The organism is Pseudomonas sp. AL10, from assembly GCF_029960685.1.
GTDB lineage: Bacteria > Pseudomonadota > Gammaproteobacteria > Pseudomonadales > Pseudomonadaceae > Aquipseudomonas > Aquipseudomonas lactis.
In genome coordinates, this window is the sequence record NZ_JASBQZ010000012.1 from 56,931 (window position 1) to 144,174 (window position 87,244).

The window sequence follows — 87,244 nt, forward strand, 5'->3', positions numbered from 1 at the left end:
GTGGCCCTTCTCTTACGGAGGGCCTTTGATGACTGACCTGCTGACTCCCATCCAAGCCGCACTCGCTCTACCGCACGCCCCACTGCCCCAGACCCAGGCCGGTGCCTTGCCTTCGACCTTTGCCGTGACTGACCTGGCGGCCGCCAGCATCGGCGCCGCCGGCCAGGCCGTCGCGCAGTTGATTGAGCAACAAACCGGGCGCCTGCCCAGCGTCAGCGTGGATCGGCGCCTGGCCTCGTTGTGGTTCTCCTCGTCGATTCGCCCCGTGGGTTGGCAAGTGCCGCCTTTGTGGGACCCGGTAGCGGGTGACTACGCCAGCGCCGATGGCTGGATTCGCTTGCACACCAACGCGCCCCATCATCGTGCAGCGGCCGAGCGGGTACTGGGGCCTGCCGCTGATCGCGCAGCAATGGCGAGCAAAGTCGCAACCTGGAAAGCCGCCGAACTGGAACAGGCGGTGGTCGATGCGGGCGGTTGTGCGGCGCAGATGCGTAGCTGGCAAGCCTGGCAGCAGCACCCCCAGGGCTTGGCGGTAAATGCCGAGGCGTTGATTCAGCGCGAGGTCTTCGACCCCGGCATCGACACACCCTGGCTCGGCTCAGCCGCTCGCCCACTGGCCGGCATCAAGGTGCTGGATTTGACCCGGGTGCTGGCCGGTCCGGTGGCCAGTCGTTTCCTCGCAGGCTTGGGTGCCGACGTACTGCGCATCGACTCACCCACCTGGAACGAACCTGGCGTCGTCCCGGAAATGACCCTGGGTAAACGCTGCGCTCGCCTTGATCTAAAGCGCCACGACGACCGGCAGGTGTTTGAAGCGTTGCTCAAGGACGCCGACATTCTGTTTCACGGTTACCGCGCCGATGCCCTTGAGCAACTGGGTTATACCCTTGGCGAACGGCAGCACCTCGCCCCCGGCCTGATCGACGTCAGCCTCAACGCCTACGGCTGGAGCGGCCCATGGCGTAATCGTCGTGGCTTTGACAGCCTGGTGCAGATGAGCAGCGGGATTGCCGAGGCCGGCATGGCCTGGAAACAGACGGATAAACCGCTGCCGCTGCCGGTGCAGGCGCTGGATCACGCTACCGGCTACTTGATGGCCGCCAGTGCGATCCGGGCGTTGGCCGAGCGCCTGGACTCCGGACGCGGCGGTTCGGCGCGCTTGTCGTTGGCGCGCACGGCGAAGTTGCTGGTGGAGGCCGGGCAAGTGCCACAGCAAGCGGCATTGCGTGAGGAAGACATTAATGACCAAGGCCTGGTCGTGGAGCAGACAGCCTGGGGCCAGGCCCATCGACTGCTGGCGCCGCTAAGCATCAGTGGCACGCCGTTGCAGTGGGATTTACCGGCGGTGGAGTTAGGGTCACACCGGCCTCAGTGGTGACCTGGGCACCGCTATCGCAGGCAAGCCAGCTCCCACAGGATCAGAGTGGGAGCCGGGCTTGCCCGCGATGGGGCCATCACCGTCGCTATCAATCCCCGCGGTTCAACGACGTCCACAAATGCTGCGCCGCATACGCCCTCAACGGCCGCCACGCCTCGGCCCGCGCCAATAACTGCCGCGCCGACACCGGCCCACCTTCCAACGCTGCCAAAGCATTGATCAGCCCGATATCCCCCGACGCAAATGCATCCACCTCGCGCAACTGGCGCATGGCGATGTACTGCGCGGTCCACTCTCCAATCCCCGGCAACGCAACCAGCCGTGCAACGCCGTCCTGGAGGCTGGCCTTGGGTTCGAAAAGCTGTGGGTCATCCAACAGCGCCTGGGCCACACCAGACAAGGTACGCCCCCGCGCCTTGGGCATGCCCAGGGTGGCCAGGTCCGCCGCCGCCAGCACTTCAGGTGTCGGAAACAGGTGGGTGATACCGGCGTGCGGGGTTGACAGCGCCTGACCATACTGCGCCACCAACTTGCCCGCCAGGCGAATCGCCGCCACCACGGTGATCTGCTGACCCAGCACCGCACGAATCGCCAGCTCCAACCCATCCCAGGTGCCAGGCAGCCGCAGGCCAGGACGGGCCGCAACCAGTTGCGCCATCAGGGGGTCCTGCGCCAATTGCGCGTTGATTACCTCAGGCACGGCATCCAGATCAAACATCCTGCGCAAGCGCCGCTCGATCTCAGGCATGGCGCCAGGCTCGGGAAAGTCGACCGTCACCTCCAGCCAATCCCCCGCCCCCGGTTCGACGCTGATCCAGCCATGTATCCCTGCCACACTGATGCTGCGTCGGTACACGCCAGCGACCACGGTTTCCAACCCGGTAATCGCTCGCACCGATAAGAACCCCAGCATCGCCGCCCAGTCGTAGGGCGGTTGATACGCCAACCTCACAGTGACAATACCCCGCTATACAGCCCGTACGCGGCCAACCCGGCGCCCGCGATCACGCCGCTGAAAATGCCTTTTTCCACGGTGGTAAACAACGGCTGGCCCTGCTCGCGCTTGGCCAGGGCAAACAGGATCACGCCCGGTGCGTACAGCAACGCCGACAGCAGCAAGTACTTCAAGCCCCCCGCATACAGCAGCCAAATCGCGTAACCGAGGGCAATCAGCCCCACCAGCAGATCTTTCATGCGCCGGCGCTGCCAGCCGGCATAGGTTTCGCCGCGCGCGCTCAATAGCACCGCATAGGCCGCCGACCACAAGTAAGGCACCAGGATCATCGACGACGCCAGGTAGATCAGGGTGGTGTAGGTGCTGGCTGAAAATAGCGTGATCACCAGGAATGCCTGGATCATCACGTTGGTCAGCCATAAGGCATTGACCGGCACCTGATTGGCGTTTTCCTTCTTCAGGAACGCCGGCATGGTCTTGTCCTGGGCGGTGGCATAAAGGATTTCCGCGCACAGCAGCGCCCAGGAGAGCAACGCCCCGAGCAGCGAAACCGCCAGGCCGATACTGATCAATACCGCGCCCCAAGGCCCGACGACATGCTCCAACACACCGGCCAGGGACGGGTTCTGCAACTGCGCCAGCTCCGGCTGGCTCATGATGCCCAGGGACAGCACGTTCACCAGCACCAGCAAGGCCAGCACGCCCACGAAGCCAATCACTGTGGCGCGCCCCACGTCCGAGCGTTTCTGCGCCCGCGCCGAATACACACTGGCGCCTTCGATGCCGATAAAGACAAACACCGTGACCAGCATCATGTGGCGCACCTGCTCGACCACGCTGCCCATCTGCGGGTTACCCAGGCCCCAGATATCGCGGGTGAAGATATCCGCCTTGAATGCAACCGCAGCGATCACGATAAACATCAGCAGCGGCACAATCTTCGCCACCGTCGTTACCTGATTGATGAACGCCGCCTCTTTGATCCCGCGCATCACCAGAAAATGCACCGCCCACAGCAGCAGCGAGGCGCAGCCGATGGCCAGCGGCGTATTGCCCTGGCCGAACGCCGGAAAAAAGTAGCCGAGGGTGCTGAACAGCAAGACGAAATAACCGACGTTGCCCATCCACGCACTGATCCAGTAACCCCAGGCGGATGAAAAACCCATGTAGTCGCCGAACCCTGCCTTGGCGTACGCATATACCCCGGAATCCAGCTCGGGCTTACGGTTCGCCAACGTCTGGAACACAAAGGCTAGGGTCAGCATGCCGATAGCGGTGATTGCCCAGCCGATCAGTATGGCGCCCACCTCGGCACGGGCGGCCATGTTCTGCGGCAATGAAAAGATGCCGCCGCCAATCATCGAGCCCACCACCAGGGCGATCAGGGCACTGAGCCGGAGTTTCTGGGCGGGTTGGGTCATGCAGGTTCCTCGAAATAAACGGTTGGGTGACAACTGCGCACGCAAGTAATTCAAATTAATAACGTTGTCATAACATAAGGATATGTAAAGGCACGAAGTTTAGGCTTATTTAGAATTTAAATACGTCAATTATGAAGCGATAGTCAAACAACGTACAAAAAATTTGCACATTCGCAAATACGAACTAGCGTCAACACCCATGCCCCAACCAATTGATTAACCATAAAGCAGAGAGCGCTCTACCCAGCGTCTTTGCGGGATTTTTTCGCCCGCAAAATCTCACCCTAAGTCGTTAATTCACAATGGAATGTGCCAATGAAGTGATCTGAGTCAGCTGTTTGATTAGCGCACGGAATTATTCTGTGGTCTCTCTTCTCCTGCATTGGAGTCATGCAATGTCTGAAACTCCCGGAAAACTTCGATTAGGCGCCCTGGTCGCACTTGTCGTCGGATCGATGATTGGCGGCGGCATCTTTTCATTGCCGCAAAACATGGCCGCCAGCGCCGATGTCGGTGCGGTGTTGATTGGCTGGGTGATTACCGCCATCGGTATGTTGACCCTCGCCTTCGTGTTCCAGACCCTCGCCAACCGCAAACCCGACCTCGACGGCGGGGTATACGCCTACGCCAAGGCCGGTTTCGGCGACTACATGGGCTTTTCATCCGCCTGGGGCTACTGGATCAGCGCCTGGCTGGGCAACGTCGGCTACTTCGTCTTGCTGTTCAGCACCCTGGGCTACTTCTTCCCGGTCTTTGGCGAAGGCAACACCCCGACGGCGGTGATCGCTGCGTCAGTGCTGTTGTGGGCCGTGCATTTCCTGGTGCTGCGCGGGATCAAGGAAGCCGCGTTCATCAACCTGGTGACCACCGTCGCCAAGGTGGTGCCGCTGCTGCTGTTCGTGCTCATCGCGCTGTTCGCGTTCAAGCTGGACATCTTCACCGCTGACATCTGGGGCGTGAAAAACCCTGACCTGGGCAGTGTGATGAACCAAGTGCGCAACATGATGCTGGTCACCGTGTGGGTGTTTATCGGCATCGAAGGCGCGAGCATCTTCTCGTCCCGTGCCGAAAAACGCAGTGACGTGGGCAAGGCCACCGTGATCGGCTTTATCACCGTGCTGCTGTTCCTGATGCTGGTGAACGTGCTGTCCCTGGGGATCATGACCCAACCGGAACTGGCCAAGCTGCAGAACCCGTCGATGGCCGCCGTGCTGGAGCATGTGGTGGGCCACTGGGGTGCGGTGCTGATCAGTGTGGGCTTGATCATCTCGCTGCTCGGCGCGCTGCTGTCTTGGGTGCTGCTGTGTGCGGAGATCATGTTCGCCGCCGCCAAAGACCACACCATGCCGGAGTTCCTGCGCAAGGAAAACGCCAACCATGTGCCGGTCAACGCGCTGTGGCTGACCAACGCAATGGTGCAGATATTCCTGGTGATCACGCTGTTTTCCGCCAGCACTTACCTATCGCTGATCTACCTCGCCACCTCGATGATTCTGGTGCCTTACCTGTGGTCGGCGGCCTACGCCCTGCTGCTGGCGGTGCGCGGCGAGACCTACGAGAACGCCCTCAAAGAGCGCAAGAAAGACCTGTTCATCGGCGCCATCGCCCTGATCTATGCGATCTGGCTGCTGTATGCCGGCGGCACCAAATACCTGCTGCTCTCCGCCCTGCTCTACGCCCCCGGCGCGATCCTGTTCGCCAAGGCCAAGCGTGAACTGGGCAAACCGATTTTCACCCCCGTCGAGAAGCTGATTTTCGCCGCAGTGGTCATTGGCGCCCTGGTGGCGGCCTATGGGCTCTACGACGGCTTCCTGACCCTGTAATTGTTGTTCACTGGAGGATCTGTAATGACCACGGAAAAAGTGAAGTACGGCGTACATTCCGAAGCCGGCAAACTGCGCAAAGTCATGGTGTGCTCCCCAGGTTTGGCCCACCAGCGGCTGACCCCCAACAACTGCGACGAGCTGCTGTTCGATGACGTGCTATGGGTGGCCCAGGCCAAGCGCGACCACTTCGACTTCGTCACCAAGATGCGCGAGCGGGACATTGATGTGCTGGAAATGCACAACCTGCTCACCGACATCGTCGCCAACCCCGAAGCGCTGGACTGGATCCTGGAGCGCAAGATCACCGCCAACACGGTAGGCCTGGGCCTGGTCGATGAAGTTGGCTCGTGGCTGCGCAGCCTGGAGCCGCGCAAAATCAGTGAGTACCTGATTGGCGGCGTATCGGCCGACGACCTGCCGAGCAGCTTCGGTGGCAAGACCATCGAGATGTTCCGCGATTTTCTCGGCCACGCCAGCTTCATCCTACCGCCGCTGCCCAACACCCAGTTCACCCGCGACACCACCTGCTGGATCTACGGCGGCGTGACGCTCAACCCGATGTACTGGCCGGCGCGACGTCAGGAAACCCTGCTGACCAGCGCCATCTACAAATTCCACCCTGAGTTCACCAACGCGGACTTCCAGATCTGGTACGGCGACCCCGACCAGGAACATGGCGCCGCGACGCTCGAAGGCGGCGACGTGATGCCGATTGGCAACGGCGTGGTGTTGATCGGCATGGGCGAGCGCTCGTCCCACCAGGCCATCGGCCAACTGGCGCGCAACCTGTTCCAGAACAAAGCCGTGGAACGCGTCATCGTTGCCGGCCTGCCCAAATCCCGCGCGGCGATGCACCTGGACACCGTGTTCAGCTTCTGCGACCGCGACCTGGTCACCGTCTTCCCCGAAGTGGTCAACCAGATCGTGCCGTTCACCCTGCGCCCTGACGAGAGCAAGCCCCACGGCATCGACATTCAGCGCGAGAAAACCAACTTCCTCGAAACCGTGGCCGCAGCCCTCAACCTCAAGGCCCTGCGCGTGGTCGAGACCGGCGGCAACAGCTTCGCCGCCGAACGCGAGCAATGGGATGACGGCAACAACGTGGTGGCAGTGGAACCGGGCGTGGTGATTGGCTACGACCGCAACACCTACACCAACACCTTGCTGCGCAAAGCCGGTGTGGAAGTCATCACCATCAGCGCCGGTGAACTCGGCCGTGGCCGTGGCGGCGGCCACTGCATGACCTGCCCGATCATCCGCGACCCTATCGACTATTAAGGAGATTCCATCATGGCTTTCAATATGCGCAACCGCAGCCTGCTGTCGCTGATGCACCACACCACCCGCGAGCTGCATTACCTGCTGGACCTGTCCCGCGACCTCAAGCGTGCCAAATACACCGGCACCGAGCGCCCGCACTTGCAGGGCAAGAACATCGCGCTGATCTTCGAAAAAACCTCGACCCGCACTCGCTGTGCCTTCGAAGTCGCGGCCCATGACCAAGGCGCCCACGTCACCTATATCGACCCAGTGTCGTCGCAGATCGGCCACAAAGAAAGCATGAAAGACACCGCCCGCGTATTGGGCCGGATGTTCGATGCCATTGAATACCGTGGCTTTGAACAGGAAATCGTCGAAGAGCTGGCCAAGTTTGCGGGCGTGCCGGTGTTCAACGGCCTCACCGCCGAATTCCACCCGACCCAGATGATCGCCGACACCCTGACCATGCGCGAACACAGCGACAAGCCGCTGCATGACATCAGCTACGCGTACCTGGGGGACGCGCGCTACAACATGGGCAACTCGCTGCTGATGATCGGCGCCAAGCTCGGCATGGACGTGCGCATCGGCGCGCCGAAAGCGCTGTGGCCCCATGAAGATTTCATCAAAGAGTGCCAGGCCTTTGCCGAGGAAAGCGGCGCACGCATCACCATCACCGAAGACCCTGCAGAGGCCGTGAAGGGCGTGGACTTCATCCACACCGATATCTGGGTGTCCATGGGCGAACCGGTGGAAGCGTGGGACGAGCGCATCGAGCAACTGCTGCCGTACCAGGTCAACGCCAAGATGATGAAAGCCTCGGGCAACCCTCGGGTGAAATTCATGCATTGCCTGCCGGCGTTCCACAACAGTGAAACCAAGGTCGGCAAGGACATCGCAGCGCGCTATCCGCACCTGGCCAATGGCGTGGAAGTGACCGAAGAGGTGTTTGAGTCGCCGGCCAATATCGCCTTCGAGCAGGCGGAAAACCGCATGCATACCATCAAGGCGATTCTGGTGTCGGCGTTGGCAGACATCTAACCCCACTCTGATCGTTCCCACGCTCCGCGTGGGAATGCAGCCAGTGGCGCTCTGCGCCACAAGAGCGGACGCAGAGCGTCCGGTGAGGCATTCCCACGCAGAGCGTGGGAACGATCATTCTAGAAGGACATTCTGTATGCGCATCGTCGTAGCCCTGGGCGGCAACGCCCTCCTGCGTCGTGGTGAACCCATGACCGCAGACAATCAACGGGCCAATATCCGTATCGCCACCGAACAGATCGCCAAGATCCACCCCGGCAACGAGCTGGTGATCGCCCACGGCAATGGCCCGCAAGTCGGCCTGCTGTCATTGCAGGCGGCGGCCTACACCAGCGTCTCGCCTTACCCGCTGGACGTGCTGGGCGCCGAGACCGAGGGCATGATCGGCTACATCATCGAACAGGAACTGGGCAACCTGCTGGACTTCGAAGTGCCGTTCGCCACCCTGCTCACCCAGGTCGAAGTCGACGCCAAGGACCCGGCCTTCCAGAACCCCACCAAGCCTATCGGCCCTGTGTACCCCAAAGCCGAAGCCGAGAAGCTCGCCGCCGAAAAAGGTTGGGCCATCGCGCCCGACGGCGACAAATACCGCCGTGTAGTCGCCAGCCCGCGTCCCAAACGCATCTTTGAAATTCGCCCGATCAAGTGGCTGCTGGAGAAAAAAGCCATCGTGATCTGCGCCGGTGGTGGCGGCATCCCCACCATGTATGGCGAAGACGGCAAGCTGCGCGGCATTGAAGCGGTGATCGACAAAGACTTGTGTTCTTCCTTGCTGGCCACGCAACTGGAGGCCGATTTGCTGGTGATCGCCACCGACGTCAACGCCGCCTTTATCGACTTCGGCAAGCCCACCCAGAAGGCCATCGGCCAGGCCCACCCCGACGATATGGAAAAACTCGGCTTCGCCGCCGGCTCCATGGGCCCCAAGGTCCAAGCCGCCTGCGAGTTCGCCCGCCAGACTGGCAAAACCGCGGTGATCGGTTCACTCTCGGACATCGAAGCCATCGTCCAGGGCAGCGCCGGCACGCGCATCAGCACGGCCAAACCTGGCATCACCTACCTGTGAAGTTGAGGAGAAACGCCTATGGCTATCTTTGAACCCGGCCACCTGCATATCGAGCGACACGCGCTGAACAAGGACGATGTCAGCTACGACCTGTGCCTGGACTACGAAGTCTTCACGCATGAGCGCGAAGGCAAAGGCATGCAGTTCACCCTGCATGGCAGCATCCAGGGCAAGGACATGAAGGAAACCTTTTTCCTGCCCAAGGACCAGGCCTACAACTTCGCCAGCAATGTGACTAAGATTGTTGAAAAGTACGGCATTCCCAAGACCCATAGCAGCGTTGGTTCACAACACAAGCATTACGATCTGATGTTTGAGGATGTGCGCCAGCAGTTGGGTATGAAATCCGGCGACCCGGTCAAACCCGAACATCTGGAATAACCTGCCCCCAATCGAATGTGGGAGCTGGCTTGCCTGCGATAGCGACCTGTCAGACGATATTCTCGGTAACTGACCCACCGCCATCGCAGGCAAGCCAGCTCCCACATTTTGATCTCCACCGGCTCCAAGGCATACTGGCCACCCTCGGCACTTCAGAATCAAGATCCGCCCCATGCGTATCCACGTCAGCTTCATCGACCGCGTCGGCATCACCCAGGAAGTCCTGGCCTTGCTCGGTGGGCGCAATCTCAATCTGGATGCGGTGGAGATGGTGCCGCCCAACGTCTATATCGACGCGCCAACCCTCAGCGCCGACGTGCTCGAAGAGCTGCGCGACGCGTTGTTCAGCGTGCACGGCGTGCAAGCGGTAAAGGTCGTCGACATTCTTCCGGGCCAGCGCCGCCACTTGCAACTCGACGCCCTGCTGGCGGCCATGACCGACCCGGTACTGGCCCTGGACAGCGCCGGCAAGATCCTGCTGGCCAACCCGGCATTGATCGCCTTGTACGGCCGTGAACCAGCCGGCGAAAGCATCACCGAGCTGTTCGATGACGCGGCCTTGCTGGAGACCCTGCTGGAGCAGGGCTTTCGATTGCCGCTGCGCGAGATCAGCGTGAACGGCCAGACCTTGCTACTGGGCGCCACGCCGATCACCGACGCCGGCGCCCTGCTCACCCTTTACCAACCCAACCGCATCGGCGAACAACTGTCTGCGCTGCACCATGACCATGCCGAAGGGTTTGATGCGCTGCTGGGCGAGTCCCCGGCGATCCGCACGCTCAAGGCTCGGGCGCAACGGGTGGCGGCGCTGGATGCACCGCTGCTGATCCAGGGCGAAACCGGTACCGGCAAAGAACTGGTGGCCCGCGCCTGCCACGCCATCAGTGCGCGTCACAGTGCGCCGTTTCTGGCATTGAACTGCGCGGCACTGCCGGAAAATCTCGCCGAAAGTGAATTGTTCGGCTATGCGCCTGGCGCCTTTACCGGCGCGCAACGCGGTGGCAAACCGGGGCTGATGGAGCTGGCCAACCAGGGCACGGTGTTCCTCGATGAGATCGGTGAAATGTCGCCGTACCTGCAAGCCAAACTGCTGCGTTTTCTCAATGACGGCAGCTTTCGCCGCGTGGGTGGCGACCGCGAAGTGAAGGTCAATGTGCGCATCCTCAGCGCCACCCACCGCGACCTGGAAAAAATGGTCAGCGAAGGCACCTTTCGCGAAGACTTGTTCTACCGCCTCAACGTGCTCAACGTCGCCGTGCCGCCCTTGCGTGAACGCGGCCAGGACATCCTCCTGCTGGCGCGCTACTTCATGCAGCAAGCCTGCGCGCAGATCCAGCGCCCGGTCTGCCGCCTGGCGCCGGGTACCTATCCTGCCCTGCTGGGCAACCACTGGCCGGGCAACGTACGGCAGTTGCAAAACGTGATTTTCCGCGCTGCCGCCATCTGCGAAAGCAGCCTTGTGGACATCGGCGACCTGGACATCGCCGGCACCTCCGTGGCGCGCCAGAGCGATGGCGAAGTCGACAGCCTGGAACAGGCCGTGGAAGATTTCGAGCGCAGCCTGCTGGAAAGCCTCTACAGCCGCTACCCCTCGACCCGCCAACTGGCCAGCCGCTTGCAAACCTCCCACACGGCGATCGCCCACCGCCTGCGCAAGTACGGCATTCCCAACAAGCCCTGACGGAATAAACGCGGTTCAACTGTGGGAGCTGGCTTGCCTGCGATAGCGGTGGGTCATCCAGCTCCTTAGTGACGGGTAGACCGCCATCGCAGGCAAGCCAGCTCCCACAAAGGCGCAATCCAGATTTGGTCTGGGAACGACATTCAGTGTACTGAAAGCGCTACAGCGTAACGATATCGCTACAACCCTGTTTTTTGCGCGCCATGCAAGGCTTTGATCCACATAGGCTTTTTTTCACCCACCGGACTGTAGCGAAATCGCTACAGCGTCCTCAGCCAACCTTTTCGCCGAATTTATTAACCCATTGATCTATAACGATTTAATAACGTTGGCCGCGATATTGCTAAGCAACTCCTCATTATTCCAATCCCGTCCACCAGACGATTCTGGCCCTGAGGAGTTTCCATGAGCGAGTTGCGTTTCACTGAAGATCACGAATGGCTGCGCGCCGAAGCCGATGGCAGCGTCACCGTGGGTATCACCGCGTTTGCGCAGAACGCGCTGGGTGATGTGGTTTTCGTGCAACTGCCGGAGTTGCAGGCTTACGAAAAGGGCGCCGAAGCCTCCACCGTTGAGTCGGTAAAAGCCGCCAGCGGTGTGTACATGCCGTTGGACGGTGAAGTCCTGGAAGTCAACGACAAGCTTGATGCCAGCCCGGAACTGGTCAACGAAGACCCGATGGGCGAAGGCTGGTTCTTCCGCTTTAAACCCGCCGATGCCGATGCAGTGGCTAAGCTGTTGGATCAGGATGCGTACGACCGCCTGATCAAAGCCAACGCTGAAGCCTGAGGAGCGCGCCATGACCGTTAATCTGACCACCGCCAACGAATTCATCGCCCGCCACATCGGCCCGCGCCAGGAAGATGAGCAGCAAATGCTCGCCAGCCTGGGGTTTGATTCCCTCGAAGCGCTAAGCGCCAGCGTGATCCCGGAAAGCATCAAGGGCACCAGCGTACTCGGCCTGGAAGACGGCCTGAGCGAAGCCCAGGCCCTGGCCAAGATCAAGGCCATCGCCAGCCAGAACCAACTGTTCAAGACCTACATCGGCCAGGGCTATTACAACTGCCACACGCCGTCGCCGATCCTGCGCAACCTGCTGGAAAACCCGGCCTGGTACACCGCCTACACGCCGTATCAACCCGAGATTTCCCAAGGCCGCCTGGAAGCCCTGCTGAACTTCCAGACCCTGATCAGCGACCTCACCGGCCTGCCGATTGCCAACGCCTCCCTGCTTGACGAAGCCACCGCCGCTGCTGAAGCCATGACCTTCTGCAAGCGCCTGAGCAAGAACAAAGGCAGCCACGCGTTCTTCGCGTCGGTGCACAGCCACCCGCAAACCCTCGACGTATTGCGCACCCGTGCTGAACCTTTGGGCATCGATGTGGTGGTCGGCGATGAGCGTGAACTGACCGACGTCAGCCCGTTCTTCGGCGCGCTGCTGCAATACCCGGCCAGCAACGGCGACGTGTTCGACTATCGCGAACTGACCGAACGCTTCCACGCCGCCAACGCACTGGTCGCCGTGGCCGCCGACCTGATGGCCCTGACCCTGCTGACGCCGCCGGGCGAATTCGGCGCCGACGTGGCCATTGGCAGCGCACAACGCTTTGGCGTGCCACTGGGCTTCGGTGGCCCACACGCCGCGTACTTCTCCACCAAGGATGCGTTCAAGCGCGACATGCCAGGCCGTCTGGTCGGTGTGTCGGTAGACCGCTTCGGCAAGCCGGCCCTGCGCCTGGCCATGCAGACCCGCGAGCAACATATCCGCCGCGAGAAAGCCACCAGCAACATCTGCACCGCCCAAGTGCTGCTGGCCAACATCGCCAGCATGTACGCCGTGTACCACGGCCCCAAAGGCCTGACCCAGATCGCCCAGCGCATTCACCAGCTGACCGCGATCCTGGCCAAGGGCTTGACGGCCCTGGGCCAGAACGTCGAGCAGGCACACTTCTTCGACACCCTGACAATCCACACCGGCGCTCACACTGCCGCCCTGCACGACAAGGCCCGCGCCCAGCGCATCAACCTGCGTGTAGTAGACGGCGAGCGCGTTGGCTTGTCGGTCGACGAAACCACCACCCAGGCCGATATTGAGGCCTTGTGGGCGATCTTCGCCGACGGCAAAAACCTGCCGGCCTTTGCTGCCACCGACAGCACCCTGCCGAGCGCATTGCTGCGCCAATCGCCGATCCTCAGCCACCCGGTCTTCAATCGCTACCACTCGGAAACCGAGCTGATGCGCTACCTGCGCAAGCTGGCCGACAAAGACCTGGCCCTGGACCGCACCATGATCCCGCTGGGCTCGTGCACCATGAAGCTCAACGCCGCCAGCGAAATGATCCCGGTGACCTGGGCCGAATTCGGTGCCCTGCACCCATTCGCCCCCGCCGCGCAAAGCGCCGGCTACCAGCAACTGACCAGCGAACTGGAAGCCATGCTCTGCGCGGCCACCGGTTATGACGCGATCTCCCTGCAGCCGAACGCCGGCTCCCAAGGTGAGTACGCGGGCCTGTTGGCCATCCGCGCCTATCACCAGAGCCGTGGCGAAGCACGTCGCGACATCTGCCTGATCCCGTCGTCAGCCCACGGCACCAACCCTGCCACCGCCAACATGGCCGGCATGCGCGTGGTGGTGACCGCTTGCGACGCGCGCGGCAACGTCGACATCGAAGACCTGCGCGCCAAGGCCATCGAGCACCGCGAGCACCTCGCTGCGCTGATGATCACCTACCCGTCCACCCACGGCGTGTTCGAGGAAGGTATCCGCGAAATCTGCGGGATCATTCATGACAACGGCGGCCAGGTGTACATCGACGGCGCCAACATGAACGCGATGGTTGGCCTGTGCGCGCCAGGCAAGTTCGGCGGCGATGTGTCCCACCTGAACCTGCACAAAACCTTCTGCATCCCCCACGGCGGTGGCGGCCCAGGCGTTGGCCCGATTGGCGTCAAGTCGCACCTCACGCCATTCCTGCCCGGCCACGCGGCCATGGAGCGCAAAGAGGGCGCGGTGTGCGCCGCGCCGTTCGGCAGCGCGAGCATTTTGCCGATCACCTGGATGTACATCAGCATGATGGGCGGCGCCGGCCTCAAGCGTGCGTCGCAGTTGGCGATCCTGAATGCCAACTACATTTCCCGTCGCCTGGAAGAGCATTACCCGGTGCTGTACACCGGCAGCAATGGTCTGGTGGCCCACGAATGCATCCTGGATTTGCGCCCGTTGAAAGACAGCAGCGGCATCAGCGTGGACGACGTGGCCAAGCGCCTGATCGATTTTGGTTTCCACGCGCCGACCATGTCGTTCCCGGTGGCCGGCACCTTGATGATCGAGCCGACCGAAAGTGAATCCAAGGAAGAACTGGACCGCTTCTGCGACGCCATGATCGCCATCCGCGAAGAAATCCGCGCGGTAGAAAACGGCACCCTCGACAAAGACGACAACCCCCTCAAGAACGCGCCGCACACGGCAGCGGAACTGGTGGGCGAATGGAGCCACCCTTACAGCCGTGAACAAGCGGTGTACCCGGTGGCGTCGTTGATCGAAGGCAAGTACTGGCCGCCGGTTGGCCGGGTCGACAACGTGTTTGGCGATCGCAACCTGGTGTGTGCGTGCCCTTCTATCGAGAGCTACGCCTGATCTGACGGGAGATACGCGGCCAGTGTGGGAGCTGGCTTGCCTGCGATAGCGGTGTATCAGCCGACAGTGATGTTGTCTGACCCACCGCTATCGCGGGCAAGCCCGGCTCCCACATTGGCCGAGTCCACCTCAGAAAATAATAAGAAACCGGAGAACAACCATGTCCCTTAGCGTGTTCGACCTGTTCAAGATTGGCATCGGCCCCTCCAGTTCCCACACCGTCGGCCCGATGCGTGCCGCCGCTCGATTCGTCGAGGGGCTCAAGCGTGACAACCTGTTGGAGGCTACCACCGGCATCAAGGTGGAACTCTACGGGTCGCTGGGCGCCACCGGCAAAGGCCACGGCAGCGACAAGGCCGTGTTGCTGGGGCTGGAAGGCGAACACCCGGACACCGTGAATACCGAAACCGTGGCTGCACGCCTGGCGCAGATGCGCAGTGACGGGCGCCTCAACCTGCTCGGCGAACACAGCATTGCGTTCAACGAGAAAGAACACCTGGCGATGATTCGCAAGCCCCTTGCCTACCATCCCAATGGCATGATTTTTCGTGCCTTTGACGCCGTCGGCATCCAGATCCGCAGCCGCGAGTATTACTCGGTCGGTGGCGGTTTCGTGGTGGATGAAGACGCGGCGGGCGCCGACCGTATCGTCGAAGACGCCACGCCCCTGACCTTCCCGTTCAAACACGCCAAGGACTTGCTCGGCCATTGCACCACCTATGGCCTGTCTATCAGCCAGGTGATGCTGACCAATGAAAGCGCCTGGCGCCCGGAAGCGGAAACCCGCAGCGGGTTGTTGAAGATCTGGCAGGTGATGCAGGACTGCGTCGATGCCGGCTGCCGCAACGAAGGCATCTTGCCCGGAGGCTTGAAGGTCAAGCGCCGGGCAGCGGCCTTGCACCGGCAGTTGTGCAAGAACCCCGAGTCGGCGCTGCGCGACCCGCTCTCAGTGCTGGACTGGGTCAACCTGTATGCGCTGGCGGTCAACGAAGAAAACGCCAATGGCGGGCGCGTGGTCACCGCGCCCACCAACGGTGCGGCCGGGATCATTCCCGCCGTGCTGCATTACTACATGCGTTTTATCCCCGGCGCGAACGAAGACGGCGTGGTGCGCTTTTTGCTCACCGCCGCCGCCATCGGCATTTTGTACAAGGAAAACGCTTCGATCTCAGGCGCCGAAGTCGGGTGCCAGGGCGAAGTCGGCGTGGCCTGTTCCATGGCCGCAGGCGCACTCTGCGAAGTGCTGGGCGGCAGCGTGTCCCAAGTGGAAAACGCCGCCGAGATCGGCATGGAACACAACCTCGGCCTGACCTGCGACCCGATTGGCGGGCTGGTGCAGGTGCCGTGCATCGAGCGCAATGCCATGGGCTCGGTGAAGGCGATCAATGCGGTGCGCATGGCCCTGCGTGGCGACGGGCAACACTTTGTGTCCCTCGACAAGGTCATCCGCACCATGCGCCAGACCGGCGCCGACATGAAAAGCAAATACAAGGAAACCGCCCGTGGCGGTTTGGCGGTCAACATTATCGAGTGCTGACGCCCACAAGCGCGTCGGCACGTTTTTCAGGAGCTGAATATGTCCACCGAAACCCTGTTGAAAACTCCTCTGCACGCCCTGCACCTGGAACTGGGCGCACGCATGGTGCCCTTCGCCGGCTACGACATGCCGGTGCAGTACCCCTTGGGCGTGATGAAAGAACACCTGCACACCCGTGAACAGGCCGGGTTGTTCGACGTTTCACACATGGGCCAGATCCGCCTCACCGGCGCGAATGCGGCCAAGGCCCTGGAAACCCTGGTGCCCGTCGATATCATCGACCTGCCGGTGGGCATGCAGCGCTATGCGATGTTCACCAACGAGCAAGGCGGCATCCTCGACGACCTGATGGTCGCCAACCTGGGCAACGACGAGTTGTTCCTGGTGGTCAACGCCGCCTGCAAGGACCAGGACCTGGCGCACCTGCGCACACATATCGGCGACCAATGCACCATCGAACCGCTGTTCGAAGAACGCGCCCTGCTGGCCCTGCAAGGCCCGGCGGCAGTGAAAGTATTGGCGCGCCTGGCCCCTGAAGTCACCCAGATGACCTTCATGCAATTTGCCACCCTGCGTTTGCTGGGCGTGGACTGCTACGTCAGCCGCTCCGGCTACACCGGCGAAGACGGCTTTGAAATCTCCGTGCCGGCGGCCAATGCCGAGAGCCTGGCCCGCAGCCTGCTGGCCGAAACCGAAGTGCAGGCCATCGGCCTGGGCGCCCGCGATTCCCTGCGCCTGGAAGCCGGCCTATGCCTGTACGGCCACGACATGAACACCGACACCACGCCAATTGAAGCCAGCCTGCTGTGGGCGATCTCCAAGGCCCGGCGTGCCGATGGCGCGCGGGCTGGCGGCTTCCCCGGCGCCGACCGCATCTTCACCCAGCAGCAAACTGGTGTGGCCCGCAAACGCATAGGCCTGCTGCCGCAGGAGCGCACCCCGGTGCGTGAAGGCGCAGAAATCGTCGATGCCCAGGGCACCGTGATCGGCAGCGTCTGCAGCGGCGGCTTCGGCCCCACCTTGGGCGGCCCGCTGGCGATGGGTTACCTGGACAGCGCATTTGTCGCATTGGATACCGAAGTTTGCGCAATGGTACGTGGGAAAAAGGTGCCGCTACGTGTAAGTAAAATGCCATTCGTTCCGCAACGTTACTACCGTGGTTGATTGACTGTTTCTATAAGTAACGCGGTTTCGTTAACGCGCACTAAACTGTAACGCAACCGCCATAAAACAGTGCATTCACGATAGGCATTTTTATAGCTAACGCCCTATAACAAGTGAATAACTCTATCGAATAAGTCGGTATCAGAACATTCAACAAAGTGTCATGAGACCCAGCAAAATCGGGGCCTGCCCCAGGGCTTGTTTTTTTCATATTAGTTGGCGTAGAGTTCCTCCACTGTGTTTGCATGGGTCGCTTGGAACCTGGACCTGGGCAGTAGCTGAAGTAGTTGCTACAACCCGTTCGACGTCTCTTAACTTTCCTGCAACCCAGCCCAGTACTCTTTCGTTTGAAAGGGGCTGTCATTAATTTTTAGCGTCAAAGGAAAGAAGAAAATGTCGGATAAAGGTGGACGTCAGAGCGGTACCGTCAAGTGGTTCAACGACGAAAAAGGCTTTGGTTTTATCACTCCTGAAAGCGGCCCGGATCTGTTCGTGCATTTCCGCGCTATTCAGGGCAACGGCTTCAAAAGCCTGAAGGAAGGCCAGAAGGTGACCTTCGTTTCAGTTCAAGGCCAGAAAGGCCTGCAGGCTGACGAAGTCCAAGCAGAAGGCTGATCCTTCCTGCGACAAAAAGCCCCTGATATGACATCAGGGGCTTTTTTATGGGCGCCATTGCGTAAACTGCGTGCTTTCTCCAGAGAGCCCTGCCATGTCCAAACCCCTGTTGAGCCCCCAGGGCGAATTCCCCGCCGTTGGCCTGGGCCGTCGCCTGGCAGCGATGTTCTACGACTTCCTGTTGTGCACCGCCTTGCTGATCGTCACCGCGTTTATCTACAAGCTGGTGTGGATCGCCTTCGTGGGCGAAGCGAAGATGCGCACACTCACCGAGTCCGGCGCGCTGGACGGTGACCCGTTGCTGTCGACGATCCTGTTGTTTGTGCTGTTCGGGTTCTTCGCCAAGTTCTGGACCCATTCGGGGCAAACCCTGGGCATGCAGGTGTGGGGCGTGCGCGTGCAGAACGCTGACGGCTCGCGGATCAGCCTGTGGCAGGCATTGTTGCGTTTTGTGGTGTCGATTGCGTCATGGCTGTGTGTGGGACTGGGGTTTATCTGGTCGTTGTTCGATAAACACAAACGCAGCTGGCATGACATCTATTCGGATACGCAACTGGTGCGGATCCCGAAGCCAAAGAAATAACTCAGATGTGGGAGCTGGCTTGCCTGCGATAGCGGTCTTGCAGTCAAAACACCTGTGACTGTTACACCGCTATCGCAGGCAAGCCAGCTCCCACATTTTGATTTTTGCTCAGCCTGAGGATCAGGCGTTGCCGGCCAGTTTCAACCGTGCAGCCTGGGTAAAGTCGAGCATACGCTTGAGCGGTCGCACCGCCTGCGGAATTATCGCCGGTTCCACGAAGATCTCATTACTGCCCTCACGCAAACACTGCAATGTACGCTCCAGCGTATTCATCGCCATCCACGGGCAGTGCGCGCAACTGCGGCACGCGGCCCCGTTACCGGCGGTGGGCGCTTCGATGAAGACTTTATCCGGGCACAGCTGCTGCATCTTGTAGAAGATGCCGCGGTCGGTGGCGACGATAAAGGTCTTGTTCGGCAAGCGTTGCGCCGCAGCGATCAGCTGGCTGGTGGAACCCACCGCGTCCGCCAGTTCGATCACCGAGGTCGGTGACTCCGGGTGCACCAGGATCGCCGCATCCGGGTACAGTGCCTTCATGTCTTCAAGCTGTTTGGACTTGAACTCTTCGTGGACGATGCAGGCACCGTCCCACAGCAGCATGTCGGCACCGGTCTGACGCTGGATGTAGGTACCCAGGTGTTTGTCCGGGCCCCAGATAATGGTCTCGCCGTTGTCCATCAGGCTCTCGACAATTTCCAGCGCGCAGCTGGAAGTCACCACCCAATCCGCCCGGGCTTTGACCGCCGCCGAGGTGTTGGCATACACCACCACGGTGCGCTCGGGGTGTTGATCGCAGAACGCAGAAAACTCATCCACGGGGCAACCCAGGTCCAGGGAGCAGGTGGCTTCCAGGGTCGGCATCAGGATGCGTTTTTCCGGCGTGAGGATCTTGGCGGTCTCGCCCATGAAGCGCACGCCAGCCACCAGTACGGTCTTGGCTGGGTGGGCGGCGCCGAAGCGCGCCATCTCCAGGGAGTCGGAAACACAGCCACCGGTTTCTTCGGCCAGGGCCTGAATCACCGGGTCGCAATAAAAGTGGGCAACCAGCACTGCGTCCTGAGCCTTGAGCTCGGCGGCAATGGCGGTTCGCAGGCTCGCCTCTTCGGCAGCGCTGAGCACCTTGGGCTGCTTGGCGTCGAGGTGGGCTTGAACCAGTAGGCGTTCGGAAATGTGCGTCATGTTCGCAAGACCTGCAGGCGCAGTAGCGCGAAAGTCGAGTGTACCACCGGCTCCGGAGCCCTTCGGGCACCGCCGGACGAAGTGTTTTTGTTCATCAAGCACGGGTAAAGCTAAAGCTGCGCAAGGCTACAGAATATCCAATGGATTCAAAAGCCTAATCTGGTGACCCGACAATGGCTCAATCCCTGGCCGTGACACGCCGATTAGGTGACGCCCGCACAACAATCAAAACTGCCCCTCCCCCTCTCCCACCTCCGAAAAATCAGGAATATCAGGCCCTCCCACTCCGACACGCACTAATTTTGTGCATTAACACACTTAATTACGCGATTTTTCTTACGTCTTGTGTAATAAATCCTACAACGATGTAACAAACCGTCGACCACTCACTCAAGTAGGGCAATTACCGCTGAGTTCAACGCTGGCTCAGACGGTATGGATCGTGTGTATTTCTACGTTAAGGATGTCGAGTGCCAAACCTGCTCTCAACCGGACACTTGTGTTGTACCCGGAACCTGGGCATCGCCCTGCTCTGTCTGTGGGCGCTGCCCGTGGCTGGCGCCGAAGCGCCGCAGCCAGGCCAGGAAGCCCTGCGCTTGCAGCAACAACAGCAACGCGACCTGCAGCAATTACAACTGGAGCAGCGCCAACGCCAGATGCAACGTGGCAGCTTCGGTACACCAGCGGTCACACCGGCCTTGCCAACAGACATCGCCAAGGATGAACACTGCTGGCCCTTGAGCGGTACGCGCCTGGCTGGGGTCACGCTGTTCAGCCGTGCCCAGTTGAATAAACATATCGAGCCCTACGTGGCGCCTTGCATGGGCGTCACGCAGATCAACCGCCTGCTGGCCGAGATCACCCGGCTGTATGTCGAGGCCGGTTATATCGCCAGCCGCCCCTACCTGATCAGTGCGCCCGCCGCCGGGAAACCGCTGGATATTCACGTCGAAGAAGGTTACCTGGAAGCCATCGAACTGGCCGACCAGAGCCTGCCGGTTTCATTAGGCGGGGCATTCCCCGGAATGCTCGGCAAACCACTGAACCTGCGAGACCTGGAACAGGGCCTGGACCAGCTCAACCGCCTGCGCTCGGTGGACCTCACCGCCGACATCGCCCCAGGCAGCACAGCGGGCGCGTCGCGCATCATCCTGCGCTCACGCAGCAGTGCCTCGCGCTGGGCCTTGGGCCTGGGCGTGGATAACCTCGGCAGCGCCAGCACCGGGCGTGATCGCAATGCCATCAACTTGAGCCTGGACAGCCCCCTGCAAATCAACGACTCGCTCAACCTGAGCTTCAGCGACACGCTCAACCATGGGCCGCGCTACAGCCGCAGCCACAGCCTGTTCTATTCCATCCCCTACGGCTACTGGACCTACAGCCTGTTCGCCAGCCATGCCGAATACCGCTCGCCGTTCAAGCTCAGCCGCACCACGTTTTACAACAGTGGCCGCACCGATCAGGTCAGCCTGCGCAGCGACCGTGTGCTGTGGCGCGACCAGGGCCACCAACTGAGCGCCAACCTACAACTGGCCTACAAAGACGTCGACAGCTACCTGCAGAAGGTACACCTGGACATCCAGAGCCCCACCCTGACCGTGGCCGAAGCGGGCCTGAACCTGTTCTGGCTCAACAGCGCGGTGTGGAACCTGGACGTCAACTACGCCCAGGGCCTGACCTGGTTCGGCGCCGATCGGGATGCCGACCAGGTGCAGAAAAACCGGCCAAAGGCGCAGTTCCACAAGTACCGCGCCAACCTCACCCAATGGCGCAACGGCCAATGGTCAGCGCAGCCATGGCAGTGGCAAAGCCAGTTGTCGGTGCAGTACAGCCCGGATGCATTGCCCGCCATCGAACAACTGCTGATTACCGATGACTCGGCCGTGCGCGGCTATCGCGAAAACAGCAGCTCCGGTGCTATTGGCGCGGTATGGCGCAACACCTTGCGCCTGCCACTCAACACTGACTTGCCGGTGAAACTCACCCCGCGCCTGGGCCTGGACAACGGCTGGGTCAAACACGAACACGGTGCCCAGAGCCAACGCCTGAGCGGCGCCAGCGCGGGGCTCAACCTGAGCTGGAAGAACGTGCAGCTCGACGTCGATTACCAACGCAACCTCAACACCCCCACAGGTTTTCGCCAGGAGCCGGAGGTCTGGCTGACGCGCCTTAGCGTGCAGATATGAGCCCACACCCGTTTTTAGCCTGAGTCACCGCCGTACCTGACCACCCCAGCAGCGTTGCAACGCACAACGCGCGTCGTGGATCAGCCAACACAGAGCGAGATTATTTATGCCGACTACTCCACACAGCTTCCACCTTTCACCCCAGGGCAAACTGCGCTGGGCCATTGCCAGCCTGTTCCTGCTGCCGCAGCTCGCGCTCGCCGCAGGCTTGACCGTCGTCGAGGGGCCTGGCGGCACGCCGCAACTGCAAAACCAGGGCGGTGTACCCATCGTCAACATCGTCGCGCCGAATGCGGGCGGCCTGTCCCATAACCAGTTTCTGGATTACAACGTCGACCGCCAGGGTCTGGTGTTGAACAACGCCTTGCAGGCCGGCCAGTCCCAACTCGCCGGGCAACTGGCGGCCAACCCGCAGTTCCAGGGCCAGGCGGCGAGCGTGATCCTCAACGAAGTGATCAGCCGCAACGCCTCGACCCTCAACGGTGCTCAGGAGATTTTCGGCCAGGCGGCCGATTACGTGCTGGCCAACCCTAACGGCATTTCGGTGAATGGCGGCAGCTTCATCAATACGCCCAACGCCAACCTGGTGGTGGGTCGCCCCGAACTCAACGACGGCAAGCTGCAAGCCTTGAGCACCCGCGATGCCAACGGCCAACTGACAGTGCAAGGCCAGGGCCTGCAAAACCGTGAAGGCTCCATCAACCTGATCGCGCCGCGCATCGACAGTGACGGGCGCCTCAGTGCCCGCGATCAATTGAACCTCACCGTTGGCCGTAACCAGGTCGACTTCGCCAGCGGGCAAGTGCGCCAGGTGGACCCGGCCAGCAAGACCCAGGACCAACGCATCGACGCGCGCCTGTTCGGCGCAATGCAGGCCGGGCGCATCAACATCATCAGCACCGCCGAAGGCGCCGGTGTGCGTGTAGGCGGCGTGCAGGTGCAAGGCACTGACGGGGTGAAGATCAGTTCGGCCGGCGACCTCGACATCAGCGGCCAGGTGCGTGCCGACAGCCTCGACGCCACTCGCGCTGGCGTGCACAGCCGCCAGGGCGATATCGACTTGCACAGTGCCAAGGACCTGAGCCTGGCCGCCACCGACGCCAGCGGGCGCAACGTCAAACTTGACGCCAGCCGCAACCTGACCCTCAGCAGCCTGGAAAGCCGCAAGCTCCAGGAAAAGCGTGAGCAGTGGAACAACAGCAACTTCCTGTTCACCTACGAAACCTACGACCGCACCACCACCGACAAAGACTCGCGCCAGCACAGCAACAAGGTCGTGGCGCAACAGGATGCGGCGCTGTCTTCCGGCGCCAACACCGAGATCAAAGCCAGCCATGTGGAAGCGGGCAAAACTCTGCGCGTCAACAGCGGCGCAGACCTTCAGGTGAACGCCGCCACCGAAACCCATGAAACCCGCGACCAGGGCAACCATCGCAAGCACCTGTGGAAAGCCAACTGGGATAAATCCAGCAGCGAACAACGCAGCATCACCAGCAGCCTCAAGGCCGGAAAAACACTGGAGCTGACCAGCCAACAGAAGCTGCAATTGCAAGGCGCCGAGCTGAAAACCCCCGGCGATATTCAACTGGCCGCCCGGCACGTGGAAATCACCAGCGCCAGCCGCACCCAGAGCAGCCGCGACAACGCCTACTCCGGCGACCTCACCGGTGGCAGCTTCTTCGGCAAGAACGGCGACGGCAACCAAGGCAAGACGTCGAACACCGCTAGCAAGGTCAACGCCGACGGCAAGCTGATCGTCAAGGCCGACGACGTGCGCATCAGCGGCAGCCAGGCCCGTGGTGGCAAGCAGGCCAGTGTCATCAGCGACAAAGGTTCGCTGGTGATCGACGGCGTGCAGGACACCTCCCACGACAACCGCTACAGCAACGACAGCAAGTTCTTCGGCATCTCCAAGGATGAAAGCCGCAAGAACCTCAAGGACAGCACCGTGGTTGCCAGCGACCTGCGCTCGGACAGCAACCTCAAGCTGCAAAGCGCCCAGGACATCCGCGTCAGCGGCTCCCAGGTGTCGGCTGGCGGTGAACTGCAGGCGGATGCCAAAGGCGATATCAAGGTCGTTGCCGCCGAGACCACCACTCACGACACCACCGGCACCCATACGCGCGGCTTCGATGGCTACGCCAAGGAAACCGAGGGTGTCAGCCGCCAGTACCGTGCGGGGTTGAGCTATGAAGACCAGCAGCAAACCCGCAAGACCGACACCACCGAACAGCAAGGTTCCAGCCTCAAGGGCGGCAGTGTCGTGGTGAAGGCCGGTGGCGATGTGAGCATCCAGGGTTCGGACCTCAAGGCAACCGCAGGCGATGCCACCGTCAGCGGCAAGAACGTCGAGCTGTTGGCTGCCCACGACAAGCACACCGAAGCCGTCGACAAAACCACCACCGGCGGCAGTTTCTACTACACCGGCGGCATTGATCGGGCAGGCAGTGGCGCGCAGTTCAGCCACCAAAGCAGCCAAGACACCGCTGAAAAAACCACCGCACAAACCAGCGCCGTGGCCGCGACCGGCAAGCTGACCATCAACGCTGGCAACACCTTCACCAGCGAGGGTGCACAGGCCAAGGCCGGCGCCGAGCTGCAGGTCAACGCTGGCCAGATTAACAACCAGGCCGCCCATTCCACCGAGACCAGCACCCACAAGGAAAACGGCTGGACCGCCGACGTCGGCGCCAATGTGGAATACAAAGGCATTACCCGCCCGATTGAAAAAGCCGTCGAGGGTGTGGCCCAGGCCAAATTCCATCAGCCCGGTTTGCTGGACGCATTCGAGCAACCCAATGTCGGCCTGGATGTGGAAGTCGGCCACACGAACAAAACCGGCACAACGCAGGACAGCACCGCCGCGGTCAGCCAGTTCAGTGGCGCCACGGTGCAGGTCAATGCAGCCGGCACGTTGCAGGACGAGGGCACCCAATACCGCGCCACCGACGGCGGGCTGAACATCAAGGCCGGCGAGCACCTTGCCACGGCAGCGGCCAACACCCACAGCAGCAGCGAACAAGGCGTGGACGCCAAGGCTGGCGTGCGGGTCTATACCACCACCGGCGAAGACGTGAATGTGCGCGGCAGCGGCCTGGGCGGCAGCAGCGATGTGCGCGAATCCACCCGCACAGCAGTGGTCGGTAGCTATGTGGCCAGCCAAGGCGTGAGCATCGAGGCCAAGGGCGATGCGCGTTATGAAGGCAGCCAGTTCGACGGCGGCCAGGCTGGGGTTAACCTCAAGACCGGCGGTGAGCTGGCGCTCAACCAGGCCACCAACACCCAGAGCAAAAACAGCAGCACGCTGCGCGGCAACGGCTCACTGACGGTGGGCACCGCGCCCGGTGCGAATGGCAGCAACATCAACCTCGGTGCCGGCGTGCAGTTGGATAACAAGCGCCTGGACACCCAGGACAGCCAGGCCCAGGTCGCGACCCTTCAAGGCAGCGGCCCCATCCAGCTCAGCAGCGGCGCTGACATGACCCTGCAAGGCACGCAGATCGGCAGCACGGGCGCGAAGGCTGGCGATATCAGCCTCAATGCCGGCGGCAAGCTAAACCTGCAAGCCGCCACCGACAGCCACGTCAGCAACGGCAGCAACCTGGGCGGTGGCCTGACCCTCGGCGCCGGCAAGACCAGCAGCGCCGAAAGCAGCAGCAAGACCGGCAGCCTCAGCGCCAACTTCAACATCGGCAAAGTGGCGGAAAACGACCAGAGCGCCGTCGTCGGGCAGTTGCACAGCACAGGCAAAGTCAGCCTCGCCAGCGGCGCTGAGGCAACCAATGCCATCCACTTGCAGGGCACTCAGATCAGCGCAGCCAGCGTTAGCCTGGATGCGCAAAACGGCGGCATCGTGCAAGAGTCTGCGCAATCGACCCAGGCCCATAACAACTGGGGCGTTACCCTGGGGGCGGGCGGCAGCGTTGGTAAAACCACCTTGGCCAATGCCGGTGAACATGCGACACCCAAGACCCAGCGCGGCATCAATGCGCGGGCCACGGTCGATGTGGATCACCTGCAAGGCACCACCCAGCACAACAGCCTGATCACGGCGGGTGACGTCACCCTCAACAGTGCCGGTGATACCCATCTGGCCGGCGCGCGTATCGACGCCGACAAGGTGATCGGCACGGTGGGCGGCAACCTCGTCGTCGAAAGCCGCAAGGACCACGTCAACAGCACCCAGGTAAATGTCGACGCCAGGCTGGATGTCGAAAAAAACCAGCCGGGGGTGGTGGATAAGCTGGCCAAAGCCAGCGGCCCACTGAAGGACAAGGTACAAGCCAAGGCTGAAGGCGCGTTCGACAAGCATCGCGACAAGCTGGAGAACGTCGTCGACAAGGGCACCGGGCACCTGGCGTCGGCCAAGGACAGCGTGGTCAACGGCGTGGTTAACGCCAAGGAACGCCTGGGCGAAAAACTCACCCGCAGTGGCAGCTATGACGTGAACCCGCAACCCCGTGGCGCCTTCGGCACCCGCGTGGACAAGGCCAAGGCTTACCTGGCAGACAAGACCGATGCCCTGGGCACGCGCCTGTCTGGCTTCAAGGATAAGGTCTGGCCAAAAACCAGCGACAGCTACACCGTCAGTGGCAAAGACACCACCGGCAGCAAGGTGGCCAATACCGCTGAAAGCGTGTTGTTCGGTGACAAGAGCGGCAATACCAGCTACACCCCGACCCTGTATCTGGATGTCAGCCATGTGGCCAAGGACAGCGTCACTCAGGCGTCAGGCATTCGCGCAAGCCAGGGCGTCAACCTGCAGGTGAAGGGTGATACGCAGCTCAGGGGCGCGCGGATCAGTGCGCCCAATGGCAAGGTCGAGCTGGGTGGCTCCAAGGTGACCGCAACCACCTTGGCCGGCAGCGACTACCGTGCCGATGTCGGGCTGAACGTTTCGAAGTCACCGGTCAACCTGGCCCTGGGTGCCAAGGACGAACTGACCCAGAAACACGACGACGCCACGCGCAAGGATCAAGCCTTCAACCTGGGCCCGCTGCGCGCGGGTGGGCACAGTGAAAGCCAGGCCTTGCAGGCGGGGATTGATCAGGCCACCAACTAAAGGGTAATGCCCACCCCACTGTAGGAGCGAGCTTGCTCGCGAAGAACGTCAACGATGACGCTGGCATGCTTGGAGTACGCGGCGTCCTCAGGTTTTTCGCGAGCAAGCTCGCTCCTACACATCAGTTGAAGAGTGCCTGTAGGTTCTTCATCGCGTCATCGGCAAAGCCTTGCAGGAAGGCTTCGAACGCCGGTACGTCTTCCTGGCCGCCCGTGTACGGCTGGCCAATGATGGTCCAGGTCGCCAGGCTCTGGGTCGGGCCTTGTGGCACCACCTCCATCAGCGCCCACAGGTTACCAATGTTCAGTGAGGTGTACATCAGTGACCAGGTCATGGTCATGGCGTGGTCGTCATGGCTGTTGAGTTGCTCCATCACCACATTGCCGTCCTTGAACAACTTCTTGCGGACCGAACGCACGCCCTCGCCGGTCATTTCGATATGGGACAACGCCGGAATAAACTTCGCGAAACCGGCGAAATCGCCGACCACATTCCACACACTGCGAGCATCGCCGTTCACGCTGACACTGGCGACGACAGGGTTACCCACCGGGTTACGGACCAGGGTATCGGGTTGTTGCATAAGAGAGCTCCTCTTTTCCGGGAGGCCGATAGTGGGCTCCTACCCAACGCAGTGAGCTGTACACATTCAACACCTGCTTGGCGTGGTTATGCGTTTTTGGCTGACTGCCGTAACGCCAAGGCCGCGACACCGCACACAATCAACGCGACACAGGACACGTAGAACGCATCGCTGTAGGCCATCAGGTACGCCTCGCGCCGCACAGTGTGGATCAAGCCGTCGATCACCTGCTGTTGAGCGGGTAATAGCTGGTTGAAGATGAAAGCCTCGCTGTCAGCCATGCTGGCGCGCAGGCGTTCCTGCAAGGAGGGGGAAAACAACGTGATCGACTCCCCTACTCGCTCGGAATGAAAGCGCTCGCGCATGGCCACGATCTGCGTCAGGCCCGCCGTGCCCACGGCACCACCCAGATTACGCAGCATGGAGAACAAGGCCGAGGCCGAGCCGGCTTCATCCTTGGCCAGGCCAGACACCGCCAGTACGGAAAGCGCCACCATGATCAGCGGCTGCCCGATGCCCCGCACCACGGTGGACGGAATAATCACGTTGGCGGCGCTGTCCACGTCCAGGTGCGCACCGAGGTAGCACCCCAGGGCCATAATGAAAAAGCCACTGGCAACCATCAGTTTCGGGTTGAGCCACTTCATCAGGCGCGGCATGAACGGCGCCAGTACCAGTTGCACCATGCCGTAGGCGATCAGGCTGATGCCAATCTCCCGGGCGTTGTAGCCCTGCAACTGGGACAGGTAATTGGGCACCAGGAACACCAGGCCGAAAGTGGCCCCGCCGAAGATGAACATCGCTGCGCTGGCCACGCCGAAGTTGTAGCTCTTGAGCAGGCGCAGGTTGATGAAGGCGCGGCTGCCATACAACTGCGACAGCACGAAGTACACCAGGGCAACGCCGGCGATCAGCGACATCCACACAATGAAAACGGAGCCGAACCAGTCCTTGCGGCCGCCTTCTTCCAGCACGATCTGCAAGCCACCCAGGCCGACGATCATGGCGATGATCCCGCCCCAGTCGCCGCGCTTGAGCAGGCTCAACTGCATGGGTTTGGCATCGATCGACCATGCCACCGCCAACAGCAAGAGAATGCCAGGGGCCAGTTGCAGGTAAAAGATCCAGCGCCAGGAATAGGCATCGGTCAGCCAGCCGCCAATGGACGGCCCGGCGGCCTGGGCGACGCTGTTGGACAGCGCGAACAAGGCCATGCCCATCGCGATCTTGCTGGGCGGCAGTTCAGTGATGATCAGTTGGAATGACAAAGGAATCAGCACTGCGCCGGCAGCGCCCTGGATCACCCGAATGATGATCATCACTTCCAGGTTAGGCGCCCATGAGCAGGCTATGGACGCCACCAGAAACACAAACGAGCCCACGAGCATCACACGCCGCAGAGAGAACACCTGCACCAACCAGGCGGTCAGCGGGATCATCACGATTTCCGCGACCAGGTAGGCGGTGGAAATCCACGAGCCTTCTTCGAACGTCGCCCCCAGGGAGCCTTCGATCTCCGGCAGCGCGGCGCTGGTCACGTGCACGTTCATGCCGGCCATGAAACAGCCGAACAGCCCACCGATCACCGCCACCCAGGCGCGAAAGGAGACGCTCTTTTCCGCCGCTTCAGTCATGGGCAGCGCCCCGCTCAACCGGGCGGGTGTCCACCGTGGTGATCACCGACATGCCCGGCAGGATAGGTCCGCCTTCGTCATGCTCATCAATGACGATCTTCACGGGAAAGCGCTGCACGATCTTGGTGAAGTTGCCGGTGGCGTTGTCCGACGGCAACAGTGCGAACACCGCCCCGGAGCCTGGCGAGAAGCTCACCACATGGCCTTTGAGCTTGCGCCCCGAATAACTGTCGACGCTGATATCCACCGGTTGGCCGGCACGCATATGGCGTAATTGGGTTTCTTTGTAGTTGGCCACGACGTAAGCCTGCTGCACAGGCACCACCGCCAGCAGCGGCAACCCTGGGGCGACGTATTGGTGGGTTCGCACTTTGCGCTGCCCCACTACGCCGTCGATGGGCGAGCGGATCAAGGTGTCCTCCAACGCATGCGTCGCCAGGTTCAACCGCGCCTCGGCCTGGCTGCGCCGGGCTATCTGTTGCTGGAGCGAGGCCTGGGCCAGTTGGCGGCGGGTGACGGCCACGGTCAAGCGGGTTTCCTGTTGGAGCTGCATCGCTTTGGCAATTTCCACCGCAGCATTGGCCTGGGTGTAACTGGCGGCGGCCGTTTCCAGGCGCTGGGCGCTGGCGGCGTGGTCGCGCACCAAGCCTTCGTAGCGGCGCTGGTCCAAGCTCGCACGGCGCAATTCGGCGGCCACGCTGCGGGCGTGAGCCTCGGCCTGGGCAACGCCGGCCTTTTGCTGGGCGATCAGGCTGTCGGTGACGTGCAGGTTGGCCTCTTGCGCCGCCACCGAGGCTTGGCTTTCGGCCAGTTGTGCGCGGGCCTGTGCCAAGCGGGCCTGGTAGTCACGGGCCTCGATGCGCACCAGCACGTCCCCTGCCTTGACCGGCTGATCATCCTCTACCATGACCTCGGCCACATAGCCTGAGACCTTCGGGCTGATGGGAATCCAGTCAGCCCGCACATAGGCATCATCGGTCTGCTCCAGGTAGTGGCCGACCGTCATCCAGTACAGGCCGAACACCACCGCCGCGATCAACAACGCGGCGACGCCCAGCAGGAGCAGATGCCTTTTGCGGCGTGGGTTGCGAGTAGGCGCCTGTTCATCCTGGGCAGCAGTTGTTTCATCAACGGCGATATTCATGGCTGGGTACCGGAAAGAGTGGTGTAAGCGTGGGTGGGCGCTGATGACTGCCAACCACCGCCAAGGGCACGGAACAGGCTGATCTGGCGTTGCAGCAATTGACCATCGGCGTCGGCCCGCGTGGCCTGCAAACGGATCAGCTCACGCTCACTGTCCAGCACGTCGAGAAAGTCGATAGAACCTGCGTCGTAGTTGAATTGGGCCAAGGTGTAGGCCTGGCGGCTGCTCTCCAGCGCCTGGCTCAGGGCCGCGTGGCGCTGGCGTTCGCCGTCGTACAACGCCAGGGCCTGGCGCACCTCCTTGAGGGCCTTGAGCACGCTGGCCTCGAATTGCGCCACCTCTACCCGCTCAAGCGCTTGCGCCTGGTTGACCCGTGCGCGGTTGGCCTGCCAATTAGGGAACTGCCAGGTGATCAGTGGGCCGATGCCGAACATCACCGCACTGCTATCGCCCAGCTCATGGAATTTGTTGGCTGAGGAAGACACTGAAGCGCCGAAGGTGACCTTGGGGTACAGGTCGGCCTGGACGATATCCACTTGCAGCGTGGCCGCCTGCAACGCGCGCTCGGCCTGCCGGATATCGGGGCGGCGCGCCAATAATTGCCAGCCATCGCCCACCGGCAACTCGGCATTGAGTCGGGGCACCACTTCACACGTTGCGGCGCCAGAGCCTTCTTCAAGATCAGCGACGCCGGTCAGCATGGCCAATTCGTAGAGCGCGGCTTGTCGGCGCGCCTGCAGCATCGGCAGCAACGCCTGGGTTTCGCCTTGCAGGGCTTGCATGCGGCTGTATTCAAGGTCTGTCACCACACCGGCCTCGCGCTGGCGATCAATCAACGCCAGGCTGCGCCCGACCACGTCCAACGAATGGCGCTGGACCTTGGCACGCGCGCCCAAAGCGCAGGCATTTACATAAGCGCGGGTGGTTTGCGCCACGACCGTGATGCGCAGCAAGTCTTCGGCAGCCTGCGCCGCCGCGGCTTGCACCTGGGCTCGTTCGATCGTGCGCTGGACCTGGCCCCAGACATCCACTTGATAAGCCAGCTCGAAGCCTGGGTTGAATGCCCACTCTGACGGCGCGTGGCTATCGGTGGCCTTGGCCAGCGTCTGGTCATCGGCCGTCTTGCCGTAAGCGGCACCCAGTGACGCCTGGGTGGACGGCCAGCGCTCGGCATCGGCCTGCATGATCCCCGCCAGCATCGCCTGCACATGGGCCTGGGCCGCCGCCAGGTCGCGGTTGTGCAGCAGCGCCTGTTGCACCAGCGCATCGAGTTGCGGATCGTTGTACAACTGCCACCAACGCTCGGGCAATGCCTGGGCGGACACACCCTGCGGCAGATGGCTCAAGGCATTGATGCGTTCAGGATGTGGCTGTGCCGGCTTATGTGCGACCCAGGATGAACAACCCGCCAACAACGCCACTGCCACACCGAGCAGCGAGAGACGGCCATGTCGTGGGAAAAAAGAAGGCGAACCCATCAAAGAAATCCAGAAGGCCAAGTAGAGACGCAGGGTAAAAGCGCAACGGGGTGCGCATCTCCCGAGTTCTGGACAACCATCGTTTCGATTGGGACAAGGTGGGACGGCGCTTCTGAATCGCGCGTCGAACTCGTTCAGAAATGTGGGAGCGGGCTTGCCCGCGAAGGCGGTGTGTCAGTCGGTGCATCTGTTGCTGCACTAAAGCTTTCGCAGGCAAGCCAGCTCCCACATTGGACCTTCGTCGCCCCTCGCCAAAGTGCCAGTCACGGCTACCGCTGTGATTCAGACCAGGCGGCAGTGACTCGGGGTGTAACCCAGGGTGCGCTTGAACATCGCGGTAAATGCACTAGGGCTTTGGTAACCGTGCTCCAAAGCCACCTCCAAAATGGAGGCGCCACTGGCCAGCCGCTGCATGCTGAGCAGCAACCGCGTGCGCTTGCGCCATTCGCCGTAACTCATGCCCAGTTCTTTCTGGAACAGCCGAGCGAGGGTGCGTGAACTCATATTGAGCTGCACCGCCCAACACTCCAGTTTCGATTCCTGGGAAGGGTTGTCGATAAAGTCGGCACACAGTGATTTGAGCCTCGGCTCATGCGGGATCGGCACATGCGCCAGTACCCGCTGCGCGCGGTCAAGCTCCGAGAAAATCAGCTCGACAATCTGCACATGACGCAACGACGCCGGCTGGCTGTCAGGCTCATCGCCCGCCGCCACAATCAGCTCGCGCAGCAAGGGTGAAACCCTGATGACCTCGCACGCCTGCGCCAACCGACCGTGCGCCCCCGGCGAGATCAGCAAAGTGCGCATACGCACCTCGCCGGTCATGCGGATCTGATGCTCCATCGCCGGGGGCACCCATAGGGCGTGCCCGGAAGGCAGCACCCAGGTTGCCTGCTGCACCGACACCAGCATTACACCGTTGATGGCATAGACCAGTTGGCCCTCGTCATGTCGATGAGCAGCCACTATGTCGCCGTGCACGTAGTTACCGGCGAGGGCTGCCAAAGAGGTATGCGCGTTCATTTCAGCAAGCCGCGAGCAGGTCAGGCCGGCCACTGTTGGAAGGATCCTTGGGCATCATGTCGCGTCTCCTTTTTTGAACAGAGTGACCCATTGAGCCTCAGTGGCCACTGGATCCAATACTAAACAAAGAAAGGGGGCGGGGAATTGCGTATTAGGGTGGGGACTGTGAAAAAACGTCGAGTAAAAATTAAAAAAACCAAAATATCGGCGAGTAGATTTCAAGAAAAAAAGATTATTGCTTTTGGGGATAACAGGGGCTCGCAAAGAGCCCCTGTTCGGGCTTAACCCTAAAACGCGTAACGCGCCTTGACCATCACCCCATCAGCATCAAACCCGCTACGCGCCTGGCGGGTATAGCTGGCGCCCACCGTCAGCGCCGACACCTGATAATTCAGACCCAGGCTGGCTTCGTAACTGTCACGTGCGACCGAAGCGCCCGTGACGGTAAACGCCGAACCGCCCAGCACAAAACTGGAGGTTTGCGCCACGCGGTCGCCCATCAGGTCGTGATAAGCCATCAATGTGGCTTCCGGTTGCAGGCTTCCGGTGGCCAACGGGAAGTTACCGGCCAAGCGCACACCCGCACCCAACTCGCCCACTTCATAGCGTTGCGAGCCGGTGCTCAGCGCCGCCGAAGAGCCCTTCTCGGTAAAGCTGTCCATGCGCACGTTGGAATAACGCGCCGCGACTCGCGGTTCTATCACGGCAGCATCCGACAGCGTGAAGCTGTAGCCGCCCAGTACGCTGGCCGACAACACATTGCTGTCGTAGCTACCCTTGGCTGTCGTACCCGCCACACGACGCTTGCTGTCATTGTCGTTATGGCCATAGCTCAGGCTGCCGTCGACAAACCAGTTCTGCAGCGACCAGTTGCCGTACAACGACAGCGCATGGCCCTGCACGTCGGTCTTGGTGCCCAGGTCCGAATGGATGTTGGAGTTGAGGTAGCTGTACGCCACGCCCACCGCGGTGCTGTCGTTCAACCGACCATCCACACCCACCGCCATGCCGCTGCTGTTGGCCGAATAACCGTTATCGCCGCCACGGCCATCCTGATCCATGTTGCTGCTCAAGCCTTGCAACCACACACCCACGGCTTCGCGATTATCACGCTGGCCCGAGAGGCGATTGAGGATCGCGCCATTGATCACCGTCTGGCCCGACAAGGCCACGTCCAGCGCACCACGGTTGACGTCCGGCTTGAGTTGCTCGCCCACCTGCGCCAACTGCTGCGCCGTGCCCGCGTTGGCCAGGGCCTGGAACACCGGATCATCCGTTGCCAACTGCCCGAGCACATCATTTTTTGCTTCGTTGACCACAGTAACAACCGGTTCAGTGGCGCCCGCGCCGGTCAATTCCTCTTGCACTTGCTGATTGCTCTTCAACCCCACCACGGCCTTGACCGTTTGCGCATCGGCCGAGTAACTGAGCACGTCCAGCAACGAAGAAGTGCTGGCAACCGACAGGCCGTTGTTTTGCACACTGCTGGCTTGCAGCAAGGTGTATTCGGTGCCGCTTGGCACGGGGGTGAAATCGCCTGGGTTGGCGCTCAAGGTCACTTTCGATGCCTGGGCGAAATTCGCCGCACCGTTGACCGTCAGGTATGGCGTGGTCGGCACCACGCTGTTGGCCAGGCGCATATCAATGCCCGCACCGCTGGCGACGTTGAGGTCACCGGTGAGCACCGTGCCAGGGGCCGACAGATTCAAGGAACCCGAGTTGATCGACACCGGTGCAATGATGCGGCTGCCGGAAAAGTCAGCCTGGCCGGCGATGTTCACCGCGTTGACGTTGAGCACATCACCGATGATTTTGCCGCCGGTCCAGTTGAGGGTGGCGCGGTTGGCTGCGTCGATAGCGATTCCGGAATTGCTGCGAATTTCACCGGCTTGTTGGTTGATTTCGAAGGTGGAGGTTTGCTCAGCTGCGTCGACAGAGATGGCCGTGCCATCGGCGATGATCGTGCCGCGGTTGATGATGCCGCGGGAGCCGGTGGGGCTGTTTTGGGTGAAGGTGGCGCCCAGGAGATCGATCGCTTTGGCGTTGGTGCCTTTGGCTTCGAGGGTGCCGGTGTTGAGGATGGAGTCGACGGTACCTGCATAAAAAACAATACCGGAAGCATCTGCGCCGTTCACAGACAGCAGGCCACTGTTTTCGATACGCAGTGGACTCGTGGTGGTTTCAACTTCTATGCCCCAGGCGCGCTGGCCCGTTGCAGTGATAGTCCCGGAGTTGATGATTTTGCCGCCGATATTGATCGGGAAATCACTCGGGCCATCCACTGCCAGCGCCACTACTTCATCGCCGACCACCTCGATCACGCCCGTGTTAGCAACGTCGCCTGCCACTTGCGTGTTATGCAGGAACATACCCTCGCCGCCAACCGTGCCACCAAAAGCAGAAGTGCCCGATACAACGGGAGTTGTTTTAATGGTGCCGGAGTTGATTACGCTGCCACCAATCACGGCATCACCAATCTCAAAACCTTCGTAACCGCCATTGTTCATGGTGATGTTACCGGCCTGAATCAGATCGCCCGTAATCGTACTAGGGGTTGAGCCGTCGTTTGCAAAACCGAATGGGTCCACGGCAAACGCCCGAATGGAACGTCCGTCAGAGGTCATCACAATATCAGCACGATTGATCAGCGAACCTTGAATACTGGTATTGGAAACACTGACACCCATCAACGCAGTAGTGCCAGAGTCGGGGGTGGGCGTTTGATTGGTCGCTTCAGTCAGCCTCCCGGTGAAGGTCAGAGATTCGTTAAACGTCTCACCCTTCCACGAGGTTTTGCCTTGACTCAGATCCACTTCAACGGCCAATGCCTGGCTGCTGATTGCACCGACCACCACGGCCAACAGTTTTTGCTTGAACGGTTTTTGCTTCATTTGAAAACTCCATGTACGACAGAAAGCAACGCCACAAACCCATGGCGATTACAGATATAAAACCAATGACTACAACAAGCGCCGCTGCACCGCCTCATCCAATGTGCTGCGGGTGAGGGCTTGCACCACCTCGTGGGTGTCCTGACGGAAAGGTACGGCAACGATCAATAACAATTGCATCCAGGTACGCAGCGACTCGCTCTTGCGCACACGGCCCAGCCCCTTGCCGGGCAAGCGGCGCTGCTGATCTTCCAACAGGCGGTTTTGCCGCTCGCGAATCAGGTCCTCACCCGGCAGGGTTAAGGCCATCACGCTGTGGGAAGCGAGGCATTGAGCACCCACACGAACGACCGAACTATTCGGTCAGTACCGGCCCGCTTATGAGTTAAGGAATATTTTGGACTGCAACGGAATCTGAGCAAGGGCTGACTCAGCGTCGACTCGGACTTGCCAAATCACAGGCAAAAAAAAACCCGGAAATCCTCACTTGCGTGGGCCTTCCGGATTTTCTAAACCGCCAAAAATGGTGGGTCGTGTGGGATTCGAACCTACGACCAATTGGTTAAAAGCCAACTGCTCTACCAACTGAGCTAACGACCCGCTGTGTGGTGGCGCGTATAATACTGATTTCTAAGGATTATTCAACACCTTATTTTAAATAAATCAGAAAAAACGCATTTGAACGGTAATTCGGTGGGTAGAACGCCTATCGCAGCCGCCTGATCAGCGCCCTGGCTCGTCGTTCCACAGGTACTTGTGCAGCTGCAATTGCAGGCGCACCGGCAGGTTGTCCGCCACTACCCAGTCCGCCAGCTCCCGGGCGTTCAGGTCGTGATGGCTGGGTGAGAACAGCACCTCGCCCGCCCGCCGCTCCAGGCCATACTGGATCAGCTTGGAGGTGGCCCAGTCATAATCGTCACGGGAACAGATGACGAACTTGACCTGATCGTTGGCCGTCAGCAAGTCGATGTTCTCGTAGCGGTTGCGGTGGGCTTCCTTGGAGTCCGGGGTCTTGAGATCGACGACTCGGCTGACGCGCGAATCGACCGCAGAGATGTCCAGGGCGCCGCTGGTTTCCAGTGACACCTCGTAGCCGGCGTCGCACAGTTGCTTGAGCAAAGGGATGGCGTTGGGTTGCGCCAAGGGCTCGCCGCCCGTCACGCAGACGTAGCGCGGCCGGTAGCCGGCAACCTGTTCCAGGATGTCGTCGAGGGTGCGCACGGTGCCGCCACTGAAGGCGTAGGCGCTGTCACAGTATTGGCAGCGCAATGGGCAGCCGGTCAACCGTACAAAGACAGTGGGCAGGCCAGCAGTGCGCGTTTCACCCTGCAACGAGTAAAAGACTTCGGTAATACGTAATGTGTCTTGCATAGTCGCCACGGGCGTAACAGCTAAACAGGCTGTCCGCCTCCGTCAGGCACTTCAAGGGATTGCGCCAACGCGTCAACCCCAGGAAGCGTGTTTCATAAAAGGGCGTGGATTCTAACGAAAAAACCCGCGACAAGCGCGGGTTTCTTCTAAACGGGCTGCATGGCTTACAAGCGTTGCAGGTCCCGCTGGGCCAACTGCGCCGCGGAGGTACCCGGGTACTGGGCAACCACCTGCTGCAGAATGCCTTTGACCTTGTCGGTATGACCCAGGCGGCGTTCTACATCAGCGAGTTTGTACAGCGAATCCGGAACCTTGGCGTGCTTGGGGTACAGCTGGCTGACCTTGGCAAAAGCCTGGCCCGCCGCTTGCAAATCACCCTTTGCCAGGTTGACCTCACCCAACCAGTACTGGGCATTGCCCGCGTATTGGCTGTTAGGGTATTTGCGCAGGAAAGCGGTAAAAGCCTGGCTGGCCTTATCGAAGTCCTTGGCCTTGATCAGGTCGAAGGCTGCATCGTAATACAGTTTTTCCTTCGCTGGATCACCCGGCTCGCTGCTGGCAGCAGGGGCGGCAGCAGCGGCCCCCGCTGCGGCCCCGGCTGCGGCGCCACCGGCAGCGGCACTGGGTGCGCCACCGGCAGAAGAATTATCAGGAGTAGCGGCAGGTGCAACACCGGCTCCAATACGACGATCAAGATCTTGGTATCGCTCCAAGCCTTCTTGCTTCAGCTGGTTCACTTGATTTTGCAGAACTTCAATGGCGCCTTGTTGCTGGGCCAATTGATCCTGCATGCGTTGCAGCTGGTTGAACAGTTCGCCCTGTGCCGAGGGAGCGGACGTAGCCGCTCCCCCCGCATAGGCGCCGTTCGTGCCATAACCTGCTGGCGGATAACTGCTCCCGCTATTGTTATAGCCTGAGTTGCTATCCGTTACAGGAACCGCAGCCCACACCGCAAGCGGTGCGAAGCTGAGAGCCAATACAGTTAGAGCACGACGGCACGTTCGCATGACGAATTACTTACGCAGTTCGACGCGACGGTTCTGAGCCCACGACTGTTCGTCGTTGCCAGTTGCAACTGGACGCTCTTTACCGTAGGAAACCAGTTCCAGTTGGCCTGGAGCAACACCTTGCAGTACCAGGTAGCGCTGAACGGCTTTCGCACGACGCTCGCCCAGTGCCATGTTGTACTCACGAGTACCACGGGCGTCAGTGTTACCTTCCAGAACAACGCGAGCGCCGTTAGCTTTCAGGTCCTTGGCGTGAACGTCCAGAGCGCGCATGGCTTCTGGCTTCAGGTCCGAACTGTCGTATTCGAAGTAGAAAGTGGTGATAGCGCGCAGAGCAGCTTCTTCGCTCAGGGAGCCGTCGACCGCACCAGTGTTGGCGCCGTAACCAGCGTTTGGATCAACAGCTGCGCCTTCACCGGCATTGTCGCCGCCTTTAGAGGAGCAACCAACGGCTACGGACAGAGCCAGAGCCAGAGCAGCAAACTTACCAAACTTCAGCATTTCCATCGTGAAACTCCTAATGAACCCCAGTGTGTTAAGTACTTCTTTTTGTAGCGCCGCGTCAGTTCAGGTAAGGGGACCAGGATGGTTCTCTGACTTCGCCTTGTGCGGTAGGAAGTGGGAGCCTTACGCGTCCATTGATGGACACGAGCATCAAGACTCCCCGGCCCTGCTGGCGGGTGGCGTAGATTACCATGGTGCCGTTGGGCGCAACAGTGGCTGACTCATCAAGGTTGGTATCTGTAAGGATTTTTACGGTTCCGCGCTGCAAATCCTGGGCCGCAACCCGGAAATTAGTGAAACCATCCTGACGGTGAATCATCACCAACGTCTTTTCATCGGCCGAAAGCTTGGGGTTGGCGTTGTAGTTACCAATAAAGGTCACACGTTCCGCACCGCCGCCGTTCACATTTGCCTTGTAGACCTGAGGCTTGCCGCCACGGTCGGAGGTGAAGTAGATGGTCGAACCATCCTTACCCCAGAACGGTTCGGTGTTGATGCCCGGGCCGCTGGTCACACGCGAGAGCTGACGCGAGGCCATGTTCATCACGTAGATATCCGGGTTGCCGTCCTTGGACAGCACGAAAGCCAGGCGCGAACCATCCGGCGACCAGGCTGGCGCACCGTTGAGGCCTTCGAAGTTGGTGATCTGCTCACGACGGCCAGTATCGATGTGCTGCACAAAGATGCGCGGGCGACGCTGTTCGAACGATACGTAGGCAATACGCTTGCCGTCTGGCGCAAAGCGCGGCGACAGGATTGGCTCACGGGACTGCAGCAAGGTCACTGCACGTGCACCGTCGTAGTCCGAACGCTGCAGGGTGTAGCGGGTATTGTCTACAGAGAAACGCTCAGCCGTCACATACAGCAGGCGCGTCGAGAACGCCCCTTTGATACCGGTGAGTTTTTCAAACGATTGGTCCGAGATGTAGTGAGCCATGTCGCGCAGTTGCTCGGCGGTACCCGATACGCTGCCGGTCAGAACCTGCTGCTCGGTGGCCACGTTGAACAACGTGTACTGGATCTGCAGGCGACCGCCGGCCGGCGTGATGCTGCCGACCATCAGGTACTGGGCACCGACCGCCTTCCAGTCACGGAAGATGACTTCGCTGGCCTGGGTTGGCTGGCTGATCATGTTGCCTTTTGGAATCGGCGCGTAGTAACCGGAGTTACGCAGGTCGTCGCTGACGATCTGGGCCATGTCGTCCGGCAGCACGCTGCCGCCCTGCCAACCGAACGGCACGACTGCAATCGGGGTGGCCCGATCACTGCCGCTGGTTACCAGGATGTTCTTTTCATCCGCCGCCGCTATCCCTGCCATACAGCAAATAACGACAAGCATTCCTCGAAGAAGGTTTCTCACAAGGCTAGATCCTCAGGTGTGAATGTCATCTTGAATGAACGATAGGGAGCGAAGTCACTTGGTTTCATTCCCTGCATCTCGGTCAACCGGCCAATATTCTTGACCGCGGCAACCGCCGAACTGTCGAACGAACCGTCACCACTGGACTTGGCCACGCTGACCGAAGTCACCGTACCGTCCGGCAACATGCCGATCTGCAGCACTACTGTCATGCCTTTACGTGCCGAAGGTGGACGTGTCCAACCTTCCGCTGCCCGCGCCCGAATCAGGTCGTCGAAACTGCCCGCGACTTCATCGCCACGCTCATCGGCCAAGGCTTGCTGACGCTGCGGCGTGTCGGAAAGCAAATCTGCCAGGGCCTGGGCCTTTTTCTCTTCGGCGGATTTGCGTGCTGCTTCCTGGGCCTTTTTCTTGGAGGCGTCGGCGGCAGCTTTCTTCTTCGCTTCGTCGGCGACTTTCTTCTTCGCCTCGTCTGCTTCAGCTTTTTTCTTGGCGTCTTCGGCGGCTTTCTTCTTCGCGTCTTCGACTATCTTTTTCTTGGCTTCTTCAGCGGCCTTTTTCTTGGCCTCTTCTTCGGCAGCCTTCTTGGCTTCTTCTTCCGATTTCTTCTTGGCTATATCAGCCAATTGTTTCTCTTCGGCCTTTTTCGCTTCGGCAGCTTTCTCGGCTTTCTTGGCTTCATCAGCCTTTTTCGCCTCGTCGGCCTTCTTGGCTTCGTCAGCCTTTTTCGATTCCTCGGCCTTTTGAGCCGCCTCTTCTTTCTTTTGTTCCGCAGCAGCCTTCACCGCTTCCTGCTCGACCTTCTTCTGTTCCATCTGCTCGACTTCAGTCTGGCGCGCGGCCGACTTCTGGGCCTCACCCGCAATCTTCTGATTGGTCTGGGTGGTGGCCTGGCTTTTCGATTTCAGCTGATACAGGGTCGCCTGCACGATCGGCTTGGCTGGCGGCAGGTCCGGGGTCATGGCAAAGCTGACGAACAGCATGCCGAACACCAGGACGTGCAGGGCAATTGCCCACACGCCAGGCCAGAAGTAGCTTTCCGAGGCGGACGGCTCTCGCTGTTGCTGCATCAGGGCGCCTCGGTAATCAAGCCAACGTTACCGACGCCGGCCTTCTGCAGCCCGCCCATGGCGCCCATGACGGAGCCGTAGTCGACCGATTTGTCACCCCGGATAAACACCTGGGTGTGCTTGCCGCCTTCGTTGCCGGAGCGAATGATCTTGGTCACCGCATCGGTCATGGCAGGCAAGGTCAGGGCCTTGTCCTGCTGCTTTTGCGTGTCGACTTCGCTGCCAAGGTTCCAGTAATAGGTCTTGTCAGCCTTGATCGAAATGGTCAGGACCTGAGTGTTGTTGTCCTGCGGCAAGGCTTCACTGGAAACCTTGGGCAGATCAACCTTCACGCCCTGGTTGAGCATCGGCGCGGTCACCATGAAGATCACCAGCAGTACCAGCATCACGTCGATGTAGGGCACTACGTTCATCTCGGCGACCGGCTTGCGCTTTTTGCGAGCTCGAGCGATTAAAGCCATTGGAATTACCTGCTTATTCTTCGCTGGTGTGCACTTTACGGTGCAGGATCGCCTGGAATTCATCGGCGAAGGTGTAGTAACGGCCGATCAAGGTTTCGCTGGTGGCGGCAAAACGGTTGTAGGCGATTACTGCGGGGATAGCGGCGAACAGGCCGATCGCGGTGGCGATCAGGGCTTCGGCAATACCCGGGGCCACGGTGGCCAGTGTGGCTTGCTGCGCCTGGGCCAGTCCGCGGAAGGAGTTCATGATGCCCCATACGGTACCGAACAGGCCGATGTATGGGCTCACGGAACCCACGGTGGCGAGGAACGGCAGGCCCTGCTCAAGTTTCTCTTCTTCGCGGGAGATGGCAACGCGCATGGCACGGGCCACGCCTTCCATCACCGCTTCCGGGTCTACACCAGGCTGCTGGCGCAGACGGGAGAATTCCTTGAAGCCGGCACGGAAGATCTGCTCGACGCCCGAGTCCGGGTCCGGGTTGCTGCCGGCCTGGCGGTACAGCTTGGACAGGTCGATACCCGACCAGAAGCGCTCTTCAAAGCTCTCCAAGGCACGTCGACCGGCACGCAGCATGTTGCTGCGCTGAAAAATCATGACCCAAGAGGTAACCGATGCGGCTACCAGGGTCAGCATGACCAGTTGAACCACGACACTGGCATTGCTGACCAGGCTCCACATGGAGGAATGGTCGACGACGGTAGGTTCCACGCTAAATCTCCTGCTTTGATTGTTGACCCGCGCCGCTCACGGCGGCAAAGGCCGCGCGTAGAGTTTCGGGAATGGCCCGAGGTTTCAAGCTGTTGGTGCGCACACACGCCACCAGGAACTGCCCTTCACAGAGCAGCGTTGCATCCGTGGCCCGCCTGACCTGCTGTTTGAAACGCAGGCTGGCACGGTTCAATTCGATGACTTCGGCACTGACCAGCAATTCGTCGTCCAGTCGCGCCGGTGCGTGGTAACGCGCCTCGCTGGAATGCACGACGAATAACAGGTCCTCGCCTACAAGCTCGGACTGGGCAAAACCCAACTCCCGCAGCCGCTCGGTTCGAGCCCGTTCCATGAATTTCAGGTAATTGACGTAATAAACGATGCCGCCGGCATCGGTGTCCTCGTAATAAACGCGACAGCGATGTGCGAACGACTGATCCCCGTTTTGCGCGCGCATACTCTAGTGCTTACTCCTCATGTTGCCAATTGGCTGGGCAACTGTTTTTTCATTCCTGAACGCTTTCAAATGACGACGCCAGACACTGGGACAGCACAAAGCTCGGATAAATCACCCCACATGGCAAATACCGCGTAGGAGCGAGCTTGCTCGCGAAGAACCTGAGCCCGCCGCGTATAACCAGCCATACCGCGTTATCGTTGGCGTTTTTCGCGAGCAAGCTCGCTCCTGCAATTTTTTAATCGTCTACTGCATCGAGGAATTCGTCTACCACGGGCATCTCTCCCAATCGTGACGGAATGTTTAGCCCAAAGTGCAGGTAAGCATGGCGTGTCACCACCCTGCCCCGCGGGGTTCGCATGATGTAGCCCTGCTGGATCAGGTACGGCTCCAGCACATCCTCAATGGTATGGCGCTCTTCACTGATGGCCGCGGCCAGGCTGTCCACGCCGACCGGGCCACCGTCGAATTTCTCGATCATGGTCAAAAGTAGGCGTCGATCCTGGTGATCGAAGCCATGCTCGTCCACATCCAACAGGTTCAACGCCAGGTCCGCCACCGCCTTGGTGATGTGGCCCTTGGCACGCACCTCGGCAAAATCGCGCACGCGGCGCAGCAGACGGTTGGCGATTCGCGGCGTGCCACGAGCGCGCCGGGCGATTTCAAAGGCGCCTTCCGGGTCCAGAGGCAAGCCAAGGATACTCGCCGAACGGCTGACAATGGTCGCCAGATCGGCGGTGCTATAGAACTCTAGACGTTGAACAATGCCGAAACGGTCTCGCAGCGGGTTGGTCAGCATGCCCGCACGGGTGGTCGCGCCCACCAGGGTAAACGGCGGCAGATCGAGCTTGATCGAGCGGGCCGCCGGGCCTTCGCCGATCATGATGTCGAGCTGGAAGTCCTCCATGGCCGGGTACAGCACTTCCTCGACAATCGGCGACAAGCGATGGATTTCGTCGATAAACAGCACGTCATGGGGTTCAAGATTGGTCAGCAGCGCTGCCAGGTCGCCCGGCCGCTCCAGCACCGGGCCGGAGGTGGACTTGATCGACACGCCCATTTCCTGGGCGATGATATTGGCCAGGGTGGTCTTGCCCAACCCCGGCGGGCCGAAGATCAAGGTGTGGTCCAGGGACTCACTGCGCCCGCGCGCGGCCTGGATAAACAACTCCATCTGCTCGCGCACGGTAGGCTGGCCGATGTATTCGGCCAGGCTCAGGGGGCGGATGGCCCGGTCCTGGACTTCTTCACGGTCACGCGGGCCGGTGGCCGCGATCAGACGATCGGCTTCAATCACTTAAATCATTCCCTTCAGGGCACGGCGAATCATGTCTTCAGCGCTCAGGTTCTTGTCCTTGATGGCCGATACGGCCTTGCTGGCCTCCTGGGGCTTGTAGCCCAGGGAGATCAGCGCATTGACCGCATCGCTTTCCGCGCTGGCGACTTGGGCCGCTGGCATATCCGGCTGGTTCGGTACCAGGGCGAACATGCTCGGCACCACTTCCCAGGCTTTGAAGCGGTCTTTGAGTTCCACCAACAAGCGCTCGGCGGTTTTCTTGCCGACCCCCGGCACCTTGGTCAGAGCCGAGGTGTCTTGGGCGGACACGGCACGCACCAACTCATCCACTTCCAGGCTCGACATCAAGGCCAGGGCCAGTTTGGGCCCCACGCCATTGAGACGAATCAGCTCGCGGAAGAAATCGCGGTCGCGCTTGCCGATGAAACCATAGAGCAGTTGCGCGTCTTCGCGCACCACTAAATGAGTGTGCAAGGTTATCGGCTCGCCGACGGACGGCAGGCGATACAAGGTGGTCATGGGCACTTCCAGCTCATAACCCAACCCATTCACATCCAGAATCAGGTGCGGCGGCTGTTTCTCAGCCAGGGTGCCGCGCAAGCGTCCAATCACGGTTCAGATCCTTAAAGCTTGGGGGTCAGTTCAAGGCCTGACCGCAAAAATAACGATTGCGCTGATGCTATCAGAGACGCAGGCGCCCGCCACGACTACGTGCTGTGCCCAAGCCGTGAGGCAACAGGCTGGAGCGGGTATGGGCATGGCAAATGGCGATGGCCAGGGCGTCCGAGGCGTCGATCTGCGGCTTGGAAGTGAGCTTGAGCATGTGCATGACCATCATCTGCACCTGCTCCTTGTTGGCGCCACCGGTGCCGACCACGGCTTGCTTGACCTGGGTCGCGGTGTATTCAGCGATCTCCATGCCCTCCTCGGCACCCGCCACGATGGCGGCGCCACGGGCTTGACCGAGCTTCAACGCCGAGTCGGCATTCTTGGCCATGAAGACTTTTTCGATGCCCATGGTGACCGGGCCGTAGGTCTGGATGACTTCACGCACGCCGCGATAGACGATCTGCAGCCGCTCGGCCAGCTCGCCGGCACCGGTGCGGATGCAACCCGAGGCGACGTACACACAGCCGCGTGGGGTCTGCTGCACCACGCCAAAACCGGTGATGCGCGAACCGGGGTCGATACCTAGGATTAAAGTCATAACGCCTGCGGGTTGGATTTACAACGGTATGTGCCAGGCACACATTTGTGTAACAGCATAGAACCCCTGAGGGAGCTGGCTTGCCTGCGATGCGGGCACCTCGGTGCGTCTGTCAAATCGAGGTGATGCTATCGCAGGCAAGCCAGCTCCCACAGTGGATATTCATCGTTCTTAAGTGAGCTGTTCGGCCACAGACTCAGGAATGTCGGCATTCGAATACACATTCTGCACATCATCCAGGTCTTCAAGCATGTCCAGCAGCTTCAGCACCTTTTGCGCACCGTCCAGGTCCAGTTCGGCACTGGTGGTCGGCAGCATCACGATCTCCGCGTCGGTGCCACTGAAACCAGCGGTTTCCAGGGCGTTACGCACGGCGTAGAAGCTGGCGAACGAGGTAAACACGTCGATGGAGCCGTCTTCGTTGGTCACGACGTCATCGGCATCCGCTTCCATCGCAGCTTCCATCAGCGAGTCTTCATCGGTGCCCGGTGCGAAGGTGATCTGCCCCTTGCGCTCGAACAGGTAGGCCACCGAACCATCCGTGCCGAGATTACCACCGCACTTGCTGAACGCATGACGTACGGCTGCCGCTGTACGGTTGCGGTTGTCGGTCATGCATTCGACCATCACCGCCACGCCGCCCGGGCCATAGCCTTCATAGGTCAGCTCGACCATATCGTCGGTATCGGCCGCACCGGCACCACGGGCCACGGCGCGGTCAATGATGTCGCGGCTCATGTTCGCGCCCAACGCCTTGTCCAGCGCGAGGCGCAGACGCGGGTTGGAGCCCGGATCACCGCCACCCTGGCGGGCCGCGACAGTCAGTTCGCGAATCCACTTGGTGAAGATCTTGCCTTTCTTGGCATCCTGACGCTCTTTGCGGTGCTTGATGTTCGCCCACTTGGAATGGCCAGCCATAACACAACTCCGAATTCTCTAGAAACCTTATCAATCCCGCCCCAGGCGAGATTTCCCTCTTTTAAACGCAAAGGCGCATCCGAAGATGCGCCTTTTTGACTGCCTACCACTTTATCGCGCTTTCACGCAGCAGCCTTACTCAGCCTTCGGCGTCTCGCGCAGGCGGATGTGCAACTCGCGCAAGGCCTTGGCATCCACCACACCCGGCGCCTGGGTCATGACGTCCGCAGCGCTCTGGGTTTTCGGGAAGGCGATCACTTCACGGATCGACTGGGCGCCGGTCATCAGCATCACCAGACGGTCCAGGCCGAACGCCAGGCCACCGTGCGGCGGCGCGCCGTATTTCAGGGCGTCGAGCAGGAAGCCGAATTTCTCTTCCTGTTCCGCTTCGTTGATGCCCAGCAGGCGGAAGACCGCTTGTTGCATCTCTTTGCGGTGGATACGGATCGAGCCGCCACCCAGTTCAGTACCGTTGAGCACCATGTCGTAGGCACGGGACAGCGCGCCGGCCGGGTTGGCTTCCAGCTCCTGCGGGGAGCACTTCGGCGCGGTGAACGGGTGGTGCAAGGCGCTAAAGCTGCCGTCGTCGTTCTCTTCGAACATCGGGAAGTCCACAACCCACATCGGTGCCCATTCGCAGGTCAGCAGGTTAAGGTCGTGACCGAGCTTGATACGCAGCGCGCCCAGGGCCTCGCTGACGATCTTGGCCTTGTCGGCGCCGAAGAACACGATGTCGCCGTCAACCGCACCGACGCGATCAAGGATCACGTTCAGGTTGGCCTCAGGGATGTTTTTCACGATCGGCGATTGCAGGCCGTCGACACCGTTGGCGCGCTCGTTGACCTTGATGTACGCCAGGCCCTTGGCACCGTAGATGCCGACGAACTTGGTGTAGTCGTCGATCTGCTTGCGCGGCATGCTCGCGCCGCCAGGCACGCGCAGGGCGGCGATACGGCATTTCGGGTCGTTGGCCGGACCGCTGAACACCTTGAAGTCGACGTCCTTGAGCTGGTCGGCCACGTCCACCAGTTCCAGCGGGTTACGCAGGTCTGGCTTGTCGGAACCGTAGCGGCGCATGGCTTCTTCGAAGGTCATGTGCGGGAATTCACCGAACTCCAGGCCCAGCACTTCCTTGAACAGGTTGCGGATCATCTGCTCGGTCAGGCCCATGATCTCTGTTTCATCGAGGAAACTGGTCTCGATGTCGATCTGGGTAAATTCAGGCTGGCGGTCGGCACGCAGGTCTTCGTCACGGAAGCACTTGGCGATCTGGTAGTAACGGTCGAAGCCGGCCACCATCAGCAGTTGCTTGAACAACTGCGGCGATTGCGGCAGGGCGAAGAAGCTGCCGGCGTGGGTGCGGCTCGGTACCAGGTAGTCACGCGCGCCTTCCGGGGTGGCCCGGGTGAGGATCGGCGTTTCGACGTCCAGGAAGCCGTTTTCGTCGAGGAAGCGGCGGATGCTGGTGGTCATGCGCGAACGCAGGCGCAGCTTCTCGGCCATTTCCGGACGACGCAGGTCCAGGAAGCGGTAGCGCAGGCGGGTTTCTTCGCCTACGTCGGAGTATTCGTTAAGTGGGAACGGCGGGGTTTCCGACTCGTTCAGCACTTCCAGCTCGTAGCCCAGCACTTCGATGCCGCCGGACGCCATGTTCTTGTTCACAGCACCGGCCGGACGCAGGCGTACCTTGCCGGTGATTTTCACCACGTACTCGCTGCGCACGCGGTCGGCGGCGGCGAAACTCTCGGCGCGGTCCGGGTCGAACACCACCTGGGCCAGACCATCACGGTCACGGATGTCGAGGAAGATCACCCCGCCGTGGTCGCGGCGACGGTGAACCCATCCGCAAAGGGTGATTTCCTGACCTTCCAGGGTCTCGTTCAGTTGGCCGCAATAGTGGCTGCGCATCATGGTCGTGGTTTCACTTCTCGTAATTCGAAATTCGGTGGCAGGCCTGCCTCGTCACCGTACAGTTAAGCAGGGGACGGATAATGCAGGAGCCTGCGCGTAGAGTTCAACTCAGTCTGCTTTGTCGCCGCCCGCCAGGTTCTTCTTGGCGCCGGTCTTGAAATCGGTCTCGTACCAGCCGCTGCCGCTCAGGCGGAAGCCCGGCATGGACAACATCTTCTTCAACTCAGGTGCCTGGCAGGCAGGGCAATCGACCAGCGGCGCGGCGCTGATCTTCTGAATGGCTTCCAACTGATGACCACAGGAAGCGCATTGATAGTCGTACATGGGCATGGAGATGTCTCGGCGATCAGATCGTTACAGCGCCACGCCCTGCCCTGTGCATAAAGCCCGGCATGCGCAGCAAAGCGCGGGATTATATCTGGTAAATCAACACAGCGCAGCCGGCTTTGTGCCCAGGGCCCGGCCCGCCGGGATGACGGGCCGACCACCGGACTACTGCTTGAGCGTGTCTCCCGTCGTGAGCGCGCCCCGGCCTTTGAGCACATGGACCACGCACACCACCCTCACCAGCCCGCTGAAGTTCTTTACGCCTCCGTAACGCAAATGCACTTCCCGATCGACATAGGACAACAACGCACTGACCGAACAGGTATTGAGCCTGGCGATTTCCGTCAGGATGTTCCAATAGATCTGTTCAAGCCGCAGGCAGGTAGAAAACCCATTGAGCCTGACCGACCGGGACAGTGGCTTGGCCAGTCCCATATCAAACCCCTTCGAAAAAGGGTCAACTTTTATCTTGTGAAAACCACAGGCTTCCATCACTCCCTTACCCACTCCACGTGACATACACCTGACACTCCATTGCCAAACAGCAGCCAACAGGTTTCTCCCATTGGACGATGGGCCTATAAAACAGCAGCCAGCGCAGAGCAGCCAGAAGACGGGGAGTAGTTAGTCGTAGGACAACGCCAGGAAGCGCAGGGAAACCAGCAGGCAGCGCCCAAAAGGCGCCGCCTGGGTTTAACCGTTACTGGTTTTCGAGCAGGGAGCGCAGCATCCACGCGGTTTTCTCGTGAACCTGCATACGCTGGGTCAAGAGGTCTGCCGTCGGCTCATCACTGACTTTGTCGAGCAATGGGAAGATGCCTCGCGCGGTACGCGTGACCGCTTCCTGGCCGGCCACCAACTGCTTGATCATCTCTTCGGCGCTCGGCACACCCTCTTCTTCCTTGATGGAAGACAGGCGGGCGTAAATCGAATAGGCACCCGGCGCCGGGAAGCCCAGGGCACGGATACGCTCGGCAATGGAGTCCACTGCCAGCGCCAGCTCGTTGTACTGCTCCTCGAACATCAGGTGCAGCGTACGAAACATGGGGCCTGTGACGTTCCAATGGAAATTGTGGGTCTTCAGATACAGAACATAGGTATCGGAAAGCAGGCGGGAAAGTCCGTCGACGATGGATTTACGGTCTTCTTCACTGATACCAATATCGATTGCCATGTGTTTCCCCTTCAATTGACGAGCATTCATTGATCAGGTGCAGCTCCACTCTAGCAAGAGAGTGCGTCATGTGCAGCCCGGCACACCCGGGCGACATGCGGCAAATCGCCCCGCACCGCCTGCGGGATCTGACTTGGCAAGCCTGTTTACCTGTGGGAAGAGTCTGGGCATGCCAATGAAAAATCCCGCACCTGTCTAGGACAAGCGTTTGACGCAGAAATGCCGTGGCCGTGGCAACACCCCGAAATGCTTGATTTGAGTAGGCACAGCCTTTGCTGTTAAATAGACGCGGTGTGGCTGCCGTTTATTCCTGCGGCACGTCACATAGGCTGATACCCGCGCACGTGCTCAACGCCTCCCATTGTTCAGAAGCGAACCGTGCCAGTCAGCTCTTCCTTGTGATCCGTCTTAACGTGAGTTAACCAAAATGTTGAAAATCGTCCACCTGCTAACGGGCGTTGCAGCGTTGCTGCTGTCCTTTATTCCGAGCCTGCAGCCTGAAAGCCTGCCCTATCTGGAACAACACGACGCCCTGTACCTGGCCTTGTTCGGCCTTCTTAACCTGACGCTCGCACCGGTAATCCCTTACTGGAACAAAGGCACGCGTCATCAACTGCAAAACCTGGTCAGTGCGCTGCTGGTGCTGACTGTTGTCGTACAAACCCTCACCCTCCTGGCGCCCATGCCTGAAGTTGGGGGCCATCCGGCCATCCTGCTCAGCCTGGTGATTGCTGTGGTCGCCATCGTTCTTCACCTGGCCATCAGCTTCTACCGCTCGTCTCCAGCGGCCGCGTCGCAAAACTATGACATGACCAACCGGGATACCGGGACCGTCAAGTGGTTCAACACCTCCAAGGGCTTCGGCTTCATTTCCCGCGACTCGGGCGACGATATCTTCGTCCACTTCCGAGCCATTCGTGGCGAAGGCCATCGCGTCCTGGTCGAAGGCCAGCGCGTGGAGTTCTCGGTGATGAACCGTGACAAGGGCCTGCAAGCCGAAGACGTCATCGCTGCCCTGCCGCGTCGCTGATTCCCCAGCCTTCGCAGCAAAAAAAACCGCGATTCAGCCTTGGCTGGGTCGCGGTTTTTTTATTGCGTGCGTATTCAATAGTGGGGCGGAGGCGCTTCTTCTTCGGATGACTCAAACTGCCCGCCCATTTCTTCCTGGCGCTTGAGCAGTGCAGTCATCTGCAATTGCAAGCGTTCGACGGCCCGCTGCTGGGCAACCAGGATGTCATTGAGGGTTTCAATGGTGTCGTCCTGGAAGGCCAGGCGGCTTTCCAGGTCGGTGACGCGTTCTTGCAGGTCCATGGCTCAGTCCTGGGTAAAGATGAAGTCGGCAGGCAATAGCTCGCGCAGTCGGGTACGAATCGCGGCCAATTGCTCTTGCGTATAGGGCCGGGCCGGGTGCTTGCCCCACACCGGGGCTGGCCAGGCGGCGTCATCGCGCTTGCGCACAATCACGTGCACGTGCAACTGGCTGACCACGTTACCCAGCGCGCCGATGTTCATCTTGTCAGCCGCCAGCCCCTCGTTAAGCAGCTGCGCCAGGGCTGTCGTTTCTTGCCACAAGGTTTGTTGATCTGCGACATCCAGTTGAAACACTTCGCTGATACCGTCGATGCGTGGCACCAGAATGAACCAGGGGTAATTGGCGTCATTGGACAGCAGCAGGCGGCAGAGCGGGAAGTCCCCAATGGCCAAGGTATCTTGTTGCAGGCGTTGATCTAAGGCGAACACGTGGGCACTCCGTTCGGCAGGTCGGTAACAGGCGCCCAGCATACCTTCGAATGCCCAAGGCTTCACGGGCAATGCTGGCGGCCTTGAGGCAGCCGGGCAAAAGAATGCACCCTTTAGAGGCAGTAACCCAGCAGAGCAACGCTAGGCCGGGCCTCAACGGAATGCACCAAAATGACCCACCTGTGCCTCAAAGGGATCCGCCGATTACCCACTGATAAGGGTCAACCGGTAACGTTTTACCCAGGTACAGGATTCAGGTCCCACCGAACCGGGGTAACACCCTGGCGTCAAGCCCAACCCAAATGGCGTAAAACCCCCGTGCTTATGCGGTTTTTACAGGTTCATCACACTTTTCACGAAAAAATGACATTCGGTTAGTGGTTTGAGCACGCTTGTTGCATTCACCCCCACATCGTCGGCAACGGCACCCGTTTGGACACAGGTGTTTCGCGATAAAAATAGTGGCGTTTCAATGTGTATCAGGGAAGTGTTCAAACTTTGAAAGAAGTCTGAAAGCAGCATTGAAGTTGTCAGCCTGGATACATTTTGGGCTGTGAATTTGCGACATGGATCTAGCGATTTACGACAGCCTCGTAAAGAAGCTGAAAGGATAGTTGAGTAAGTATCGTCAATAGGGTCTGCGTGAGCTAACTTTGCGCCGACACAAAAAGAAAGAGCCGCCCAGATAAAAATACAGGTGGGACGGCAGTACTCTTCCTAAAACCAAAGGAGCAAATCACGATGCGCGTGATGAAGTGGAGCATGATCGCCCTGGCTGTTTCAGCAGGCACCTCGCAGTTCGCAATGGCGTCCGCCCAGGACGATTCCAAGGGTTTTGTTGAAGACAGCACTTTCAGCATCAATACTCGCGCGCTGTACTTCAGCCGTGACTTCCGTAATGAGCCAGGCGGCGGTTACAGCACCGTCAACGGCAAGCGTAAGAGCCGTGCTGAAGAAACCGGCCTGGGCTTCAATGCCCTGTACGAATCGGGCTTCACCCAAGGCACCATTGGTGTCGGTGTAGACGTGATCGGCCTGATGGGCCTCAAGCTTGACAGCGGCAAGGGCCGCGCCGGCACCGGCCTGTTCCCTACTGGTTCCGACGGTCGTTCGCAAGATGACTATTCCAAAGGCGGCGGCGCGGTCAAGTTCCGCATCTCCAACACTGTGCTGAAGGTTGGTGACCAATACACCACAGCCCCAGTGTTTGCCTCCGACGACAGCCGCCTGCTGCCAGAGCTGCCACAAGGCATCTCGATCACCAGCAACGAGATCAAGGGCCTGAAGCTTGAAGGCGGTCACTTCACTTCCAGCGTCGCGCAGAACCAGACCTACCACGACAGCCTGGGCCTGACCAAAACCGACTTCGTCGGTGGCGTGTATGCCTTCACTCCAGAAGTCACCGGCAGCCTGTACTACGCGAAAACCGAAGATTACTTCCGCAAGTACTACAGCAACCTGAATTGGACCCACGCCCTGAGCGATGATCAGTCGTTCGCGCTGGACTTCAACATCTACGACACCAAGAGCGATGGCGCCGGCCTGCAACGCGCAGAGAAAGATGGCGTGACCAAGCTCGACAACCGCGCATTCAGCTTGCAAGGTGCGTACACCATCGGCGCTCACACCTTCACCCTGGCAGCCCAGAAAGTCACCGGTGACGGCGACTACGGTTACGGCGTAGACGGCGGCGGCACAGTGTTCCTGGCCAACTCCATCGCCCGTTCTGACTTTAACGCCGAAGGCGAAAAGTCCTACCAGGCGCGTTATGACATCAACATGGCGACCTTCGGCATTCCGGGCCTGAGCTTCATGACCCGTTATGTCACCGGTAGCGGCGCCAACACGGGCACCACCAGCAACGGCAAAGAGTGGGAACGTGACATCGAAGCCAAGTACGTGATCCAGAGCGGCCCGGCGAAAGACCTGAGCTTGCGTCTGCGTCAAGCGACTTACCGTTCCGGTGATGGCGTGTACTACGGTTCGCCGTCGATCGATGAGCTGCGTCTGATCGCCAACTACCCGCTGAACATCTTGTAATTACCCGTTTAATTACAATGATGACCTGAGGCTTCGGCCTCAAACAAAAAGCCGCTCCTCTGTTCAACAGGGAGCGGCTTTTTTATTGCAGTTTTATTTCAATCCACAAAACAACTAGCAAGCTAAGTAACTAGTTTGTCAAAGCTGACTTTTCGGCCAAGTTTGATAGCGTCACGCCAAGTTATTTCGTTGCACTTTCCTGCATCACCCGAATAACCCGTTGCGGAAACGGAATATCAATCCCGGCCGCTTTCAAACGGTCACGCGCCAGTTCATTGAGCATGAACATCACGTCCCAATAATCCGGCGTGTTGGTCCAGCAACGCAGGGAGACGGTGATGGAACTGTCGCCCAAGGTCGACACCACCGCCACGGCGGCAGGGTCCTTCAGTACACGTGGGTCTTCGGCCAGCGCCAGCAGCACTTCACGAGCTTTCTGCAGGTCTGCCTCATAGTCCACACCTACATCAAACACGACCTTGCGGGTCGGCTGGCGGTTGGTGTTGGTGATCAGGCCGTTGGACAGGCTGCCGTTGGGAATGATCACCGTCTTGTTGTCGCCGGTGCGCAACACCGTGTGGAAGATCTGGATGCTGTCGACGGTACCCGAGGTACCCTGGGCTTCGATCCAGTCACCGATACGGAACGGGCGGAACAACAGGATCAGCACGCCGCCGGCAAAGTTCGCCAGGCTGCCTTGCAAGGCCAGGCCGATTGCCAGGGTAGCGGCACCGATTGCCGCAACGAACGAGGTGGTGGCCACACCAATCATCGAGGCCACGTTGACCACCAGCATGACTTTGAGCGCGATGTTCGCAAGGCTGGTGATGAAGTGTTGCAGTGCCAAGTCAGCGTTGCGCATGGCCAGCAGACGGCCCACGCGGTGAGTCAAAACATTGATCAGCCACCAGCCAATGGCCAGGGTGACCAACGCCAGCAATACCCGGCTGCCGTATTCCATGATCATGGGGAGCCAAGACTGGGAGGTCTTGATCAGGTGATCCATTTCAGCGTTCAAATCCATCTACTTTCTCCTATTGTGCGGCGATAAGGCTGTATTGACTGCCTGACAACGCAATTGAGCCCCGAAGGGCTCAATTGTAGGCAATGATGCTTGGGGCGTGGGACGTCAAAAGTGCCCACAGGTTCCCCAAAGTGCCATCAGTCGCGGAAGTTATTGAACTGCAGCGGCATGTCAAACGTCTTGGCGCGCAGGGCCGCGATGGCCTCTTGCAGGTCGTCACGCTTCTTGCCGGTGACGCGAACCTGCTCGCCCTGGATGGCGGCCTGGACCTTGAGCTTGGCGTCCTTGATGTGCGCGACGATCTTCTTCGCCAGTTCCTTGTCGATGCCTTCCTTAAGCACGGCTTCCTGCTTCATCAGCTTGCCGGAAGCGTAGGCATCCTTGACTTCCAGGCATTGCACGTCGATCTTGCGCTTGACCAGGGCCAGCTTGAGGATCTCGATCATCGCTTCCAGCTGGAAATCGGCTTCAGCGGTCAGGTTGACGGTCAGTTCCTTTTCCTTGAATTCGAAGCTGCCCTTGCCTTTCAAGTCGTAGCGACGGTCCAGTTCCTTGACGGCGTTCTCGACGGCGTTGGTGACTTCGTGTTTGTCCAGTTCAGATACCACGTCGAACGAAGGCATGTGATTTCTCCAATATAAGGGGCGGGCTCAGTAGAGATGGAGCGCGCCCGAGCTAAAATGCCGGGGCATTATAGCGGTTCTTTCGCGCCGTTCACCGCTGGCGAGCTTATGGAGTACACACTGATGTCGACCCCCTGGCATATTCTTGGCGCCGGCAGCCTGGGCACCCTCTGGGCCGCACGGCTGGCGCGCGCGGGCGTGCCCGTCAGGCTGATCCTGCGCAATGAGGCGCGCCTGGCCGACTATCGAGCCGGCCAGGGGCTGACCCTGGTCGAGCAGGGTGTAGAACAGACTTACCCGGTAGTCGGTGAAACGTCTGACAGCCCAGAGCTGATTCATCGCCTGCTCGTCGCGTGCAAAGCCTACGATGCCCAAAGCGCCATTGCCCAGTTGCAACCTCGACTGGCGCCCGACGCCGAACTGATCCTGCTGCAAAACGGCCTCGGCAGCCAGGACGCAGTGGCCGCACAAGTGCCGTCGGCCCGTTGTATCTTTGCCTCGAGCACCGAAGGCGCGTTTCGCGAAGGCGACTGGCGGGTGGTATTTGCCGGCCATGGCTACACCTGGCTGGGGGATGCGAGCCACCCCACGCCGCCGCTGTGGCTGGACGACCTGCAAGCAGCCGGCATTCCCCACGATTGGGCCAGCGATATTCTCACGCGCCTGTGGCGCAAGCTGGCGCTCAATTGCGCTATCAATCCCCTGACGGTGCTTTACCAGTGTCGCAACGGCGGCTTGCAAGCCCACGCGTGTGAAGTGGCGACCTTGTGCGCTGAACTGGCCGAGCTGCTCGAATGCTGCGGCCAGCCCGCCGCCGCACAAGACCTGCACAGCGAAGTGCAGCGGGTGATCCAGGCCACTGCGGCCAATTATTCGTCCATGTACCAGGACGTGGCCAACGCACGGCGTACCGAGATCAGCTACCTGCTGGGCTATGCCTGCCAGGCGGCCGCCCGCCATCAATTGGTGTTGCCGCATCTACAACAACTGCAAGCGCGCCTGGTCGAGCATTTGCGCGCACGCGGATTGGCCAGCGACTGAGGCACGCGCTACCCTGCCTACCTGTCTATCACCTGGGAAAACCCTGATGCCACTGCGCCAGCGTCTTGAAAATCTACCGGTAGGGCAGAAACTGCTGGCAGCCCTGCTGGTGTTGTTGACCACCGTATTGCTGGTGGCCAACCTGACGTTTATCAGCGCCGCCTACTGGATCTCCCAGGAAAGCATGGCCCCCCAGGCCTTGCAGTCCATTGGTCGACTGGTGTCCAACCCCGCGCTCGCCGCCGAGGCCCTTGAGTCTCCGACCAAGGCCGAGGCGCTGCTCAATGAGCTGACCAGCTATTCACCGTTGCGCGCCGCCGCCCTGTACGACGGCGAAGGCAACCGCCTGGCGCAGATGCAGCACGGCGACCGCCTGCACCTGCCGGACCACTACCGGCATATCGAAGCCTGGCGCCTCACCGAGTTTCGCAGCAACCAGGTCATCACCCTACCCCGCGGCAACCAGCCTTCGGGGCATTTGTTGCTGGTGGCCAGCAGTGAGTTGCCGGTGGCGTTCTATACCGGCACACTGACCGCGAGCCTGGGTATCCTGATTTTCAGCGTGTTGTTGTGGCTGGTCATCGCCCGGCAGATCAAACGCCTGATCACCCGACCGATTCATGAGCTTGAAGAACTGTCCCGCCAGGTGACCCGCGAGGAAAACTACGCGTTACGCGCCGGGCGTGGCAACCGTGACGAAATCGGCAGCCTAGCTGAAGCCTTCAACACCATGTTGTCGCGCATCGAAGCCCGTGAGCAGCAACTTAAACGTGCGCGCGACGATTCCCAGGCTGCGTATGACCAGGCCCAGGGTTTGGCCGAAGAAACCCGGCATACCAACCGCAAGCTGGAACTGGAAGTCCAGGTGCGCAGCAAGATCGAGAAAAAGCTCACGGGCTTCCAGAACTACCTGAACAGCATCATCGACTCGATGCCCTCGGCGCTGATCGCCCTGGATGAACAACTTTACGTCACCCAGTGGAACCAGGAAGCCACCGCCCTATCCGGTACGCGCCTGGACGAAGCCCTGAACCAACCGGTATTCCTGGCCTTCCAGCCGCTCAAGCCGTACCTGCCGCAGATCAAGGCCACCGTGGAGCAACACACGGTGGAGCGGATCGAGCGGGTCACCTGGATCAAGGACGACGAACCCAAGCATTATGCGCTGACGTTCTACCCGTTGATGGGCGGCGCCGGGCGCGGTGTGGTGATCCGAATCGACGACATCACCCAGCGCCTGTCCCTGGAAGAAATGATGGTGCAATCGGAAAAAATGCTCTCCGTGGGCGGCCTGGCGGCGGGTATGGCCCATGAGATCAACAACCCGCTGGGCGCGATCCTGCATAACGTGCAGAACATTCGCCGGCGCCTGTCGCCCGAGCTGCCCAAGAACCTGGAGCTTGCCGAGCAGGTGGGCATCGAGCTGGAGACGGTCAACCGTTACCTGCAAGGCCGCGAAGTCCCGCAACTGCTCGACGGCATTCAGCAGGCCGGCGCACGTGCCGCGAAAATCGTCACCCACATGCTTAGCTTCAGCCGCCGCAGCAATCGCCAGATGGCACCCTGCGATTTGCCGGCGCTGATTGACCAGGCCGTGGAAATCGCCGGCAACGACTTCGACCTGACCATCGGTTTCGATTTCAAGGGCCAGGCGATCATCCGCCAGTTCGATCCGCAACTGGGCCCGGTACCCGGCACCGCCAACGAGCTGGAGCAAGTGCTGCTCAACCTGTTGAAGAACGCTGCCCAGGCCATTCACCTGCGGGAAGACGACAGCGAACCTGGGCGCATTATTCTGCGCACCCGCCTCAACCCGCCGTGGGCCGAAATCCAGGTGGAAGACAACGGCATCGGCATGAGCGAAAACGTGCGCAAACGTACGTTCGAACCCTTCTTTACTACCAAGGAAATCGGCCAGGGCACCGGGCTAGGCCTGTCGGTGTCGTATTTCATCATCACCAACAACCACAAGGGCCAGATGGAAGTGCATTCCACCCTGGGCCAGGGCACCTGCTTTACCTTGCGCCTGCCTCTGGCCGGCAGCCAATTGCCCCCCACTGAATTTACCCAACTGGAGCACTGACCATGGGCTTTCGCCTGTCGAAGATCTACACCCGTACCGGCGACAAAGGCGAAACCGGCCTCGGCGACGGCCGCCGCGTGCCCAAGGACCATCCACGCGTGGAAGCGATTGGCGAGGTGGATACGCTGAACAGCCAGTTGGGCCTGCTGCTGGCCAACCTTGAAGAACAAAGCGGCAAGCATCCGGCGTTGAAGGATGTGATTGAAGTGCTCACCCCTTGCCAGCACCGTCTGTTTGACTTGGGCGGTGAGCTGGCCATGCCGGTGTACAAGGCGCTGAATGCGGAGGAAGTGGATCGACTGGAAGCAGCGATTGATCGTTGGAATGAAGAGGTTGGACCGCTGGAGAACTTCATTCTGCCCGGCGGCTCAGCCTTGATCGCCCAGGCCCATGTGTGCCGCAGCCTGGCGCGCAGCGCCGAGCGCCGCTGTCAGCACCTCAATGCCGTGGAGCCGTTGGAGGGTGTGGGGCTGGCGTATATCAATCGGTTGTCGGATTTGCTGTTTGTGGCGGCCAGGGTGATTGCCAAGCGCCAAGGTGTTGCGGAAGTGTTGTGGCAGGCGGCGGCCAAGCCCCACTGAGCAGATCGTTCCCACGCTTTGCGTGGGAATGCATCAACGGACGCTCCGCGTCCCAAAGCGTGACGCAGAGCGTCGCAGGAGGCATTCCCACGCAGAGCGTGGGAACGATCAGCACGATCAGCAGAGCGTGGGAACGCTCATCACACCTGCGGCCAGAACGCCCGAATACCTGCCACACCTTGCGCACCAGCCTCCCACGCCTGCTCCCGCTGCGCCGGCCCAACCCCGCCCAACAGAAACACCGGCTTGCTGAACCCGGCGATCAACTGCTGCGCCTGCTCCCAACCCAACGGCTGGGCATCCGGATGAGTCTGGGTCGGTTGCACCGGCGACAGGGTGACAAAATCCACGTCCATCATTTCTGCCAGCGCCAGCTCTTCAGCGTTGTGGCACGAAGCCGCCAGCCAACGGTCTTTGGGCAGCGGTCGACCCTTACTGGCGTATTTGCGCAACTGCGCCGAGGTCATATGCCAGCCGGCAGCGGGAAAATCACCCAGCCACTCAAACGGCCCCTTGAGCATCAGTTGCGCCTTGCCAGCACACAGGCCCACCGCATCCACCGCTAGGTCACGGTATTTGGGGTCGTAACCGTTAGGGGCACGCAATTGAACCAGCTTGATGCCACCGGCAATAGCCTTCTGGATACCGCGCAACAGCGTCGGGGTTTCCAGCTCGCCAGGGGTGATCAGGTACTCGGCAGGCAAGCGTGCCGCAGCGACAATCGGCGCATTCGCCGCCGGGAATTCATAGTTGACCAGGTCCCGCGGTGCCACCCACGCCAACGGCTGCCCTTCAGCGCCATGGGGCTCGCCGGTAAAAGCCGAGACTTCCCAGACATCCAGCAATACCTGTTTGTCCGGATAGTCATGTTGCACCTTGATCAGCGGCCGCGTCGTGGTGACCTGGATGCCCAGCTCTTCCTGCAATTCACGGGACAAGGCCGTGGCAACCGACTCATCGGCCTCCACCTTGCCGCCGGGAAACTCCCAGAGGCCGCCTTGATGCTGAGTATCGGCACGGCGCGCCAGCAGGATCCTGCCATCGACACCGCGGATCACCGCTGCTGCTACATGCACTCGTTTCACGCCACTGCTTCCTCTCGTTATAGCCCTTTGTAGGAGCGAGCTTGCTCGCGAAGAACGTCAACGATAACGCGTGCATCCTGGATAAACGCGGTGGCCTTGAGTTTTTCGCGAGCAAGCTCGCTCCTACAGGGGGAGGGTCATTTTCAGGTACGGTATTCCGCGTTGATCTTCACGTACTCGTGGGACAGGTCGGTGGTCCAGATGGTTTCGCTGCACTCGCCGCGGCCCAGTTCGATGCGGATGGTGATTTCTTCCTGCTGCATTACCGCCGAACCCTGGGCTTCGGTGTAGGTTTCGGCACGGGCGCCACGGCTGGCGATGCACACATCGCCCAGGAATACGTCAATCTTGCTCACGTCCAGGTCCGGCACGCCGGCACGGCCAACGGCAGCCAGGATGCGGCCCCAGTTCGGGTCCGATGCAAACAACGCAGTCTTGATCAGCGGCGAGTGCGCCACGGTGTAGCCCACATCCAGGCATTCCTGATGGCTGCCGCCGCCGTTGACTTCAACCGTGACAAACTTGGTCGCGCCCTCGCCGTCACGCACGATGGCCTGGGCCACGTCCATGCACACTTCGAACACCGCCTGCTTCAACGCCGCAAACAATGGGCCTTCGGTAGAAGTGATTTCCGGCAGGTTGGCCTGGCCGGTGGCGATCAGCATGCAGCAGTCGTTGGTGGACGTATCACCGTCGATGGTGATGCGGTTGAACGACTTGTTGGCGCCGTCCAGCATCAGGCGTTGCAGCACATCGCGGGAGACTTTGGCGTCGGTGGCGATATAGCCGAGCATGGTGGCCATGTTCGGGCGGATCATGCCTGCGCCTTTGCTGATACCAGTGACGGTGATGGTCACGCCGTCATGCACAAACTGTCGGCTCGCGCCCTTGGGCAAGGTGTCGGTGGTCATGATGCCGGTGGCCGCAGCCGCCCAGTTATCCACAGACAAGTCATCAAGCGCGGCTTGCAGGGCGCCTTCGATTTTTTCCACCGGCAGCGGCTCACCGATCACACCGGTGGAGTACGGCAGCACCTGGCTGGCATCGACGCCGGTCAACTGGGCCAGCTTGGCGCAGGTGCGCGCCGCCGCGACGAGGCCTGGCTCGCCGGTGCCGGCGTTGGCATTGCCGGTGTTGGTCAGCAGGTAACGGATCGAACCGGCCACGCGCTGCTTGGCCAGAATCACCGGTGCGGCGCAGAAGGCGTTGAGGGTGAACACACCCGCCACGGTCGAGCCTTCAGCACAACGCATCACCACTACATCCTTGCGCCCCGGGCGCTTGATGCCGGCCGAAGCGATACCGAGTTCAAAACCGGCAACCGGGTGCAACGTGGGCAAAGGACCAAGACCAACAGCCATGAATGCGCTCCTTAAAAATAGGTGATGTCTGTGCCGTCGCTATCGACGGTGGGAATTAATGGCAAAACGCCGCGACGGCAAAGGCCGGTCGCGGCGCGGGGTGTTGCAGCGTCAGGCGAAAATCTTATTCGATCTGGCCGTGGCAGTGTTTGAATTTCTTGCCCGAACCGCAGTAGCACAGTTCGTTGCGACCCAGCTTCTGGTCATTGCGAACCGGGGTCTGGGCCAGGGCCACATCGACCTCTTCACCCAAGGCTTCAGGCTCATCCAGGCCCGGCGCTTCGTCGTGCTGGAACTGCATGCGCGCCGCCAGGGCCTCGGCTTCCTGACGCAGGCGTGCTTCTTCCTCGATCGGGTCTTCGCGACGCACCTGAACGTGGGACAGCACGCGGATCGAGTCGCGCTTGATCGAATCCAGCAATTCGGAGAACAGCGTGAACGACTCGCGCTTGTACTCCTGCTTCGGGTTCTTCTGGGCGTAGCCACGCAGGTGGATACCGTGGCGCAGGTGGTCCATGGTCGACAGGTGGTCTTTCCACAGGTCATCCAGCACGCGCAATACGATCTGTTTCTCGAAGGTGCGCAGTGCTTCGGCACTCGCCTGCTCTTCTTTCTCGTTGTACGCCGCCAGCAGCTCGGCCATCAGTTTTTCGCGCAGGGTTTCTTCGTACAGGTGGTCGTCTTCGTCCAGCCATTGCTGAACCGGCAAGTCCACACCGAAGTCGCTCTTCAATGCCGCTTCCAGGCCGGCAACATCCCACTGCTCAGGCAGCGATTGTGGCGGGATATGCGCGCTGACAGTGGCGTTGAGCACGTCCTGACGGAAATCAGCGATAGTCTCGCCAATGTTGTCGGCGGCCAGCAACGTGTTACGCATGTGATAGATCACTTTACGCTGTTCGTTGTTGACGTCGTCGAACTCGAGCAGTTGCTTACGAATGTCGAAGTTACGGCCTTCTACTTTGCGCTGGGCCTTCTCGATGGCGTTGGTCACCATGCGGTGCTCGATCGCTTCACCGGACTGCATGCCCAGGGCTTTCATGAAGTTCTTCACCCGGTCCGACGCGAAGATACGCATCAGGCTGTCTTCCAGCGACAGGTAGAAGCGGCTGGAACCGGCGTCACCCTGGCGACCGGCACGGCCACGCAGCTGGTTGTCGATACGACGCGATTCGTGACGCTCGGACGCGATCACCTGCAAGCCACCGGATTCCAGTACGGCCTGGTGGCGCTTCTGCCAGTCGGCCTTGATCTGGGCGATCTGCTCGGGTGTCGGGTTGTCGAGCGAGGCCACTTCCACTTCCCAGTTGCCGCCCAACAGGATGTCGGTACCACGACCGGCCATGTTGGTGGCGATGGTCAGTGCGCCTGGGCGACCGGCCTGGGCGATGATCTCGGCTTCTTTTTCGTGGAACTTGGCGTTCAGTACCTTGTGCTCGATGCCTTCCTTGTTGAGCAGGTTGGACACGTGCTCGGAAGTCTCGATGGTGGCGGTACCCACCAGGATCGGACGGCCCTTGGCCATGCCGTCCTTGATGTCATTGATGATCGCCGCGTACTTCTCTTCGGCGGTCAGGAACACCAGGTCGTTGTAGTCTTTACGCGCCAACGGCTTGTTCGGCGGAATGACCATCACGGCCAGGTTGTAGATCTGGTGGAATTCGAACGCTTCGGTGTCGGCCGTACCGGTCATGCCGGACAGCTTGTTGTACAGACGGAAGTAGTTCTGGAAGGTGGTGGACGCCAACGTCTGGCTTTCGGCCTGGATGTTGAGGTGTTCCTTGGCTTCGATGGCCTGGTGCAGGCCTTCGGACAGGCGACGACCGGGCATGGTACGACCGGTGTGCTCGTCGACCAGAACCACCTGGCCTTCCTGCACGATGTATTCGACGTTGCGATGGAACAGCTTGTGGGCGCGCAGGCCGGCATACACGTGGGTCAACAGGCCCAGGTTGTGCGCCGAGTACAGGCTTTCACCTTCGGCCAGCTCGCCGATCTGGGTGAGCATCTCTTCGACAAACTGGTGACCGGCTTCGTTGAGTTCGACCTGGCGGGTCTTCTCGTCGATGGTGAAGTGACCTTCTTTGGTCACCACGCCTTCCACTTCCTCGATGTGCTGCTCCAGGCGCGGGATCAACTTGTTGATCTCGGTGTACAGGCGCGAGCTGTCTTCGGCCTGGCCGGAGATGATCAGCGGGGTACGGGCTTCGTCGATGAGGATGGAGTCGACTTCGTCGATCACGGCAAAGTTGAGTTCACGCTGGAATTTTTCATCCATGCTGAACGCCATGTTGTCGCGCAGGTAGTCGAAACCGAATTCGTTGTTGGTGCCGTAGGTGATATCGCAGGCGTACGCGGCGCGCTTCTCTTCCGGCGGCTGGAACGGCGTTACCACGCCGACGGTCAGGCCGAGGAATTCATACAGCGGGCGCATCCAGTTGGCGTCCCGGCGAGCCAGGTAGTCGTTCACCGTAACAACGTGCACGCCCTTGCCGGACAGTGCGTTGAGGTAGACGCCCAGGGTTGCCACCAGGGTCTTGCCTTCACCGGTGCGCATTTCGGCAATCATGCCTTCATGCAAGGTCATGCCGCCGATCAACTGGACGTCGAAGTGGCGCATGCCCATGACGCGCTTACCGGCTTCACGGGCGACCGCGAAGGCTTCGGGCAGCAGCTTGTCGAGGGTTTCACCTTTGGCTATGCGGGCCTTGAACTCTTGGGTCTTGGCGCGCAATTGCTCGTCCGACAGAGCAACCATCTGCTCTTCGAAGGCATTGACCAGCTGCACCGTCTTGAGCATGCGTTTGACTTCGCGCTCATTCTTGCTTCCAAAAAGTTTCTTTAACAAAGGCGCAAACATATCGGCAGGTTCTTCCACACATAGGGATGGAGGGCGCACCGTGAGTGGCCCGAGCAGCCCTCACGGCCGCATTGCGAACGCGCATTCTACCCGGAATCGTGGGTGAGGAAAGTGGCGTTGTTCCCCGAGGCAGGCACGGCGCTGTGAGAGGGCTTGTTTAAAATAAGGGCTTTTGCGCGAACTTCAACCCATGGAGTGCAGAAGTTACTTATTGATTTCATGGGCAAAGCCCAGCCGACGCAGAGCCTCGGGGTGTGCAGGCGCTTTCTGCTAAGATAGCCGCTCTGTTACCTAAGGTGTCTAAACATGGCATTTCGCCCTCTCACAGCCCGCGCTCCCGGCGTGTTGCTTCGCGAAGCCAAGCCGTTGAAAGCCATCTTTGGCCATGCCAAGCGCCTGGGCCATTTGCAACGCCTGCTTGAAAGCCAGCTGCAACCGGCCGCACGTGAGCACTGTCATGTGGCGTCCTGGCGGGAAGGCAATCTGCTGTTAATTGTCACCGATGGTCATTGGGCCACCCGCTTGCGTTATCAGCAAAAACGCTTGCAGCGCCAGTTGATGGTGTTTGAAGAGTTCGCCGGTTTGACGCGCATTCAGTTCAAGGTGCAGCCACCCACCGTGCCGCAAGGCGCAGTGGGGCATACCCTGGACCTGTCGGAAACAGCCGCCGAAACCCTTCAGGCCACCGCCGAAGGGATCAACGACCCTGGCTTGCGCGCCGCCCTGGAACGGCTGGCCGCCCATGCCCGGCCCAAAGCCTGAAGCGCTACTTGCGTTTGCTGCCGCCCAATAACGAACCGAGCAGACCCCGCACCAACTGACGCCCCATCTGATTGGCGGCCTGCTGCATGGCTGATTTCAACGCCTTGCCCGCCGTGGTCCCCAGGAAGGCACCGGCCTTGTCGGTGAAGCTCGGCTCTTCGGCGGCCGGCGCGGCCTGCTCGGCAGGCCCAAGTTCCTTGCGGGCCATCAGCACTTCATAGGCAGACTCACGATCCACCGGCTTGTCATAGCGCCCCAACAGCGGCGAACTGGCGATCAACGCTTTGCGTTCGGCTTCGCTGAGCGGCCCGATCCGCGATTGCGGAGGAGCAACCAGTACGCGCTGGACGACTTCTGGCGTGCCCTTTTCCTGCAAGGTTCCCACCAATGCCTCACCGGTGCCCAACTCTGTGAGCACCGACAAGGTATCGAATGTCGGGTTGGGCCGGAAACCGTCCGCCACCGCCCGTAGGGATTTCTGCTCTTTGGCGGTGAACGCACGCAAACCGTGCTGGATGCGCAAGCCCAGTTGCGCCAGTACCGTGTCCGGCAAGTCGCCCGGCGATTGGGTGACAAAATACACGCCGACGCCTTTGGAACGGATCAGGCGCACCACCTGCTCCAGGCGCTCCTGCAAGGCTTTTGGCGTATCGGCGAACAACAAGTGCGCCTCGTCGAAAAACAACGCCAGCAACGGTTTGTCGGCATCGCCGCGTTCCGGCAATTGTTCGAACAACTCTGCCAGCAGCCACAGCAGGAAGGTCGCGTAGACCTTCGGCGCTTCATGCACCAAGCGGCTGGCGTCCAGCAGGTGGATGCGCCCACGCCCATCGCTGGCGGGCTGCAAAATATCTTCCAATTGCAGGGCCGGCTCGCCAAACAAGGCTTCGGCGCCCTGCTGCTCCAGCACTGCCAGGCGCCGCAACAAGGCCTGGCTGGAACCGGTGGTCATCAAGGCGGCGTCTTCGCCCAGCAGTTCCGGGTGATAGCGCAGGTGATTGAGCAGTGCCTTGAGGTCCTTGAGGTCCAGCAGCAACAGGCCTTCGCGGTCGGCCACTTTGAATGCCGCATAGAGCGCCGATTGTTGGCTGTCGGTGAGTTCCAACAGGCTGCCGAGCAAGAGCGGGCCCATTTCACTGATGGTGGTGCGCAGTGGGTGACCGGATTGGCCGTGGATATCCCACAGGGTGACCGGGTACGCCTGGGCGGTGTAATTAAGGAAGGGCATACCGGCAATACGCTCGGCCACTTTGCCCTGGGGGTTGGCGGCGGCGCCCAGGCCGCAGAGGTCGCCCTTGATGTCGGCAGCGAACACCGCCACGCCCGCATCACTGAAGGCTTCCGCCAGGCGCTGCAAGGTGACGGTCTTGCCGGTGCCCGTGGCGCCGGCGATCAACCCATGACGGTTGGCCAGGCGCATGGACTGGGCGATGGGCTGGCCGTCAAGGCCTGCACCGATAAGCAGTTGTGTGGAGTCAGGCATTTCGTCACCTATGGTTAATCTTTAGTGCCGCGAGGTCGATATAGACGGATGTAAGCCCGACAAAGACTAAAAAACGGTCAGATAATTCCGATACGGACCAACGGAGCTATCACCAGAAATACCACACCTTTTTTGACGCTGCCATTTTGCGCCTCCCGCATAGGATGCGCCTCGGATATTAAGACCTTAGCGGACCCTTCAAGCCATGAACAAAAATCTGCGCTTCAGCCACAAGATCCTGCTTGCAGCCTCCCTTATCGTCATCGCCGCCTTTGCGTTGTTTACCCTTTACAACGACTACCTGCAGCGCAACGCGATTCGCGACGACCTCAATAACTACCTGCATGAGATGGGCGACGTCACCGCCAGCAACATCCAGACCTGGCTCACCGGACGTATCGCCCTGGTGGAAAACGCCGCACAGAACATCGCCATCAACCCTGAAAAAACTGTCGTCGCCAGCCTGCTGGAGCAGAAAGCGCTGACCTCGTCATTCATGGCCACCTACGTCGGTGACAGCCAGGGCACATTCACCATCCGCCCTGATACCAAGATGCCCGACGGCTTCGACCCACGTGTTCGCCCCTGGTACAAAGGCGCCCAGGCCAGTAACGGCTCGACCCTGACCGAACCCTATATCGACGCGGCGACCGGGCAACTGATCATTTCTGTCGCCACGCCCAGCGCCAAGGGCGGCCAAAGCATCGGCGTAGTCGGTGGCGACCTGAGCCTGCAGACCCTGGTGGATAACATCGGCGCGTTGGATTTTGGCGGCATGGGTTATGCGTTCCTGGTCAGCGCTGACGGTAAAGTGCTGGTGCACCCGGATAAAGCCCTGGTGATGAAGACCCTGGCGGACGTTTATCCAAAAGACACACCAAAGATCAGCGCTGACTTCAGCGAAGTGCAAGCCAACGGCAAGACCAATATCGTGACGTTCACACCGATCAAGGGCCTGCCCTCGGTGAACTGGTACCTGGGCGTTTCGGTGGATAAAGACAAGTCTTTCGCCATGCTCAGTGAGTTTCGCACCTCGGCGGTGATCGCCACGATCATCGCGGTGGTGATCATTATCGCCCTGCTCGGCATGCTCATCCGCGTCTTGCTGCAACCTCTGCACCTGATGACCCGCGCCATGCAGGACATTGCCGACGGTGAAGGCGACCTGACCCGCCGCCTGACCATCCAGAACAATGATGAGTTCGGCACCCTGGGCAATGCGTTCAACCGCTTCGTGGAGCGCATTCATACCTCGATCCGCGAAGTGTCTTCCGCCACCGAGCACGTCAATGAGGTGGCCCTGCGGGTGGTCAGCGCCTCGAATTCGTCGATGGTCAATTCAGACGAACAGGCCAACCGTACGAACAGCGTTGCTGCGGCCATCAACCAACTGGGGGCGGCAGCCCAGGAGATCGCACGCAATGCTGCACAGGCTTCTAACCAGGCCAGCGATGCACGGCACCTCGCCGAGGACGGCCAGCAGGTGGTTGAACGCAATATCAAGGCGATGACGCTGTTATCCAGCATGATCAGCACCTCCAGTACCAATATCGAAGCACTTAACAGCAAAACGGTGAATATCGGCCAGATCCTTGAGGTGATCACCAGCATTTCCCAGCAAACCAACCTGCTCGCGCTCAACGCGGCGATCGAAGCGGCGCGCGCCGGCGAAGCCGGGCGTGGCTTTGCGGTGGTAGCCGATGAAGTGCGCAACCTGGCTCATCGCACTCAGGAGTCGGCGCAACAGGTGCAGACGATGATCGAAGAGCTACAGGTGGGCGCTCGGGATTCGGTGAGCACCATGAGCGAAAGCCAACGCCACAGCCTGGACAGCGTGGAAATCGCCAACCTGGCCGGCGAGCGCCTGAACAGCGTGACCCAGCGCATTGGCGAGATCGACGGCATGAACCAATCGGTCGCCACTGCCACTGAAGAACAGACCTCGGTGGTGGAGTCGATCAATATGGACATCACCGAGATCAACACCCTCAACCAGGAAGGGGTGGAAAACCTGCAATCGACCCTGCGCGCCTGCTCGGACCTGGAACAACAGGCCTCGCGTTTGAAGCAATTGGTGGGCAGTTTCCGGATCTGATTAACAACACCGACCATTAAAACGAACGCAAGGCGATCCAATGTGGGAGCGGGCTTGCTCGCGAAAGCAGTCTATCAGTTGAAGATGTACTGACTGACTCACCGCTTTCGCGAGCAAGCCCGCTCCCACAGGGGACCTGCGTTTAACCGACCGGCAAACACACCAATCCCAATCGAACATCTATCCTTACCTCAGGTCCATCTAGGGAGAGCAATGGATCGGAGGGATGTTCATCGTGCATATCGCTGACATAACCATGTTCTACGCCCCGGCCAGCGGTGGCGTACGCACTTACCTTGACGCCAAGCACCGGCGTCTGGCGCTCAAGCCGGGCATTCGCCACAGCCTGTTGATCCCCGGCGCACATTTGAGCGAGCAGGACGGCATCTTCAAAGTACCGGCGCCCGCCCTGCCCTTCGGCAAAGGCTACCGTTTCCCCGTTCGCTTGGCGCCATGGCGAAATGTCCTGCACGATTTACAGCCCGATCTGATCGAAGTGGGCGACCCTTACCTGACCGCCTGGGCAGCCCTGGATGCCCGGCGCCAGTTGGATGTGCCGGTCATCGGCTTCTACCACTCCGACCTGCCACTGCTGGTGAGCAACCGCATGGGGCCTTGGTTTACCCCCAATGTTGAAGCCTATGTGCGCAAACTCTATGGGAATTTTGACCGAGTGCTCGCCCCCAGCCAGGTCATGGCCGACAAGCTCACCGGGCTTGGCGTCAGAAATGTCTTCGTGCAACCCCTGGGCGTAGACCTGCAAACCTTCACCCCTGAGGTACGTGACCCCGGCCTGCGCGCCGAACTGGGGATTGGCGAAGACACTCGGCTACTGATCTTCGCCGGGCGCGGCTCCAAGGAGAAAAACCTGCCGGTGCTGCTCAACTGCATGAAGCGCCTGGGGGATGGCTACCACTTGCTGCTGGTGGGCTCCGGCATGCCGGCCAGCGTGCCGGACAATGTCACCGTGATAGATGGATTCCGGCCCGCCCAGCATGTTGCGCGGCTGATGGCCAGCGCCGACGCCTTACTGCATGGCGGCGACCAGGAGACCTTCGGCCTGGTGATTCTGGAAGCCATGGCCTGCGGTATTCCGGTGGTCGCCGTGGCGGCCGGGGCCTTTACCGAAATTGTCGATGAGCGTTGTGGCCTGCTGTGCGCGCCGAACAACCCAAAGGCCATGGCCGATGCGGTGCGCGAGCTGTTCAGTACCGACAGCCGACGCCTGGGGGCCCAGGCTCGGCGCCATGTCGAGCAGCACTATGCGTGGGACACGGTAGTCGACAGCCTGTTGGGGCATTACTACGCCGTGCTGGGCAGCCATGAACCGATGCTCGCCCATGGCTGAGCGCGCGCTGATGCTGGTACTGCACGACGTGGCACCGCACACCTGGGCCGACTACCGGCCCTTTGTCGAGGCCGTCGACGCACTGGGCAACGTGCCCATCACTTGGCTGGTGGTGCCGGACTTCCATCACCATGACGACTTGGCCGCCCACCGCGATTTTCGGCGCCTGCTCGATAGCCGTGTCGCCAAGGGCGATGAACTCACCTTGCATGGTTACTACCATTGCGACGACCAACCTCGGCCGCGTACGCCAAAAGAATGGTTTATGCGACGCATCTATACCCACGAAGGCGAGTTTTACCAGCTGTCCGAAGCCGAGGCGTTGCGGCGGCTGACCGCCGGCATTGAGGTATTCCAGCGTAATGGTTGGCCGCTGCATGGCTTTGTTGCACCCGCCTGGTTGATGAGCGACGGCACCCGGCAGGCATTGCGCCAGTTGCCGCTGAGCTACACCAGCGACCCACAACATCTTTATCGCCTGCCGGACTTCACGCCTATCAACGCCCCCGGCCTGGTGTGGAGTGCGCGCAGTGCCTGGCGCCGGGGATTATCCAAAGTCCTCAGCGACCGCCGGGAACAGCGGTGGCAGAAGGCCCCGCTGATCCGACTGGGATTGCACCCGGTGGACATGCGCCACAGGTTTTCCCGCGATTATTGGCTGCACACCCTGCAATGCCTGCTCAACGCGGGGCGTGTCCCCCAAACCAAGGCCGCCTGGCTGGCGACGCAGCCATGGGCCGACTGATCTGGTTAATGTTGGCGCTCTTGGTGGCGCTGGTGATCCCACTGTGGCTGGGCGGCGGCGATAGCATTACACGCCTGCGCCAGTTTCCGCTGCCCCAGTTGCTGGGGATGTTCACCATGATCATCGGCTGTTGGCTGATCAACAGCCTGCGCATCCGCCTGTTGCTTGGCGAGCATCGCGCTCGGTTAGGGCCGCTCAAAAGCCTAGGCGTGGTGATATCCACCGAGTTCGCCATGTGCGCCACACCCGGTGGCAGCGGCGGGCCGTTGACCCTGATGGCACTGCTGGCACGTAACGGCGTGCGCCCCGCCCACGGCAGTGCGGTGTTCGCCATGGACCAACTGAGCGACTTGGTGTTTTTTCTCTGCGCACTGGTGGGCATCCTGCTGTATGCGCTGTTTCATAGCATCAGCCCGCGTATGGAGTGGTTGCTGGGGCTCAGCGCCGTGTCGATGGTGGGTGGGGTGATCAGTGGCTGGGCCGTGGTGCATTTTCACCGACGGCTGATTCGCCTGGCGGGTTTGGCACTCAAGGCCATGAAGGTCGGCGCTACCGCCCGCCGACACTGGGCACGCCGGTTGCTGCGTTTTCTTGCGGCGTTCAGCGCCACGCTGAAACTTCCCCGGAGCACCTTGCTTGGGGTCTTTGCGCTGACCAGCCTGCATTGGTTGCTGCGTTACAGCGTGCTGTACCTGGCGCTGCGCGGGTTGGACGGTGAGGTGCAGTGGGCCTGGAGTTTTCTGATCCAGATGCTGTCGCTGACTGCCGGGCAGTTCAGCCTCGCGCCAGGCGGGGCCGGCGCAGCGGAGTTGACGTCAGCGGCACTGCTGGCGCCCATGGTGGGCACATCCACGGCGGCGGCGGCGATTCTGATCTGGCGAGCGGTGACCTATTACTTCTATTTGCTGGCCGGTGCGCCAGTGTTTCTATTGATGGTCGGCAAACCGCTGCTCAAGCGTCTTTTTCAGGGGCGGCAGGCGGCTGGTCCTGCGCCTGTGTCTGCTCCCATAAACGCGCCGCGCCTGGAAAATCAGTTCCATCCTCGGCATCCAGCGCGTCGGGGTCGTAACGACTCAAACAGCCCTCGCCCAAGGTAGCAGGCGCCCGTGAGGTGGCTTTATCGAGCGGGTCGCTCATGGGAATCTCCTGAAACAGAAATAAAAAAGGGCCAGGAGAGTTTTACCTCCAGGCCCCTGCGTCTTTCAATCAAAACCGCTGAATCAGAAAACCACGGTCTTGTTGCCGTGCACCAACACGCGATCCTCCAGGTGGTAGCGCAAGCCACGGGCCAACACCATTTTCTCGACGTCACGGCCGAAGCGCACCATGTCTTCAATACTGTCGCTGTGGCTGACGCGCACCACGTCCTGCTCGATGATCGGGCCGGCGTCCAGCTCTTCAGTCACGTAGTGGCAGGTTGCACCAATCAACTTCACGCCACGCAGGGAAGCCTGGTGATACGGCTTGGCACCGACAAACGACGGCAAGAAGCTGTGGTGGATGTTGATCACTTTGCCCGCGTATTCGCGGCACAGCTGCGGCGGCAGGATCTGCATGTAGCGCGCCAGCACCACCACATCCGCGTCGTGCTGCTTGACCAGGCGCGACACCTCGGCAAATGCCGGCTCCTTGTCCTGTGGGTTGACCGGCACATGGTAATAAGGGATGCCATGCCATTCGACCATGCTGCGCAGGTCGTCGTGGTTGGAGATCACGCAAGCAATCTCGCAATCGAGTTCGTCGCTGTGCCAGCGGTGCAGCAGGTCTGCCAGGCAGTGGGATTCGCGGCTGGCCATCAGCACCACGCGTTTCTTCTGCTCTGTATCAGTGATGTGCCAGGTCATCGAAAACTCTTCGGCAATCGGCGCAAACGCCTCGCGGAAGGCTTCCAGGCCAAAGGGCAGCGTATCGGCACGGATTTCGTGACGCATGAAAAACCAACCACTGAGATCGTCCGAGTGATGGCTCGCCTCGGTGATCCAGCCATTATGGGAAGCCAGAAAGTTACTGACCTTGGCAACGATGCCAACCCGGTCCGGGCAAGCAATCACCAGCCGAAAAGTGCGCATTAGGGGAAAACTCCAGAACTTCACAAAGGCGGCTATTCTAGCGATTACGCAAAAAAACTGCAGTATTCCCTTGCACCTGATCTTGAGCCCTCGCCGTGGCAACACCCCTTAATCGTGTAAGGTTTTACCACCGCTATATGACGGTACAACGGTATGCTCAGGCCAGTAGCAAAAAATTAACGCGATTATCTTTGCGCATAACGCATTCTAATTAACTCATCGGCCAGGTTTTCTCACACACATTCAATGTCATTCGCCTGAATAACGTCTTAAATGTTTACTTGATGAAATTGCCTGACTATTATTAGGCCACTCACCCTGTCAATCAGCGTTCTACATAAGGTAGTCCACATGTCACTGATCAACGAATACCGCGCCACCGAAGTAGCTATCAAAGAGCTGCAAGCCCGTTTGAAGAACCTGTCCGAAGACGACAAGCTGAAAACCGAGCTGGAATTCGAAGGCAAATTGCGCACCCTGATGGGTGAATACTCCAAATCCCTGCGTGACATCATCGCGCTGCTGGATCCAGAGTCGAAAGTTAAAGCACCACGTGGCGCTGTGAAAACTACCGGCACCAAGCGTGCTCGCAAGGTCAAGCAGTACAAAAACCCGCACAACGGCGAAGTGATTGAAACCAAAGGTGGCAACCACAAAACTCTGAAAGAGTGGAAAGCCAAGTGGGGCGGTGACGTAGTTGAAGGTTGGGCAACCCTGCTGGGCTAAGCCCGGTCGGACGTTCACCCGATACGTCACACATGAAAAACGCCAGCTTGCTGGCGTTTTTTATTGTCGGAATATTCTGTAGTTATGCGCCTACAGATTCAGGCGCGCCGCTAAGGAATCTACATAGTCCTGCCATTGCGCCAGTACCTGACACTGAAACGATGTAGCACTAACCGCCAACTCCTCACGCGCCTGCTTAAATCCCAACAGGGTATTCGGCGCCCCCCACTGCGCATCCGACAAACGTTGCTGACAGAAAAGTTTCCAGCGGTGTTGCTCCTCATTGTTCAAGGTTTCAGGAAAGTTACGCGCCCGGTAGCGAAATAATAATTCCGGCAAACGATGATCATCGAACGGCCACTGCTGACGGGCCAACTGCGCAGGCTCCGCCATGCGAACTTGCTCACATAAACGACGGTCACGGTCACCAATAAAACCATCGTAGAGCTGCTGCTCCGGGTCCGCGTTCGGCGCAAATTCTTCCTCGGCATAAATGGCCGCTAACTTGTCCCGCCAAACTTCCTGTGCGTCAGTTAGCCGCAGCGCCCGCGCAAGGCAAGCCTCCTTATCCAGTTGCAGGCGCTCCAGATCTTGCGGGCGCAGCACCTTTAACGGCGCGACCACCGGGCAGCGGTTGATATGCAGCAACTTGAGCGGAACCGGCAGCTCACCTTCGGCCAACTCATCGCGGCGCGTGTAAAGGCGCTGGCGCAGGGTCGCCGCATCCAGGTCCAACAGCCCTTGTGGATCGAGCCCCAGGTCACAGACGATCAAGGCATTGCGATTGCGCGGGTGCCAGGCCAGGGGCAAGACCACGCCCAGGTAATGGCGCTCGGCAGAGAAACGCCCGGAGATATGCACCATCGGTTGCAGCAACCGCACCTCATCCATAACCCGCTGTTTGCTGCGCAGTTGAAACAACCACTCATACAACTTCGGTTGTTTGTCTCGGACCAACCGCGCCAGGGCGATGGTTGCACGCACATCCGACAACGCGTCATGGGCCTGGCCATGGTCGATGCCGTTGGCCTCGGTCAAGCGTTCGAGCTTGAGGGTCACGCGCCCTTCCTGCTCGGGCCAGTTGATGCCCTCCGGCCGCAGGGCGTAGGCGGTGCGCATGACATCGATCAAGTCCCAGCGGCTGTTGCCGCCCTGCCACTCGCGCGCATACGGGTCGAAAAAATTGCGGTACAGACTGTAACGCGTCATTTCATCGTCAAATCGCAGGGTGTTGTAGCCGGCGCCGCAGGTACCTGGCGCGGCCAGCTCGGCGTGCACCCGAGTCATGAAATCGGCTTCGGCAAGGCCCTTCTCGGCGAGGATACCCGGCGTGATACCCGTGATCGCGCACGCTGCCGGATGAGGCAGGATATCGTCGCTGGGCTGGCAATACAGATTGATCGGCGCACCGACCTCATTGAGCTCAAGGTCGGTGCGGATACCGGCTACCTGGAGCGGACGATCGTTGCGCGGGTTGATGCCGGTGGTTTCATAGTCGTACCAGAAAATCGAGGTCACGGGCTATTCCTGTGCTGAAGACCGACAAAGTCTAGGCGCTGCAAGGCGTTTGGGGCCAGCGATACCTTACTGTATAAATATCCAGAAAAACCTCGGGTGGTTGCTTCCATCCTCGACACTGCTAGCATCCGTGTTTCTAAGTCGCCTCGCACTGCCAAGGATCGCAATGCCATCAACGCCTTTGGATACCCACTATCAGATAGAAACGCCGGAGGGCATCGACCTGCCCCTGCGCCCTGCTGGCCTGCCCTCGCGGGCATTGGCGTTTGCATTCGACCTGGGCGTGCGCGGGATCATCATGGGTATCCTGCTGGTGCCACTGGCGTTGCTCGGCAATGTGGGGGTCGGGCTGGGTTCGCTGCTGCTGTTCCTGGTGAGCTGGTGGTACATGGTGTTGTTCGAAGTGCTCAACCAGGGCTGCTCGCCGGGCAAGCAGGTCATGGGCCTGCGCGTGGTACAGGATGACGGCACGCCCATTGGCTGGTCGGCATCGCTGATCCGCAACCTGCTGCGTTTTGTCGACATGCTGCCCTTCGGTTATTTCCTCGGCGCGATCAGCTGCCTGCAGCATCCGCACTTCAAGCGGCTCGGCGACCTGGCGGCCGGTACGCTGGTGGTATACCGCGAACTGCCGCTGGCACGCCCAAGCATCCCTCAAGCACCCGCCCTGCGCCTGTCATTCGCACTGGAGCTGAGCGAACAGCGGGCCATCCTCGGTTTCGCCGAACGCCAGGCGGAACTCTCGGCCGAACGGGTGCATGAACTGGCCGCCATCCTCGCAGGGCCCCTGCAGGTGCCTGCACCGCGTGCCGTGGAGCAACTCAACGGTGTAGCCCGTGGTTTGTTGGGGCCGACATGAAGCAAAGCCTTTTTGAAAGCCGCCACCAGCATCAATGGCAAACCTTCGCCGAGCAGTTGAAGCAACTGGAGCAAGGTAAAGCCAAGGCCGCCGATGTCGCCGACTTCCCGCATCAATATCGACGCCTGTGCCAACATCTGGCCCTGGCTCAGCAGCGCGGCTACAGCAGTTACCTGGTCGATCCGTTGCAACAGCTGGCATTGCGCGGCCATCAACAACTGTATCGTCATCGCAGCCAACTGACGGCAAACATACTGGCGTTTCTTCTCGCCGACTTCCCACGCCTGGTACGCGAACAATGGCGCTTCGTGCTGATCGCCGGCCTGCTGTTCTTTGGCAGCCTGGTGGGGATCGCCCTGCTGGTGTACCTGTTCCCCGACCTGGTCTACAGCATCATCAGCCCCCAGCAGGTGGCCGAGATGCAGGGGATGTACAACCCAGACGCCAGCCGCCTGGGCCGCGCTGCCGAGCGTGCCGCCAGCGAAGACTGGATGATGTTTGGCTATTACGTGATGCACAACATCGGCATCGCCTTCCAGACCTTTGCTGCCGGCCTGTTGTTTGGCCTGGGCAGTGTGTTCTTCCTGATTTTCAACGGTTTGGTCATAGGTGCGGTCTCCGGGCACCTTACCGACATTGGCTATGGCCAGACCTTCTGGTCGTTTGTCATTGGTCACGGCGCATTCGAGTTGAGCGCCATCACACTGGCCGGTGCCGCGGGCTTGCAACTGGGCTGGTCACTGGTCGCCCCCGGGCGCTTGGCGCGCAGCGAGGCCCTGCGCCTGGCCGCGCGCAAAAGCGTACGGATGCTTTGCGGTGTCATGGTGTTTCTGTTGATCGCAGCCTTTATCGAAGCCTACTGGTCCTCAACCACTCGCATTGAGCCCTGGATCAAATACGCAGTAGGCGTCGCGCTCTGGCTGCTGGTGGCCGCTTACCTGACCCTGGCCGGGCGGAGTCGCCATGCGCCTGACTGACGCCAGCGTAGTGATTCGCCCGCGCACTTCCTGGGAAGCCATGGACCTGGGGGTGCTGATGGCCAGGGAACACCGCGCCCTGCTGATGGGCAGTTGGGCGCTGGTGAGCCTGCCGGTATTCAGCCTGTTGACAGTGCTGCTCTGGAATTACCCGTCTTTGGCCATGTTCCTGTTCTGGTGGCTCAAGCCGGCCTTCGAGCGCTTGCCGCTGTATATTCTTTCCAAAGCCCTGTTTGGTGAGCCCCCCGGCCTCAAACAGGCCGTTCGCCATTGGCCGCAATTGCTCAAGGGGCAACTGTTCGCCAGCCTGACCTGGCGGCGGCTGAGCATGAGCCGCAGCTTCACCCTGCCCGTCAGCCAACTGGAAGGCCTGGACGGTGACGCACGTCAACGACGCCTTGGGGTGTTGCTGCAACGTAACGCTGGCGCCGCACGCTGGCTGACGACGATCGGCGTACACCTGGAAATCGGTCTGTGGTTTGGCGGCATGGCCCTGTTCTATCTCTTCATCCCGCAACAGGTTGAACTGGACTGGGACTGGCAACGACTGGTATTGGCATCAGGCTCGGACGTGCTTTGGCTTGAGCACCTGAGCAATGCTTTCTATGCCCTGGTCCTGGTGTTCTGGGAACCCATCTACGTCGCCTGTGGCTTCAGCCTGTACCTCAACCGCCGCACGGTGCTGGAGGCCTGGGACCTGGAACTGGTATTCCGTCGCCTGCGCCAGCGCCTGAGCAACGTCGCACCGCTGTTGTTGCTGGTCGTCGGCTTGGCGCTGCTACACGTCAGCCCACCCGCCATGGCAGATGAAGCCACAGCCCATAAGCCCCTCAGCACCCAGGCCGCCAGCCAATCCATCCAGGCATTGCTGGAAAAGCCACCTTTCAAGAACCCGGAAACCGTCACACGCTATCGGTTTGGCGAAGAAAAAACGCCGGTTAAAAACAAGGCCAAGGGCGACGGCAGGTTACCTGGCTGGCTCCAGGCACTGCTCGACAACTTCAACAGCGACACTTTCAAATACGTCGCCAAAACCTTGGAAATACTGCTCTGGAGCCTTGTGATTGGCGGCCTGGCCCTGGTGTGCTGGCGTTACCGTGAATGGTTGCGCACCTTCGTCAGCCGCCTTGGACCCACTCGCACGGCCGCTCCCTCGCCCGTTCCTGCCCAACTGTTCGGGCTGGAGTTGGGCACCGAGACATTGCCCCAAGACATCGCCAGTACCGTCGAACAGCTATGGCCCACCCAGCCCCGGGAAGCTCTTGGCCTGCTGTATCGTGGTTTGCTCAGCCGGCTGTTGCATGAGTTCGACCTGCCACTGACAAACGCCGATACCGAGGGGCAGGTGCTGGAGCGTGTCCATCATTTGCAACAACCGCAGTTACTCGCGTTCAGCGACGAACTGACACGCCACTGGCAAAACCTGGCCTATGGTCACCGTCTGCCGCCCTCTTCAGCCCAACAAAAACTGTGCAGCGACTGGCGTGCTCTCTTCAGTGGCGGAGCGGGCCAATGAATCGCGCGTTATTGTGGATAGCGCTGTTATCGGCATGCCTGTTGGGTGCGGGCGGCCTTTATGCCTGGCACAAGGCAATTCCCTACGAGGAAGTGGTAGATCGCGGCCCGTCACCAGAGGCACGCGCCAACCCTTACCTGGCCGCTGAGCACTTTCTGCGCCAGCAAGGCGTGGTGGTGGCGCATGCCAATGGCCTTGAACGACTCGCCGAGCTGCCCGCCAAAGGCCATAGCCTGTTGCTGCTGGGGGAGCGCAGCAACATGACCCCACGCCAGGTCGAACAACTGCTGGGCTGGGCAAAAGCCGGCGGCCACCTGCTATTAGTCGCCGAAGCATTATGGGATGAGGAAACCGGCACCAGCGGTGACCTGCTGCTTGATCGCCTCACTGTCCGTCAAACCTTGAGCGACGCCTTCGACGAACCCGCGCCACCGCGTAAAAAAACCAAGCCGGACCTGACCAAGCTGTATGTCGACAACGAAACGGCACCGGCCTATTTCAGTTTTGACACCGACTTCAACCTCACCGACCCCAAGCATCTGGCGCAGTTTTCCGCCAACAGCGCCAAGTCCAGCCACCTGATGCAACTTGACCTTGGGCAAGGCCGCGTAACGGTGATCACCGACAGCGACCTGTGGAAAACCGCGGATATCGGCAAACATGATAACGCCTGGTTGCTGTGGTACCTGAGCCAAGGCACTGACGTCACCTTGCTGTTCAACAGCGACACAGACGACCTGTTTACCCTGTTGTTGCGTTATTTCCCCCAGGCCCTGGTCACCCTGATTGCGCTGGTTGCCCTGGGGCTGTGGCAGGCAGGCATGCGCCACGGCCCGGTCCAGGCACCGGCGCCCAAGGCGCGTCGCCAGTTGCAGGAACACTTGAAGGCCAGCGCGGATTTCCTGTTGCGCCGCAGTGGCCAGGGCACGTTGTTGAAAGCCTTGCAACACGACATTCTGCGCGCAGCCCGGCGACGTCATCCTGGGTTTGAACACCTCGATGCGCCAGGGCAACGCCAAGTGCTGGAGCACCTTACGCGACAACCCCCTCATATCATCAGCCAGGCGTTAGAGCCCGTTGCGCTGAAGCGGCTTTCCAGCGCCGACTTCAGCCGACAGGTGGCGTGCCTGCAAACCCTCAGGAATGCCTTATGAGCGACTCTCCACTGGCCACCGCCCTGACCGCCGAAAACCTTCAGCATGCCAGCCAGCAGGCCCAGGCGCTGCGCGTGGAATTGAGCAAGGCCGTGATTGGCCAGGACCTTGTGATTGATGACGTACTCACCGCCCTGATCGCAGGCGGCCATGTACTGCTCGAAGGCGTGCCTGGCTTGGGCAAGACCTTGCTGGTACGCGCCCTGGCCCGCTGCTTTGGCGGTGATTTCGCCCGTATCCAGTTCACCCCGGACCTGATGCCCAGCGATGTCACCGGCCACGCCGTGTACGACTTGCAGACCGAACAGTTCAAACTGCGCAAGGGGCCGTTATTCACCCACCTGCTGCTGGCCGACGAGATCAACCGGGCACCGGCCAAAACCCAGGCAGCGCTTCTCGAAGCCATGCAGGAACGTCAAGTGACCCTTGAGGGTGAGGCATTACCCATCGGCCAACCCTTCATGGTGCTGGCGACCCAGAACCCCATCGAGCAGGAAGGCACCTACCCACTGCCCGAGGCCGAGCTGGACCGGTTCATGCTCAAGGTACGAATGGACTACCCAGATGCTCTACAAGAGCTGGATATGGTCCGCGAAGTGACGCGCTCGTCCAAGGCCGACATGCTGGAGGTACAGCCGTTGCGTACGGTGCTGCAAGCCGAGGACGTAGTAACGATGCAGCAAATTGCCAGTGACCTGCCGTTGGATGAGCAGGTGCTCGACTACGCCGTGCGCCTGGCCCGTGCCACGCGCAGTTGGCCGGGGCTGGCCATCGGTGCCGGCCCCAGGGCCTCCATTGCCCTGGTACGCGGCGCCCGTGCCCGTGCGCTGTTGCGCGGTGGCGAATTCGTCACCCCCGATGACATCAAGGGCTGCGCCCTGGCGGTACTGCGTCACCGGGTACGCATCGCACCCGAACTGGACATCGACGGCCTTGAAGTCGACCAGGTGCTCCAGCAGTTACTCGACCAGATTGCAGCACCAAGGCAATGACGCGGCCATGAAACCGACTCGTCTGCTGCTGACCTGGCTGGGCGTTCTGCTCGGCTTGAACATCTTGATGGGCGCCTCGGCAGCGTTGCAGTTCACAGTGCCCGCCACCTTGCATTCGGTAGCCTGGGGCCTGCTGCTGGCCCTGTTGCTGCTGGCGATGCTGGATGCTGCACGCTTACGTCGCCGCCCTTCGGCCCGCGTGTACAGGGCATTGCCCGGTAGCCTGGCGCTGGGGCGCTGGGAAGAAATACGCCTGTGCCTGGAGCACGACTACCCGCAACCACTGACCGTGCAGGTGTTCGATCACGTGCCCGATGGCCTGGCTGTGGAGAACCTGCCTCAATTCATTCAACTACGCCCCGGTGAACGTGCTCAGTTGGGCTATCGCGTGCGCCCCTTGCGGCGCGGGCACTTCCATTTCAGTCGCTGCGAGCTGCTGCTGCCCAGCCCACTGGGGCTGTGGTCTGCACGACGCTGGGTCGTTACCCACGATGCCACCCGCGTTTACCCGGATTTCGCACGTTTATACGGTGCGCAGTTGCGAGGTGTGGATAACTGGCTCAGCCAACTGGGCGTGCGCCAACATCAGCGGCGAGGATTAGGCCTGGAGTTTCATCAACTGCGGGAGTTTCGTGAAGGTGACAGCCTGCGCCAGATCGACTGGAAAGCCACCGCCCGCCAACGAACGCCCATTGCCCGGGAATATCAGGATGAGCGCGACCAGCAAATCGTGTTCATGCTCGATTGCGGCCAGCACATGCGCAGCCAGGATGATGAACTGCCCCATTTTGACCACGCCCTCAACGCCTGCCTGCTGCTCAGTTATGTCGCCTTGCGCCAGGGCGATGCCGTAGGGCTGTGCACGTTCGCCAGCGACCAGCCGCGCTACCTGAAGCCGGTCAAAGGCAGTGGCCAATTGAACCTGTTGCTCAATGCGGTCTACGACCTGCAGACCACGCGAAAAACCGCCGACTACCAGGCTGCCGCCAGCCAATTGCTGGCACGGCAAAAACGCCGGGCACTGGTGATCATCGTCACCAACCTGCGGGATGAGGAGGATGAAGCCTTGATGGCCGCCGTCCAGCGTATCAGTAGGCATCACCGGGTATTGGTGGCCAGCCTGAGGGAAGAGGTCCTCGACCAACTACGCCAGGCACCGGTGCAAACATTGCCCGAAGCGCTGGCTTACTGCGGCACGGTCGATTACCTCAATACCCGCAACCAACGCCATGATCGCTTGAGTGCCCATGGGCTCTCGGTGCTGGATACCTTGCCATCGGCGCTGGGTGCCGGGCTGGTCACGCGCTATCTGGAATGGAAAAAGGCCGGAGTATTCTGAGGATGACTGCGCAGGGCCATGGCCAGGAAACAGCCAAGACCCCACGCATAATTCAGACAGAGGCCTGCAAAGGATAAAAGCTGAAGTACTGCAACAGCGCGTTGATCAGGTGCCGGTACTCTTCGGGCGCCTCAAGCACGCTGAACCCCGAGTCGTAATGCTGCGGGGTGACATCTTCATGGCTCCACAAGCAGGTTGCCGTGAGGTCAATTGCCTTGAACTCGCCCTGCGCCACCGGCACTTTCAAGCGCAGCTCGAAATCCACGTCGGTCATCATGGGTAACGAGCTGATCAGCATCAGACCGTTTTCAGACACATTACCAAGATAGCCGATTGGCTTGTCAGTAATACGATTGAACACCTGCAGAAAATACGGCAGTTGATGCCGCTCGATCCGTCGTTCGGTAAACATGGTGAAGTCGCCATCCAATAGCCAAAAATCTGGCCGTGCCAGTGATTCGGAACAAGCAATCGCTCGCTCTCCCTGGATCTCGGTGTGACAACAGCTACCGCTTGTCACCAAACAGCTGCCGAATCCGGGCATTGCATCCGTTCGAATGGGTACTGCACAAACAGACATTCAAAGAATAGCGCAAGACTGGCGACAGGCCAGCCATGAAGCGACAAATACCCTTACAACGACGCAGGCCTTGGTTTTGCCAGGCCTGCAGCCGGCAGATGCCCCAGTTGCTGCAAGGTATCGAGCCGCGCACGGGCTCGATAGGCGTACTCGCTCGACGGGTAGTGGCCGATGATGAACTGATAGGTCTGTGCGGCATCGACAAAGAGTTTCTGGCGTTCCAGGCACTGCCCACGCAACATCGAAACCTCCGGTTGCACGTAGCGGCGAGTTCGGCTCTCGCGATCGACCTGGGACAACTCCAGGGTGACACGCTGGCAATCACCGACCCCATAGGCACGGTAAGCGTTGTTCAAATGGTGGTCCATCGACCAGCGGGTACAGCCGACAACACTGACGGCCAGGGCAGCAACGAGCAAAATTCGCATGGGGTTCTCCTGTCTTGTGCAGTGTATCGACCCCTGGTCGAAAATCTTCAAGGCGTTTGCCCATTCAACCGCCGCCAAAACAAGCCAATCGTCGATAAGTAGTGCAAACGAACAATGACTACAACGAAAGAGCATAGTAGCCTTCCCCAGCGCTTGAACTCAGGAGTCCGTGCATGTCCGTCCGTCGTACCAAAATCGTCGCCACCCTTGGCCCGGCCAGTAACTCGCCGGAAGTCCTCGAACAGCTGATTCTGGCTGGTTTGGACGTCGCCCGTCTGAACTTCTCCCACGGCACCCCGGACGAGCACAAGGCTCGCGCCAAGCTGGTGCGTGACCTCGCCGCCAAGCATGGCCGCTTCGTTGCACTCTTGGGCGACCTGCAAGGCCCGAAAATCCGTATCGCCAAATTCACCAACAAGCGGATCGAGCTGAAGATCGGTGACAAGTTCACCTTTTCCACCAGCCACCCGCTGACCGAAGGCACCCAGGACGTGGTGGGCATCGACTACCCGGACCTGGTCAAGGACTGCGGCGTCGGTGACGAACTGCTGCTGGACGACGGCCGTGTGGTGATGCGCGTTGACACTGCCACGCCGACCGAACTGAACTGCACCGTGATCATCGGCGGCCCGCTGTCCGACCACAAAGGCATCAACCGTCGCGGTGGTGGCCTGACGGCGCCGGCCCTGACTGAAAAAGACAAGGCCGACATCAAGCTCGCCGCCGAAATGGAAGTGGACTACCTCGCCGTGTCCTTCCCGCGCGACGCCGCCGACATGGAATACGCTCGTAAACTGCGCGACGAAGCCGGCGGTACCGCCTGGCTGGTAGCGAAGATCGAACGTGCTGAAGCCGTGGCCGATGATGAAACCCTCGACGGCCTGATCAAGGCCTCCGATGCCGTGATGGTTGCCCGTGGCGACCTGGGCGTTGAAATCGGTGACGCCGAGCTGATCGGTATCCAGAAGAAGATCATCCTGCACGCACGCCGTCACAACAAAGCGGTGATCGTTGCGACCCAGATGATGGAGTCGATGATCCAGAACCCGATGCCGACCCGTGCCGAAGTGTCCGACGTGGCCAACGCCGTACTCGACTACACCGACGCCGTGATGCTCTCGGCTGAAAGTGCCGCCGGCCCTTACCCGCTGGAGGCCGTACAGGCCATGGCGCGTATCTGCGTCGGTGCCGAAAAGCACCCGACCAGCAAGACCTCCAGCCATCGCATCGGCAAAGTCTTCGAAAGCTGCGACCAGAGCATCGCCCTGGCTGCCATGTACACCGCCAACCACTTCCCGGGTGTCAAGGCCATCATCGCCTTGACCGAAAGTGGCTACACGCCGTTGATCATGTCGCGCATCCGCTCCTCGGTGCCTATCTACGCGTTCACCCCACACCGCGAAGCCCAGGCCCGCGCGGCCATGTTCCGTGGCGTGTACACCATCCCGTTCGACCCGGCTTCGCTGGCACCGAACGAAGTCAGCCAGAAGGCGATCGACGAGCTGGTTAAACGCGGCGTTGTGGAAAAAGGCGACTGGGTCATCCTGACCAAGGGCGACAGCTACCACACCACCGGTGGCACCAATGGCATGAAGATCCTGCATGTGGGCGACCCGCAGGTCTGAGTGACAGGCTGAAAAACAAAAGCCCCGCCATGTGAATGGCGGGGCTTTTTGCATTTCACTGCAAGCCAATATGTCGAATTTCAGGGCCTCATCGCAGGCAAGCCAGCTCCCACAGTAGTCCGTGTCTGGTCAGACAATTCGGTCTACTGTGGGAGCTGGCTTTTCATAAATTGGAAGGACTGGACAGAAACACATCCGCCAGCAATTGATTACGCGGCAGTCCCGCCAGAAACAAGCGCTTGGAAAACGCCTCGACGCTGGCGGGGTGCCCGCAGAGCAAGGCCAGGGTTTGCCGGGAAACAAGCCGCAGTTGCGCCAATGCCGGCTGCAACTGCGCCGCAGTCCATAGCTCCACGGTCAGGTTCCCATGCTTGGCGGCAAGGGCTGCCAGGGGTTTAGTCAGGTAATGAGCCTCGGCCTCATGGGCGAGGTGAATCACGCGAATCTCGCCTTGGTGATCCTGGCGCAGTGCCTCGCGCAACACCCCCCATAAGGGCCCCAGGCCGGTACCGGAGGCCAGCAGCCACAATGGCCGCGATTGCCAGTCGGGATCATAGTGCAGCGCTCCGCCCCGCAGTTCGCCCAGGCGCAGAGGCTCACCGACCTTCAACTGTCGCGCGGCATCGCTGAATGCACCAGGCTGGCGGCACTCGATATGAAACTCCAGGTACGGCTCCTCCTGAGGCAGGCTCGCCAGAGAATAAGGGCGCGCCACCTGCCCCGCCCACAGCACCAGATGCTGCCCGGCGCTGTACCGCAGAGCACGTTCCGGTTGCAGGCGCAGGCGCAGTACCGTCGAACTCAGCCAATCGGCGCCCACCACCTGGGCGGGCAGGCCATCGCGCTGGGGGTCAAACGCTTCGACCTTCAGGTCCGCACTGACCCGGCACTGGCACGCCAGGCGCCAACCTTGCTGGCGTTGCGTCGGGCTGAGGGCTTCGGGCTGCTGGTCGTCGACCTTACCCTCGCAACGCACCAGGCACGCATGGCAACTGCCGGCCCGGCAACTGAAGGGCACGGCCACGCCGGCCTGATTCAAGGCATCCAGCAGGTTGCTGCCGGAGGTGACCGACCAGTGGCGTTCGCCGACGTAGAGTTCAGGCATAACGCCGTTACCTCTCTAGGTAGGAGCGAGCTTGCTCGCGAAGATCGCTAACGATAACGCGGACAACCAGATGAAACCCACCAGATTCACGCTTTTCGCGAGCAAGCTCGCTCCTACCGATAACCGGGCCGGGCATTCGTGACCATAGTCGGGTGTATCGGCCACCGTGCCGGGTTATACTGCCGCGCCTTTTTAGCGTCGCGCCTGCACCATTCTGGCGTGCCTTGGAAAGATGGCTTCAGCCGACCGATGCAACACTGACGCCATCTTTATTGAATGTTCCCTTATAGAGGAGCGCGACTCATGACCGTGATCAAGCAAGACGACCTGATTCAGAGCGTTGCCGACGCCCTGCAATTCATTTCCTACTACCACCCCGTTGACTTCATCCAGGCCATGCACGAAGCCTACCTGCGCGAAGAATCGCCGGCGGCCCGTGACTCCATCGCCCAGATCCTGATCAACTCGCGCATGTGTGCCACCGGCCACCGCCCGATCTGCCAGGACACCGGTATCGTCACCGTGTTCGTGCGCGTGGGTATGGACGTGCGCTGGGACGGCGCCACCATGGGCCTGGACGACATGATCAACGAAGGCGTGCGTCGCGCCTACAACCTGCCGGAAAACGTCCTGCGCGCCTCGATCCTCGCCGACCCGGCCGGTGCCCGCAAGAACACCAAGGACAACACCCCAGCGGTCATCCACTACTCCATCGTCCCGGGCAACACCGTGGAAGTGGACGTGGCGGCCAAGGGTGGCGGTTCCGAGAACAAGTCGAAAATGGCCATGCTCAACCCGTCCGACTCGATCGTTGACTGGGTGCTCAAGACCGTTCCGACCATGGGCGCCGGCTGGTGCCCACCGGGCATGCTCGGCATCGGCATCGGCGGCACCGCCGAGAAAGCCGCGGTAATGGCCAAGGAAGTGTTGATGGAGTCCATCGACATCCACGAGCTGAAAAAGCGCGGCCCGCAGAACCGTATCGAAGAAATGCGCCTGGAGCTGTTCGAGAAGGTCAACCAACTGGGCATCGGCGCCCAGGGCCTGGGTGGCCTGACCACGGTGCTCGACGTAAAGATCATGGACTACCCGACCCACGCCGCCTCCCTGCCGGTGTGCATGATCCCCAACTGCGCCGCCACCCGTCACGCGCACTTCGTGCTCGACGGTTCGGGCCCGGCGTCGCTGGAAGCGCCACCGCTGGACGCCTACCCGGAAATCGTCTGGGAAGCCGGCCCATCGGCCCGTCGCGTCAACCTCGACACCCTGACCCCGGAAGAAGTGCAGAGCTGGAAGCCGGGCGAAACCGTACTGCTCAATGGCAAGATGCTCACCGGTCGCGACGCGGCGCACAAGCGCATGGTCGAGATGCTGAACAAGGGCGAAACCTTGCCGGTGGACCTCAAGGGCCGCTTTATCTACTACGTCGGCCCGGTTGATCCGGTGCGCGAAGAAGTGGTTGGCCCTGCTGGCCCGACCACCGCGACGCGGATGGACAAGTTCACCCGCCAGATCCTCGAGCAAACCGGCCTGCTGGGCATGATCGGCAAATCCGAGCGCGGCCCGACCGCCATCGAAGCGATCAAGGACCACAAGGCCGTGTACCTGATGGCCGTGGGCGGCGCCGCTTACCTGGTGGCCCAAGCCATCAAGAAGTCGCGCGTGGTTGCCTTCGCCGAACTAGGCATGGAAGCCATCTACGAGTTCGACGTCAAAGACATGCCGGTCACCGTTGCAGTGGACAGCAAAGGCGAGTCCGTCCACATCACCGGTCCTGCCATCTGGCAGAAAAAGATCAGTGACAGCCTGGCGGTAGAAGTGCAGTAAGCACCTGCTCCAAAAGAAAAAAAGGCGACTGCAGCCCCATGGCCCAGTCGCCTTTTTTATGCCTGAAGCAAGGGAGCTGCTCATGCTCTTGCTCTGCTTTTGATCTTGATCTTGATCTCAGGCGCCCCGTTAAACCACGCTGGCCGGAATTCGACAGGGA

73 protein-coding genes, 1 tRNA gene and 1 pseudogene are annotated in these 87,244 nt (G+C 60.5%); 35 read left to right on the plus strand and 40 right to left on the minus strand.

Going from position 1 to position 87,244, the window contains the following annotated elements:
• The first annotated feature begins 28 nt into the window (after window positions 1-28).
• Complete coding sequence (locus QK296_RS14220) at window positions 29-1,378, plus strand: CoA transferase (protein WP_282391045.1); 1,350 nt, start codon at window positions 29-31, stop codon at window positions 1,376-1,378.
• Window positions 1,379-1,466: 88 nt separating this feature from the next.
• Here the strand turns inward: QK296_RS14220 and QK296_RS14225 are convergent, their stop codons facing one another.
• Window positions 1,467-2,330 carry a DNA-3-methyladenine glycosylase gene (locus tag QK296_RS14225; RefSeq protein ID WP_003193810.1) on the minus strand — a complete coding sequence of 288 codons (864 nt, stop codon included), beginning with the start codon at window positions 2,328-2,330 and terminating at the stop codon, window positions 1,467-1,469.
• Window positions 2,327-3,754: an arginine-ornithine antiporter gene (gene arcD / locus QK296_RS14230; protein WP_003193812.1), complete on the minus strand. Its 1,428-nt coding sequence runs from the start codon at window positions 3,752-3,754 to the stop codon at window positions 2,327-2,329. The genes QK296_RS14225 and arcD (QK296_RS14230) overlap by 4 nt, the downstream gene beginning before the upstream one ends.
• Window positions 3,755-4,149: 395 nt before the next feature.
• Between arcD (QK296_RS14230) and arcD (QK296_RS14235) the strand changes: the two genes are divergently transcribed.
• The 12 genes from arcD (QK296_RS14235) to QK296_RS14290 all read left to right on the plus strand — a co-directional run bounded on the left by arcD (QK296_RS14235) (window position 4,150) and on the right by QK296_RS14290 (window position 18,545).
• Window positions 4,150-5,577: an arginine-ornithine antiporter gene (gene arcD, locus QK296_RS14235; RefSeq protein WP_032895542.1), complete on the plus strand. Its 1,428-nt coding sequence runs from the start codon at window positions 4,150-4,152 to the stop codon at window positions 5,575-5,577.
• A 24-nt stretch (window positions 5,578-5,601) separates the two neighbouring features.
• Window positions 5,602-6,858 carry an arginine deiminase gene (gene arcA, locus QK296_RS14240; RefSeq protein ID WP_014719694.1) on the plus strand — a complete coding sequence of 419 codons (1,257 nt, stop codon included), beginning with the start codon at window positions 5,602-5,604 and terminating at the stop codon, window positions 6,856-6,858.
• A 12-nt stretch (window positions 6,859-6,870) separates the two neighbouring features.
• Entirely contained in the window at window positions 6,871-7,881 is a 1,011-nt protein-coding gene (locus tag QK296_RS14245; protein ID WP_003193818.1) for an ornithine carbamoyltransferase, read from the plus strand.
• A 136-nt stretch (window positions 7,882-8,017) separates the two neighbouring features.
• Window positions 8,018-8,947: a carbamate kinase gene (gene arcC, locus QK296_RS14250; protein WP_003193819.1), complete on the plus strand. Its 930-nt coding sequence runs from the start codon at window positions 8,018-8,020 to the stop codon at window positions 8,945-8,947.
• Between the two features lie 18 nt (window positions 8,948-8,965).
• A complete protein-coding gene (locus QK296_RS14255; RefSeq protein WP_169913330.1) occupies window positions 8,966-9,328 on the plus strand; it encodes a DUF5064 family protein in 363 nt (120 codons plus the stop codon).
• A gap of 172 nt (window positions 9,329-9,500) precedes the next feature.
• Window positions 9,501-11,009, plus strand: coding sequence for a sigma-54-dependent transcriptional regulator (locus tag QK296_RS14260; RefSeq protein WP_137203910.1), 1,509 nt, complete (start codon window positions 9,501-9,503; stop codon window positions 11,007-11,009).
• Window positions 11,010-11,414: 405 nt separating this feature from the next.
• A complete protein-coding gene (gene gcvH / locus QK296_RS14265; RefSeq protein ID WP_003193826.1) occupies window positions 11,415-11,798 on the plus strand; it encodes a glycine cleavage system protein GcvH in 384 nt (127 codons plus the stop codon).
• A 10-nt stretch (window positions 11,799-11,808) separates the two neighbouring features.
• Entirely contained in the window at window positions 11,809-14,646 is a 2,838-nt protein-coding gene (gene gcvP, locus QK296_RS14270; RefSeq protein WP_057710469.1) for an aminomethyl-transferring glycine dehydrogenase, read from the plus strand.
• A 160-nt stretch (window positions 14,647-14,806) separates the two neighbouring features.
• Entirely contained in the window at window positions 14,807-16,183 is a 1,377-nt protein-coding gene (locus QK296_RS14275; protein ID WP_003193829.1) for an L-serine ammonia-lyase, read from the plus strand.
• A 39-nt stretch (window positions 16,184-16,222) separates the two neighbouring features.
• A complete protein-coding gene (gene gcvT / locus QK296_RS14280) occupies window positions 16,223-17,347 on the plus strand; it encodes a glycine cleavage system aminomethyltransferase GcvT (RefSeq protein WP_003193832.1) in 1,125 nt (374 codons plus the stop codon).
• Window positions 17,348-17,740: 393 nt separating this feature from the next.
• Entirely contained in the window at window positions 17,741-17,962 is a 222-nt protein-coding gene (locus QK296_RS14285) for a cold-shock protein (RefSeq protein ID WP_014719702.1), read from the plus strand.
• A gap of 94 nt (window positions 17,963-18,056) precedes the next feature.
• The gene (locus tag QK296_RS14290; protein WP_003193838.1) at window positions 18,057-18,545 is read left to right on the plus strand and encodes an RDD family protein; all 489 of its coding nucleotides are present in this window, start codon (window positions 18,057-18,059) and stop codon (window positions 18,543-18,545) included.
• Window positions 18,546-18,665: 120 nt separating this feature from the next.
• Here QK296_RS14290 and nadA read toward each other — a convergent pair whose 3' ends face one another.
• Window positions 18,666-19,724 carry a quinolinate synthase NadA gene (gene nadA, locus QK296_RS14295; protein WP_282391046.1) on the minus strand — a complete coding sequence of 353 codons (1,059 nt, stop codon included), beginning with the start codon at window positions 19,722-19,724 and terminating at the stop codon, window positions 18,666-18,668.
• A 515-nt stretch (window positions 19,725-20,239) separates the two neighbouring features.
• Here nadA and QK296_RS14300 point away from each other — a divergent pair.
• The 3 genes and pseudogenes from QK296_RS14300 to QK296_RS14310 form a co-directional block, all read left to right on the plus strand.
• Window positions 20,240-21,910, plus strand: coding sequence for a ShlB/FhaC/HecB family hemolysin secretion/activation protein (locus QK296_RS14300; protein ID WP_240520850.1), 1,671 nt, complete (start codon window positions 20,240-20,242; stop codon window positions 21,908-21,910).
• A 106-nt stretch (window positions 21,911-22,016) separates the two neighbouring features.
• On the plus strand, window positions 22,017-26,972 hold the full coding sequence (locus QK296_RS14305; protein ID WP_169856244.1) for a hemagglutinin repeat-containing protein: 4,956 nt from the start codon (window positions 22,017-22,019) through the stop codon (window positions 26,970-26,972).
• A gap of 32 nt (window positions 26,973-27,004) precedes the next feature.
• Window positions 27,005-27,091: pseudogene (locus QK296_RS14310) on the plus strand (outer membrane lipoprotein carrier protein LolA); the annotation flags it as partial.
• Between the two features lie 2 nt (window positions 27,092-27,093).
• On the opposite strand, the gene QK296_RS14315 reads toward QK296_RS14310, so the two are convergent.
• From QK296_RS14315 to QK296_RS14430, 24 genes are all read right to left on the minus strand, one after another.
• A complete protein-coding gene (locus QK296_RS14315; protein WP_282391047.1) occupies window positions 27,094-27,555 on the minus strand; it encodes an SRPBCC family protein in 462 nt (153 codons plus the stop codon).
• An 86-nt stretch (window positions 27,556-27,641) separates the two neighbouring features.
• Entirely contained in the window at window positions 27,642-29,189 is a 1,548-nt protein-coding gene (locus QK296_RS14320; protein ID WP_169856247.1) for an MDR family MFS transporter, read from the minus strand.
• The gene (locus tag QK296_RS14325) at window positions 29,182-30,333 is read right to left on the minus strand and encodes an HlyD family secretion protein (RefSeq protein ID WP_169856249.1); all 1,152 of its coding nucleotides are present in this window, start codon (window positions 30,331-30,333) and stop codon (window positions 29,182-29,184) included. Before QK296_RS14325 ends, QK296_RS14320 begins: the two co-directional genes overlap by 8 nt.
• Window positions 30,330-31,811, minus strand: coding sequence for a TolC family protein (locus tag QK296_RS14330; protein ID WP_137203905.1), 1,482 nt, complete (start codon window positions 31,809-31,811; stop codon window positions 30,330-30,332). Before QK296_RS14330 ends, QK296_RS14325 begins: the two co-directional genes overlap by 4 nt.
• A gap of 282 nt (window positions 31,812-32,093) precedes the next feature.
• Entirely contained in the window at window positions 32,094-32,834 is a 741-nt protein-coding gene (locus QK296_RS14335; protein WP_057710560.1) for a helix-turn-helix transcriptional regulator, read from the minus strand.
• A gap of 287 nt (window positions 32,835-33,121) precedes the next feature.
• Window positions 33,122-35,725, minus strand: a complete 2,604-nt coding sequence (locus QK296_RS14340; protein WP_282391048.1) for an autotransporter outer membrane beta-barrel domain-containing protein — start codon at window positions 35,723-35,725, stop codon at window positions 33,122-33,124.
• A 69-nt stretch (window positions 35,726-35,794) separates the two neighbouring features.
• Window positions 35,795-36,067 (minus strand): hypothetical protein, encoded by a 273-nt coding sequence (locus QK296_RS14345; RefSeq protein WP_080765532.1) that lies wholly within the window; start codon window positions 36,065-36,067, stop codon window positions 35,795-35,797.
• 182 nt (window positions 36,068-36,249) lie between these two features.
• Window positions 36,250-36,325, minus strand: a tRNA-Lys gene (locus tag QK296_RS14350).
• A 123-nt stretch (window positions 36,326-36,448) separates the two neighbouring features.
• On the minus strand, window positions 36,449-37,096 hold the full coding sequence (gene queE / locus QK296_RS14355; protein WP_003193859.1) for a 7-carboxy-7-deazaguanine synthase QueE: 648 nt from the start codon (window positions 37,094-37,096) through the stop codon (window positions 36,449-36,451).
• A gap of 164 nt (window positions 37,097-37,260) precedes the next feature.
• Window positions 37,261-38,103 (minus strand): tol-pal system protein YbgF, encoded by an 843-nt coding sequence (gene ybgF, locus QK296_RS14360; RefSeq protein WP_282391049.1) that lies wholly within the window; start codon window positions 38,101-38,103, stop codon window positions 37,261-37,263.
• Window positions 38,104-38,109: 6 nt separating this feature from the next.
• Complete coding sequence (gene pal / locus QK296_RS14365; RefSeq protein ID WP_003193861.1) at window positions 38,110-38,610, minus strand: peptidoglycan-associated lipoprotein Pal; 501 nt, start codon at window positions 38,608-38,610, stop codon at window positions 38,110-38,112.
• 55 nt (window positions 38,611-38,665) lie between these two features.
• Window positions 38,666-39,946: a Tol-Pal system beta propeller repeat protein TolB gene (tolB, locus tag QK296_RS14370; protein WP_032874245.1), complete on the minus strand. Its 1,281-nt coding sequence runs from the start codon at window positions 39,944-39,946 to the stop codon at window positions 38,666-38,668.
• Window positions 39,947-39,963: 17 nt separating this feature from the next.
• Complete coding sequence (gene tolA, locus QK296_RS14375) at window positions 39,964-41,037, minus strand: cell envelope integrity protein TolA (protein WP_003193863.1); 1,074 nt, start codon at window positions 41,035-41,037, stop codon at window positions 39,964-39,966.
• On the minus strand, window positions 41,037-41,489 hold the full coding sequence (gene tolR / locus QK296_RS14380) for a protein TolR (protein ID WP_161793227.1): 453 nt from the start codon (window positions 41,487-41,489) through the stop codon (window positions 41,037-41,039). Before tolR ends, tolA begins: the two co-directional genes overlap by 1 nt.
• A 22-nt stretch (window positions 41,490-41,511) precedes the next feature.
• Complete coding sequence (tolQ, locus tag QK296_RS14385; RefSeq protein WP_003193865.1) at window positions 41,512-42,207, minus strand: protein TolQ; 696 nt, start codon at window positions 42,205-42,207, stop codon at window positions 41,512-41,514.
• A 1-nt stretch (window position 42,208) separates the two neighbouring features.
• Complete coding sequence (ybgC, locus tag QK296_RS14390) at window positions 42,209-42,664, minus strand: tol-pal system-associated acyl-CoA thioesterase (RefSeq protein ID WP_003193866.1); 456 nt, start codon at window positions 42,662-42,664, stop codon at window positions 42,209-42,211.
• Window positions 42,665-42,902: 238 nt separating this feature from the next.
• Window positions 42,903-43,961: a Holliday junction branch migration DNA helicase RuvB gene (gene ruvB, locus QK296_RS14395; protein ID WP_003193867.1), complete on the minus strand. Its 1,059-nt coding sequence runs from the start codon at window positions 43,959-43,961 to the stop codon at window positions 42,903-42,905.
• Window positions 43,962-44,573, minus strand: coding sequence for a Holliday junction branch migration protein RuvA (gene ruvA, locus QK296_RS14400; RefSeq protein WP_003193868.1), 612 nt, complete (start codon window positions 44,571-44,573; stop codon window positions 43,962-43,964).
• A gap of 70 nt (window positions 44,574-44,643) precedes the next feature.
• Window positions 44,644-45,168 (minus strand): crossover junction endodeoxyribonuclease RuvC, encoded by a 525-nt coding sequence (gene ruvC / locus QK296_RS14405; protein WP_003193869.1) that lies wholly within the window; start codon window positions 45,166-45,168, stop codon window positions 44,644-44,646.
• Window positions 45,169-45,339: 171 nt separating this feature from the next.
• Window positions 45,340-46,086, minus strand: a complete 747-nt coding sequence (locus tag QK296_RS14410) for a YebC/PmpR family DNA-binding transcriptional regulator (RefSeq protein WP_169856253.1) — start codon at window positions 46,084-46,086, stop codon at window positions 45,340-45,342.
• 135 nt (window positions 46,087-46,221) lie between these two features.
• Window positions 46,222-47,997, minus strand: coding sequence for an aspartate--tRNA ligase (gene aspS / locus QK296_RS14415; RefSeq protein ID WP_003193871.1), 1,776 nt, complete (start codon window positions 47,995-47,997; stop codon window positions 46,222-46,224).
• A 108-nt stretch (window positions 47,998-48,105) separates the two neighbouring features.
• Window positions 48,106-48,327 carry a zinc ribbon domain-containing protein gene (locus tag QK296_RS14420; RefSeq protein WP_003193872.1) on the minus strand — a complete coding sequence of 74 codons (222 nt, stop codon included), beginning with the start codon at window positions 48,325-48,327 and terminating at the stop codon, window positions 48,106-48,108.
• Between the two features lie 162 nt (window positions 48,328-48,489).
• The gene (locus QK296_RS14425) at window positions 48,490-48,843 is read right to left on the minus strand and encodes a ribbon-helix-helix domain-containing protein (protein ID WP_032900853.1); all 354 of its coding nucleotides are present in this window, start codon (window positions 48,841-48,843) and stop codon (window positions 48,490-48,492) included.
• Window positions 48,844-49,024: 181 nt separating this feature from the next.
• On the minus strand, window positions 49,025-49,498 hold the full coding sequence (locus QK296_RS14430; RefSeq protein WP_003193874.1) for a Dps family protein: 474 nt from the start codon (window positions 49,496-49,498) through the stop codon (window positions 49,025-49,027).
• A gap of 427 nt (window positions 49,499-49,925) precedes the next feature.
• Here QK296_RS14430 and QK296_RS14435 point away from each other — a divergent pair, with 427 nt between their 5' ends.
• Window positions 49,926-50,528, plus strand: a complete 603-nt coding sequence (locus QK296_RS14435) for a cold-shock protein (protein WP_003193875.1) — start codon at window positions 49,926-49,928, stop codon at window positions 50,526-50,528.
• 74 nt (window positions 50,529-50,602) lie between these two features.
• On the opposite strand, the gene QK296_RS14440 is transcribed toward QK296_RS14435, so the two are convergent.
• Both QK296_RS14440 and QK296_RS14445 read right to left on the minus strand, forming a co-directional pair.
• Window positions 50,603-50,809, minus strand: a complete 207-nt coding sequence (locus tag QK296_RS14440) for a SlyX family protein (protein ID WP_003193876.1) — start codon at window positions 50,807-50,809, stop codon at window positions 50,603-50,605.
• Between the two features lie 3 nt (window positions 50,810-50,812).
• Window positions 50,813-51,238, minus strand: a complete 426-nt coding sequence (locus tag QK296_RS14445) for an HIT domain-containing protein (RefSeq protein WP_003193877.1) — start codon at window positions 51,236-51,238, stop codon at window positions 50,813-50,815.
• Window positions 51,239-51,979: 741 nt separating this feature from the next.
• Here QK296_RS14445 and QK296_RS14450 point away from each other — a divergent pair.
• Window positions 51,980-53,278, plus strand: a complete 1,299-nt coding sequence (locus tag QK296_RS14450) for an OprD family porin (protein ID WP_003193878.1) — start codon at window positions 51,980-51,982, stop codon at window positions 53,276-53,278.
• A 181-nt stretch (window positions 53,279-53,459) separates the two neighbouring features.
• Here the strand turns inward: QK296_RS14450 and QK296_RS14455 are convergent, their stop codons facing one another.
• Window positions 53,460-54,302, minus strand: a complete 843-nt coding sequence (locus QK296_RS14455) for a mechanosensitive ion channel domain-containing protein (RefSeq protein ID WP_003193879.1) — start codon at window positions 54,300-54,302, stop codon at window positions 53,460-53,462.
• A 137-nt stretch (window positions 54,303-54,439) separates the two neighbouring features.
• Window positions 54,440-54,925, minus strand: coding sequence for a YajQ family cyclic di-GMP-binding protein (locus tag QK296_RS14460; RefSeq protein WP_003193880.1), 486 nt, complete (start codon window positions 54,923-54,925; stop codon window positions 54,440-54,442).
• 123 nt (window positions 54,926-55,048) lie between these two features.
• Here QK296_RS14460 and QK296_RS14465 point away from each other — a divergent pair, with 123 nt between their 5' ends.
• The 3 genes from QK296_RS14465 to QK296_RS14475 are packed head-to-tail and all read left to right on the plus strand — an operon-like array spanning window position 55,049 to window position 58,630.
• Window positions 55,049-55,966 carry a putative 2-dehydropantoate 2-reductase gene (locus tag QK296_RS14465; protein WP_003193881.1) on the plus strand — a complete coding sequence of 306 codons (918 nt, stop codon included), beginning with the start codon at window positions 55,049-55,051 and terminating at the stop codon, window positions 55,964-55,966.
• A gap of 46 nt (window positions 55,967-56,012) precedes the next feature.
• Entirely contained in the window at window positions 56,013-58,049 is a 2,037-nt protein-coding gene (locus tag QK296_RS14470) for an ATP-binding protein (RefSeq protein WP_003193882.1), read from the plus strand.
• 2 nt (window positions 58,050-58,051) lie between these two features.
• Window positions 58,052-58,630 carry a cob(I)yrinic acid a,c-diamide adenosyltransferase gene (locus QK296_RS14475; RefSeq protein WP_003193883.1) on the plus strand — a complete coding sequence of 193 codons (579 nt, stop codon included), beginning with the start codon at window positions 58,052-58,054 and terminating at the stop codon, window positions 58,628-58,630.
• A 140-nt stretch (window positions 58,631-58,770) separates the two neighbouring features.
• Here the strand turns inward: QK296_RS14475 and QK296_RS14480 are convergent, their stop codons facing one another.
• The 3 genes from QK296_RS14480 to secA all read right to left on the minus strand — a co-directional run bounded on the left by QK296_RS14480 (window position 58,771) and on the right by secA (window position 63,936).
• Entirely contained in the window at window positions 58,771-59,715 is a 945-nt protein-coding gene (locus QK296_RS14480; protein ID WP_034134379.1) for a Nudix family hydrolase, read from the minus strand.
• 143 nt (window positions 59,716-59,858) lie between these two features.
• Complete coding sequence (argJ, locus tag QK296_RS14485; protein ID WP_003193885.1) at window positions 59,859-61,076, minus strand: bifunctional glutamate N-acetyltransferase/amino-acid acetyltransferase ArgJ; 1,218 nt, start codon at window positions 61,074-61,076, stop codon at window positions 59,859-59,861.
• A gap of 124 nt (window positions 61,077-61,200) precedes the next feature.
• Window positions 61,201-63,936, minus strand: a complete 2,736-nt coding sequence (gene secA / locus QK296_RS14490; protein WP_003193886.1) for a preprotein translocase subunit SecA — start codon at window positions 63,934-63,936, stop codon at window positions 61,201-61,203.
• Between the two features lie 306 nt (window positions 63,937-64,242).
• Between secA and QK296_RS14495 the strand changes: the two genes are divergently transcribed.
• Complete coding sequence (locus QK296_RS14495; protein WP_003193887.1) at window positions 64,243-64,698, plus strand: DciA family protein; 456 nt, start codon at window positions 64,243-64,245, stop codon at window positions 64,696-64,698.
• Window positions 64,699-64,702: 4 nt separating this feature from the next.
• Here the strand turns inward: QK296_RS14495 and QK296_RS14500 are convergent, their stop codons facing one another.
• On the minus strand, window positions 64,703-66,181 hold the full coding sequence (locus QK296_RS14500) for a helicase HerA-like domain-containing protein (protein WP_003193888.1): 1,479 nt from the start codon (window positions 66,179-66,181) through the stop codon (window positions 64,703-64,705).
• Between the two features lie 205 nt (window positions 66,182-66,386).
• On the opposite strand from QK296_RS14500, the gene QK296_RS14505 reads away from it, so the two are divergent.
• From QK296_RS14505 to QK296_RS14520, 4 genes are all read left to right on the plus strand, one after another.
• Window positions 66,387-68,276 carry a methyl-accepting chemotaxis protein gene (locus tag QK296_RS14505; RefSeq protein ID WP_057710479.1) on the plus strand — a complete coding sequence of 630 codons (1,890 nt, stop codon included), beginning with the start codon at window positions 66,387-66,389 and terminating at the stop codon, window positions 68,274-68,276.
• 226 nt (window positions 68,277-68,502) lie between these two features.
• Window positions 68,503-69,624, plus strand: coding sequence for a glycosyltransferase family 1 protein (locus QK296_RS14510; RefSeq protein WP_003193890.1), 1,122 nt, complete (start codon window positions 68,503-68,505; stop codon window positions 69,622-69,624).
• Window positions 69,617-70,369, plus strand: a complete 753-nt coding sequence (locus QK296_RS14515; RefSeq protein WP_094774812.1) for a polysaccharide deacetylase family protein — start codon at window positions 69,617-69,619, stop codon at window positions 70,367-70,369. Before QK296_RS14510 ends, QK296_RS14515 begins: the two co-directional genes overlap by 8 nt.
• A complete protein-coding gene (locus QK296_RS14520; protein WP_094774811.1) occupies window positions 70,357-71,466 on the plus strand; it encodes a lysylphosphatidylglycerol synthase transmembrane domain-containing protein in 1,110 nt (369 codons plus the stop codon). Before QK296_RS14515 ends, QK296_RS14520 begins: the two co-directional genes overlap by 13 nt.
• Before the next feature lie 123 nt (window positions 71,467-71,589).
• On the opposite strand, the gene purU is transcribed toward QK296_RS14520, so the two are convergent.
• The gene (purU, locus tag QK296_RS14525; protein WP_003193893.1) at window positions 71,590-72,438 is read right to left on the minus strand and encodes a formyltetrahydrofolate deformylase; all 849 of its coding nucleotides are present in this window, start codon (window positions 72,436-72,438) and stop codon (window positions 71,590-71,592) included.
• Window positions 72,439-72,789: 351 nt separating this feature from the next.
• Here purU and mvaT point away from each other — a divergent pair, with 351 nt between their 5' ends.
• Entirely contained in the window at window positions 72,790-73,164 is a 375-nt protein-coding gene (gene mvaT / locus QK296_RS14530; protein WP_003193894.1) for a histone-like nucleoid-structuring protein MvaT, read from the plus strand.
• 90 nt (window positions 73,165-73,254) lie between these two features.
• Here mvaT and sbcB read toward each other — a convergent pair whose 3' ends face one another.
• Entirely contained in the window at window positions 73,255-74,682 is a 1,428-nt protein-coding gene (gene sbcB / locus QK296_RS14535; protein WP_282391050.1) for an exodeoxyribonuclease I, read from the minus strand.
• A 166-nt stretch (window positions 74,683-74,848) separates the two neighbouring features.
• On the opposite strand from sbcB, the gene QK296_RS14540 reads away from it, so the two are divergent.
• From QK296_RS14540 to QK296_RS14565, 6 genes are read left to right on the plus strand one after another with little or no spacing between them, the layout of a single operon-like run.
• Entirely contained in the window at window positions 74,849-75,541 is a 693-nt protein-coding gene (locus tag QK296_RS14540) for an RDD family protein (RefSeq protein ID WP_169856255.1), read from the plus strand.
• Window positions 75,538-76,518 (plus strand): stage II sporulation protein M, encoded by a 981-nt coding sequence (locus tag QK296_RS14545; protein ID WP_169856257.1) that lies wholly within the window; start codon window positions 75,538-75,540, stop codon window positions 76,516-76,518. Before QK296_RS14540 ends, QK296_RS14545 begins: the two co-directional genes overlap by 4 nt.
• On the plus strand, window positions 76,505-78,034 hold the full coding sequence (locus QK296_RS14550) for a DUF4129 domain-containing protein (protein WP_169856259.1): 1,530 nt from the start codon (window positions 76,505-76,507) through the stop codon (window positions 78,032-78,034). The genes QK296_RS14545 and QK296_RS14550 overlap by 14 nt, the downstream gene beginning before the upstream one ends.
• On the plus strand, window positions 78,031-79,188 hold the full coding sequence (locus tag QK296_RS14555) for a DUF4350 domain-containing protein (protein ID WP_169856261.1): 1,158 nt from the start codon (window positions 78,031-78,033) through the stop codon (window positions 79,186-79,188). Before QK296_RS14550 ends, QK296_RS14555 begins: the two co-directional genes overlap by 4 nt.
• Window positions 79,185-80,180, plus strand: coding sequence for a MoxR family ATPase (locus QK296_RS14560; protein WP_169856263.1), 996 nt, complete (start codon window positions 79,185-79,187; stop codon window positions 80,178-80,180). The genes QK296_RS14555 and QK296_RS14560 overlap by 4 nt, the downstream gene beginning before the upstream one ends.
• A gap of 7 nt (window positions 80,181-80,187) precedes the next feature.
• Window positions 80,188-81,519, plus strand: a complete 1,332-nt coding sequence (locus QK296_RS14565) for a DUF58 domain-containing protein (protein WP_169856265.1) — start codon at window positions 80,188-80,190, stop codon at window positions 81,517-81,519.
• Window positions 81,520-81,571: 52 nt separating this feature from the next.
• On the opposite strand, the gene QK296_RS14570 is transcribed toward QK296_RS14565, so the two are convergent.
• Window positions 81,572-81,931, minus strand: a complete 360-nt coding sequence (locus QK296_RS14570; protein ID WP_034134388.1) for a PilZ domain-containing protein — start codon at window positions 81,929-81,931, stop codon at window positions 81,572-81,574.
• Window positions 81,932-82,152: 221 nt separating this feature from the next.
• A complete protein-coding gene (locus QK296_RS14575) occupies window positions 82,153-82,527 on the minus strand; it encodes a hypothetical protein (RefSeq protein WP_003193903.1) in 375 nt (124 codons plus the stop codon).
• A 173-nt stretch (window positions 82,528-82,700) separates the two neighbouring features.
• Between QK296_RS14575 and pyk the strand changes: the two genes are divergently transcribed.
• A complete protein-coding gene (pyk, locus tag QK296_RS14580; protein WP_003193904.1) occupies window positions 82,701-84,152 on the plus strand; it encodes a pyruvate kinase in 1,452 nt (483 codons plus the stop codon).
• Window positions 84,153-84,315: 163 nt separating this feature from the next.
• Here pyk and QK296_RS14585 read toward each other — a convergent pair whose 3' ends face one another.
• Complete coding sequence (locus tag QK296_RS14585; RefSeq protein ID WP_003193905.1) at window positions 84,316-85,257, minus strand: iron-sulfur-binding ferredoxin reductase; 942 nt, start codon at window positions 85,255-85,257, stop codon at window positions 84,316-84,318.
• 303 nt (window positions 85,258-85,560) lie between these two features.
• Here QK296_RS14585 and QK296_RS14590 point away from each other — a divergent pair, with 303 nt between their 5' ends.
• A complete protein-coding gene (locus tag QK296_RS14590; protein WP_003193907.1) occupies window positions 85,561-87,084 on the plus strand; it encodes a fumarate hydratase in 1,524 nt (507 codons plus the stop codon).
• The last annotated feature ends 160 nt before the right edge of the window (window positions 87,085-87,244 follow it).

Coding starts and splice junctions, on each gene's coding strand:
- QK296_RS14285 (WP_014719702.1), top strand. CDS start 17,741: ATGTCGGATAAAGGTGGACGTCAGAGCGGTACCGTCAAGTGGTTCAAC.
- QK296_RS14320 (WP_169856247.1), bottom strand. CDS start 29,189: ATGACTGAAGCGGCGGAAAAGAGCGTCTCCTTTCGCGCCTGGGTGGCG.
- QK296_RS14340 (WP_282391048.1), bottom strand. CDS start 35,725: ATGAAGCAAAAACCGTTCAAGCAAAAACTGTTGGCCGTGGTGGTCGGT.
- QK296_RS14245 (WP_003193818.1), top strand. CDS start 6,871: ATGGCTTTCAATATGCGCAACCGCAGCCTGCTGTCGCTGATGCACCAC.
- QK296_RS14220 (WP_282391045.1), top strand. CDS start 29: ATGACTGACCTGCTGACTCCCATCCAAGCCGCACTCGCTCTACCGCAC.
- QK296_RS14540 (WP_169856255.1), top strand. CDS start 74,849: ATGCCATCAACGCCTTTGGATACCCACTATCAGATAGAAACGCCGGAG.
- mvaT (WP_003193894.1), top strand. CDS start 72,790: ATGTCACTGATCAACGAATACCGCGCCACCGAAGTAGCTATCAAAGAG.
- QK296_RS14510 (WP_003193890.1), top strand. CDS start 68,503: ATGTTCATCGTGCATATCGCTGACATAACCATGTTCTACGCCCCGGCC.
- secA (WP_003193886.1), bottom strand. CDS start 63,936: ATGTTTGCGCCTTTGTTAAAGAAACTTTTTGGAAGCAAGAATGAGCGC.
- gcvT (WP_003193832.1), top strand. CDS start 16,223: ATGTCCACCGAAACCCTGTTGAAAACTCCTCTGCACGCCCTGCACCTG.
- QK296_RS14275 (WP_003193829.1), top strand. CDS start 14,807: ATGTCCCTTAGCGTGTTCGACCTGTTCAAGATTGGCATCGGCCCCTCC.
- queE (WP_003193859.1), bottom strand. CDS start 37,096: ATGCAAGACACATTACGTATTACCGAAGTCTTTTACTCGTTGCAGGGT.
- QK296_RS14555 (WP_169856261.1), top strand. CDS start 78,031: ATGAATCGCGCGTTATTGTGGATAGCGCTGTTATCGGCATGCCTGTTG.
- purU (WP_003193893.1), bottom strand. CDS start 72,438: ATGCGCACTTTTCGGCTGGTGATTGCTTGCCCGGACCGGGTTGGCATC.
- QK296_RS14305 (WP_169856244.1), top strand. CDS start 22,017: ATGCCGACTACTCCACACAGCTTCCACCTTTCACCCCAGGGCAAACTG.
- nadA (WP_282391046.1), bottom strand. CDS start 19,724: ATGACGCACATTTCCGAACGCCTACTGGTTCAAGCCCACCTCGACGCC.
- gcvH (WP_003193826.1), top strand. CDS start 11,415: ATGAGCGAGTTGCGTTTCACTGAAGATCACGAATGGCTGCGCGCCGAA.
- QK296_RS14290 (WP_003193838.1), top strand. CDS start 18,057: ATGTCCAAACCCCTGTTGAGCCCCCAGGGCGAATTCCCCGCCGTTGGC.
- QK296_RS14450 (WP_003193878.1), top strand. CDS start 51,980: ATGCGCGTGATGAAGTGGAGCATGATCGCCCTGGCTGTTTCAGCAGGC.
- QK296_RS14585 (WP_003193905.1), bottom strand. CDS start 85,257: ATGCCTGAACTCTACGTCGGCGAACGCCACTGGTCGGTCACCTCCGGC.
- pyk (WP_003193904.1), top strand. CDS start 82,701: ATGTCCGTCCGTCGTACCAAAATCGTCGCCACCCTTGGCCCGGCCAGT.
- QK296_RS14325 (WP_169856249.1), bottom strand. CDS start 30,333: ATGAATATCGCCGTTGATGAAACAACTGCTGCCCAGGATGAACAGGCG.
- pal (WP_003193861.1), bottom strand. CDS start 38,610: ATGGAAATGCTGAAGTTTGGTAAGTTTGCTGCTCTGGCTCTGGCTCTG.
- arcD (WP_032895542.1), top strand. CDS start 4,150: ATGTCTGAAACTCCCGGAAAACTTCGATTAGGCGCCCTGGTCGCACTT.
- QK296_RS14475 (WP_003193883.1), top strand. CDS start 58,052: ATGGGCTTTCGCCTGTCGAAGATCTACACCCGTACCGGCGACAAAGGC.
- gcvP (WP_057710469.1), top strand. CDS start 11,809: ATGACCGTTAATCTGACCACCGCCAACGAATTCATCGCCCGCCACATC.
- argJ (WP_003193885.1), bottom strand. CDS start 61,076: ATGGCTGTTGGTCTTGGTCCTTTGCCCACGTTGCACCCGGTTGCCGGT.
- QK296_RS14545 (WP_169856257.1), top strand. CDS start 75,538: ATGAAGCAAAGCCTTTTTGAAAGCCGCCACCAGCATCAATGGCAAACC.
- QK296_RS14465 (WP_003193881.1), top strand. CDS start 55,049: ATGTCGACCCCCTGGCATATTCTTGGCGCCGGCAGCCTGGGCACCCTC.
- QK296_RS14260 (WP_137203910.1), top strand. CDS start 9,501: ATGCGTATCCACGTCAGCTTCATCGACCGCGTCGGCATCACCCAGGAA.
- QK296_RS14420 (WP_003193872.1), bottom strand. CDS start 48,327: ATGCCCATGTACGACTATCAATGCGCTTCCTGTGGTCATCAGTTGGAA.
- QK296_RS14440 (WP_003193876.1), bottom strand. CDS start 50,809: ATGGACCTGCAAGAACGCGTCACCGACCTGGAAAGCCGCCTGGCCTTC.
- QK296_RS14550 (WP_169856259.1), top strand. CDS start 76,505: ATGCGCCTGACTGACGCCAGCGTAGTGATTCGCCCGCGCACTTCCTGG.
- QK296_RS14330 (WP_137203905.1), bottom strand. CDS start 31,811: ATGGGTTCGCCTTCTTTTTTCCCACGACATGGCCGTCTCTCGCTGCTC.
- arcA (WP_014719694.1), top strand. CDS start 5,602: ATGACCACGGAAAAAGTGAAGTACGGCGTACATTCCGAAGCCGGCAAA.
- ybgC (WP_003193866.1), bottom strand. CDS start 42,664: ATGCGCGCGCAAAACGGGGATCAGTCGTTCGCACATCGCTGTCGCGTT.
- QK296_RS14410 (WP_169856253.1), bottom strand. CDS start 46,086: ATGGCTGGCCATTCCAAGTGGGCGAACATCAAGCACCGCAAAGAGCGT.
- QK296_RS14430 (WP_003193874.1), bottom strand. CDS start 49,498: ATGGCAATCGATATTGGTATCAGTGAAGAAGACCGTAAATCCATCGTC.
- QK296_RS14515 (WP_094774812.1), top strand. CDS start 69,617: ATGGCTGAGCGCGCGCTGATGCTGGTACTGCACGACGTGGCACCGCAC.
- QK296_RS14560 (WP_169856263.1), top strand. CDS start 79,185: ATGAGCGACTCTCCACTGGCCACCGCCCTGACCGCCGAAAACCTTCAG.
- ybgF (WP_282391049.1), bottom strand. CDS start 38,103: ATGCGAACGTGCCGTCGTGCTCTAACTGTATTGGCTCTCAGCTTCGCA.
- ruvC (WP_003193869.1), bottom strand. CDS start 45,168: ATGACTTTAATCCTAGGTATCGACCCCGGTTCGCGCATCACCGGTTTT.
- aspS (WP_003193871.1), bottom strand. CDS start 47,997: ATGATGCGCAGCCACTATTGCGGCCAACTGAACGAGACCCTGGAAGGT.
- QK296_RS14505 (WP_057710479.1), top strand. CDS start 66,387: ATGAACAAAAATCTGCGCTTCAGCCACAAGATCCTGCTTGCAGCCTCC.
- QK296_RS14315 (WP_282391047.1), bottom strand. CDS start 27,555: ATGCAACAACCCGATACCCTGGTCCGTAACCCGGTGGGTAACCCTGTC.
- QK296_RS14425 (WP_032900853.1), bottom strand. CDS start 48,843: ATGTCACGTGGAGTGGGTAAGGGAGTGATGGAAGCCTGTGGTTTTCAC.
- QK296_RS14460 (WP_003193880.1), bottom strand. CDS start 54,925: ATGCCTTCGTTCGACGTGGTATCTGAACTGGACAAACACGAAGTCACC.
- QK296_RS14500 (WP_003193888.1), bottom strand. CDS start 66,181: ATGCCTGACTCCACACAACTGCTTATCGGTGCAGGCCTTGACGGCCAG.
- QK296_RS14495 (WP_003193887.1), top strand. CDS start 64,243: ATGGCATTTCGCCCTCTCACAGCCCGCGCTCCCGGCGTGTTGCTTCGC.
- QK296_RS14520 (WP_094774811.1), top strand. CDS start 70,357: ATGGGCCGACTGATCTGGTTAATGTTGGCGCTCTTGGTGGCGCTGGTG.
- QK296_RS14455 (WP_003193879.1), bottom strand. CDS start 54,302: ATGGATTTGAACGCTGAAATGGATCACCTGATCAAGACCTCCCAGTCT.
- tolB (WP_032874245.1), bottom strand. CDS start 39,946: ATGCTTGTCGTTATTTGCTGTATGGCAGGGATAGCGGCGGCGGATGAA.
- QK296_RS14435 (WP_003193875.1), top strand. CDS start 49,926: ATGTTGAAAATCGTCCACCTGCTAACGGGCGTTGCAGCGTTGCTGCTG.
- QK296_RS14570 (WP_034134388.1), bottom strand. CDS start 81,931: ATGTTTACCGAACGACGGATCGAGCGGCATCAACTGCCGTATTTTCTG.
- QK296_RS14470 (WP_003193882.1), top strand. CDS start 56,013: ATGCCACTGCGCCAGCGTCTTGAAAATCTACCGGTAGGGCAGAAACTG.
- QK296_RS14565 (WP_169856265.1), top strand. CDS start 80,188: ATGAAACCGACTCGTCTGCTGCTGACCTGGCTGGGCGTTCTGCTCGGC.
- arcD (WP_003193812.1), bottom strand. CDS start 3,754: ATGACCCAACCCGCCCAGAAACTCCGGCTCAGTGCCCTGATCGCCCTG.
- QK296_RS14335 (WP_057710560.1), bottom strand. CDS start 32,834: ATGAACGCGCATACCTCTTTGGCAGCCCTCGCCGGTAACTACGTGCAC.
- QK296_RS14575 (WP_003193903.1), bottom strand. CDS start 82,527: ATGCGAATTTTGCTCGTTGCTGCCCTGGCCGTCAGTGTTGTCGGCTGT.
- QK296_RS14255 (WP_169913330.1), top strand. CDS start 8,966: ATGGCTATCTTTGAACCCGGCCACCTGCATATCGAGCGACACGCGCTG.
- tolA (WP_003193863.1), bottom strand. CDS start 41,037: ATGCAGCAACAGCGAGAGCCGTCCGCCTCGGAAAGCTACTTCTGGCCT.
- arcC (WP_003193819.1), top strand. CDS start 8,018: ATGCGCATCGTCGTAGCCCTGGGCGGCAACGCCCTCCTGCGTCGTGGT.
- QK296_RS14590 (WP_003193907.1), top strand. CDS start 85,561: ATGACCGTGATCAAGCAAGACGACCTGATTCAGAGCGTTGCCGACGCC.